The 115,343-nt window shown below is 30.9% G+C and carries 105 protein-coding genes, 3 tRNA genes and 1 riboswitch (2 of these 109 cut by a window edge); of the genes, 35 read left to right on the top strand and 73 right to left on the bottom strand.

Going from position 1 to position 115,343, the window contains the following annotated elements; genetic code table 11:
- Positions 1–1,760: the 5' portion of an inorganic phosphate transporter gene (locus OLM55_RS05030; protein WP_264560322.1), read on the bottom strand. It extends 487 nt beyond the left edge of the window; the window shows 1,760 of its 2,247 coding nt (coding positions 1–1,760); the start codon lies at positions 1,758–1,760; its stop codon lies beyond the left edge, outside the window.
- Between the two features lie 150 nt (positions 1,761–1,910).
- Between OLM55_RS05030 and OLM55_RS05025 the strand changes: the two genes are divergently transcribed.
- Positions 1,911–2,111, top strand: a complete 201-nt coding sequence (locus tag OLM55_RS05025) for a dodecin family protein (RefSeq protein ID WP_264560321.1) — start codon at positions 1,911–1,913, stop codon at positions 2,109–2,111.
- A 105-nt stretch (positions 2,112–2,216) separates the two neighbouring features.
- Complete coding sequence (locus OLM55_RS05020; protein WP_264560320.1) at positions 2,217–3,035, top strand: mechanosensitive ion channel family protein; 819 nt, start codon at positions 2,217–2,219, stop codon at positions 3,033–3,035.
- A gap of 2 nt (positions 3,036–3,037) precedes the next feature.
- On the opposite strand, the gene tsaB is transcribed toward OLM55_RS05020, so the two are convergent.
- The 3 genes from tsaB to OLM55_RS05005 all read right to left on the bottom strand — a co-directional run bounded on the left by tsaB (position 3,038) and on the right by OLM55_RS05005 (position 6,430).
- Positions 3,038–3,697 carry a tRNA (adenosine(37)-N6)-threonylcarbamoyltransferase complex dimerization subunit type 1 TsaB gene (tsaB, locus tag OLM55_RS05015; RefSeq protein WP_264560319.1) on the bottom strand — a complete coding sequence of 220 codons (660 nt, stop codon included), beginning with the start codon at positions 3,695–3,697 and terminating at the stop codon, positions 3,038–3,040.
- Between the two features lie 105 nt (positions 3,698–3,802).
- Complete coding sequence (locus OLM55_RS05010) at positions 3,803–5,104, bottom strand: efflux RND transporter periplasmic adaptor subunit (RefSeq protein ID WP_264560318.1); 1,302 nt, start codon at positions 5,102–5,104, stop codon at positions 3,803–3,805.
- A 3-nt stretch (positions 5,105–5,107) separates the two neighbouring features.
- Positions 5,108–6,430, bottom strand: a complete 1,323-nt coding sequence (locus OLM55_RS05005; RefSeq protein WP_264560317.1) for a TolC family protein — start codon at positions 6,428–6,430, stop codon at positions 5,108–5,110.
- 103 nt (positions 6,431–6,533) lie between these two features.
- Between OLM55_RS05005 and OLM55_RS05000 the strand changes: the two genes are divergently transcribed.
- Positions 6,534–7,925, top strand: a complete 1,392-nt coding sequence (locus OLM55_RS05000; RefSeq protein ID WP_264560316.1) for a DUF4403 family protein — start codon at positions 6,534–6,536, stop codon at positions 7,923–7,925.
- Between the two features lie 2 nt (positions 7,926–7,927).
- On the opposite strand, the gene OLM55_RS04995 is transcribed toward OLM55_RS05000, so the two are convergent.
- The 26 genes from OLM55_RS04995 to OLM55_RS04870 all read right to left on the bottom strand — a co-directional run bounded on the left by OLM55_RS04995 (position 7,928) and on the right by OLM55_RS04870 (position 41,177).
- Positions 7,928–8,200: a hypothetical protein gene (locus OLM55_RS04995; protein ID WP_264560315.1), complete on the bottom strand. Its 273-nt coding sequence runs from the start codon at positions 8,198–8,200 to the stop codon at positions 7,928–7,930.
- The gene (locus tag OLM55_RS04990; RefSeq protein WP_264560314.1) at positions 8,190–8,732 is read right to left on the bottom strand and encodes a DUF420 domain-containing protein; all 543 of its coding nucleotides are present in this window, start codon (positions 8,730–8,732) and stop codon (positions 8,190–8,192) included. The genes OLM55_RS04995 and OLM55_RS04990 overlap by 11 nt, the downstream gene beginning before the upstream one ends.
- Before the next feature lies 1 nt (position 8,733).
- A complete protein-coding gene (locus OLM55_RS04985) occupies positions 8,734–9,363 on the bottom strand; it encodes an SCO family protein (RefSeq protein WP_264560313.1) in 630 nt (209 codons plus the stop codon).
- A 1-nt stretch (position 9,364) separates the two neighbouring features.
- On the bottom strand, positions 9,365–10,072 hold the full coding sequence (locus OLM55_RS04980) for a hypothetical protein (RefSeq protein ID WP_264560312.1): 708 nt from the start codon (positions 10,070–10,072) through the stop codon (positions 9,365–9,367).
- A gap of 73 nt (positions 10,073–10,145) precedes the next feature.
- Entirely contained in the window at positions 10,146–10,496 is a 351-nt protein-coding gene (locus OLM55_RS04975) for a cytochrome C oxidase subunit IV family protein (RefSeq protein WP_264560311.1), read from the bottom strand.
- A gap of 19 nt (positions 10,497–10,515) precedes the next feature.
- Positions 10,516–11,487, bottom strand: a complete 972-nt coding sequence (locus tag OLM55_RS04970) for a cytochrome c oxidase subunit 3 (RefSeq protein ID WP_264560310.1) — start codon at positions 11,485–11,487, stop codon at positions 10,516–10,518.
- Positions 11,488–11,531: 44 nt separating this feature from the next.
- Complete coding sequence (locus OLM55_RS04965; RefSeq protein ID WP_264560309.1) at positions 11,532–12,119, bottom strand: heme-copper oxidase subunit III; 588 nt, start codon at positions 12,117–12,119, stop codon at positions 11,532–11,534.
- Position 12,120: 1 nt separating this feature from the next.
- Positions 12,121–13,014, bottom strand: a complete 894-nt coding sequence (gene cyoE, locus OLM55_RS04960; protein ID WP_264560596.1) for a heme o synthase — start codon at positions 13,012–13,014, stop codon at positions 12,121–12,123.
- A gap of 89 nt (positions 13,015–13,103) precedes the next feature.
- Complete coding sequence (locus tag OLM55_RS04955; RefSeq protein ID WP_264560308.1) at positions 13,104–15,224, bottom strand: capsule assembly Wzi family protein; 2,121 nt, start codon at positions 15,222–15,224, stop codon at positions 13,104–13,106.
- Between the two features lie 6 nt (positions 15,225–15,230).
- On the bottom strand, positions 15,231–15,974 hold the full coding sequence (deoC, locus tag OLM55_RS04950; protein ID WP_264560307.1) for a deoxyribose-phosphate aldolase: 744 nt from the start codon (positions 15,972–15,974) through the stop codon (positions 15,231–15,233).
- Positions 15,975–16,054: 80 nt separating this feature from the next.
- Positions 16,055–16,810, bottom strand: a complete 756-nt coding sequence (locus OLM55_RS04945; protein WP_264560306.1) for an energy transducer TonB — start codon at positions 16,808–16,810, stop codon at positions 16,055–16,057.
- Positions 16,811–16,908: 98 nt separating this feature from the next.
- Positions 16,909–17,643, bottom strand: coding sequence for an energy transducer TonB (locus OLM55_RS04940; protein ID WP_264560305.1), 735 nt, complete (start codon positions 17,641–17,643; stop codon positions 16,909–16,911).
- A gap of 45 nt (positions 17,644–17,688) precedes the next feature.
- Complete coding sequence (locus tag OLM55_RS04935; protein WP_264560304.1) at positions 17,689–18,069, bottom strand: VanZ family protein; 381 nt, start codon at positions 18,067–18,069, stop codon at positions 17,689–17,691.
- Positions 18,038–18,418 (bottom strand): glycine cleavage system protein GcvH, encoded by a 381-nt coding sequence (gcvH, locus tag OLM55_RS04930; RefSeq protein ID WP_264560303.1) that lies wholly within the window; start codon positions 18,416–18,418, stop codon positions 18,038–18,040. Before gcvH ends, OLM55_RS04935 begins: the two co-directional genes overlap by 32 nt.
- A gap of 84 nt (positions 18,419–18,502) precedes the next feature.
- Positions 18,503–25,723 (bottom strand): cell surface protein SprA, encoded by a 7,221-nt coding sequence (gene sprA, locus OLM55_RS04925; protein WP_413614314.1) that lies wholly within the window; start codon positions 25,721–25,723, stop codon positions 18,503–18,505.
- Positions 25,724–25,726: 3 nt separating this feature from the next.
- Positions 25,727–26,308 carry a Holliday junction branch migration protein RuvA gene (ruvA, locus tag OLM55_RS04920; RefSeq protein WP_264560302.1) on the bottom strand — a complete coding sequence of 194 codons (582 nt, stop codon included), beginning with the start codon at positions 26,306–26,308 and terminating at the stop codon, positions 25,727–25,729.
- Between the two features lie 36 nt (positions 26,309–26,344).
- Positions 26,345–28,636 (bottom strand): NADP-dependent malic enzyme, encoded by a 2,292-nt coding sequence (locus tag OLM55_RS04915; RefSeq protein WP_264560301.1) that lies wholly within the window; start codon positions 28,634–28,636, stop codon positions 26,345–26,347.
- A gap of 199 nt (positions 28,637–28,835) precedes the next feature.
- Positions 28,836–29,858 carry a Holliday junction branch migration DNA helicase RuvB gene (ruvB, locus tag OLM55_RS04910; RefSeq protein WP_264560594.1) on the bottom strand — a complete coding sequence of 341 codons (1,023 nt, stop codon included), beginning with the start codon at positions 29,856–29,858 and terminating at the stop codon, positions 28,836–28,838.
- Between the two features lie 78 nt (positions 29,859–29,936).
- On the bottom strand, positions 29,937–31,706 hold the full coding sequence (locus tag OLM55_RS04905; protein WP_264560300.1) for a cbb3-type cytochrome c oxidase subunit I: 1,770 nt from the start codon (positions 31,704–31,706) through the stop codon (positions 29,937–29,939).
- A 32-nt stretch (positions 31,707–31,738) separates the two neighbouring features.
- Positions 31,739–32,893, bottom strand: coding sequence for a cytochrome c oxidase subunit II (locus OLM55_RS04900; RefSeq protein WP_264560299.1), 1,155 nt, complete (start codon positions 32,891–32,893; stop codon positions 31,739–31,741).
- A 20-nt stretch (positions 32,894–32,913) separates the two neighbouring features.
- A complete protein-coding gene (locus tag OLM55_RS04895) occupies positions 32,914–34,230 on the bottom strand; it encodes a quinol:cytochrome C oxidoreductase (protein WP_264560298.1) in 1,317 nt (438 codons plus the stop codon).
- Positions 34,231–34,260: 30 nt separating this feature from the next.
- A complete protein-coding gene (locus tag OLM55_RS04890) occupies positions 34,261–34,821 on the bottom strand; it encodes a c-type cytochrome (RefSeq protein ID WP_264560297.1) in 561 nt (186 codons plus the stop codon).
- Between the two features lie 9 nt (positions 34,822–34,830).
- On the bottom strand, positions 34,831–35,355 hold the full coding sequence (locus OLM55_RS04885; RefSeq protein ID WP_264560296.1) for a DUF3341 domain-containing protein: 525 nt from the start codon (positions 35,353–35,355) through the stop codon (positions 34,831–34,833).
- A gap of 4 nt (positions 35,356–35,359) precedes the next feature.
- Positions 35,360–36,769, bottom strand: a complete 1,410-nt coding sequence (nrfD, locus tag OLM55_RS04880; protein ID WP_264560295.1) for an NrfD/PsrC family molybdoenzyme membrane anchor subunit — start codon at positions 36,767–36,769, stop codon at positions 35,360–35,362.
- Between the two features lie 28 nt (positions 36,770–36,797).
- Positions 36,798–39,833 carry a TAT-variant-translocated molybdopterin oxidoreductase gene (locus tag OLM55_RS04875; RefSeq protein ID WP_264560294.1) on the bottom strand — a complete coding sequence of 1,012 codons (3,036 nt, stop codon included), beginning with the start codon at positions 39,831–39,833 and terminating at the stop codon, positions 36,798–36,800.
- A gap of 33 nt (positions 39,834–39,866) precedes the next feature.
- Positions 39,867–41,177 (bottom strand): c-type cytochrome, encoded by a 1,311-nt coding sequence (locus tag OLM55_RS04870; protein ID WP_264560293.1) that lies wholly within the window; start codon positions 41,175–41,177, stop codon positions 39,867–39,869.
- A 217-nt stretch (positions 41,178–41,394) separates the two neighbouring features.
- Here OLM55_RS04870 and OLM55_RS04865 point away from each other — a divergent pair, with 217 nt between their 5' ends.
- From OLM55_RS04865 to OLM55_RS04855, 3 genes are read left to right on the top strand one after another with little or no spacing between them, the layout of a single operon-like run.
- Positions 41,395–41,784 (top strand): SPOR domain-containing protein, encoded by a 390-nt coding sequence (locus tag OLM55_RS04865; RefSeq protein ID WP_264560292.1) that lies wholly within the window; start codon positions 41,395–41,397, stop codon positions 41,782–41,784.
- A 7-nt stretch (positions 41,785–41,791) separates the two neighbouring features.
- Entirely contained in the window at positions 41,792–42,298 is a 507-nt protein-coding gene (locus tag OLM55_RS04860; RefSeq protein ID WP_264560291.1) for a hypothetical protein, read from the top strand.
- A 38-nt stretch (positions 42,299–42,336) separates the two neighbouring features.
- On the top strand, positions 42,337–44,541 hold the full coding sequence (locus OLM55_RS04855) for a TonB-dependent receptor plug domain-containing protein (protein WP_264560290.1): 2,205 nt from the start codon (positions 42,337–42,339) through the stop codon (positions 44,539–44,541).
- Between the two features lie 44 nt (positions 44,542–44,585).
- Here OLM55_RS04855 and OLM55_RS04850 read toward each other — a convergent pair whose 3' ends face one another.
- The 4 genes from OLM55_RS04850 to rimP form a co-directional block, all read right to left on the bottom strand.
- Positions 44,586–44,978 (bottom strand): hypothetical protein, encoded by a 393-nt coding sequence (locus tag OLM55_RS04850; protein ID WP_264560289.1) that lies wholly within the window; start codon positions 44,976–44,978, stop codon positions 44,586–44,588.
- 79 nt (positions 44,979–45,057) lie between these two features.
- Complete coding sequence (gene infB / locus OLM55_RS04845) at positions 45,058–47,823, bottom strand: translation initiation factor IF-2 (protein WP_264560288.1); 2,766 nt, start codon at positions 47,821–47,823, stop codon at positions 45,058–45,060.
- Between the two features lie 65 nt (positions 47,824–47,888).
- Positions 47,889–49,127, bottom strand: a complete 1,239-nt coding sequence (gene nusA, locus OLM55_RS04840; RefSeq protein WP_264560287.1) for a transcription termination factor NusA — start codon at positions 49,125–49,127, stop codon at positions 47,889–47,891.
- A gap of 13 nt (positions 49,128–49,140) precedes the next feature.
- On the bottom strand, positions 49,141–49,608 hold the full coding sequence (rimP, locus tag OLM55_RS04835; protein WP_264560286.1) for a ribosome assembly cofactor RimP: 468 nt from the start codon (positions 49,606–49,608) through the stop codon (positions 49,141–49,143).
- 171 nt (positions 49,609–49,779) lie between these two features.
- On the opposite strand from rimP, the gene OLM55_RS04830 reads away from it, so the two are divergent.
- Positions 49,780–50,604, top strand: a complete 825-nt coding sequence (locus tag OLM55_RS04830) for a universal stress protein (protein WP_264560285.1) — start codon at positions 49,780–49,782, stop codon at positions 50,602–50,604.
- A gap of 50 nt (positions 50,605–50,654) precedes the next feature.
- Here OLM55_RS04830 and OLM55_RS04825 read toward each other — a convergent pair.
- A tRNA-Gln gene (locus OLM55_RS04825) sits at positions 50,655–50,725 on the bottom strand.
- A 165-nt stretch (positions 50,726–50,890) separates the two neighbouring features.
- On the opposite strand from OLM55_RS04825, the gene OLM55_RS04820 reads away from it, so the two are divergent.
- Positions 50,891–54,097, top strand: a complete 3,207-nt coding sequence (locus tag OLM55_RS04820; protein WP_264560284.1) for a DUF2723 domain-containing protein — start codon at positions 50,891–50,893, stop codon at positions 54,095–54,097.
- 77 nt (positions 54,098–54,174) lie between these two features.
- The gene (locus OLM55_RS04815; RefSeq protein ID WP_264560283.1) at positions 54,175–54,804 is read left to right on the top strand and encodes a polysaccharide deacetylase family protein; all 630 of its coding nucleotides are present in this window, start codon (positions 54,175–54,177) and stop codon (positions 54,802–54,804) included.
- Here the strand turns inward: OLM55_RS04815 and OLM55_RS04810 are convergent.
- On the bottom strand, positions 54,801–55,097 hold the full coding sequence (locus OLM55_RS04810; RefSeq protein WP_264560282.1) for a thioredoxin family protein: 297 nt from the start codon (positions 55,095–55,097) through the stop codon (positions 54,801–54,803). The genes OLM55_RS04815 and OLM55_RS04810 overlap by 4 nt on opposite strands.
- A 64-nt stretch (positions 55,098–55,161) precedes the next feature.
- Positions 55,162–56,397 (bottom strand): metallophosphoesterase, encoded by a 1,236-nt coding sequence (locus OLM55_RS04805; protein WP_413614317.1) that lies wholly within the window; start codon positions 56,395–56,397, stop codon positions 55,162–55,164.
- Positions 56,398–56,516: 119 nt separating this feature from the next.
- Here OLM55_RS04805 and polA point away from each other — a divergent pair, with 119 nt between their 5' ends.
- Positions 56,517–59,369 carry a DNA polymerase I gene (gene polA / locus OLM55_RS04800; RefSeq protein WP_264560280.1) on the top strand — a complete coding sequence of 951 codons (2,853 nt, stop codon included), beginning with the start codon at positions 56,517–56,519 and terminating at the stop codon, positions 59,367–59,369.
- A 231-nt stretch (positions 59,370–59,600) separates the two neighbouring features.
- Here polA and OLM55_RS04795 read toward each other — a convergent pair whose 3' ends face one another.
- A complete protein-coding gene (locus OLM55_RS04795) occupies positions 59,601–59,810 on the bottom strand; it encodes a hypothetical protein (protein WP_264560279.1) in 210 nt (69 codons plus the stop codon).
- A 130-nt stretch (positions 59,811–59,940) separates the two neighbouring features.
- Between OLM55_RS04795 and OLM55_RS04790 the strand changes: the two genes are divergently transcribed.
- From OLM55_RS04790 to OLM55_RS04745, 10 genes are all read left to right on the top strand, one after another.
- The gene (locus OLM55_RS04790; protein WP_264560278.1) at positions 59,941–60,195 is read left to right on the top strand and encodes an autorepressor SdpR family transcription factor; all 255 of its coding nucleotides are present in this window, start codon (positions 59,941–59,943) and stop codon (positions 60,193–60,195) included.
- A gap of 2 nt (positions 60,196–60,197) precedes the next feature.
- On the top strand, positions 60,198–60,842 hold the full coding sequence (locus OLM55_RS04785; protein WP_264560277.1) for an SdpI family protein: 645 nt from the start codon (positions 60,198–60,200) through the stop codon (positions 60,840–60,842).
- A gap of 31 nt (positions 60,843–60,873) precedes the next feature.
- Positions 60,874–62,181, top strand: coding sequence for a serine hydrolase domain-containing protein (locus OLM55_RS04780; RefSeq protein WP_264560276.1), 1,308 nt, complete (start codon positions 60,874–60,876; stop codon positions 62,179–62,181).
- A gap of 120 nt (positions 62,182–62,301) precedes the next feature.
- Positions 62,302–62,757: a 50S ribosomal protein L13 gene (gene rplM / locus OLM55_RS04775; RefSeq protein ID WP_264560275.1), complete on the top strand. Its 456-nt coding sequence runs from the start codon at positions 62,302–62,304 to the stop codon at positions 62,755–62,757.
- Complete coding sequence (gene rpsI / locus OLM55_RS04770; protein ID WP_264560274.1) at positions 62,757–63,143, top strand: 30S ribosomal protein S9; 387 nt, start codon at positions 62,757–62,759, stop codon at positions 63,141–63,143. The genes rplM and rpsI overlap by 1 nt, the downstream gene beginning before the upstream one ends.
- 178 nt (positions 63,144–63,321) lie before the next feature.
- Positions 63,322–64,083: a 30S ribosomal protein S2 gene (gene rpsB / locus OLM55_RS04765; RefSeq protein WP_264560273.1), complete on the top strand. Its 762-nt coding sequence runs from the start codon at positions 63,322–63,324 to the stop codon at positions 64,081–64,083.
- A gap of 110 nt (positions 64,084–64,193) precedes the next feature.
- A complete protein-coding gene (gene tsf / locus OLM55_RS04760; protein WP_264560272.1) occupies positions 64,194–65,015 on the top strand; it encodes a translation elongation factor Ts in 822 nt (273 codons plus the stop codon).
- Between the two features lie 118 nt (positions 65,016–65,133).
- Positions 65,134–68,826 (top strand): TraB/GumN family protein, encoded by a 3,693-nt coding sequence (locus OLM55_RS04755; protein ID WP_264560271.1) that lies wholly within the window; start codon positions 65,134–65,136, stop codon positions 68,824–68,826.
- 4 nt (positions 68,827–68,830) lie between these two features.
- Positions 68,831–69,394: a DNA-3-methyladenine glycosylase I gene (locus tag OLM55_RS04750; protein ID WP_264560593.1), complete on the top strand. Its 564-nt coding sequence runs from the start codon at positions 68,831–68,833 to the stop codon at positions 69,392–69,394.
- 1 nt (position 69,395) lies between these two features.
- Positions 69,396–69,608, top strand: coding sequence for a VF530 family protein (locus OLM55_RS04745; RefSeq protein ID WP_319800105.1), 213 nt, complete (start codon positions 69,396–69,398; stop codon positions 69,606–69,608).
- A 60-nt stretch (positions 69,609–69,668) separates the two neighbouring features.
- Here OLM55_RS04745 and aat read toward each other — a convergent pair whose 3' ends face one another.
- The 3 genes from aat to OLM55_RS04730 all read right to left on the bottom strand — a co-directional run bounded on the left by aat (position 69,669) and on the right by OLM55_RS04730 (position 71,665).
- The gene (aat, locus tag OLM55_RS04740; protein ID WP_264560269.1) at positions 69,669–70,304 is read right to left on the bottom strand and encodes a leucyl/phenylalanyl-tRNA--protein transferase; all 636 of its coding nucleotides are present in this window, start codon (positions 70,302–70,304) and stop codon (positions 69,669–69,671) included.
- A gap of 98 nt (positions 70,305–70,402) precedes the next feature.
- Positions 70,403–70,777, bottom strand: coding sequence for a DUF3127 domain-containing protein (locus OLM55_RS04735; protein WP_264560268.1), 375 nt, complete (start codon positions 70,775–70,777; stop codon positions 70,403–70,405).
- 12 nt (positions 70,778–70,789) lie between these two features.
- Entirely contained in the window at positions 70,790–71,665 is an 876-nt protein-coding gene (locus OLM55_RS04730) for a flavin reductase family protein (protein ID WP_264560267.1), read from the bottom strand.
- Positions 71,666–71,758: 93 nt separating this feature from the next.
- On the opposite strand from OLM55_RS04730, the gene OLM55_RS04725 reads away from it, so the two are divergent.
- Positions 71,759–72,907 (top strand): sensor histidine kinase, encoded by a 1,149-nt coding sequence (locus OLM55_RS04725; RefSeq protein WP_264560266.1) that lies wholly within the window; start codon positions 71,759–71,761, stop codon positions 72,905–72,907.
- Here OLM55_RS04725 and OLM55_RS04720 read toward each other — a convergent pair.
- From OLM55_RS04720 to greA, 3 genes are read right to left on the bottom strand one after another with little or no spacing between them, the layout of a single operon-like run.
- On the bottom strand, positions 72,904–74,262 hold the full coding sequence (locus tag OLM55_RS04720; protein WP_264560265.1) for an aldehyde dehydrogenase: 1,359 nt from the start codon (positions 74,260–74,262) through the stop codon (positions 72,904–72,906). The two genes, OLM55_RS04725 and OLM55_RS04720, sit on opposite strands and share 4 nt — an antisense overlap.
- A 43-nt stretch (positions 74,263–74,305) precedes the next feature.
- Positions 74,306–74,695 carry an HIT family protein gene (locus OLM55_RS04715; RefSeq protein ID WP_264560264.1) on the bottom strand — a complete coding sequence of 130 codons (390 nt, stop codon included), beginning with the start codon at positions 74,693–74,695 and terminating at the stop codon, positions 74,306–74,308.
- Between the two features lie 3 nt (positions 74,696–74,698).
- Complete coding sequence (greA, locus tag OLM55_RS04710) at positions 74,699–75,175, bottom strand: transcription elongation factor GreA (protein WP_264560263.1); 477 nt, start codon at positions 75,173–75,175, stop codon at positions 74,699–74,701.
- A 131-nt stretch (positions 75,176–75,306) separates the two neighbouring features.
- Between greA and OLM55_RS04705 the strand changes: the two genes are divergently transcribed.
- On the top strand, positions 75,307–75,732 hold the full coding sequence (locus OLM55_RS04705) for a hypothetical protein (RefSeq protein WP_264560262.1): 426 nt from the start codon (positions 75,307–75,309) through the stop codon (positions 75,730–75,732).
- Between the two features lie 52 nt (positions 75,733–75,784).
- Here OLM55_RS04705 and OLM55_RS04700 read toward each other — a convergent pair whose 3' ends face one another.
- The 6 genes from OLM55_RS04700 to OLM55_RS04675 form a co-directional block, all read right to left on the bottom strand.
- The gene (locus tag OLM55_RS04700) at positions 75,785–77,959 is read right to left on the bottom strand and encodes a TonB-dependent receptor (protein ID WP_264560261.1); all 2,175 of its coding nucleotides are present in this window, start codon (positions 77,957–77,959) and stop codon (positions 75,785–75,787) included.
- Positions 77,960–78,045: 86 nt separating this feature from the next.
- Positions 78,046–78,140: riboswitch (TPP riboswitch) on the bottom strand.
- 40 nt (positions 78,141–78,180) lie between these two features.
- Complete coding sequence (arfB, locus tag OLM55_RS04695) at positions 78,181–78,582, bottom strand: alternative ribosome rescue aminoacyl-tRNA hydrolase ArfB (protein ID WP_264560260.1); 402 nt, start codon at positions 78,580–78,582, stop codon at positions 78,181–78,183.
- A complete protein-coding gene (locus OLM55_RS04690; protein ID WP_264560259.1) occupies positions 78,575–80,110 on the bottom strand; it encodes a DUF4301 family protein in 1,536 nt (511 codons plus the stop codon). Before OLM55_RS04690 ends, arfB begins: the two co-directional genes overlap by 8 nt.
- On the bottom strand, positions 80,080–80,694 hold the full coding sequence (gene pnuC, locus OLM55_RS04685; RefSeq protein ID WP_264560258.1) for a nicotinamide riboside transporter PnuC: 615 nt from the start codon (positions 80,692–80,694) through the stop codon (positions 80,080–80,082). Before pnuC ends, OLM55_RS04690 begins: the two co-directional genes overlap by 31 nt.
- Complete coding sequence (locus tag OLM55_RS04680) at positions 80,688–81,407, bottom strand: geranylgeranylglyceryl/heptaprenylglyceryl phosphate synthase (protein ID WP_264560257.1); 720 nt, start codon at positions 81,405–81,407, stop codon at positions 80,688–80,690. Before OLM55_RS04680 ends, pnuC begins: the two co-directional genes overlap by 7 nt.
- A 1-nt stretch (position 81,408) precedes the next feature.
- On the bottom strand, positions 81,409–82,038 hold the full coding sequence (locus OLM55_RS04675; RefSeq protein ID WP_264560256.1) for a 4'-phosphopantetheinyl transferase family protein: 630 nt from the start codon (positions 82,036–82,038) through the stop codon (positions 81,409–81,411).
- Between the two features lie 130 nt (positions 82,039–82,168).
- On the opposite strand from OLM55_RS04675, the gene ahcY reads away from it, so the two are divergent.
- Complete coding sequence (gene ahcY, locus OLM55_RS04670) at positions 82,169–83,485, top strand: adenosylhomocysteinase (protein ID WP_264560255.1); 1,317 nt, start codon at positions 82,169–82,171, stop codon at positions 83,483–83,485.
- A gap of 208 nt (positions 83,486–83,693) precedes the next feature.
- Positions 83,694–84,794: a DUF4407 domain-containing protein gene (locus OLM55_RS04665; protein ID WP_264560592.1), complete on the top strand. Its 1,101-nt coding sequence runs from the start codon at positions 83,694–83,696 to the stop codon at positions 84,792–84,794.
- 49 nt (positions 84,795–84,843) lie between these two features.
- Here the strand turns inward: OLM55_RS04665 and OLM55_RS04660 are convergent, their stop codons facing one another.
- The 6 genes from OLM55_RS04660 to ruvC form a co-directional block, all read right to left on the bottom strand.
- Positions 84,844–85,557 carry a PH domain-containing protein gene (locus OLM55_RS04660; RefSeq protein WP_264560254.1) on the bottom strand — a complete coding sequence of 238 codons (714 nt, stop codon included), beginning with the start codon at positions 85,555–85,557 and terminating at the stop codon, positions 84,844–84,846.
- A gap of 116 nt (positions 85,558–85,673) precedes the next feature.
- Complete coding sequence (locus tag OLM55_RS04655; protein ID WP_264560253.1) at positions 85,674–86,618, bottom strand: zinc metalloprotease; 945 nt, start codon at positions 86,616–86,618, stop codon at positions 85,674–85,676.
- Between the two features lie 165 nt (positions 86,619–86,783).
- Positions 86,784–87,143: an MmcQ/YjbR family DNA-binding protein gene (locus OLM55_RS04650; protein WP_264560252.1), complete on the bottom strand. Its 360-nt coding sequence runs from the start codon at positions 87,141–87,143 to the stop codon at positions 86,784–86,786.
- A gap of 49 nt (positions 87,144–87,192) precedes the next feature.
- Positions 87,193–87,975, bottom strand: coding sequence for a cyclase family protein (locus tag OLM55_RS04645; RefSeq protein WP_264560251.1), 783 nt, complete (start codon positions 87,973–87,975; stop codon positions 87,193–87,195).
- Positions 87,976–88,065: 90 nt separating this feature from the next.
- Positions 88,066–89,199 carry a radical SAM family heme chaperone HemW gene (gene hemW, locus OLM55_RS04640; protein ID WP_264560250.1) on the bottom strand — a complete coding sequence of 378 codons (1,134 nt, stop codon included), beginning with the start codon at positions 89,197–89,199 and terminating at the stop codon, positions 88,066–88,068.
- Positions 89,200–89,754: a crossover junction endodeoxyribonuclease RuvC gene (gene ruvC / locus OLM55_RS04635; RefSeq protein WP_264560249.1), complete on the bottom strand. Its 555-nt coding sequence runs from the start codon at positions 89,752–89,754 to the stop codon at positions 89,200–89,202.
- Positions 89,755–89,828: 74 nt separating this feature from the next.
- Between ruvC and OLM55_RS04630 the strand changes: the two genes are divergently transcribed.
- Both OLM55_RS04630 and OLM55_RS04625 read left to right on the top strand, forming a co-directional pair.
- Positions 89,829–90,692 (top strand): flippase-like domain-containing protein, encoded by an 864-nt coding sequence (locus OLM55_RS04630; protein WP_264560248.1) that lies wholly within the window; start codon positions 89,829–89,831, stop codon positions 90,690–90,692.
- On the top strand, positions 90,689–91,798 hold the full coding sequence (locus OLM55_RS04625) for a glycosyltransferase family 2 protein (RefSeq protein WP_264560247.1): 1,110 nt from the start codon (positions 90,689–90,691) through the stop codon (positions 91,796–91,798). The genes OLM55_RS04630 and OLM55_RS04625 overlap by 4 nt, the downstream gene beginning before the upstream one ends.
- 1 nt (position 91,799) lies before the next feature.
- On the opposite strand, the gene OLM55_RS04620 is transcribed toward OLM55_RS04625, so the two are convergent.
- Positions 91,800–92,279, bottom strand: coding sequence for a hypothetical protein (locus OLM55_RS04620; RefSeq protein WP_264560246.1), 480 nt, complete (start codon positions 92,277–92,279; stop codon positions 91,800–91,802).
- A 58-nt stretch (positions 92,280–92,337) separates the two neighbouring features.
- Here OLM55_RS04620 and OLM55_RS04615 point away from each other — a divergent pair, with 58 nt between their 5' ends.
- Positions 92,338–92,835, top strand: coding sequence for a DUF456 domain-containing protein (locus tag OLM55_RS04615; protein ID WP_264560245.1), 498 nt, complete (start codon positions 92,338–92,340; stop codon positions 92,833–92,835).
- A 190-nt stretch (positions 92,836–93,025) separates the two neighbouring features.
- Here the strand turns inward: OLM55_RS04615 and OLM55_RS04610 are convergent.
- The 7 genes from OLM55_RS04610 to OLM55_RS04580 form a co-directional block, all read right to left on the bottom strand.
- A tRNA-Asp gene (locus tag OLM55_RS04610) sits at positions 93,026–93,099 on the bottom strand.
- A gap of 251 nt (positions 93,100–93,350) precedes the next feature.
- A tRNA-Asp gene (locus OLM55_RS04605) sits at positions 93,351–93,424 on the bottom strand.
- 85 nt (positions 93,425–93,509) lie between these two features.
- Positions 93,510–94,436 (bottom strand): DUF58 domain-containing protein, encoded by a 927-nt coding sequence (locus OLM55_RS04600; protein WP_264560244.1) that lies wholly within the window; start codon positions 94,434–94,436, stop codon positions 93,510–93,512.
- Positions 94,437–94,661: 225 nt separating this feature from the next.
- Positions 94,662–94,979 carry a thioredoxin gene (gene trxA, locus OLM55_RS04595; RefSeq protein ID WP_264560243.1) on the bottom strand — a complete coding sequence of 106 codons (318 nt, stop codon included), beginning with the start codon at positions 94,977–94,979 and terminating at the stop codon, positions 94,662–94,664.
- Positions 94,980–95,090: 111 nt separating this feature from the next.
- Entirely contained in the window at positions 95,091–95,666 is a 576-nt protein-coding gene (locus OLM55_RS04590) for a peroxiredoxin-like family protein (protein ID WP_264560242.1), read from the bottom strand.
- A gap of 64 nt (positions 95,667–95,730) precedes the next feature.
- Entirely contained in the window at positions 95,731–100,242 is a 4,512-nt protein-coding gene (gene dnaE, locus OLM55_RS04585; protein ID WP_264560241.1) for a DNA polymerase III subunit alpha, read from the bottom strand.
- Positions 100,243–100,399: 157 nt separating this feature from the next.
- Positions 100,400–101,101, bottom strand: coding sequence for a DUF6252 family protein (locus tag OLM55_RS04580; RefSeq protein ID WP_264560240.1), 702 nt, complete (start codon positions 101,099–101,101; stop codon positions 100,400–100,402).
- A gap of 172 nt (positions 101,102–101,273) precedes the next feature.
- Between OLM55_RS04580 and OLM55_RS04575 the strand changes: the two genes are divergently transcribed.
- The 5 genes from OLM55_RS04575 (at position 101,274) to OLM55_RS04555 (ending at position 105,274) form a co-directional block, all read left to right on the top strand.
- A complete protein-coding gene (locus OLM55_RS04575) occupies positions 101,274–101,804 on the top strand; it encodes a 30S ribosomal protein S16 (protein ID WP_264560239.1) in 531 nt (176 codons plus the stop codon).
- 15 nt (positions 101,805–101,819) lie between these two features.
- Positions 101,820–102,347, top strand: a complete 528-nt coding sequence (gene rimM / locus OLM55_RS04570) for a ribosome maturation factor RimM (RefSeq protein WP_264560238.1) — start codon at positions 101,820–101,822, stop codon at positions 102,345–102,347.
- A gap of 11 nt (positions 102,348–102,358) precedes the next feature.
- Positions 102,359–103,069: a tRNA1(Val) (adenine(37)-N6)-methyltransferase gene (locus OLM55_RS04565; protein WP_264560237.1), complete on the top strand. Its 711-nt coding sequence runs from the start codon at positions 102,359–102,361 to the stop codon at positions 103,067–103,069.
- A gap of 121 nt (positions 103,070–103,190) precedes the next feature.
- On the top strand, positions 103,191–104,369 hold the full coding sequence (locus OLM55_RS04560) for an acyl-CoA dehydrogenase family protein (protein ID WP_264560236.1): 1,179 nt from the start codon (positions 103,191–103,193) through the stop codon (positions 104,367–104,369).
- Positions 104,370–104,491: 122 nt separating this feature from the next.
- Entirely contained in the window at positions 104,492–105,274 is a 783-nt protein-coding gene (locus OLM55_RS04555) for a DUF3050 domain-containing protein (RefSeq protein ID WP_264560235.1), read from the top strand.
- A gap of 48 nt (positions 105,275–105,322) precedes the next feature.
- On the opposite strand, the gene OLM55_RS04550 is transcribed toward OLM55_RS04555, so the two are convergent.
- Both OLM55_RS04550 and OLM55_RS04545 read right to left on the bottom strand, forming a co-directional pair.
- Entirely contained in the window at positions 105,323–106,423 is a 1,101-nt protein-coding gene (locus OLM55_RS04550; protein ID WP_264560234.1) for an HmuY family protein, read from the bottom strand.
- A 20-nt stretch (positions 106,424–106,443) separates the two neighbouring features.
- Positions 106,444–108,555, bottom strand: coding sequence for a TonB-dependent receptor plug domain-containing protein (locus tag OLM55_RS04545; protein WP_264560233.1), 2,112 nt, complete (start codon positions 108,553–108,555; stop codon positions 106,444–106,446).
- 113 nt (positions 108,556–108,668) lie between these two features.
- Here OLM55_RS04545 and OLM55_RS04540 point away from each other — a divergent pair, with 113 nt between their 5' ends.
- Together OLM55_RS04540 and OLM55_RS04535 are read left to right on the top strand one after the other, a co-directional pair.
- Positions 108,669–109,559: a DUF6607 family protein gene (locus tag OLM55_RS04540; RefSeq protein ID WP_264560232.1), complete on the top strand. Its 891-nt coding sequence runs from the start codon at positions 108,669–108,671 to the stop codon at positions 109,557–109,559.
- Positions 109,560–109,564: 5 nt separating this feature from the next.
- A complete protein-coding gene (locus tag OLM55_RS04535) occupies positions 109,565–109,912 on the top strand; it encodes a DUF6686 family protein (protein ID WP_264560231.1) in 348 nt (115 codons plus the stop codon).
- 36 nt (positions 109,913–109,948) lie between these two features.
- On the opposite strand, the gene OLM55_RS04530 is transcribed toward OLM55_RS04535, so the two are convergent.
- From OLM55_RS04530 to trmB, 7 genes are all read right to left on the bottom strand, one after another.
- Positions 109,949–110,278 carry a 2Fe-2S iron-sulfur cluster-binding protein gene (locus tag OLM55_RS04530; RefSeq protein WP_264560230.1) on the bottom strand — a complete coding sequence of 110 codons (330 nt, stop codon included), beginning with the start codon at positions 110,276–110,278 and terminating at the stop codon, positions 109,949–109,951.
- Positions 110,278–111,330 (bottom strand): NAD(P)/FAD-dependent oxidoreductase, encoded by a 1,053-nt coding sequence (locus tag OLM55_RS04525; protein WP_264560229.1) that lies wholly within the window; start codon positions 111,328–111,330, stop codon positions 110,278–110,280. Before OLM55_RS04525 ends, OLM55_RS04530 begins: the two co-directional genes overlap by 1 nt.
- Positions 111,331–111,411: 81 nt before the next feature.
- Complete coding sequence (locus OLM55_RS04520; protein ID WP_264560228.1) at positions 111,412–111,651, bottom strand: NifU family protein; 240 nt, start codon at positions 111,649–111,651, stop codon at positions 111,412–111,414.
- Position 111,652: 1 nt separating this feature from the next.
- On the bottom strand, positions 111,653–112,795 hold the full coding sequence (locus tag OLM55_RS04515) for an Mrp/NBP35 family ATP-binding protein (protein ID WP_264560227.1): 1,143 nt from the start codon (positions 112,793–112,795) through the stop codon (positions 111,653–111,655).
- A gap of 135 nt (positions 112,796–112,930) precedes the next feature.
- Positions 112,931–113,272, bottom strand: a complete 342-nt coding sequence (locus tag OLM55_RS04510) for an MGMT family protein (protein WP_264560226.1) — start codon at positions 113,270–113,272, stop codon at positions 112,931–112,933.
- 3 nt (positions 113,273–113,275) lie between these two features.
- Complete coding sequence (locus tag OLM55_RS04505; protein ID WP_264560225.1) at positions 113,276–113,902, bottom strand: hypothetical protein; 627 nt, start codon at positions 113,900–113,902, stop codon at positions 113,276–113,278.
- Between the two features lie 55 nt (positions 113,903–113,957).
- Positions 113,958–114,632 (bottom strand): tRNA (guanosine(46)-N7)-methyltransferase TrmB, encoded by a 675-nt coding sequence (trmB, locus tag OLM55_RS04500; RefSeq protein WP_264560224.1) that lies wholly within the window; start codon positions 114,630–114,632, stop codon positions 113,958–113,960.
- A gap of 101 nt (positions 114,633–114,733) precedes the next feature.
- On the opposite strand from trmB, the gene OLM55_RS04495 reads away from it, so the two are divergent.
- Positions 114,734–115,343, top strand: partial view of a UDP-2,3-diacylglucosamine diphosphatase gene (locus tag OLM55_RS04495; protein WP_264560223.1) — the 5' portion only. The gene runs 209 nt beyond the window's last position; the window shows 610 of its 819 coding nt (coding positions 1–610); the start codon lies at positions 114,734–114,736; the stop codon falls past the right edge of the window.

The raw sequence follows: 115,343 nt of genomic DNA, 5'->3' as shown, positions 1-115,343 counted from the left end.
TCTACTTGTTTTTCAAGCTTCTTAATCGCTTTTTTATTTTCTTTTAAGATTAATAAGTCCTGTAAACTTAAACCACTAATTACTCCGCTATAAATCTTGTTTGATTTATTAATTAAACTTGCAATTTGATCAGAACTTTCATGAATAACTTCATTAATTGTTACAATGTCTTCTTTGTTCAATAAAGTTTCCTCTTCTTTTTCTTTCGTCTTTTTAATATGATTTCTTGAACTTCTATACATTAAAATTGCCACTGTAATCATTAATGCAAAAAATGCAAATACACCACCAAACTGTAAAAATAAGGTCACAATCCCAGCTGTTAAAAAAGCAGCTAGAGCTGTTACAAACCAACCTCCAATTACATTAATTACTCCCGCAACTCTAAATACTGCACTCTCTCTATCCCAAGCTCTATCAGCAAATGAAGTACCCATTGCAACCATAAAAGTAACATATGTTGTAGAAAGTGGTAATTTCATTGAAGTTCCTATTGCTATAAGAATACTTGCTACCATTAAATTAACAGAAGCACGAACCATATCAAATGCTGCTTGATCAGATTTTTTTGATTTTAATTCAGGTTTTTCAAATCTTTTATCAATTTTAATTTGAATAGTTTGTGGTAAAACATAATTAATCATTTGACCTACATACATAACTCCCCTAACAACAACTCTTGATAAATTATTGGCATCAAACTTTTCCGTTCCTTCACTTTGTCTAGACAAATCTACACCTGTTGCGATAACGTCTTTTGCTTTTTTTGAAGTCCAAATAGTATAAACCATAATAGCTCCACCAAAAAGTAATAGCCAAAAATTAGCTTTTAATTCTGAAGAAGCCAAAGCTCCCATTAACATAGAAGAATCACTACCGTTTGCCACATAAATTTCATATGACTGCAATGCAGCAATTGGTACACCTATAAAATTTACTAAATCATTACCTGCAAAAGCTAATGCAAGTGCAAAAGTTCCTATTACAATGATTATTCTAAATATGTTAACTTTTAATGAAATTAAAACCTGTGAAAGAATAGTCCAAAAAATAAAACTTACACCAATAATCAACAATTGATGTGCACCCATATATGCTTTTACATCAGAAGACAATAAAGTTGAACTTTTAAGTCCTTTAAAAAGAATAAAAAAGGAAATTGCAGTTATACCAATACCTCCAAAAATAGCCCCAAAATACTTTACTTTTTTCTCATATTCAAAAGAGAATAATATCCTTGAAATATACTGAACAAATGCTCCAATTGAAAAAGAAAGCAATACAGACAATAGAATACTTGTGACAATCTCAGTTGCTTTCTTTTGATTGATATATTGCAAAATACTACCTGTAGCAGAAGAATCTACCAAAAGCTTATAAGCTCCTAAACACATAGCTCCTCCTAACAAAGAGAAAACTATAGACACTGTTGTTGAAGTAGGAAGACCTAAAGAATTAAACAAGTCTAGTAATAGTACGTCAGTAACCATTACTGCAAGAAAAATAATCATTACATCATTAAAAGTAAACATTGAAGGTGTAAAAATTCCACTACGCGCAATTTCCATCATTCCACTTGAAAAAAGTGCTCCCAATGCAATACCAATACTTGCAACAACCATTAAGGTTTTAAAAGAAACAGCTTTAGATCCTATTCCAGAGTTTAAGAAATTCACAGCATCGTTTGCAACTCCAACCATTAAGTCAATTGATGCTAAAATTGCAAGAGCAACAAGCATTATCACATAAATTTGTTCCATCTAATTGTATATAATTATTTTTATGCAAAATTCCTCTAACTTATTATATCTAATGTTAAGCTAACGTTATTTATTTAAAAAAAAGAAGTTGCAAAAATCTTTATTAATTTGTATATTTAAAACAATATAAATCATTAAAAAACAAATATAATGGCAATTTTAAAAGTTATTGAGGTATTATCAAGTTCAGAAAAAAGCTGGGAAGACGCAACTAAAAAGGCAGTTAAACATGCATCTAAATCATTAAAAAACATTCGTTCAGTATATGTTCAAGATCAAAGCGCGTCTATTAAAGACAATGAAGTAGCAGAGTTTAGGGTAAATCTAAAAATTACATTTGAAATAGAATAATATCAAAACACATAAACACACGAAACATTCTATTTATAGGATGTTTTGTTTTATATAAATGTTTGAAAAATTACCTTTGCACAATAAAATATAAAAAAAACAAAAATGACAGAGAAAGAAGTTGAAAACTACATCGATTTATTAAAAAAAGTAGTACTAGAGTATTCACCAAAAATTATAGTTGCATTAGCAATCTTGTTTATAGGATTATGGATTACAAGCATCTTAACTAAATTAGTAAAAAAGGTATTAAAGAAAAGGGAGGTTGAGGAAACCTTAGCAAACTTTGTAGGAAATCTTATTTTTTGGACATTAAGAATACTTGTTTTTATTACGTTCATTTCAAAATTAGGAGTAGAAACATCTTCTTTTGTTGCAATATTAGGAGCAGCAGGTTTAGCCGTTGGTTTGGCATTACAAGGTTCATTATCAAATTTTGCAGGCGGAATTTTAATAATCCTATTCAAACCTTTTAAAGTTGAAGACGTTATTGAAACACAAGGAGTTATTGGGCTTGTTAAAGAAATTCAAATTTTTAATACGCGTTTACTTACTGCAGATAATAAAACCATTTATATTCCTAACGGAATTTTATCTAATGGAGTTGTAACCAATTATACGCAAGAAGGAATCAGAAGAGTTGACTTAGTAATTGGTGTTGATTACAATTCTGACTTACAATTGGTAAAAAATACCATTAAAGAAGTTTTGAGCAGAAATAATCATGTTTTAAAAGAGCCTGAAGCTAGTACTTTTGTATTAGAATTAGCCGACAGCAGTATTAATATGGCAATTCGTCCATGGGCAAAAGTGGAAGATTATTTTAAAGTTCATGCCGAAATATTGGAAGAATGTAAAATTGCTTTTGACAAAGCCAATATCGAAATCCCATATCCACACCAAGTGGAAATTCATAAAAAATAAATTTACTTATTTAAAACAAAATCTTTTAAATAGTAAGGTTCAAAGTAAGCGACATTCTCAAAGTCGCTTTTTTTGTACTTTTCAAACGCCAAAAAGCTCATTTCATTTGCCGATGGATAAACAACATCTTCATAAAATCTAAATTTATCATCTGTTAGAATTGCTTTAAACTTTTGAGCTCCATCACCAATTAAATGAATTGTAGCATTAATATCCGAAAATGAATTTTCATCAATAACTAAAGCTTTAACTTCTTTAATCATTTCAAAGTTAGAATTAAAAAAAGCAGCATAAACCTCCATTCTTCTCGCATCAATCATCGGAATAATTATACCTTCTTCAATTTTTATTTGTTTTGCCAACGATGTCAAAGTATCAATAGAAATTAAAGGTATATTTAAAGCATAGCACAACCCTTTTGCAGAAGAAACGCCAATTCTTAAACCTGTATAAGAACCTGGACCTTTGCTTATTGCAATTGCCGATAAATCTTTATAAGTAATATTATTTTCTTTTAAAATTTCTTCAATAAAAACATGTAACCTTTCTGCATGAGAAAAATTTTGATCTGCAACTTCTTTTAAAGCAACAGTTTTCCCTTCATTTGACAATGCAACTGAACAGTTTTTTGTTGCCGTTTCAATACTTAATATAAAACTCATTCTATAAATAATTATAATGCAAAAATACAAAGTTTAGATTTAGTATTTCAATAAAAAAGAGGCGTAAAAAACACGCCTCTTTCTTATATTAATTACAAGAAAAATTTATTCTTTCTTGGCCGATTTATCTTCGAGCTTAATTTTATCATTAGAATTTAAATCTTTTGAAACCATAGTATAAGGTCCGGTTATAATTTCGTCTCCTTTTTTCAATCCAGAAATAATTTCAATATTGGTATCGTCTTGAATACCTGTTTTCACTACTCTAATTTGAGCTTTATCTCCATTTTTAACAAAAACACACTCAAATTTTTGATCAGATTTATAAGTTCCGTTTTTCTCTTGAGCTTCTTTATCTAATTCGGCGATAATATCTTTTTTAACAGATGTAGTATCGTCTTTAATTACAACAGCACTTATTGGCGCACCAATAACTTTAGTTTTTCTATTGGTAATAATATCTACAGTTGCAGTCATTCCTGGTCTAAATGGAGAATAGGTATCTGGTTTTCCTTCGATTAAATCCATGTAAGAATCTTTTAAAATTCTAACTTTAACTTTAAAATTAGTAACCTGATCAGCCGTTAATGTAGAACTTGCTGAGTTAGAGATACTAGTTACAATTCCTTTAAATTCTTTTTTCAAATATGCATCTACTTCAATATTTGCAGAATCTCCAACTGTTACTTTAACAATATCGTTTTCATTTACATCTACTTCAACTTCCATGTGGTTTAAATTAGCCACTCGAAGAATTTCAGTTCCTGCCATTTGCTGAGTTCCTAAAACTCTTTCACCTAGCTCTACCGAAAGTAACGAAATAGTTCCATCTGCAGGAGCATAAATAGTTGTACGTCCTAAATTATCTTTCGCTTCTGTTAAAGTTGCCGAAGCACTTTGAACATTATAATAAGCCGATTGCTTTGAGGCTACAGCTACTTCATAAGCTGAGACAATTCTATCCCATTCTGACTTAGAAATAACACCTTTATTAAATAATGCTTTGTTTCTGTCGTAATTAGCTTTTGCTTCTTTTACTTGTGCTTCCGCTTGACTTAAACCTGCTTTTGTATTAGATACCGATGCAGCAGTTCTATTTACACCTGAAACATAAATATCTGGATTTATTTTAACTAATAAATCTCCTTTTTTAACTTGTTGTCCTTCTTTAATAGGTAAATCTATAATTTCACCTGAAACTTCAGAAGATATTTTAATTTCAACCTCAGGTTGTATTTTACCTGTAGCCGAAACCGTTTCTACAATTGTCATTTCATTGACTTTTGCAATTTCTACAATTTTAACATCTTCATTATTCCCAATCACTCCTGTGTTTTTTAAAACTAGTAACACAGCTATAAAAGCAACTACTGATCCAACTGTAATGAATATTGACTTCTTTGTCATAATTTATTGTTTTTCAATTAATGGTATTCCGAAATAAAATTCTAATATTTTTGTTCTAAAAATGTAATCATATTTTGCACGCAATAATTCTGATTGCGCATTATCTAAAGCGATAGATGATTGAGAAAAATCAAATGAATTTAACAACCCTACTTCATATCTTTCTTTAGAAAAACTAAAAGCCTGACTACGTGCCTCTAAAGTTTTTTGTGCAGCTTCATAACTTTTTTTAGCATTAATTACATCGTTATAAGCCTGATAAACTTTCGTTTCTAAGTCTAATTCTGCTTGTTGTAAAAGGTAATTTGAACGCTCTTCGTTAATTTTTGCTCTTTGAACTCTTCCTCTTGTTGCAAAGCCATTAAGAATAGGTACATTTAATTGTAAACCAACAGCAGTACCGTCAAATAATGACAATTGATCGGCAAAATTAAAAGGTGTACTTTCTGACCAACGAGTATTATAACCTACAAATCCAGAAAGTGTTGGTAAATAAGAAGATCTAGAAATAGAAACATCCTTTTTAGCAATGTCAACATTTGAAATCGCAATTTTTATATCATTTACAGATTCTTTAGCTTTTGCCAAAATAGTTTGTTGAGTTTCATTGCTTAGGTCGTTTAAAGGCAAATCAATAACTTCGTCAGAAACATCAAAAGTTGAATAATCATTAATTAAGAGCATTTGACACAAACCAATTTTGGAAATTAAAAGTGTGTTTTCTGTATTAATAATTTGCTGTTGCTGAGTTGCATCTGTTGCTTGAAGTTCATAAATATCTCCAGCCGGAAGTGAACCAGCATCAATTAATTGTTGAGTTCTAATCAAATTTTCTTTAGTAATTGAATTTTGACTTATTAAAACTTTTAATTGTTCCTTGTTAAATAAAATTTGTAAGTATGAATTAGCAACAGAAAGAGCAATATCATCTTTCATCTTATCTAACCGATAAGTATTTGCTATTTTATTTAATTTAGTTCGTTGTAAAGTTTTCCAATTAGCTAAACCATTAAATATAGTAACTCCTGAATTAGCTGCTGCTGAAAAAGATTTAAAAGTTTGATTTTGAAACTGATTTGTTACAGGGTTTATACTTGCTCCGGTATTTACACTATAAGTAGCATTCGCACTTAAAGTAGGTAAAAAACGACCAATAGCTTCCATTTTTTCAACATCTGAAGTCTTTAAATCTAGTTCAGATTGCTTAATGGAAATATTATTTTCAATAGCATAATCCACACATTCTTCAAGTGTCCATTTTTTTTCTTGAGCTGATAGCTGAAAACCTACCATTAAGAGAAAAAATATTGTTTTTTTTATGTTCATTATATCTTTTTTATAAATGAATTCAATTATAAGACCAAAAAGTGTCCATTTTGTTACAGGAAACAATTAAAATTTTAATTTTACAATCAAATATTTTTCATCCATGAAAACAATAACTCACTTTTTACTTATTTTTCTGTTATTAAGTTTCTTTATTTCTTGCAGTACAACAAAAAAAATTGAAGCACTTAAACCTACACCTACAGAAAGCTCTTCAATGGTTTATAAAAACAAAACTTCCTTTATTGCAATGCCAATTGAAATCACTATGCAAGACATTCAAAAACAATTGAACAAAAATTTAAAAGGGTTAATATATGAAGATGATAGCTTTGAAAGTGATAACACTAAAATGAAAATTTGGAAAACGGATGATATTCAATTAGAAGAAAAATACGGATTTATATATTCTAAAATTCCTTTAAAAATAGTAGCTACAGTAAAATATGGAACTGATTTTCTTGGCTTAAACGACACAAAAGACATTTATTTAAACGGAGTTATAACTTTAAAAAGTAAAACTCATTTAACAAATTGGAAACTAACCACTAATTCTACCATTGAAAAATTAGAATGGAGTGAAAGTCCAAGTATTATCGTTTCCGGAAAGGAAATTCCAATTACATATTTAATTAATCCTACAATTTCAATCTTTAAAACAAAAATAGCTAATGAAATTGATAGTGCAATAGATGCAACCTGTGATTTTAAACCAATTGTTCTTGATGCACTTAATGTTTTAAGTAAACCATTTTTAGCAAATAATACTTATGAAACTTGGTTCAAACTACAACCAATAGAGTTATATGATACTGCAGCCATTTTAAAAGATAATAAAATTACTATGCAAATGGGGTTAAAATGCATTATGCAAACTATGGTAGGCCAAGAACCAAAAAACAATTTCATTAAAGAAAACATTATTTTAAAACCTGTTTCAAGTATGCCAGACAAGGTAAATGCATCAATTGCGGCAGTTTCTACTTATAAAAATGCTTCAGAAGTAATTACTAAAAATTTTAAAGGTGTTACTTTCTCCTCGGGCAGTAGGAATGTTACTGTTGAGAAGGTAGAAATTTGGCAAAAAGAAAGCAAGCTAATCATTGCATTAGATTTGCTAGGTTCAATAAATGGAACTATTTATTTATCTGGATATCCAAATTATAATTCTGTTACGAAAGAAATATATTTTGATGATTTAGATTATGTTTTAAATACAAAAAGCGTTTTATTAAAGTCTGCAAATTGGTTAGCTCAAGGAACAATTTTAAACAAAATAAGAGAAAGTTGCAGGTATTCAATCCAAGAAAACCTTGAGGAAGCTAAACAAAACATGCTGCCTTATTTAAACAATTACTCTCCTAATAAAGGAATATTTGTAAATGGATCTTTAAACGATTTTGAATTCGAAAAAATAGAATTATCAAATAATGCTATAATAGCATTTATTTCAACATCAGGAAAAATGAAAATAACGATTGATGGGATGGAATAGTTTTATTCTTCCTTAACGTCTTTTTTTACGCTTCTTATTTTATAAATTGCATAAGCCGCTACCGCAACTAATATGTATGGAATTACCATTAAGTAAACAATTCCGTCATTAATCGCTTTAGCTTGAACACCGCCTTCTTCACTTTCAAGAGCAGCTCTACACATAGCGCATTGTGCATTTGAGACAATAGGTAAAAGAAAAAATGCAATTGTAACTACAAACAATACTATTCTACTTTTAACTTTTGAGTTTTGAGTTTTGAGTTTAATTAACATAATAAGGAGAAATCATTAAATAAACTATTACACCTGTAATTGCCACGTACAACCAAATAGGAAATGTAATTTTTGCAATTTTTTTATGTTTATCAAATCGTTGCGCTAATGCCTTAACGTAAGTAATTAAAACTAATGGGATAATTACAATTGAAAGCACAATATGAGTAATTAAAATAAAAAAGTAAGCATATTTGATAGCTCCTTCTCCACCAAATTTAGTAGAATCTGAAGTCATGTGATAAGCAACATACATTACCAAGAAAGCTACAGAACATGCTATCGCAAATTTCATTAACCTTTCATGTAGTGTTCTTTTACCATTTTTAATAGCCACAACTGCAGCAACTAAAAATACTGCTGTAAAACCATTAATTGTAGCATAAATAGGCGGCAAGAAAGATAATGGCTCAACATCAAAACCTAATTTTCTTAAATTAATACCAAATAAAATTGCAACCGCAACAGGTATTACAATTGACAAAGCAATTATAATTTTATTATATTTTGTTTCTATATTATTTTGTCCCATTTTACTCTTCTAATAATAGTTTAATATCTTCTTTTATTGCATCAACACCTGTTTGTTCGATTCCATCATAATATAAAATAGGATTTCCAAACTCGTCTTTTCTACATCTAATATTTCCGTTTCTATCTATCAAAGCAAAAAAACCAGAATGTTCAAAACCACCTTTAGCCTTATTATTTACAGAAGCATAAAGATTAAAGCCCTTGTTAGCAATTTCGTAAATATAATCTTTATCTCCAGTTAAGAAATGCCAATTTTTACTTGTAACTCCTAAATGAGCCGCATGATCTTTTAATACCTCAACCGTATCATTATCAGGGTTTATTGTAATTGATACAATTCCAAAATCATCATTAGAAATAAACTGTTTCTCAATAGCAAGCATATTTTGATTCATTTTTGGACAAATTGTAGGACAAGTTGAGAAGAAAAACTCAACCACATAGACTTTGCCTTTTAAATCTTTATCAGAAATTGTTTTATTTTCTTGATTTGTCAACGAAAAACTAGGAGCCGAACCAATTTCAATTAATTCAGATTTAGTAAAATATCGTGCTTTAATTTCTTTTACTGTCCAAATTCCAAAAATCAAAACAATAAACGAAATACCTATGTAAGATTTATTTTTCATACTATTTCTCTTTTACTTTTTCTTCAACATTTTTAGTTATATTATCTCTAAAATCGTCTTTTCTTTTATTCTTTTTTAAAGCTAACCGATATTCTCTCAAAACTATCTTCATATCATCAGTCATCTCATTATGAAGTTCAGCAGCAGAAATAGTGTTATAACTATCTTTATATTCTTCTTCTCCTTTTAAGTCTTTTCCTTTTCTTCCTCTATGGTTAATTTCTTTATCTAAAATTAACACCGAAGGAGTACTTAACTTTTCATCAAGACCACCAATTAATTTATACGAATCAAAATAAGGTTTAATTTCATCTTCAGGAGCAAAAACAAACTTCCATCCACTCATGTCTTCAGTAATAGGCTTCAATTCCTCAATAACAGACCTAACTGCCGACTCCTGACCTTGAGAAACTACCATAACTAATTGTAAGTCTTTAAATCCAAAATATTTTTTATAAATTTTCTGATTCAGATTAAATAAATTTCCCTTACTTAACTCTACATTACTTCCTAAAAAACCTAATACAGTAATTTTATTTTTTAGTTGAATTTTTTCAGAACTATTTAATGTTTTCCAATTTGAAGGCAATTCTTTGTTTGCTTTTGATAAAAAAGGTAAAAATAAAGAGTTATGCTTTGCAGATGCAAATATTAGATAGGTGACGATAGGTAATATAAACAACCCAATTAAAACAATTTTCTTTTTCATTGATATCTTATAAGATTTTACAAAAATAAAAAAATCCCGCGAGATGCGGGATTTTGTGTATCAAAATATCTTGTTAAAAATTCCATTTAATTTGACCTGTTTTATATACTTCATATACATAATCACCTTCGACTAATAATATAAAACATATATACAAAATCAAAAACACCAAAGGAGCTACAATAGACCATCTTAATCCTTTTGTTTCACCTTCTAAATGCATAAATGCCCAAACTATATAATAAGCTTTAACAATTGTAAGAATAATAAATATCCAATTCAATAAACTAGTTGAAAGAAAATGAGCTCTAAACAATGCGTCTGGCTTAACAATACCTAACGCTACTTCAACAGTAGTAATTACAGATAAAATTGCAAAAACTACCCAAATTCTTTTTGTATTCGATTCGTGTGCGTGTGCCATGATTATTATTTTTTTATAATTATACTAAGTAGAAGAATGTGAAAACAAATACCCAAACTAAATCTACAAAGTGCCAATACAACCCAACTTTCTCAACCATCTCATAACTCTTTCTTTTCTCATAAGTACCTAAAATTACATTGAAGAAAATAATGATGTTTAATATAACTCCAGTGAAAACGTGAAAACCGTGAAATCCAGTAATAAAGAAGAAGAAATCAGCAAATAATTTATGCCCATATTCATTTCTAATCAAATTAGCTCCTTCTACAACATATACAGCTGATGCTAATCTTTCCAAAGATTCTTCTCTTGAAAGAACAACTTTTTCTTTATCTACAATTTGTTCAGACCTAACTAAAACATTTGGATGTGCTTTAAAACCCTCAACCACTTCATTAACAGAATATGAAGGTAATGCAGACTCTCCTGTAAACCAAAAACCTTTATCTCTAGTAAGTTGAACTCTGTCTTCAGGCATAACTTTTGCAAACTCATGTAAAGCAACACGTTTTCCGTCTTTATCTACAAATTGCAAAATTGACCCTCCTTTAGTTTCTATTGCACCATACTCTCCTTTGATAAAGTTTTTCCATTCCCAAGCCTGTGAACCTAAGAATATAAAACCACCAATAATAGTTAAGAACATGTAAAATGCAACCTTTCCTTTTTTCATTTGATGCCCAGCATCAACTGCAAGAACCATCGTTACAGATGAAAAAATTAAGATAAACGTCATTAATGCAACATAATACATAGGTGCAGGAACACCATGTAAAAAAGGAAAGTGAGTAAACACTTCGTCCGCTATTGGCCAGTTTTCAATAAATTTAAATCTTGAAAAACCATACGCTGCAAGAAATCCTGAAAATGTTAAAGCATCTGATACGATAAAAAACCACATCATCATTTTACCATAAGTAGCACCTAAAGGTCCTGGACCGCCGTCTAATAAAGCGTGTTCATCATGTGAAGTAACTGTCGCTCCCATATATTTTTTATTGTTAAAAAGTTCCCAAATTTATTACTTTTTTTCTATTTGAAAAAATAGAAAAATAAAAACAAATAAACCCAAATAAAATCCATAAAGTGCCAATACATCGCACTTAGCTCAATACCAAGGGTTTGAGAGGGATTGTATTTTTGTTTATAATGATTATAAATTACGATAAATAACGAAATAAAGCCTCCAATTAAATGTACCAAATGCACAAGCACTACAATATATAAAAAAGAAGTCGTTACATTACTTTCACTCCCTGTAAAAAAATAACCACTTTCAACTGCTTGTTGAAAGCCTTTGAATTGCAAATAAACAAATAAAAATCCTAATAATAGTGTTGTCCAAAAAAACATTGTAGCTTGAGCTCTATTATTTGACTTTATTGCCTTATACGCAAGGTAAAAAGCAACACTACTAGTAAGCATAACTAATGTAGAGTAAATAAATGCGGATGGCATTTGAAAATCATTCATCCAGTCAGGTCTAGAAGTACTTACAACGAATGCGCTTGTAAGGCCTGCAAAAATCATCAAAATACTTATCATCCCAAATAACAACAATAACTTATACGATTTACCTTTTCGTAATTGATGTTCTTCAATAGTCATTTTCGTTTCCATATTATCTTAAAAATTTATCTAAAACAAATATTATTTGAATTAATGAAATATATGTTACACTCACAATCATAAGCTTTCTTGCGGCCTTAGCATCCATTTCTTGATATAACTTAACAGCAGAATAAAGCATCCATATACCTAGTAAAAAAATAATTACAGCAGACGCTTTAGTTAAATACAACCTTCCTGTAATACCAAAAACAGGAATTAATGACGCTAAAATCATCCAAATTGTATACAATATGGTTTGCAAGGCAGTTTTTTTATCTCTTTCGCCAGTAGGCAACATAAAGAAACCTGCTTTTTTATAATCGTCATATAAAAACCAACCAATTGCCCAAAAATGAGGGAATTGCCAAAAGAATTGAATCATAAATAACGCACCAGCTTCAATACCAAAATGTCCTGTGGCCGCAACCCAACCTAACATATACGGAATTGCACCAGGAAAAGCCCCAACAAAAACAGATAATGGTGTTACTGTTTTTAATGGAGTATATAAACTGACGTACATAAATATTGAGATAGCTGCAAACATAGCTGTTTTAGGATTTATACAATACAGTATAACCAATCCAACTGCAGTTAATATACTTCCTAATAATAATGCTTGATTTTTTGTGATTTCTCCGGCTGGTAATGGACGGTTTTTAGTTCTATCCATTAGCGCATCTAAATCAACTTCAATTATTTGATTGAAAACATTTGAAGCACCTACCATACAATATCCACCAATTACCAACAATAAAACTGTTAGCCAGCTCGAATTTTCCCAAGATTCAATACCTAATAAATAACCTGCAATTGTAGAAAAAACAACACTAATAGCTAGTCTAGCTTTAGTAATTGCAACAAAATTAGCAAATATTGATTTTTTAGTAATTGTATTCAAAATTCCTGAAAAGCTTTAATTTTTATTGGTGGCAAAGATACAAATAAGATTATTGATAAAACACCAACAATTCTTAAAAGTTGATATAGATTTTAATAATCAAAATACCAATTAAACAAATCACTTCTTAAACCAATTGAAAACCAAGTTGTATTTGACTTTAATGTGGTAACCGTTTCTGCTGTTGGATCAAAGTTTCTAAACATAAAATTACCAAAAACCTTTAAGTTAGCAGATGGATTAACCACATAACCCAATTGTAAATCTGCAATCATTATTGTTGTTTTATTTCCTTGAGCAATTGAAACACCATTTTCGTAAGGCTTATTGTCATCATAATCTAAATAAATATTACCACCATAATTAAATGAATCAGTAGAAGTATTAAAATCGAAACCTCTTTGTCCAAAAATTAATTTAGCTTCTCCAAAGTATCTTCCTTTAAAGTATCTTGCAATTCCAATTAATTCTCTAAAATTAGCTCCCCAATTATGCCCCATACTTTGATTGTTATGTGCATAGTTTGTCAACGGATTACTATGAGAATAGACATAAGGTCTAATTTGATTATATTCTAATTGCAACATTAAGTTTTTCACTTTAAAAGCATCAAAATATTTAACCCCAACTTGGTACCCAAATTTATTTCTCCAACTTTGATTGTTCTCTTTAACATCACCAATTGCAAATTCATCAATTAAAAATTGACCATAAAAATTAACCTGATTGTTCCATTTATATTTAGAAGTAAATCCTAAAACAGCATTTCCAGCTTTCGAAGAAGAAGAGAATTCAACAGCTCTATAAAAAATAATAGGGTTAACGAAATTTACATCAAAACCTCTGTCGTTTGTATTTGCCCAAACTACATTTTCAAAAAGACCGATATTTAGTCTTTTAGAAACATTATAACTTAAGTAATGGCTTGCCATATATTTTGTAGCATAAGTGCCGTCAACAGTAACATCTGGACGAACATCTTTTAACCACATATAAGTATTGGTATATTTAATTTTCCAAAAAGTAGTATTAATTTTTAAAAATGGATAAGGGCTAGTTCCATCACCTTGTAAGAGGGAACGATATCCATCACCAATGAAATTTCTTCCATAACCTAATTGCATGTTTAAAAAATTACTTGGCGTATACTTTATATTTGCTTCAGCTAAAGGGAAGTCATAAGCATCTTCTTTGAAACCTTTTGCAATACCAATTCCAGGAATTATAGCAGGGTTTCCTCCAGAAGGCTTAATACTTTCTGCATATTGGTTATAATAATCTGCAAAACGACCTTGGCTTTCAAATATTGAGGCAGAAAAGCTTAACTCTTCACCTAATTCTCCTTGTACCTGAACACCTCTTGTATTTACAAATGTATTAGAAATCTCACTATCCAAGTCTTTTCCAATTCTTAGATCTAAAATAGGATTCATAGTAAACCAGTAGCCTTCGCCTTGGATCGCAACTAAGTTTTCATTCCACAGTTTTCTTCCTAACCAAGACGACTTATCTTTTTGTAAAGATTGACTTACTGCTTCAAAGTCATAATATTTAGCAACTTCTTGGTAAGAATAAGGCTTCGTGGCTGTATGATTATTACTTCCAACCTGGTTCATTAAGGCGTCAAAATTAGCATAATTTAAATGTGAAAAAGGAACATTAAGACGGCTTTTATAAGTCGCATTATTAAAGGGCTTATAGTTTTGAGAAACCGCTTCAAATTCGTTCAAAATTTTACTATTATCAATAAGTTTAGAATTGGTTTTGTTAAATTCTTCAACAAATGGTTCCGAATTATAAGGTTGTGGTTTTTGTAATGGAATAGGAATTTTAATGGTAAACTTAGAAACTATTTTTCTACCAGAATAAGTTGCAGATTTCACCTTTGGCAATAGTTCGAAAATTCTTTTTGTTTCTTTTTTTAAATCATCTGTAAGCGCATCGATATAAATAACTTTAAACTGTCCTAAAGTATCTGTTTCAAATAGCGCAACAACGTTTCCTTTAAAATTAGATTGAGCTATTTCGTTAGGAACTTTAAAATTTTCAAAAAAGAAATCCTGAATGGTATTATAAAAACAAGCTTCATACTGATTAGAAGTTGCATTTTCACAATCTGAAAAAACAGGATGCTGCTCATTTGAGGAACTAATTTGTGCATGTGAAAAAAAACTTACAACAAACAATATAAAGGTATAGTATATTTTTTTCATGATAGATTAATAATCTGAATTAGTAATTTCATTATTTGCAATTTCCTTAGCAGAGGAAGTGCCAATTCTTTTAACCCCCAGGTTAATCATTTGTATAGCGTCTTCATAACTTTTAACTCCACCGGAAGCTTTAACTGGCAAAGGAAAAGCATTTTCTATCATAAGCTTTATTGCAGAAAAAGTTGCACCATTTGGCGAACCATCTTGAGTAACATAAAAACCTGTTGATGATTTTACAAAAACCTTATCATATTGTGATTCATTAAAATTAGAAATAACACAATTTTTTATTAAAGCCGTAATTTGAACTATTTCATGATTGTTTAAAGCTGCAATTTCAATAATCCATTTTACAACTTTATTATGACTCAAACCTAATTTAGTACATTCTACAACCTGGTTTTTAACATAATCCAATTCGTTTCGCTTGAAAGCCTCATAATCAATAACATAATCAAGCTCATCCACATCATTATTTATAGCAGTAAGAGCTTCTTTACATTTATCCTCAGTAGAACTCACTCCCTTAGGAAAATCAATAACTGTTCCAACCAATAGCTTAGAATTAGAAACATCAATTGCCTTTTTAGCTAAAACAATATATTCTGGCCTTATCATGATAAGCTTAAATCGCTCAGATATGGCTTCATTTATAGCGTTTTTTACAATTTCAATATTTTTATCTTCAGAAATTGAAGATTGTTCTGCAGTTTTTAAATAAGTTGAATCTAAATATTGTTTAATGTCCATAGCTATATTATTACTAAAGTTGTAAAAATAAAAAAATCCCTTGTAAAAAAGGGATTTTTTTTATTTTATAAATCTTTATTTTATTTTAATTTAAACGAAACAGGAATAATGTATTTAATTTTAACACTCTCATTTCCTTGTTTTGCAGGAATGATTCTAGGTATTTTTTTGATTGCTTTCTCGGCCGCTATTCTCATCTCATAAGTAGCTCGTTTATTATCAACAGAATTTACATTTGTAATGTTTCCTTTTTCGTCAATAATAAATTCTACAAGTGCAGTTCCTTGTTTGCCATTTTCATAATCAGACTCTGGATAAGTTAAGTTTTTAGAAATTGCTTTAGCCAATTGTCTATCGAAACATTCTTTTTGCTCACTTCTAGAAAGCCCTTTACAAGCTTCAAACATAGGCAATTGTTCTACAGAAAAAATTGTAGGTTTTTCAAGTGGCTCTTTAACTGTTGTATTAGTAGAAGGTTCTTTTGGCTCTACAGGATTTTCATTTATTGTATTGTTATCCTGATTAGGAACAGTATTACTTACTGGATTTAAAACCTTATCATTGTCCACTTTTTTAAAAACAGGACTTACTTTATTAACTTTAGCAGCAGGTTTTTCTATTCTTGCAACAGGTTTACTAATTGGCGCTATTGGATTATATCTAAAAACATCTTCTTCAAATAAGGTACCTAAATCAATTTTATCTTGAACTGGTTTTTTATTTTCGAATTTATATTCCAAAACAAAAAGCGTTACTACCATAGTAACAATTAAACCTATTTGAAAATAAGCAAAGCTGTTTTTTAATTTTCCTTTAAAATTTACATTTGGTCTCATACTATGATAATTTAAATTAAACAATTATTTATTTAAATATCATAATACAATTTATATGCCAAAAAAAAATCCCAATCAGGTGATTGGGATTTTAAATATTATTGTAATTTAAAGTTAATAGGCACACCATACTTAACTCTAACCGGCTTACCTCTTTGCTTTCCTGGTGTAAACTTAGGAAGTTTTGAAATAATTCTTTGTGCTTCTTTTTCTAATAACTCACCACCTTTAGGCCCTCTCATCTTCACATCAGTTACATTCCCTTGCTTATCAATTACAAATTGTACTTGAACACGACCTTGAGTACCCTCATCAGCTGCGCTTTGAGGATAATTAAAATGCTTACTTATATGAGCTGCCATTTTTTCATTAAAACAATCTAATCTTTTTGCTTTCGGAACAGTTTCACATCCTGGAAACAAAGGAATATCTTCAATTACTGCAAATGGTAATTCATCTGGGATATCACTAAAATCATCTCCAGCTTCACCAACTTCAGAAGCTTTTACTACAACAACTGGTTTCTTTTCATCAACCTCAGTAGTCTCAATTTTCTTATCTTCTAAAATGATTTTATCTTCAACAACTTGAATTACTTCAGGTGCTGGTGGTGGTGGTGGTGGTAATCTTTGAACAGGAGGCAGTGTAATAATTGTTTCCTCGTCATCAACAAAATTATCAACTAAATTTAATTTCTCTGTTTCGATTATAGGATCTGCAGATTTCAATTCTATTCCTACAAAAGTTAACAATAATACTGCTGCTAAACCAACTTGAAAGAAAAGTGTACTATTTCTTTTTGGGTCAACATTTGGGTTTTTCTTTAGTTCCATTACTTATTTTTTGCGTTGCTAATATAATTATTATTTTTTAATTTTTTATTTCTGTCTTAAAAAAATCTTTTTGATTATAGGAAAAACAAAAAATGCTAAAAATGCACCTGATGAATTTGCTAAAACATCATAAAAATCTGCTGTTCTATTTTCGGTTAAAACATATTGTAATATCTCAATAATTATGCCATAAACAACAGCTATAAGAAGAATTTTAATTTTATCTGTTTTATGCAAACCAAAACACCATAAGACAACAAAAACAAAATAAAAGATAAAATGTACTAATTTATCTTTAAAAGGCAATTGAAGCATAAATGACGGTGTGCGCTCAAATGAAATTAAGCTTAAAACTGTAATTAAAACAGTCCAAGCGACAGCTAAAAGAACAAACTTAAGCTCCGATAAGAGCTGCGTAATCTTCATTTGATAATAATTCTTCAACTTCAGATTTGTCTGAAACTTTAATTTTAACCATCCAACCAGCTCCATATGGATCTGAATTAACAGCTTCAGGTTCAGATTCTAGACTATCGTTAAATTCAATAATTTCTCCAGATAGAGGTAAAAACAAATCAGAAACTGTTTTTACTGCTTCTACAGTTCCAAAAACTTCATCTTTTTCAAGGGTTTGATCCAATGTTTCAACTTCAACATATACAATATCTCCCAATTCACTTTGTGCAAAATGAGTAATTCCCACAGTTGCAATATCTCCGTCAATTGAAACCCATTCGTGATCTTTTGTGTATTTTAAATTAGCTGGTATGTTCATTTTTGTAGTTTTAAAAAATTGAAATACAAATGTAGTTTTAAAAATTTAAATGAAAAATAACTTTTCTGTTATTTTTCATTTAATTTAATTACCAAAATTATATCTAATTGTAAGTCCTGATCTTATATTAGTAATTGGGAATGATGTTGATATAACCGCTTTAGTAAATTGATGATCGTAAAAGAAAATAGCAGTAAGATTTTTACTAAATGAATAATCAGCTGTAAATTTAACTGACCACATGTTTTGACCTCCAGCTAGTTCATTATTATCATAATCTAAATAGCGCACAATAGTGTTATTCCTTCTAAATGTAAAATCAGCTTTTATATTTATATCACTTTTTATTACACCTGTTTTACTATCTGCCAAGGCAGAATTTATTGTAACATCTTTAATTCTATAACCAAGACCAATTGTATATTCATTACCACTAACCTCTGTAAGTAAATTGTTATCAAAACTCATATTTAAAGTTCTATCTTTTCTCATTTCAGCAAGAATTTTTATTGAGTTTTTCATTTCAAAATCAATCCTCATTAATGGATTAAATTGTTCCGCTAAATTTACATTGGATATCAACTTGTCTGAATAAAAATTCCCATTAACATCTACCGCGGAAGTATTTAAGTTTGTTGTAAACGCATTAATATTATAACTTGATCTATAGCCGTGTTGTAATGAAAAACGCTTAAACCTATCTTTAAAAAACTTATACCTCATTAAACCTGTATACTTAATATTCCAATTAGGCAAAGGTATATCTTTAAATGCACCAGTAGATATAGAGTTAGCATCTTTACCCGAATAAGCAGCAACAAAAGATGGTAATAACACTTGTTGACTATTTTTCCCAAAACCCAAAGGATATCCTTCAGCATCTGTAGGAAAAGACGCATTTCCATAATAAGAAGTAGCCAATCTATTTGCTACAATTAATCTATTATCTCTAAAATCTTGAAAAGCCTGAGAAAAGTTCTCATCACTTTGACTAAACGATGTAGCAATAAGAATTGTAGATATATTATAATTACCAAACTCATAAGGCGATCTAGAGTTATATTGACCACCAGAAACATCATATTGTTCAGAAAAATTCTCTGTATATGATCTTTCTGCTGTTAAATCTATAGTTAAATCAGGAAACAACTCCATTTTGGCAGTAAAATTTAGCTGTTTGGTAGTAACCTTGGTAAAATTTTGATTGTACTCTGGGAATGTTGTTAACCAACCATTTTGAGCTGCTTGATATCTAACATCTGATTGACTACCAAAGACGAAGCCTAAAGTAGGCTTTGATGTACCAAAAAACCCAAGTCCAGGTAAATAACCCGGTAAAACAGTACCGCTGTTTTCTGAATAGTTAGCCTGAATATTTTTAACGCTTGTTAAAATTCCTTTTAAACCTTTCAAAAACACGTTACCTTCAGAGTCAGATTTCTTATCTAAAGCTGTAATTTTTTGTCCAGGCAAAGGTATTGCAGACGGTTTAGTATTTTTATTCTTTTTTGATTTCTTCGCTCCTGTCAAACCAATATATCGATAAAGCAAATCCATATTAAATGTAGTGTTTAATTTATGAGAACTTGCGTTTTGTATTGTGTTTCCTAAAGCATAAGTAGTTCCGTTTTCAGCCACAATTGATGAATAGGCATCTGAAGAACGTTGCCAATTATAATCGCCAGTATAAGAATATGTTGATTTTACAAAAGCCAAAGCTGGTATTTTATTTATTGGCAAATCATAATTTACAACTATTTGCTGGTTGTGTTGATTTGACTGACCAATATCCCAATAATCGTCCCAAATATCTAAACCATCAATTGGAGTATCGTTTTCATCTAAATAATTACGAACAATATTATTTGATGCAGCAGTATAATTAAACCTTAATGATTTAGTTAAATTATAATTAAAACCATATTGATAATTAAAGAAATAATTTCTTCTATACAAAGGATCAATTCCTATTCCTGAAACATCAACTAATCTAAATTGTTGTCTATTAAACTGTCTAATAATATTTGAACTAAACGAAACACTAGCTGGTAATAAATTAAAATTAATATCTGAAAGTAATTTATAATACCCGTTTTTCTTTAGTTTTTCAGATTTTTTAAAGGGCTCAATTTCTAATGGTTTAAATGAATATGCATAATCTACCGATGATCTATTTTGCTGATCTATTAAGCTTTCAATTTCATAGTCATGATGTTCGGTTTCATTAAATGAGTATGATAATGTTAAGTTTTCGACATCATAAAAATGTTGTTTTTGCTCAGGTGCTCTATCTTTTCTAACTCCAATAAAGTTAATACTTGTTCTTTTAGTATAATCAATAGCTCTGCTTTCAATTTCATTTCTATCATTATCACTTGTTGCTAAATCTATCAATTGATTTAACTCTATATCTTGATAAAATGGATCATACTTAGGCGTAATTGTTTCTTCACCTACAGAATAATTAAAAGGTAAATTTATTCCCCATTTTTTAGGCAATAACTGTCCTAAATTAATATTCGTTACAAGATTGTATTGAAAAATTTCTTCTCTACTTCGTTCATTTGGACCCTCCTCTATACCTCCGAAACCAATAGTACTGTATTTTGTAGTTGCAGAAATATTTGCAAAATCGGCAAAATTAGTATCCAAATTAGCAACAGCAGCATAACCTCCTTTATTATCCATATCAGAAAGTCTTAACTCATTAAACCAAACCTCTCCTCTTTCAGTAGCTCCTCCGTTTCTATTTTTAACCCCTACCATTATTGTTCGAACCAATCCAAAGTTTGGATTCCCTTTAATACCAAGTGTTAATTTATTATTTGAAGAACCAATTTCGCTATCTGATTCATTAATAAACTTTATACCATTAGCATCTGGAGTTATGGCACTAGGATTACTAATTAATAAAGATTTTAAAGCCGTTAAATAAGAAAGTGGCAATTCAATCTCATTTTCTGAAGGCCAAATTACATCTGCAGCAGTTGAACCATGAGGAGTTACTTTTAACGGAATTTCTATTTGATAAAAATTATCTGTAAAATCATTTCCAAATCTTAAGAAAGCAACCATTTCATCATCAGCTAGAGTCTGATCTTCTAAGGCTTCTGCGTGCAAAAACATACGTAATTTTTTAAATTGACGCATATCAACATTAACATTTTTAAAAACCGCTCTAGAATCATTTAACTGTAAACCATTAACACTTCCGCCTAACTTGTCATAAACTCTTAATGATAAAGATTGTTCGTTTTGGTTTATAACAGTATTGTTATTGTATAATTGTTCTCTTTCGACTCCAGGTGGGGTAACATAATTAATTGGGCTTCTATTTCCATTTTCCTGAATGTTTATTGCTACAACATCAAAACCAGTATTATCATCATCTGGATCTACATCTAAAGCATCTAAAGTATTTGTATACCTTCTCCATTCTCCTCTAACTAAATCTAAAGCCCCAAAACGCAAAGTAACGGCGTCTTTAAATCCAGTCATATACATTCTCATAAATCGTATTGACCTAAAGTCTGAAATTGAACCCACTTGATTTGCCGTTGTAAATTCTTGAATTGGAATCTTATACAATATCCATCTCACTTTTCCTGTTGTACCATTTGGAAGAGTAATTGCGTTATCTTCTCTAACATCAGCAATATAGTCTTGACCTGTAGGAACTGTTGAACCTTCTGGATAATAATTAATTGGAACTTCAAACTTAAAATAAGCATTAATCGTATTCATGGTGTTATCACGATTAATATCTTCAACATCTGGTAAGGTTGTATTTCCTCTATTTGTATCGGTTACATTTACAGGTGAGTTACCTTCAACCCCATTATAGTTTTTGTATCTTTCTACAACACCTCCATTTGCATTTAAATAAAATTGATAATTATCATAAGCAGGGTCAGGTTGTCCTGCAAAAGCAGGAAATTTAACTGCTTCCTCTGCATCAGTTAATCCATCAAAACCAACATCTTGAATTGCTCTATTAGCATCATTAGTATCAAAAGCATAAATTAAAGATTGAGAAGTAGGTATTTCCCCCCAATTGGTTTCTATAGTTTGCTGAGTTGAACCAACTTCAGGCAAACCATTTTCGTACAATTTACGACCATCTTTTAATACATCTTCAGCAATTTCACCTAGATTAAAAACTAGCTTACCTGTATTTGTAACATCTGCAGCTGCATTTCCATAATAAGGGTCCATAACCCAAAACTGAATATATTCAACATTTGATTGTTCAAAGTTTGTAGTACTTATTGATCTCATTATACCACCCCAATTATCAGGGGCATCAATTGCCGGAAATTGATTCGTTGCAGCTAAAGTAGGGTTAAAGTTATAAGCTCCTCTTTCTAAAGGATAGTAGCTTAAATCTAAAGTATTAACAACTGTAGATTGCCCTTGTGCTACATTAGTTACCGGATACAATTCTTCAATATAAATTCTTCTTGTACTATTTAAAGACAAGTCATTATCATTTATACCACTTGGTGTTTGTGTGTAAAATACAGGGTCTATTGAGTACCAAGAAAGTTTTGCTCTTTTATATCCAATACTTATGTTGTCTGAAGATGATTCAGTATCAGAAGGATCTCCATCAAAAGCACCTTCTAATGGAACACTTGCTAAACTCCATGTGCTTGATGAACGTAAATCTATTGTAGATTGAGAACCTTCAAAATCATCTACATAAGTAGTTGCTTCACCATTAAACTGGTCGGCCTTTGAAGCTCCTGGTTTTAAATATGCAACTTCTCCTCTGAATGATAAATTAGAAGGAACATCAGTATCAATATTTGGTAATTTATTAACCATCCTTGTGAAAAATGGAACTTCAGTAGAATAATTTGTATTTATACCAAAAATTGTATTGTTTATAGATTCCTGACCATAATTAGACTTATTTGTAAAAGGCTTTTCAGACAAATTCAATAAAGTTGCTCCAACTAAAAAGTTCTTATTGAATTGATGTTCTACATTTACACCCCAAAATCTTCTTGTTTGTTGCCCAAAAACAGAATTGTTCTCAACAGATATTTCAATTGGAGTATTAGAAGCTTGTAAAGAAGGATCTAAAATTTGAACTTTTCCTAATTGATAGTTTACAGTATAATCAACCCCTTCTACCAACAATCTTCCTCCGGCAGTAACCACAACAGATCCTTGCGGAACATTAAACGCCCCTATAGAAATTCCATCTCCACCTGTAGATTTAAACTTTCCACGCAGTTGAAATTTATTTTTTTCACTTTCTTGAAGTGCAGCTGCTTGTGTAGAGGTGTATAAGTTTCTAAAGACGTATTTACTTTGATTAGAATTATATGTCAATGGAATATCATAATCTTCACCGCTACTTGTATTTAATTTTGAAAACAAGTGTTCACCAAAAGGTTCTTTAGTCGTAAAAATAATTCTACCAGATTGAGTGTCTATTGTAACTCCTGGAACAAAATCAAAGAAACCATCTCCTCCATCTTGAGGATCATTTGTATAATTTAATTTATCAACATTAAATACTTTTAATAATGGTGTGTCAGCTACATCGGCTGGAAGCGGTGTTACACCAGATTGTGTGATGTAATTTAAAGGTGATGGATCTGTATATAATATATTTAATCTAAAATCTTCTTGTTGTAATTGATATGCTCCAGGAATTTGATAAATATTCTTCATCATTAAGTTCCATGTTGGCATTGTTAAATCAGCATAAGGTGCTTTTTGTTTAACTGCTGTTAAATTACTTTTTAATAATTTTAGAATTAACGCTTGAGAAGTTGGAACTCCAGTGGTGCTTACTTGTGTAGCATCAACTCCATCTGTACCAAATTCTCCAACTTGATAAACATCAGCTCCAACGGTATATTGGTAAGAAACAGCCAAAACTTCATCATTGGCTAATTTTTGATTTAATGAAATATATCCTAATTGAGGATGAAAAGTAAATTCAGAAGCTGTTAACTTTCTTGCATTTTCAAGTTTAGCATAATCTAAACCTTCATTAACTCCACCAATAACATTAAATCCGTTTCCTGCAGTTGCAATTTCTCTAATATCAGTTTTTAAAAAATAACCGGTCTCATTAATTTTATTTGGATTGAATCTATTATTTTTATTATCTGAAGGAGTATCTGCTGGCGCAATAAAAAAAGTTGGATTTGTTACCAAATCTATAGCTACAATTTCTTGAGAATTTACTCCCGATATTTGTCCTTCACCAATATCTTGAAGCGCAATAATATTTCTTAAATTATTTTCTGTAGAATTTACCCTATTCTGTTTGTTCGTAACCCAAACTTCAATTCTATTAATTTGAACTCTACTATTTATGTATGGGTAGTTAATAAGAGCCTTGTCGTATTGTTCTCTAAAATATTGTGATAAAAAATAATGTCTATCTGCATCATAATCAAGCGCAAAAACCTCAAAATCTTGTAATGTTCCACCTCCTTGAGATGTAACTGATCTTGTTTGTGATTTTTGTTCAGAGAAAACTCCTGTCACTTTAGTTTTACCAAATTGAAGTTGAGCCTTAACTCCAAACAAACTTTGTGCTCCTCTAATTAATGAATTTGATAACGGAAAACTAACATTACCAACTTCAAGTTTTTGAAGAATATCATCTTCATTAGAACCATACTCTAATTTAATTAAATTTTGAAACGCAAATGTAGACTCTGTATCATAGTTTATATTCACATTCAACCTTGTTCCTACTTTTCCTTGAAGTCCAACACTTATTCTTTGATCAAAATCAAAAGTTGTTGTCTTTCTATTTCTTGGAGAAAATGCTGGATTATCTTGTTTTGTAAATCGTACTCCTAAATCTAACTCAACAGAACCTGTAGGTTTAATATCTATAGTATTACTCCCAAAAATAGCTTCAAAGAATTTTGAATTTACATAATAACGAGGCAAAAGGTCTTTCCCTGCTTCAGTATCACCTTTTAGTGCTGCATCAGTTGCTGCTGACTTCTCTCGATAATACTTACGCATTTCTTCACGAAGAACTAATTCTTGATATTGTTCAGGAGTTAAGACAAGTGGATAGTTAATATTGAAACCATCAAATGAGCTGGTATAAATATATCTATCTGTTCCTGAATCATAAGTATAAGCCTCTACAATACTTTTCGGATTTGGGACTTCAATTATTCCTAAATCGACTCCTGTTTTTATAGTATCATTTTCCTCTTCGTCAACTTGCGAAAAAACCAGAAAAGGAGCAATAAAAATTAAAAGTTTTATTACTTGTATTAATTTATAAAACGTATTTTCTATAGTTGTCTTTTCCAAATTTTATAAACTTTTTAATGCTTGTTTAATTAACTCTTCAACAGTAGCATTTGGAGCATCTCTATTGATTTTTTCAATTACTTTTTCGGCAGATTTTCTAGCAAAACCTAGAACTTCTAAAGCAGATAACGCTTCTTCTTTATTTGTATTGCTTTCTATAATTGAAACTTCGTCTAAATTATATACTTTTAACACTTTGTCTTTTAAATCTAAAATTACTCTTTGTGCGGTTTTAGCTCCAATCCCTTTTATACTTTGCACTGTTGCAACATCATTTGAAGCTATGGCTTGTATAATTTGTTGAGGCGCTAACGAAGAGAGCATTGTTCTAGCAATATTAGCCCCAATTCCAGAAACAGAAATCAAGAACTTAAATAATTCCCTTTCTTGCTTTTCTACAAAACCAAATAAAGTATGAGAATCTTCTTTAACCTGAAGAAAAGTGAATAGCTTTAAATTTTCACCATCAGGTAATTGTGAAAAAGTATGTAAAGAAATATTAACATGATAACCCACTCCATTACAATCAATAACAACCTCAGTTGGTGTTTTTTCTACTAATCTACCCTGTATGTGTGTTATCATAATTTAAGTTCTGTTTGTTACCAAAAATAAAAAATATTATTGATTTCCTTGTCTTAATTTCCTTTCCTTTTCTTGAGCATCTACAACTGATACTGCAGCCATATTAACCATTTCTTCAACACTAGCCCCTAATTGGAAAATATGAACTGGCTTATCAAGACCTAACATTATTGGACCTATTGAGTCTGATTTATTCAGCTCTTTCATCATTTTATAAGTGATATTCGCAGAGTCTAAATTAGGAAAAATTAATGTGTTTACTTTTTTATCTACCAATTTTGAGAATGGGAACTTACTCTTTAATAGCTCGGAATTTAATGCAAAATCTGTTTGAATTTCTCCATCAACAATTAAATCAGGGTAGTATTTATGCAAATAAGCTACTGCTTCTCTTATTTTAGAAGAATTATGATTTGCTGAAGAGCCAAAATTTGAAAATGACACCATTGCAATAACCGGTTCCATTCCAAACATCCTTACTGTTTTTGCTGTCATCAAAGCAATTCGAGCTAAATCTTCTGCTGAAGGATCTGGGTTAATTGCAGTATCAGATAGAAAAATAGGACCACGACTAGTCATCATCATATTTGTTGTTGCAATTTTATCAACACCTGGAGCTTTTTCAATTAACTCTAAAACTGGCTTAACAACTGTTGGATAACTTCTAGAATATCCCGTCACAAGTGTATCAGCTTCTCCTTCGTTAATCATCATTGCTGCAAAATAATTACGTTCTCTCATCCATTTTTGAGCATCTAGAAAAGTAATCCCTCTTCTTTGTCTAGATTTCCAAAATGATTTTGCATAAACATCTCTTCTTTCTTTTTCTTTTTTTGATTTTGGATCTATAATTGTAACGTTAGCATCAAAACCTATCTCCTCTTTTAACTCTTGAATAATTTCTCGGTTTCCAAGCAATATTGGTTCACCAATTCCTTCTTCATGAACAATTTGAGCTGCTTTTAAAACATCTAAATGGTCTGCTTCTGCAAAAACAACTCGCTTTGGATTTGTTTTTGCTCTATTAACTAACATACGAATCATCTTATTATCAGAACCTAATCTGTTCAATAATTCTTCTTCATATTTATTCCAATCCTGAATTTCAACTTGCGCTACACCAGAATCCATTGCCGCTTTTGCAACCGCTGGAGCAACGACAGAAATCAACCTTGGATCGAACGGCTTAGGAATAATATAGTCTTTTCCGAAATTTAATTTAGTCTCACCATAAGCAATATTTACTTGTTCTGGCACTGGTGTTTTTGCTAATTCAGCTAAAGCTCGAACCGCAGCCATTTTCATTTCTTCATTAATCTTAGTGGCTCTAACATCTAGAGCACCTCTAAAAATATATGGAAATCCTAATACATTATTAACCTGATTAGGGTGGTCTGAACGACCAGTTGCCATAATAATATCTTCACGAGCATTAATTGCAACATTATAATCTATTTCAGGTATTGGGTTTGCCATTGCAAAAACAATTGGATTTGAACTCATTGTCATTAACATTTCGGCTGAAAGAATATTTCCTGCTGAAAGCCCTAAAAAAACATCCGCGCCATGAATAGCTTGAGTTAATGTTTTTGGATTACATGACTTAGCGTATTTTAATTGTAAGCTCGATAAATCTTCTCTACATGTAGTTAGCATTCCGTCTTTATCAAACATCAAAATATTATCTACTTTAACTCCAAGTAAAACATATAAATTAGCACATGCTAAAGCTGCTGAACCAGCACCCGAAACCACAACTTTTACTTTTTCAATATCCTTTCCTGCTAACTCTAACGCGTTTAATAAAGCTGCAGAAGAAATTATTGCTGTTCCATGCTGATCGTCATGCATTACAGGTATATTTAACTCTTCAACCAACCTTCTTTCGATTTCGAATGATTCCGGCGCTTTTATATCTTCAAGGTTAATACCCCCAAAAGTAGGAGCTATGTTTTTTACTGTTTGAATAAATTGCTCTACATCTTTTGTACCTACTTCAATATCAAAAACATCAATATCGGAAAATATCTTAAATAACAAGGCTTTTCCTTCCATTACAGGCTTAGACGCCTCTGGACCAATATCACCTAGCCCTAAAACAGCAGTACCATTAGAAATTACAGCGACTAAATTACCTTTTGCAGTATATTTATATACATTATCAACATCTTTTGCAATTTCAAGACATGGCTCTGCAACACCAGGAGAATATGCTAAAGACAAGTCTCTTTGTGTAGCGTATTTTTTTGTTGGAACTACCTGAATTTTACCAGGTGTAGGCTTAGCGTGATATAATAATGCTTCTCTTCTTTTTGTATCTTTATGCATATGATTAAATCTATATGAACTTACAAAGTTAACATAAGCATATCAACAAAAAAAATTTAAATGAGTGTTTTAAAAATTAAATATTTAGATCAAAATACCTTAAAAAAACAAAGTTTCAATAAACTTTAAAATAAACATAAAAAAGAAACCAAAGTATTCAACTTTGGTTTTCTAGAATAATTATTAATTACATTAATTTTTAAAATAATCCGCCTTGTATATTTGCTTTTATTTTTCCTAAATGTTTATATGCTTTTTCTGTTACTTCACGACCTCTTGGAGTTCTCATTAAAAAACCTTCTTGAATTAAAAATGGTTCATAAACCTCTTCAATGGTTTCACTACTTTCCGAGACTGCCGTAGCAATAGTCGTTAAACCTACTGGACCACCTTTAAATTTTTCAATTATAGTAATTAGTATTTTATTATCCATCTCATCTAGTCCGTTAGCATCTACATGCAGTGCTTTTAAAGCAAATTTTGAAATTTCAATATCTATACTACCATTACCTTTTATTTGTGCAAAATCTCTAACTCTTCTTAATAATGCATTTGCAATACGAGGAGTCCCTCTACTTCTACCTGCAATTTCAATTGCTGCTTCGTTTGTAATTGGCATATTTAAAATAGATGAACTACGCTCTACAATAGAAGTAAGCAACTCTGTATTATAATACTGCAAACGACTTTGTATACCAAAACGGGCACGCATTGGAGCAGTTAATAAGCCTGAACGAGTTGTTGCTCCAACAAGTGTAAAAGGGTTAAGGTTTATTTGAACAGTACGAGCATTTGGCCCTGACTCTATCATGATATCAATCTTAAAATCTTCCATTGCTGAATACAAGTATTCCTCTACAATAGGACTTAAACGATGTATTTCATCAATAAAAAGAATATCTCTATCCTCCAAGTTGGTAAGCAAACCAGCTAAATCACCAGGCTTATCAAGTACTGGCCCAGAAGTAATTTTAATACCAACACCTAATTCATTTGCTAAAATATTAGCTAATGTTGTTTTTCCCAAACCCGGAGGACCATGAAATAAAGTATGATCCAAGGCTTCTTGTCTTAAATTAGCAGCCTGAACAAAAATTTGCAAGTTTTCTAAAACTTGCTCTTGTCCAGCAAAATCGTCAAAAGATAAAGGTCTTAGTGCCTTTTCAACATCAATTTCTTGAGGAGTAAACCTATCTTTATTTGGATCTAAATTTTCATTCATAATACAAATATATGCAAACTTAAAATAAAAATACCTTTCCATATGGAAAGGTATTTTTATATATTTAAAAAAGCTATCTTAATGATGTAATTCTTCTTCCCCTTCCATCATAGGAACTGTCTGAGGTACAAAGTCATCTTCATGACCTGGCTTACTATAGTCATATGGCCAACGGTGAACTTCTGGAATTTCTCCAGGCCAATTACCATGAATGTGTTCTACAGGAGTTGTCCACTCTAAAGTATTAGATCTCCATGGGTTTTGAGTAGCTTTCTTACCATAGAACATACTATAAAAGAAGTTCCAAAAGAAAACAATTTGAAAAGTTGCACCAACAATAGCAAATATGGTAATTAAAACATTAACATCAGCTAATTCATCGAATAATGGGAAAGCAGAGTTAGTATAATAACGTCTTGGTAAACCTGCCATACCTATAAAATGCATCGGGAAGAAAACACCATAAGCACAAACTACAGTTACCCAAAAGTGAACATATCCTAAAGTTTTATTAAGCATTCTACCAAACATTTTTGGATACCAATGATAAACACCAGCAAAGAATCCATAAAGGGCAGAAATACCCATTACTAAATGGAAATGCGCAATAACGAAATATGTATCGTGAACATTAATATCTAAAGTACTATCTCCTAATATAATTCCAGTTAAACCACCAGTAATAAAAGTTGAAACAAAACCAATTGAGAATAACATAGCTGTATTCAATTGCAAATTACCTTTCCATAATGTTGTAATCCAGTTAAATGCTTTAACTGCAGAAGGTATTGCAATTAATAAAGTTGTAAATGTAAATACTGAACCTAAGAAAGGATTCATTCCTGAGATAAACATATGGTGACCCCAAACAATTGTTGAAAGAAATGCAATAGCAATAATTGAGGCAATCATAGCACGGTAACCGAAAATTGGTTTTCGTGAACTTGAAGCCATAATTTCAGAAACGAGACCCATTGCAGGTAAAATAACAATATAAACCTCAGGGTGACCAAGAAACCAAAACAAGTGCTCAAATAAAACCGGGGAACCTCCTTGATAATGAAGAACTTCACCTGATATAAAGATATCAGACAAGAAGAATGATGTTCCAAAACTTCTGTCAAAAATTAACAATAATGCAGCAGAAAACAAAACTGGAAAAGAAACAATACCAATAATAGCCGTTACAAAAAACGCCCAAATTGTCAATGGCAAACGAGTCATTGTCATTCCTTTCGTTCTTAAATTAATAACTGTTACAACATAGTTTAAAGATCCCATTAATGAAGAAGCAATAAAAATAGCCATTGACACTAACCATAATGTCATACCTGTCCCAGAACCAGGGATTGCTTGTGGTAATGCACTTAATGGTGGATAGATTGTCCAACCTGCAGAAGCCGGACCAGATTCTACAAACAATGAAGCAATCATTATAATACAAGAAACAAAAAACATCCAATATGAAAGCATATTCATAAATCCAGATGCCATATCTCTAGCTCCAATTTGTAAAGGAATTAATAAGTTACTAAAAGTACCACTCAATCCAGCTGTAAGAACAAAGAATACCATTATGGTACCATGAATTGTAACTAAAGCTAAATAAATATCATTTCTCATAACTCCTCCTGGAGCATAATCTTCGCCTAAAAATATTTTAAATATCTCAAAAGATTCCTCTGGCCAAGCAATTTGCATACGAAAGAAAATAGACATCATAACTCCTATGATTCCCATTAACATTCCTGTAATTAAATATTGCTTAGCAATCATCTTATGGTCAATACTAAAAATATATTTAGTAATGAAAGTTTCTTTATGATGACCGTGTTCGTGTGCTGACATAATCTTATTCTAAAAAATTAAAAAAAACCTAATTATTTTATAACTTGTGCTACTACAACAGTAGAATCAACTACTTGAGACGGAGTAACTTCTTTAACTTCTACAGGTGCAGGTGCATTTGCATCCTTCCAAACTTTAGTAACAGTTGGTTTTTCTGCTAACCATTTCTTGAAATCCTCTGGAGTATCAACTACAACTTTCATTTGCATATTGTAGTGAGAAGCTCCGCAAATTTTATTACACAATAATAAATAATCAAAAGTGTAAGGATCTAAAGCTTCTTTACCTTCTGCAACAAGCTTAAGGCTTTTAGCAGCTCTAATTTTATTTATTTTATTTACTTTTTCAATTATTTTATCATCTAAACGCATTTCAGCAGTTGTAACTGTAGGAACAAACGCAAACTGAGTAACCATACCTGGAACACAATTCATTTGAGCCCTAAAGTGAGGCATGTATGCAGAATGTAGAACATCTTGAGAACGAAATTTAAAAACAACTTTTTTACCAAGAGGAATATGTAATTCACCAGTTACAGCTTTGTCATCATTTGCAGCAGGATCTTCCATATCAACACCTAAAGTATTAACACCTTCAATATATCTAACATTAGCTTTACCTAGAGTATTATCTTCACCTGCATATCTAGCTTCCCAAGAAAATTGTTTGGCATAAACTTCTACATACATTACATCTTCTTCTTCATCATAAAACATAATATCATTCCAAGTATATAAACCATAAAGAATTAACCCTGAAAGAACAATTACAGGAATAATAGTCCAAATTGCTTCCAATTTATTATTGTCAGCAAAATATAGTGCTTTTTGGCCTTCTCTACCACTATACTTGTGTGTAAAATAATGTAGTAAAAACTGAGTTATAGTTTGAACGAAGAAAATTAATGCCATCGAGATGTTCATTAAATTATCAACTTCCGAACCATGAGCAGAGGCAGGTGTTCCTAATACTAAATCCCCCCAAGCAACTAGAGAATAAATAGTGAATAGATATATGAAACCAACAAAGGCAAACATTAAATAACCATTAACTTTATTATCATGATCATTAGCCACTTCAGAATTATCTTTTGAAGTACCAACTTGAGTAAGGTCAAAAATTTTAGTCAATTGCCAAACAGCAATTCCAATAAAAGCTAAAACTAAGAATATCAATAAACTTGTCATTTGTTTATTTCTTTTAAATATTAATAATGAAAATGTTTGCTCTCTTCAATATAAGGGTTTCTTTTTGCTACAAGAGGCGCTTTAGTTAAAGCAGTAAATACAACAAAAATAAATAACCCTAAGAAGAAAAATAATGAGCTAATTTCTGGAATACCAATAAACCATTGATCACCAACCGTTGCAGGCATAATCATATTGAAAAAATCAATATAATGACCAAATAATATAACAATACCAGCCATTACAATAATCCATGTTAATCGTTTAAAATCAGTATTGATTAAAATTAACAATGGGAATATAAAGTTCATAACTAACATTCCAAAAAACGGTAAATTATAATCTTCTATTCTAGTTATAAAATAAGTAACTTCTTCAGGAATATTTGAATACCAAATTAACATAAATTGAGAAAACCATAAATAAGTCCAGAAAATACTAATTCCAAACATGAATTTAGCTAAATCATGGATATGACTTGTATTTACCTCCGGTAACAAACCTTTGGACTTTAAGTATAAAGTAATTAATGCAATAGTAGTTATACCGCTTACAAAGAAACTAGCAAAAACATACCATCCAAATAAAGTACTATACCAATGAGGATCAACAGACATAATCCAATCCCAAGACATCATAGATTCAGAAATAATAAAGAATACTAAAAACATCGCAGAGATATTAAAATTCTTTTTGAAGAATGAATTATCAATAGCATTATCTTGAGCAATAGAATTTTTTCTAGAAAAATAACGATATAAATTCCAAAACCCTAAAAATATAACAGCTCTTATTAAAAAGAATGGAACATTTAAAAAGCCTACTTTACCTTGTAATAAATGATCTTTAGCAACCACCGCATCATCCATCCAAACAAATAAATGATTAAAATGCATACCCGATAATACTAAAACTAAAAAGAAAATAATAGAACCTGGTAACAAATAACTTGTAATACCTTCCATTACCCTAAAAAGAACTGGAGACCAACCTGCCTGCGCAACATATTGAATAGCATAAAAAGCTAAAACCCCTAAAGAAAGCAACATAAAGAAAATACAAGCAACATAAAAAGCAGCCCAAGGCTTATTTTGCAATTGATGTAATACATGCTCTAAATGTTCTTTGTGTTCTGCATCTGCATGTGCATCGTGAGAATCAGCATCATGATGGATTGTTGTTTCTGCATGAGCATCATGTCCATGTTCAGCGTTTACTATCTGTTCAACTTCTTCAATAGTTTTTGGAGCATTCATAAAGCCAACCCCAATACCAATTAACCCTACAATCATAAGGATAAAAGAAAAAGTTTTTAATTTACTTGAAAATGTATACATATCAATGATTTTCAAAAAAGTGTTTTACAATTATAATTCAGACTTCAATTTCAAAACGTAATCAGCAACTACCCATCTTTCCTCTTGAGAAAGTTGATTTGCATGAGAACCCATAGAATTTAATCCATAAGTAACTACGTGAAATATACTTCCACTAGATATTTCTCTATCAGCATAGCTAGGAACTCCTAAGAACTTCTCTCTTTTAACTAAAGTCCCTTTTCCGTCACCTTTCTCACCATGACAAATTGCACAATAAATATTGAACAATTCTTTACCTTTCTCTTCGTTTTTAGAAATACTGTCTAAAGGCGAACTAGTAATGGTTTTAGAAAGGGCGTAACCTTCCGGAGTATTTGGAATTTCATAAGGAACAAATCCTCTTTTAACAGAACCTTCTGCAGGTAATTGACCTTCTTTTCCTTTTAAACCATTTTTAGAATTAAATGATTCTGATTCCGAATAAGTTTCATATGCAACTGATTCATACATATTAGGGAAAAATTGGTAGTTTGGCTTCGACTTATCAAAGCAAGAAGTTGCTAAGAAAGACAAACCTAATACACCTACTATTTTATATAAGCTTTTCATATCTTGATATTAATGCTTTTCGATTACTTTAACTTCTACCGCACCTGTTGAATGGAAAAAAGAAATTAATTCTTCCTCGTTTCCATGAACTCCAACTTCCATTAAAAAATGATCATCTGTAGTTCTTACATCAGGATTTTCAGCTTGTTTAAATGGCCATAACTTACTTCTCATGTAAAAAGTAATTACCATTAAATGGGCTGCAAAAAAAACTGTCATTTCAAACATAATTGGCACGAATGCCGGCATATTTTCTAAATAACTAAAACTTGGTTTACCACCAATATCTTGTGGCCAATCATGAATCATAATAAAACTCATCATAAAAGTTGCAATTGAAATCCCAACTAAACCATACATAAATGATGCAATTGCAATTCTCGTTGGAGCTAACCCCATAGCTTTATCTAATCCGTGTACTGGAAAAGGTGTATAAACCTCTTCGATATGATGATGAGCTGCTCTTGTTTGCTTTACAGCATCCATTAAAACATCATCATCATTATATATAGCGTGTATAACTTTATTACTCATGATATTAATGATTATCTGAATGATTGTGACCGTTTTCTTCTCTTTCTCTTTTATAATTATCTCCAGAAGATTTTAAAATGGTTTTAACCTCTGCTTGAGCAATTACAGGGAAACTTCTAGAATATAATAAAAATAATACAAAGAAGAATCCGATTGTTCCTATAAAAATACCTGCATCGACAAATGTTGGTTGAAACATAGTCCAAGATGATGGTAAATAATCTCTATGTAAAGATGTTACAATAATTACGAAACGCTCAAACCACATACCCACGTTTACAACGATAGAGATAATAAACGAAGCCATAATACTTGTTCTAATTTTCTTAAACCACATAACTTGTGGAGAAATAACATTACAAGTCATCATTAACCAGTAAGACCACCAGTAAGGACCAGTTGCTCTATTTAAGAATGCGTATTGTTCATATTCTACTCCAGAGTACCATGCAATGAATAACTCAGTGATGTAAGCACAACCAACAATAGAACCTGTAATCATGATTACAATATTCATTAATTCGATGTGTTGTACTGTAATATAGTCTTCTAAGTTAGATACTTTTCTCATAATAATTAACAATGTATTTACCATTGCAAATCCAGAGAAAATAGCTCCTGCTACGAAATAAGGAGGAAGAATTGTTGTGTGCCAACCTGGAATAACAGAAGTTGCAAAGTCAAAAGATACAATTGTGTGTACAGAAAGTACAAGAGGAGTAGCCAAACCAGCTAACACCAATGATACTTCTTCAAAACGTTGCCAATCTTTTGCTCTACCACTCCATCCGAAAGATAAAATTGAGTATACTCTTTTTGTGAAAGGAGTTATCGCTCTATCTCTAAGCATTGCAAAGTCAGGTAATAAACCAGTCCACCAGAAAACTAATGATACTGATAAATACGTTGAAATTGCAAATACGTCCCAAAGTAATGGAGAGTTAAAATTAACCCATAATGAACCAAATTGATTTGGAATAGGTAATACCCAATATCCTAACCATGGACGTCCCATGTGAATAATAGGGAACAAACCAGCTTGCATTACAGAAAAAATCGTCATAGCTTCTGCAGAACGGTTAATAGCCATTCTCCATTTTTGACGGAACAATAGTAATACTGCTGAAATTAAGGTTCCGGCATGACCAATACCAACCCACCAAACGAAGTTAGTAATATCCCAAGCCCAACCAACTGTTTTATTTAATCCCCAAGTTCCTATACCTGTAGATACGGTATATATCATACAACCTAATCCGTAAAGGAAAGCTGCTAATGCGATTGAAAATACAATCCACCATTGTTTATTAGCTCTACCTTCAACAGGTGCAGCAACATCTACAGTAACATCGTGGTAGGATTTACTTCCTACTACTAAAGGTTTTCTAATGGGTGCTTCGTAATGAGACGACATATCCTTTATTTTGTTTCTTAATTAATAATTATTTATCGTTTCTAACTTTAACATGGTAGAATACATTTGGTTTTGTACCAATGTGTTCTAATAAATGATACATTCGGTCATCTTCTACTAAAGTAGCTACTTGACTATCTTTATCATTTACGTCTCCAAAAATCATTGCCCCACTTGAACAAGCTGCAGAACAAGCTGTTTGGAATTCACCATCTTTAACTAATCTACCTTCACGCTTAGCGTTTAACTTAACAGATTGAGTCATCTGGATACACATAGAACATTTCTCCATAACTCCACGTGAACGAACATTAACATCTGGGTTTAATACCATACGTCCTAAATCATCATTCATATGATAATCAAATTCGCTGTTTTTATTGTATAAGAACCAGTTGAATCTTCTTACTTTATATGGACAGTTGTTTGCACAGTAACGAGTACCTACACAACGATTGTATGCCATATGGTTTTGACCTTCTCTACCATGAGATGTAGCAGCAACAGGACAAACTGTCTCACATGGAGCGTGATTACAGTGTTGACACATTACTGGCTGGAAAGCCACTTGAGGATTTTCTGCAGGATCTTCCATTGCAGACAAAGTACTTACAGAGTTTATAAGACCTGAAGTTCCTCCTTTAAGTTTGTTATCTCCATCAAAAGTATCTTGAGAAGAATAGTATCTATCAATACGCAACCAGTGCATATCTCTACTTCTTCTTACTTCATCTTTACCAACAACAGGAACATTGTTTTCTGCATGACATGCAATAACACAAGCTCCACATCCAGTACAAGCATTCAAATCAATTGATAAATTGAAATGATGACCTGTAGACCTGTCAAATGAAGTCCATAAATCAACTTCTGTAGCAGGAGTATCTTTATGATCTAAAGAAACCATAGGAACTGGATTCCAAACAGCAGCATCTTTAGAATTAAATATTTCTAAGGTAGTTTCTTTGATAATATCACCTCTACCCATTAATGTCTTTTGTAATTGAACACAAGCAAATTCATGTTCACCATCTTCTTTAGCAATCGAAACAGTTTGATTTGCATTTAAGTTAGCGTATAAAGCATATGCATTAACACCTACTTGCATTTCTTGTTTCATTGAAGCTGTTTTACCGTAACCAAAAGCTAAACCAACAGCACCTTTTGCTTGACCAGGCTGAATGATAACTGGTACATTACTTAAAGTTGCATTTCCAACTTTTAAAGTTACATAACTACCATTTAAACCTCCATTAGCAACATTCCAGTTTTCTAATCCTAATTTTTCAGCATCAGCTTTAGAAACTGTAACATAATTATCCCAAGAAACTCTTGTGATAGGATCTGGAAATTCTTGTAACCAAGGATTATTTGCTTGTTGACCATCACCCATCCCAGTTTTAGTATACAATACTAAATCAAGACCAGTAGATTTTGAAGAAGCTAATTTTGAAGCAGAAGCAGAAGCTTCTAAAACACTTGCAGACAATGGTGCAACTTCAGCAACAGAAAAACCATCATGAACCGTTTGATTCCATGATTTACCATTTAACTGACTTGCAGCAAAACCTTTTAAATAATCGTGATAAGAAGTAGCATTTTCATTTAATGACAATAAAACTTCTTGAAATTGTTTTGTATCAAATAATGGACGAATTGTTGGTTGCATAACACTATAATGTCCTCTTGAAAGAGATACATCTCCCCAAGACTCTAAATAATGTGGTGCTGCAGCAGCAATAGTTGTTACACTAGCTGTTTCATCTTCCTTCATAGAGAAAGCAACAGAAAGTTTCACTTTTTTAAGTCCTGCTAAAAATTCTTTTGAATTAGCTAACGTATAAACTGGATTAACACCACTCATAATTAAAGTATGAACAGAACCAGCATTCATATCAGCTACTAATTGAGCAACTGCTTTTGCATCTCCCTTTCTAGTTAAACGAGCAGAAGAAGGATTAAATGCCTCAGAAGAAATCTTAGCATTGATAGCTAAAACTAATAATTGAGCATCTTTATCATCTAAACCAGTAACCACAACCCCTTTTGCACCAGCAGCACTTAATTGTTTAGCCGCTTTAGCAACTTCAGCATTCTTTGGAGTTGACCCATTAAAAACAGCATTGTATATGTCTGCTAAAGCAATTTTTTGCTCTGCTACATTTAAAGGAATTCTTTTATCAGCATTAGCACCAGCTAAAGACATGTTTGCCTCAATTTGAATATGCTTTGACATTTTACCTTGCTTAGGCACACGTCCTTTTGCATAAGAAGCATCAAATCCACCTCCTTGCCAATCTCCTAAGATATCAGCACCAACAGATACGATTACATCTGATTTTGAAAAATCATAATCAGCTAAACCTCTAACTCCATAAACAGATTGAAAAGCATCTAAAGCATTTGATTCTGAAACCGCATCATAAACTACTTGTTTAACAGTTGGATATTTAGCAATTAAATCAGCAATCAACGCATCAGTAGATGGACTTGCCATAGTATTAGTTAATAACACTACATTTCCACCTTTAGCTTTTGCATCTTCTAATGAAGATTTTATTTTAGAAGTAACTTCTGACCAAGCAGCGTCTTTACCTGCAATTTTAGATTGCTTTAAACGTAAGCTATCATATAATGAAAGTACAGAAGCATGAACTCTTGCATTTGCACCAGAAATTGCTCCTTCTAATTTATTATTTTCAACTTTAATTGGACGACCTTCGCGAGTCTTAATTAAAATGTTAGCAAAATCAAAACCATCTGCAATAGTTGTTGCATAATAATCTGCAACACCAGGAATTACCTCTTCTGGTTGCACTACATAAGGAATCGATTTTACAACTGGACCTTCACAAGCAGCCAACGAAGCAGCAGCAGTACTAAATCCAACATATTTCAAAAAGTCACGACGAGAAGTTGATGCATTTGCAAGTGAATCCTTATCTCCTAAAAACTCATCTACAGGAATTTGCTCAACAAACTCATTGTTTCTTAGCGTCTCAACAATAGAGCTATTTTCGTTTAGCTCTTCAACACTTTTCCAGTATTTTTTGTTTGATGCCATATTATATATAGATATTAACTTCTTAATTTATTATTAATAGTGGCATTTACCACATTCTAAACCTCCCATTTGCGCTGCAGTTAGACTACTAACACCATATTTTTTAGAAAGCTCTTCGTGTACTTTTTTATAGTACTCATTATCTTCAACTTTCACATTTGTTTCTCTGTGACAGTTAACACACCAACCCATTGTTAATGGAGAATGCTGCTTCATAATTTCCATCTCTTCAACAGGACCATGACAAGTTTGACACTCTACACCTGCGACAGTTACGTGTTGCGAATGATTAAAGTAAACAAAATCTGGTAAATTATGAATTCTAACCCATTTAACAGGAGTAGTTTTCCCAGTATATTTTTGTGTTGATTTATCCCAACCTACCGCATCATACAACTTTTGAATTTCAGCATTATAATCTACACCAAACTCATTTCCTTCAGCCAAAGTTTCAGGAGCAACCTCACCAATGTTTTTATGACAATTCATACACACATTTAAAGAAGGAATATTAGAATGCTTACCAACTCTAGCAGCAGAGTGACAGTATTTACAGTCAATCTCGTTATCACCTGCATGTATTCTGTGAGAATAATGAATTGGCTGAACTGGTTCATAATCTTGATCCACCCCTACTTGCATTAAGTACCCGTAAGCAAAATATGCAGACATTAATAAAAACAAAATTGCGGTAACTAAAACCAAAAATTGATTTTTAGCATATGCTTTCCACAAAGGTAAAGATTTTTCTTTCGAAGCAACCTCAATACCATTAGAACTAGCTATTTTAGTCAAAACATTTCTAACCAAAAACAACATTACAACCAACATCAACAACACTAACGAAAGCGCTCCTAATATCACATTGTTTGAAATTCCAGAATCTGTATTAACTGTAGCATTTTCAACACCAGGAACAGGTCCAGCAGGCGCAGGAGCAACTTCAGAAGTGTAAGCTAAAATATTATCAATGTCAGCATTTGACAATTGAGGAAATGCCGTCATTGGCACTTTTCCATTTTCTTCAAAAACTTTTATAGCCTGAGCATCTCCTGACTTTATAAGGTCACTACTGTTTTTTACCCATTTATACAACCATTCTTTATCATACTTATCTGCAACACCACGAAGCGCAGGCCCCGTTGCTTTTGCATCTAATTTATGACAAGCTGCACAATTAGCATTAAACAACTCTTTACCCTTTGCCGCATCCGCACCTACTGAAGCAGGAACTGCCGCTTCTTCAGCAGTATCTTGAGAATACACAGATAAAGAAAAAGATAGCAATAAAGCTAAACTGAAGAAAATCCTTGAAAACGAATTATGGTTACCCACCTTTTTCATATTTAATTAATGATTATCGACAAAATTGGTACGATATTAGTATAAATAACTATATAAAACACCGTACTAAAATTTTAAACTCCGACAAAAATACAATATTCGAACTATTCAAAAAACCTTAATATTATCTTAAAATGTAATTTATATTTATTCTAAATAATTTCATGGGTTTTGATTTCTATTTTTAGTTGTATTTTTGTTTTAAATATAATTCATTATGAGAAATTTAGCCCATAAACCAATTTTACTTATCAGTTTCATATTCTTATTGTTATGTACAAAAAGTTTTAGTCAAGATTTAAAAACTTCGGTTGAACAAGATGTAAAATTTCAAACTTTATTAAAAGAAAAGCAAAAAATAAACAACAACTTATCAATAATTGATAATTATAAAATTCAAATATTTTATGGGTCTGGAGAAGAATCTAAGAAGAAACTTTCGGAATTTAAGCGTGACTTTAAGGATATAGAAGGCACAATTATCTATTCAAACCCTACATATAAAGTATTCGTAGGGAATTATAAATCACGCCTTCATGCCGAAAAATTCTTGATAGAAATTAAGAAAAAATACCCTAGCGCGCTTTTAATAAAACCAGGCAAATAGAATAGTTTTGAAAAAAATTTTCTCAATCTTTTTTTTTACCTCATTTGGTATTCTTTTATTTTTTCAGAATTCTGAACCATTGATTGAAAAATTATTAGAAATAAGACAGAATTACATTATAAAAAAATCAGACTTTGAAACTACTTTTATATTTTCAAAAGAGAATTATTTAACCATCAAGAATGCTAAGGAAATTATTGTTGCGGACAAATATTATGACATAAAAAAAGTAATACAACTACATAGCAAAGTTAAACTTATAGTAATAGAAGATAAAAATGAAAGTCTTTTTAAGTTTATCAGTTACTCTTTAAAGAAAGAAAACTCAAAAAAAAACAAGGCTAAATTTAAAAGAAACATTATTTTAGCTTTACTCACACCTCAAGAAATTGAAACAAGACACACATTAATTGACCGTGTATTAAAACCATTTTACAAAGAACAAAACAATCCCAATAAAATAGTTTCACTTTTATTAAAACCACCAATTATTTTAACAAAAAACCAAGTATAGAATTACTAAATAATATTTTTTAAAATAATTAAAATGAAATGAAAAAATTAATAAACTTAACTTTATTAATTGTGTCTTTTATTGGCTTTGCTCAAATAGAAAAAGATACAACTAAAACAAATCAACTTGAAGAAGTTGTTGTAACAACAAAAAGAACAATAAAAGAAAAAGAATTTATTGCATCTCAAATTGAATCAGTATCACAAAAGGAAATTGAATTTCAAAATTTTCAAAACACAGCAGATTTATTAGCAAATTCAGGAAATGTTCATGTACAAAAATCTCAACAAGGTGGAGGAAGCCCTTCTATAAGAGGTTTTGAAGCAAGTAGAGTTTTACTACTTGTTGACGGCATTAGAATGAATAATTTAACCTACAGAGCAGGTCATTTACAAAACGTAATTACAGTTGATGAGAACATGTTAGAAAACGTCGACATCTTTTTCGGACCTTCTTCAACTCTTTTTGGAAGTGATGCACTAGGAGGAACTGTAAGTATGAATACAAAAAAAGCTAAATTTTTAAACGGCAATAATAAATCATTAAGTGGAAATATTTCTACACGATATGGTTCTGTTAATGAAGAAAAATCAGGCTATTTTGACATTAATTATGCAACTCAAAATTTCGCTTCTTTAACTGCTTTTTCTTATAATGATTTTGGAGATTTAAGAATGGGGAAAAACAAGAATCATAATGGAGATTATTTTGGCGAGAGACCTTTTTATGTTACTACACTTGCAGACGGCACTGATGTTTTAACCCAAAACAGCGACAAGTATATTCAAAAAAACTCAGGTTACAAACAATACAACATTATGCAAAAATTTGCATATAAAACGTCTAGTGGTTTTGATCATGGGTTAAATTTTCAATATTCAAATACAAATGATATCCCAAGATATGATCGCTTAACAGATGTTTCAGGAACAGGACTAAAATTTGCAGAATGGTATTATGGACCACAAGAAAGATTACTTGCAATATACAGTTTAAACAAAAACAAAGCATTTCTAGAAAGCGATTTAGAGATTGACATTGCTTATCAAAATACAAATGAAAGCAGAAACTCAAGGCGTTTTGGAAATGAAAACTTAGAGCACAATTACGAAAAAGTAAATGTATTTTCGGCAGGAATTAATCTTCATAAAAAATTCAATAAAAGTGAGTTGTTCTATGGTTTTGAGTCATATTATGAAACTTTAAAATCAACTGCTGAAATTGAAAACATTAATACTGGAGAAACAAGTCCTTTTCAAACACGTTATCCTAATGGAGAGAACAATATGACTCGTAATGATCTTTACATTTCCTATAATGAAAATTTTAACGAAAAAACAGCTTGGAATATAGGTGCACGTTTTGGCTATACTACATTGAACAGTACAATTGATGATGATACTCTTTTTCCTTTACCATTTAATAGTATAGAACAACACAATTTTACTTATAGTGGTACAGCAGGAATTGTATATAAAACATCTCAGAATGTAAGTTTAAAAACCAACATTAGTACTGGTTATAGGTCTCCAAATATTGATGATTTAGCAAAAGTATTCGATTCTGGAAATGGTATACTTATTGTTCCAAACGCCGATTTACAATCTGAAAAAACAGTCACTGGAGATTTAGGGTTAACAATTAAATCAACAAATAAAAGATTTCAAATTGAAACTACTTATTATTATACAAGAATGTATGATGCGATTGTTACCGACACATTTACATATGAAGGTCAAAGTACAATTAACATTAATGGAGAAACAAATACTATTTTTGCTAACCAAAATAAAGGAAAAGCATTTATTACTGGGTTTTCAACAAATATAAAGGCATATTTAATTGAAAGTTTACAATTTCATGGAAATTTCAATTACACACTTGGCCGTATTATTGAAGACGACAATTCAAAATCTCCATTAGATCATATTGCGCCTTATTACGGGAAAATTGGTTTACTATATTCAAAAAAATGGGGAACGCTTGAAGCATACATGCTGTATAATGGCAAAAAAGATATTAGTGACTATTATCCTAATGGAGAAGACAATGAACGTTATGCACCAAACGGAGGAATGCCTGCTTGGGAAACATATAATTTTAAAACAAGTTTTGAAATCTTTAACGGAGGAACTCTATTTGCTGGAGTAGAAAACATTTTAGACACACAGTATAGAGTTTTTGCTTCAGGAATTAATGCTCCTGGAAGAAATATATATGGCGGATTAAAATATAGTTTTTAAATAATAAATATAAAACCACTTACTAAATTTAGTAAGTGGTTTTTTTATTCTTTTTTACAAAGCGGAAATGGACCTCCCGGCAAGTGATATCCCATTGGATACTCTTTATTATAAATAGTCAACATGCTATAATAACAGTTTTTTACAGAGGAAACTATTTCTACATTAATTCTTTCGCCAACTTCAAAGTCTGAAGAATTCCCTAATACTTCAATACAAACTAAATCGTATTCACAATCATTAAGCCATTTGACTGACCAAATCATTTCTAATTTTTCACCTACATAACTCTCTTGAACATCTCCATTTCTAACCGAAATTTTGTCAGGCATTGAAGGGTAATAAAAATCTCCATTTTTAAACCTATAACAATCTACATTCTGAGCGTGAAAACAGATGCAGAAAAAGAAAGCTACAAACAAAAACAATCCTTTCATAGAAACTATTTAGACATTAAATATAATAAAAAAAAGCCCAAGTAAAAACTTGGGCTTTTTTTCTATGACTTAAAATAAACTATTTTAATTTCTTTTTTACTTCAACTTCATGGAAACATTCAATAACATCAAGTTCTTTAAGATCATTGTATCCTTTAATCTGCATACCACAATCGTATCCTTTAGACACTTCCTTAACATCGTCTTTAAATCGTTTTAAAGCAACTAATTCTCCAGTGTATATTACAACCCCTTCTCTAATTAAACGAATTTGTCCGTTTCTTAAAATCTTACCATCAGTAACCATACAACCTGCAATAGTACCCACTTTAGAAATTTTGAATAATTCTCTAATTTCTGCAGTTCCTGTAATCTCTTCTTTTAACTCTGGAGAAAGCATTCCTTCCATTGCATCTTTTAAATCATCTATAGCTGCATAAATAATAGAATAGTTACGGATATCTATTTCTTCTTTTTCGGCTAATTGTTTTGCATTTCCTTGAGGGCGAACATTAAATCCAATAATAATTGCATCTGAAGCTGATGCTAACAATACATCTGATTCTGTAATAGCACCTACTCCTTTATGAATAATATTTATTTGAATTTCTTCTGTTGATAATTTAGAAAATGAATCCGCTAAAGCCTCTACCGAACCATCCACATCTCCTTTAAGGATAATGTTTAATTCTTTAAATTGACCTAATGCAATACGACGACCAATTTCTGCAAGTGTAATGTGCTTTTGTGTACGAACAGATTGTTCACGTTGTAATTGAGTACGTTTAGCTGCAATTTGTTTTGCTTCTCTTTCGTCATCATAAACAGTAAACTTATCACCCGCTGTAGGTGCTCCATCTAAACCAAGAATTGATACTGGAGTTGACGGACCTGCAACTGTAACATTATGACCACGTTCGTCATACATAGCCTTTACTTTACCATGATTTTTACCAGCCAGCATGTAATCACCAATTTTTAACGTTCCTGCTTGTACTAATATCGTAGTTACATAACCTCTACCTTTGTCTAATTGCGCTTCTACAACAGTACCTATGGCATTTTTATTTGGATTTGCTTTAAGCTCTAAAACTTCGGCTTCTAGTAATACTTTTTCTAATAATTCTTTAACACCAAGTCCGGTTTTTGCAGAAATATCATGAGATTGATATTTACCACCCCAATCTTCAACTAATAAATTCATAGAGGCTAACTTCTCCTTAATTTTCTCAGGATTCGCAGTTTGCTTATCAACTTTATTAATTGCAAATATCATTGGAACACCTGCAGCTTGAGCGTGACTTATAGCTTCTTTTGTTTGAGGCATAATATCATCATCGGCAGCGACTACGATAATAGCAATATCAGTAACTTGAGCACCACGCGCACGCATTGCAGTAAATGCTTCGTGACCTGGTGTATCTAAGAAAGCAATTGTTTCACCACCTTCTAATTCTACTCCGTAAGCCCCAATATGCTGGGTAATTCCACCCGATTCGCCTCCAATTACGTTTGTATTTCTAATATAATCTAAAAGCGATGTTTTACCGTGATCTACGTGACCCATTACAGTAACAATAGGAGCTCTATGAACTAAATCTTCTGGTTTATCTTCAACAATTTCAGCTGCTTCTTCAATATCTGTAGTTATGAATTCAATTTCATAACCAAACTCATCTGCAACAATTGAAAGTGTCTCTGCGTCTAAACGTTGGTTCATGGTTACCATGATTCCTAAAGACATACATGTTCCAATAACCTTAGTAATAGGCGCATCCATTAATGAAGCAATTTCTCCAACAGTTACAAATTCAGTAACTTTTAAGATTTTACTTTCTAAATCTTTTTGTTCTAATTCATCATCAACACGTTGACGGTGAGAATCTCTTTTATCTTTACGGTATTTTGCAGCTTTTGAGCCTTTCTTACCTTTCCCTTGAAGTCTTTCAAGAGTCTCTTTAATTTGATTTTTAACTTCTTCCTCAGTAGGTTCAGTTTTTTGGACAACAACTTTTTTACCTTTACTAAATCTACTATCTTTAGTGAAAGTTTTTTTAGTTCCGCCGCCTTGAGTGTTTGTCCCACCTGGTTTTGCGCCTGGCACAGGCTTAGTAATACGTTTACGTTTTCCTTTATTAGCCGCTGACTTATCATCAGCTTTTTTAACTCCTTTATTTTCTTCTTTCTTCTTTTTAGGCTTATTAAACTGACTTAAATCAATTTTTTGCCCAGTGAAAGTTGTTCCTGAAAGTTTTTGATAATTAGTTGCTATTTTTTCTTCCTCAGGAGCTTCAGCTGGAGTCACTTGAGTTTCTTTTGAAACTACTTTAGCCTCTATTTTTTTAGAAATTTCGACTTTTGGTTTATTTGGTTTATCATTCTTAGGAGCTTCAGCAACTATAGTTGATTCGACCTTTTCTGACTCTACTGGAGTAGATTCAACAGTTTTTTCTTGCTTTTTAACTTCAACTTTTTTAGGGTTAAGGTCAATTTTCCCAACAGGTTTTGGTGCTTCAACAACAGCTTTAGCTTTAATAACTTCTTGACGTTGTCTTTCCGCTTCTGCTTCTTGCTGACGCTTCAACTCTTGTTCTTTTTCTAACTCTTTTTTAAGTGCCTCCTTTTCCTTTTTCTTTTCTTCACTTACTTCAAGAGATGCAACTTTTTTACCTTTATCGGCTGAAAATTGATTGCATAAGACGTTATATTCTTCTTGAGATATTTTAGCATTAGGACTAGATTCAATTTCATGATTCTTTTCTTTTAAAAAGTCCACAGCTCTATCAAGAGAAATATTTAACTCTCTTAAAACTTTGTTGATTCTTATTACTCTATTGTCAGACATATAATCTTTTTATAATTCTTTTGTGTATTTATGTTGTTTAGCTTTTGGGAATAGTAAATTTAAAATTAATCTTCTAATTCTTCTTTTAATATTCTTACGACATCTAAAATAGTTTCCTCTTCTAAATCTGTTCTTCTCACTAAGTCTACAACATCTTGGTTTAATACGCTTTTCGCAGTATCTAAACCTATTTTTTCAAATTCATCAATAATCCATCCTTCGATTTCATCTGAGAATTCTCTTAACTCAACATCTTCTTCTTCAACTACTCCTTCTCTAATAACGTCTAATTCGTAACCAGTTATTAAGCAAGCTAGTTTGATATTATGCCCACCTCTACCAATTGCTTTAGAAACTTCTTCTACTTTTAAGAAAACTTCAGCAGTTTTTTTCTCTTCGTCAATTTTAACTGAAGATACTTTAGCAGGACTTAAAGCTCTTGTAATAAACAATTGAATATTTGAAGTGTAATTAATTACATCAATATTTTCATTACCTAATTCGCGAACAATTCCATGAATACGAGATCCTTTCATTCCTACACAAGCTCCAACAGGGTCAATTCTATCATCATAAGAATCTACAGCAACTTTTGCTTTTTCTCCTGGAATACGAACTACTTTTTTAACCGTAATTAATCCGTCGAAAACTTCAGGAATTTCTTGTTCAAATAATTTTTCTAAGAAATCTGGCGATGTTCTTGACATAATTATTTGAGGTTTATTCCCTTTTAACTCAACATTTTCAATAATACCTCTTACGTTATCTCCTTTTTTGAAGTAATCACTTGGAATTTGTTTTTCTTTTGGTAAAACAATTTCATTACCATCATCATCCATCAAAATTACAGCTTTTGGGCGAACGTGATGAACTTCTGCTGTATAAATATCTCCTATTAAATCTTTAAATTGTTTGTAAAGATTTGTATTGTCGTGTTCATGAATTTTAGAAATTAAGTTTTGACGTAAAGCCAAAATAGCTCTTCTTCCTAATTGAATTAACTTTACTTCTTCAGAAACCTCTTCTCCAACTTCAAAATCAGGCTCTATTCTTCTTGCTTCAGATAAAGATATTTCTGAATTTGAATCTTCCACTTCACCATCTTCAACAACAGTTCTGTTTCTCCAAATCTCCATATCTCCTTTATCTGGATTGATAATAATATCAAAATTATCATCTGAACCGTATTTCTTTTTTAGTGCATTTCTAAAAACATCCTCTAAAATCGCCATTAAGGTAACTCTATCAATGAGTTTATCGTCTTTAAATTCTGAAAACGAATCAATTAATGCAATATTCTCCATGTTAATTCTTTATTTAAAATGATATTATAACTGTTGCTTCTTTAATTTCACTGTATGAAAGTTGAACTTTCTTTTCTACAGTTTCTTTTCCTTTTCCTACTTTCTTAGGCTCTCTTGCTTTCCATTCAAGAGTAATATTTTCATCTGACACAGCTGTTAACTGAGCTTCAATAACTTCATTATCCGTTTTCTTTACTTTTAAAACTCTATTCAAGTTCTTTTTATACTGTCTTACCAATTTCAAAGGACTAGAAACCCCTGCTGAAGCCACTTCCAATGAAAAATCTTGTTCCTCTCTATCTAATTCAGCCTCAACAGCCCTACTAACCTCAATACAATCTTGCAAGTTAACTCCATTATCACCATCTAAGATAATAAAAATTTTATTAGAACTATCAACTTTAAAATCAATTAAAAACAAATCTTGTTTAGATTCTAAAACTTTTTCAACCAACTGATTTACTTTATCTGTAAACGCCATATTTTATAAAAAGAGGCACGCAGTGCGTGCCTCATTGTTAATTAAGTAACAAATAATTTGCGCAAATATAAATAATATTTTTGAAATAAAAAAAATTGTCTATGTAAGATTTAAGTCGTACCTTTATTGATATCATTAATTTAAGTATAACCTTACTACAAATAACTATTTATGAAAAAAATTTTAGTACCAATCGACTTTTCAAAACATGCTGAATACGCTTTAAAAGTAGCCGCTCAAATAGCTAAAAAAAATAACGGGGAAATCTTCTTATTACACATGCTTGAATTACCAAACGCAGGTAACGACGCAGTTTCTAGTTCACATGAAATTCCCGAATTGATGCTATTTAAAAACGCAGCTATTAGAAGAATGGACGAGGCAATGCAAGCAGATTACCTAGAAGGACTAAAAGTTACAAAAATAATACAATTTGAAATGGCTTTTGATGGAATTATCAAAAACGGAGAAAGTCACGAAGTAGATTTAATCGTAATGGGATCACATGGAGCAAGAGGGTTTCAAGAAATGTTTATAGGATCTAATACAGAAAAAGTAGTTAGAAATTCTAATGTACCTGTATTAGTAATTAAAAAAGAGGAGCCTAATTTTAGTGCTGAAAAATTTGTATTCGCTTCTGATTTCTCAGAAGAAACAATAAAACCTTTTGAAAAAGTAGCTGCTTTTGCTGAAAAATTCAATTCTAAACTTCATTTAGCCAACATAAACACTCCTAACAACTTTAAATCAACAAGGGTTGCAGAGAAAATTATGGAAGATTTTGTTAATAAAACTTCAGCTAAAAATGTAACAACGCATATTTACAACGATATCAATGTAGAAAAAGGAATTTTACATTTTGCAAAGAGCATTGATGCAGACCTTATAGGAATGTGTACACACGGTAGAAAAGGAATCTCTCACTTCTTTAACGGAAGCATCAGTGAAGACTTGGTAAATCACGCAAAAAGACCTGTTATAACTTTTAAAATATAACTTAAAATTGTCTAAATAAAAAAGTCCTGCTAAAAGCAGGACTTTTTTTGTTGGCCCACAAGGACTCGAACCTTGAATGACGATACCAAAAACCGGAGTGTTACCATTACACCATGGGCCAATACCAAACAACCTTTTCGATTGCGAGTGCAAATGTAAAACATATTTTTTATTCTGCAAATTTTTCTAAAAAAAATATTAAAAAATAATATTATCCGTTACTATAAGTAAAAAAATAGTTTCTTTGTAATTCAAAATGCAAAATTCTATAAAAAACTAATGTTTTATGGCATCATTTAATTTCAAAAAGTGGAACACTATACTAGGATGGGCAACTTTTTCCATTGCTTTAATCACTTATTCTTTAACTGTAGAACCCTCTCTAAGTTTCTGGGATTGTGGAGAATACATCGCAACTTCAGCAAAACTAGAAGTAGGACATCCACCAGGAGCTCCTTTATTTCAAATGCTAGGAGCATTCTTTGCAATGTTTGCTACAAGCGCAAGTAAAATTGCCTTAATGGTAAACATGATGTCGGTTTTTTCTAGTGCGTTTACTATCTTGTTTATGTTTTGGTCATTAACACTTTTATTTAAAAATTTTATATTTAAAAGTGAAAATAACAACAAAAACACTCAAATAATGATTTTAGGAAGTGCTTTTATAGGTTCATTAGCTTATACTTTCTCAGATAGTTTTTGGTTTAATGCTGTTGAGGCTGAAGTTTACGCAATGGCTTCATTATTCATTGCGTTATTATTTTGGCTTGGATTAAGATGGGAGCAAGATCTAGATAACGAAAAAGGAAACAAATGGCTTTTATTAATTTCGTTAGTAATAGGACTTTCTTTTGGAGTTCATTTTATGGCTCTATTAACCATTCCCGCAATTGGATTCTTATACTTTTTTAAAAAATATAAAAATATAAGTATAAAAAGTTTTGTTATTGCAAACATTATCATTGTAGCAATTTTATTATTTATTTTTAAATTATTGCTTCCATACACACTTGCATTCTTTGGGAAAACAGAAATTTTCATGGTAAATAGTCTTGGATTACCATTTAACTCGGGAACAATATTCGCTTTTTTACTTATTGTTTCTTTTTTTTATTTTGGACTAAACTATACTCGAAAAAAAGAACTTGTTTTTTACAACACATTAATACTTTGTACATTATTTATCTTAATAGGGTTTTCTACTTGGATAATGCTTCCTGTAAGAGCAAATGCTGAAGTTGTAATTAATGAAAATAAACCTTCTGATGCGGCTGAAGTATTAGCTTACTACAATCGTGAACAATACGGAGAGCAACATTTATTTTATGGACCGCAATTTTCAGACACCTATTCTGGTTTAGATGAAGACAACCCTTATAAAGACGGGAAGCCAAATTACGAAAGAGATTACTCAACTGGAAAGTATATAATTACAAATAATTATAAAAACTCAGAACAAAATACTGATGATAATCACAAAGCATTCTTACCAAGAATGTGGAGTTCAGATCATAACGAAAACTACATGACCTTTACTGAGCCTTTAGAATTTAGGGTTAACCCTGAATATGCAGAAGAAAGTCAGCTAATTCAATTGGTATCTGATTTTAGGGCAGCTTATCAAACTGGCCGAGTTGATATGGAAGATTATGACAAGTTTCTTAAAACTTATGGAGAATATTTAATCATTGAAAAACCAACATTTATTAGCAACATGAAATTTATGTTTGAGTATCAATTTGGCTACATGTATTGGAGATACTTAATGTGGAATTTTGTTGGAAGACAAAATGATATTCAAGGGAAATATGATAATTTAAACGGAAACTGGTTAAGTGGTATTCCATTTTTAGATGAAATACGTTTAGGATCTCAGACAAACCTAACAACTGACATGACAAACAATAGAGGAAGAAACACTTACTTCTTTTTACCTTTTATTTTAGGTGTTATTGGAATTATATATCATGCTAAAAAAGATATCAAAAGTTTTTATGTTCTACTTGCTCTTTTCTTATTTACTGGATTAGCTTTAAAAATATACTTAAACGAAAGACCTTTTGAGCCAAGAGAAAGAGACTACGCTCTGGTTGGCTCATTTTATGTTTTTGCCATGTGGATTGGCGTTGGTGTTTTTGCAATTTATGAAGGAATAAAAAAATACATTAAACCTAATATTGCCATCCCTGTAACATTAGCAGTAACTTTACTTACTACGCCAGTTTTAATGGCTAAAGAAAACTGGGACGATCATAATCGTTCAGGAAAACATACTGCGTTAGCTATGGCTAAAGCGTATTTGGATTCTTGCGAACCTAATGCCATATTATTTACAATTGGAGATAATGACACATTCCCACTTTGGTATGCACAAGAAATCGAAGGCTATAGAACCGATATTAGAATTGTAAACACTAGCTTATTCATGACTGACTGGTATATTGACCAAATGAAGCGAAAAGCTTATGATTCTGAACCTATTCCCTCTTCTTTTGACAGAAATTTATACCGAGGAAGTAACAGAGATTATAGTTTCTTAATCGAAAAAACTAAAGATTCTATTTTATTAAGTGATTTAATAAAATTTACCTCATTAGAAGACGACAGAGCAAAAGTTGAGCTAAGAAGTGGCCAGTTTGTAAACTATTACCCTTCAAACAAAATAATTATTCCAATTAATAAAGAAGAAATTATTAAAAACAAAGTGGTTTCTCCTAAATTTTATGATTCAATTGTTCCTGCTATTCAATTTACAATTAAAGGTGAAGCACTATATAAAAACCGTTTAATGATGTTGGATATTGTAAACGAAAACAACTGGAAAAGACCTATTTATTTTACAGGAGGAAGTTTTGGCGAAGACGATTATTTATGGATGAAAGATTATCTTCAATTAGACGGAATGTGTTACAAATTAGTTCCGGTTAAAACTTCAACCGGAAAAGAAGGTCCTAATCCGTTAGAAATGGGATATTTAGATTCTGATAAAATGTACAACATTGTCATGAAATGGGATTGGGGAAATAGTGGTAATCCAGATATGTATCACGACCCTGAAACACGTAAAAACGGAATCACTTATAGAACTAATCTAGCTCGTTTAATGGAAACATTAATAAATGAAGGCAAAAACGATAAAGCTGAAAAAGTAATTGAACTAGCAATGACTAAAATGCCAATTGAATATTTTGAATATTATACACTTGTTGAACCTTTTGCACAAGGTTACTATGAAATTGGCAAAAAAGACAAAGCAAGAGCTATCTTAAAACAATTGATAGTAAAGTATCAAGAAGAACTAACTTATTTTAGCGGATTAAAATCAAGTGAACAAAGAAGCATGGCTGTAGACATTGTAACCGACATAGAACGATACAGAGGCTTACTAGAAATCATGCAAATTTCAGATGATTTAGAATTTTATAATCAAGAGAAAGTAAAATTTAATAATTTCAACAAAATGTTTGAACTCTTTGGAAGAGAAGCAGAATAAAATATTAAAAAAATAAAGAATGTGTCTTCAAGTAAAATTGTTGACACATTTTTTTTAGCTTTGAACTTATGTTTAGAATGTTTAAAACAAATCGGTTTTTAAAAATACTTTTTCCAAAATACATTTGGGAACTACCTAATACTGAAAAAAAAATCTACCTAACATTTGACGACGGACCAATTCCTGAAATAACCGAATGGGTTTTAGAACTTTTAAAAAAAGAAGAAATAAAAGCTACATTTTTTTGTATAGGTGACAATGTTAGGAAATATCCAGAAATTGTTCAAAAAATCATTTCTAACAATCATTCTATAGGAAATCATACATATAGCCATTTAAAAGGATGGAGAACTCCAACAAAAACATACATTAGTAACGCTGAAGCTTGCGAAATAAAACTGAACAGTTTATTCAAAATTCAAAACTCAAAATTATTTCGTCCACCTTATGGCAAAATAACACCAAGACAATCGTATCAATTAAGAAAACTAGGCTACAAAATTATTATGTGGGATGTACTGAGCTATGATTTTGACAATTCTTTAAATCCTGATGATTGTTTGCAAAACACATTCAAAAATATTTCAAATGGAAGCATAATTGTTTTCCACGACAGCATCAAAGCACGTAGAAATTTACAATTTGTATTACCTAAATTAATACAGCAATTAAAAGAAAAAGGTTTTATTTTTGATAAGATAAATTAGGCTTGCTCTTGCACTAAGCTAATTAAAGTATTCGCATCTAATTCGCCGCTTTGTCTCCAAATCATTTGACCTCCTTTATAAATCATTAAAGTTGGTAAACCTTTAATTCTTAAAGCTTCGGCTAATTCTCTGTTTTTATCAACATCTATTTTAATTACTCTTGCCTTGTCACCAAGAGCAGCTGCAACATGACGCATCACTTCGTTCATAGCAACTGAAGGCTCATTCCACTCTGTAAAAAAGTCGATTAATACTGGAACTTGCGCATCTATTAGTTCTCCAAATTTTGACATAAACTAATGTTTAAATTATAGTTTAACACTAAAAACAATATACAAATGTACTATTTTTAATGAATTATACTGTTTTTTTAGATTTTTTTAGCTCTAATACGGTAATTTCAGGCATAATCCCTACTCTACCAGGATAAGCATGAAATCCAAAACCTCTGTTCACATATACATATCTTCCCAAGTTATCATACAAGCCAGCCCATTGTTTATAAACATACTGCACCGGACTCCATTTTAACCAACCCGGAATTTCAATTCCAAACTGAAAACCATGTGTATGACCAGAAAGTGTTAGTTGATAGTGCTTTTCATCGTGTTGCACTTCTGAATCCCAATGACTTGGATCGTGACTCATTAATATCTTAAAATCATCTTTGGTTAAACCCTCAGAAGCTTTTGCTAAATCTCCTACTTTTTTAAAATGTTTTCCCCAGTTTTCAACTCCTACGATTGCTAATTCAGAATTTCCTTTTTTGATTTTTAAATTCTCATTCAACAATAATTTAAAATCTATTTGACGATGAATATCTTTTATTGCGTTAAAATTCTCCTCTTTTTCAGCTTCAGAATTCCATTGAAAATATTCTCCATAATCATGATTTCCTAAAACAGAATACTTTCCAAATTTCGGGTTATAAATCCCTTTAAAAGTATCTATCCAAGGATGCATTTCTTTTGCATGCGTATTTACAATATCTCCAGTAAACAAAACCAAATCAGAATTTTGTTCGTTAATTAAATCTATCGCATATTGAATTTTTTCAGAATTATCAAAGCTTCCACTATGAATGTCAGAAATCTGAGTAATAGTTATTCCATCAAAATCATCAGGTAAATCAGGAAAAAATAAAGTTTGCTTAATTACTTTAAAATTATATTTACCAATAGTCATTCCGTACAATAATGATGCAAATGGTATTGCGGCAATTCCAAGAGCAACTTGACTCACAAATTTTCTTCTAGCGGGCAAAAAACTACCTTGGTCGTTATCACCCATAAAACGAATTAATATTCCTTCTAAAAAACGATAAACATCTTCTCCAAATAAAATTAATGTTAAAACAAGTTTTGGAACCATTGTTATAAGCAACAATCCAATAGTAAAAAGAGATTGTTTATTTTGTCCTGCACCTCTATCGTAAGTAGCAATAAAATAAATAATATAACTTAAAATAGCCAATGATACAAAAACGTAAATCCATAAAAAAAGTTTAGTTTTTGTTACAGTTTTAACTACTTGGAACGAATATATTTCAACAATACTCAATAAAAGTAATGGAATAAGCCAACGCATAATAATATTTTTTTTGCAAAGTAAGTAACTCCAATAAAAATAACACTATATATTAATTCAATTTTAACAAAGAAATTTTAAGTAAAGAATTGTATTTTTACGTTTTCGAATCAAATTTATAGTTCATGTCACAAAAACGATTATTTCTACTTGATGCTTATGCTTTAATATTTAGAGGCTATTATGCTTTTATAAAAAACCCAAGAATTAATTCGAAAGGAATGGACACATCTGCCATTATGGGTTTCATGAATTCGTTGATGGATGTAATTAAAAGAGAAAAACCAGATCATTTAGCAGTTGCTTTTGATAAAGGCGGTAGTGATATTAGGAATGAAATGTTCCCAGAATATAAAGCTAACAGAGATGCAACTCCAGAAGCTATAAAAATTGCAGTCCCATACATTCAAGAACTTTTAAGAGCCATGCATATTCCAATTATTGAAGTTGCCGGCTATGAAGCCGATGATTTAATTGGAACTATTGCGAAACAAGCGGAAAAAGAAAATTATCAGGTTTTTATGGTAACGCCTGATAAAGATTTTGCCCAACTAGTTTCTGAAAATATTTTCATGTACAAACCTGCTCGTATGGGTAATGGAATTGAAATTTGGGGCGTACCTGAAGTTTTAGAAAAGTTTGAAATATCAAATCCGTTACAAGTAATTGATTTCCTAGGAATGATGGGCGATTCTGCCGATAACATTCCTGGACTACCTGGCGTTGGAGAAAAAACAGCAAAGAAATTTTTAGCACAATATGGATCAATGGAAAACCTTTTAGCCAACACACACGAGTTGAAAGGAAAAATGAAAGAAAACATTGAAGCCAACAAAGAGAAAGGGATTTTATCAAAAACACTTGCTACCATATTATTAGATTGTCCGGTTCAGTTTGACGAAAAAGACTACGAATTATCAAAACCAGATGTCGAAAAAACAGAAGCACTTTTTCATGAACTAGAATTCAGAAGAATGCAGGAGCAGTTTGACAAGTTATTCAGAGATGGCAACGATTATGATGAAATAAACACAAACGGAAATAGTTCAGCTGAAGAAACTCCAAAACCTGCAAAAAAAGCAGCCCCTAAAAAGGAAGAGCAATTTGATTTATTTGGTTTTACTGATGTAGAAACTTCAAGCGCAACAGAACAATCCTATTATGCAACTTTAGAAAACACCGAGCATTTTTACCAAATCATTCAAGGTGATTTAGCTTTAAAATTACTTTTACAAAATTTAGAAAAACAAAAATCAGTCTGTTTTGATACCGAAACTACTGGCTTAGATGCATTAAATGCCGAATTAGTTGGAATTGCATTTTCTTATGAAAAAGGAAAAGGATTTTATATTCCGTTTCCAGAAAATCAAGAAGAAGCTTTAATTCTTATTGAAAAACTAAAACCTTTCTTTGAAAATGAAAACATTGAAAAAATTGGTCAAAACTTAAAATACGATTTAAAAATATTAGCAAATTATGGTGTTTCTGTAAAAGGAAAATTATTTGACACTATGATTGCGCATTACCTTATTAATCCAGACATGCGTCATAATATGGATATTTTAAGTGAAACGTATTTGAAATATAGTCCAAAAAGCATTGAAGAATTAATAGGAAAAAAAGGGAAGAATCAAAAATCAATGCGAGAAATCGCTGTTGAAGAAGTTAAAGAATATGCTGTTGAAGATGCCGATATTACGTTTCAACTAAAAGAACACTTTCAACCTATTTTAGAAAAAGTAGGTACTAAAAAATTATTCGACGAAATCGAAATTCCTTTAGTGGAAGTTCTAGCTGCGATGGAAAGAGAAGGTATTCGTTTAGATGTTGATTTTTTAAACACTATGTCGAAAGAAATGCAAATTGAAATTGACACTTTTCAAGCTAAAATATTTGAAATTGCTGGAGAAACATTCAATTTAGCTTCTCCAAAACAATTGGGTGATATTTTGTTTGACAAACTTAAAATTGGCGGACCAAAGCAGAAGAAAACAAAGACTGGTCAATATGCAACGGGCGAAGAAATTTTAAGCTATTTGGCTAAAGACAACGAAATTGTTCGTCATATTTTAGAATGGAGACAATTGGTAAAACTACAAAACACATATGTAGATGCGTTACCAAATCAAGTGAATGAAAAAACAGGAAGAGTTCATACCGATTATATGCAAACAGTTGCTGCAACAGGGCGTTTGAGTTCAAACAATCCTAACTTACAAAACATTCCAATTCGTACCGAAAGAGGAAGACAAATTCGTAAAGCGTTTATAGCACGTGATGAAAATTACACTTTACTTGCTGCCGATTATTCCCAAATAGAATTACGTATTATTGCAGCTTTATCAGGAGAAGAAAATATGATTAAAGCCTTCCAAAATGGAGAAGACATTCACAAATCTACCGCTTCAAAAGTATTTAATGTACCGTTAGAAGAAGTTACAAAAGAACAACGTAGTAATGCTAAAACGGTAAACTTCGGAATCATTTATGGGGTTTCTGCTTTTGGCTTAAGTAACCAAACGGATTTATCAAGAAGTGAAAGTGCTGAATTAATTGAAGCGTATTACAAATCGTATCCAAAATTAAGACAATACATTCAAAATCAAATTGATTTTGCAAGAGAAGAAGGTTATGTACAAACCGTTTTAGGAAGACGTCGTTATTTAAAAGACATCAATTCAGCAAATGCTATGGTTCGTGGTGGTGCTGAACGAAATGCTGTTAATGCACCTATTCAAGGTAGTGCTGCTGACATCATCAAAATTGCCATGATTAACATTCATAAACGCTTAGAAAAAGAAAACTGGCAATCAAAAATGCTATTACAAGTACATGATGAACTTGTTTTTGATGTACATAATTCTGAATTAGAAAGAATTCAACCTATGATTAAAGAAGAAATGGAAAACGCCTTTAAACTAGATGTTCCATTAATTGTTGATTTAGGATTAGGAAAAGATTGGCTTCAAGCGCATTAATTTTAGTAATCAGTTTTCAGGAATTGGTAAACAGTAAAAAATGTCACTCCTACGCAGGAGAAATCTCATAATAATTACAATAATGATTAATAAAATCAAATTTATTTTCGAATCTAAAATGTATTTGATTTCAATAATCCCATTATTGTTTTTAATTTTCATAGATAACGTCGCTCATTATGGATATAATAAATCTGTTGGTTGGGCTTTTGAAATCAACGGAATTAGTTACTATTCTATTAATTTTTTCATAAGCTTTATTATAGGGTTTTCATTTTTAGCTTTTATCAAAGCCAAAACAAATTTTATTTTGTCATTTTTATTCTTTTTATCTTTTGTTTTTTTTTGTTTGATACAAGACGGCAACATACAAATAGTTTTTACAGATAAAGTTTTACTATTTATTACTTTACTATTTCTACTGATTTTTATAAATTCCATTTATTTGAAATTTAAATCTCCAAAATAATACATCAAACCCGATACGTTTCAAAACCTATCGGGTTTATTTTTTAAAAACATTTTGCTTTTTAAAAAAGTATTTAGATATTTGTCTAAATATATAATCGTAATGAATACTATCTTCAAAGCCCTTAATGATGAAACAAGAAGAGAAATCTTGGAATTGCTGCGAAAGAAAGAAATGACAGCTGGTGATATTGCAGATAAATTTAATATTTCAAAACCAAGTATTTCTCATCATTTAGACATTTTAAAACAGGCCGATTTAGTAACAAGCGAAAAACAAGGGCAATTTGTAATTTATTCACTAAACACGACAATAGTAGACGATATCTTAAAATGGTTAATAACACTTAAAAAATAATTATGATAAATTTAAAAAAAGAACTTCCATTTATTGCAATAGCATTTTTACCCTTTCTTTATTTAGCTTATATCTGGAACAACTTACCTGATAAAGTTCCAATGCATTGGAATGGTGCTGGCGAAATAGATCGTTATGGAGATAAAAAAGAATTAGTCCTAATGTTAGTCATGCTTGTAGGAATAACCTATTTTGTATTTTTAATAATCCCAAAAATTGATCCAAAAGGTAAATTACAAAACATGGGAAACAAACTCAATACATTAAGAATGGCATTGACCGTTTTCATGTCTGGCTTAGCCATTTTTATTCTATATAGTGCACAACAAAAAAATAGTAATCCGCAATTATTATTTGTTATAATTGGTTTATTCTTCGCTTTTTTAGGAAACTATTTTAAAACCATAAAGCCAAATTATTTTATTGGTATAAAAACACCTTGGACTTTAGAAAACGAAGAAGTTTGGAAAAAAACACATCTTTTAGGAGGTAAAATGTGGTTTATTGGCGGAATTTTTATGGCATTGACCTTTGTACTTCCAAATAAAATTCAAGTTTATACTTTTTTAGGAATCACGGCAATAATAACTATTGTTCCCGTTATTTACTCTTATTTAGAATTTAAAAAAATATCTGTAACAAAATAAAAACAGAAACCTCTAATAAAATAAAAAAATCATGAAAAAAATACTTTTATTATTTGTTTTAGCATTTTCAACAAGTTTAGTTGCGCAAAATCGTTACCATAAAATTGATAGTTTATTGAATTATCTAAATAAAAATGAAAAATTCATGGGCTCTATTTCAATTCGTGAAGGCGATAAAGTCGTTTTTTCAAAAGGATATGGATTTGCAGATGCTGATCAAAAAGTTAAAGCAGACAATACTACTAAATATAAAGTAGGTTCAATTACAAAAATTTTTACGGCTGTAATGACAATGCAATTGATTGAGGAAAAAAAGTTAAGATTAGAAACCAAACTAACAAAATTTTTTCCAAAACTTGAAAATGCAGATAAAATTTCAATCGAAGATTTATTACATCATAGATCAGGAATAAAAGATTACATCAATCAAGATTCACTTACCCAAGAAGAATTAGATTCACCTGATTTAAAGCAAACTATTATAAATAAAATTGTAAACTATAAATCAATTGCAGAACCAAATACTAAGTTTGAATACAGTAACTCCAATTATTATTTATTAGGTAGCATTATTGAAACAATTACAAAAAAATCTTATGCCGAGAATATAGAAAACCGTATCGTTAAAAAAATTGGTTTACAAAACACTTATTATCCTACCGAACAAGTCAATATCTCAAAAAAAGAGAGTTTTTCTTATTTATTTGATGGCGCAAAATGGCAAAAGTATGAAGAATGGAAAAATGATATTGCCTATGCAGCTGGAGCCGTGATTTCAACTCCAAATGACTTAACTGCTTTTTTATATGAACTATTTGAAGGTAAACTAGTCAAAAAAAGTTCATTAGAAAGTATGAAAGAACTAAAAGACAGCTATGGTAAAGCATTAATGCAAATGCCTTTTGGCGAAAGAAAATTTTATGGTCACACTGGCGGAATTGAAAGTTTTCGTTCTGTAGTTGGTTATTATCCATCGGAAAAAGTTGGAATTTCATTAATTGTAAATGGAGATAACTTTAACCGAAATGACATTATGATAGGTATATTAAGTATGTATTATAAAATGCCATTTCCATTTCCAAGTTTTGAAAAAATAAATCCAGAAAAAATTAAAGCAATTTCTGGAGTTTATTCATCTAAAGATATCCCTTTAAAAATTACAATTTTTGAAAAAGACGGAGAGTTATTAGCTCAAGCTACAGGTCAAAGTTCTTTTCCATTGACTCAAAAAAATGAAAACACATTTGTCTTTCAAGCGGCTAGAATTGAAATAGAGTTTGGTGAAAATTCATTTATACTACACCAAGGAGGGCAAAAATTTAATTTTATAAAAGAATAAAGTCAATTACACGAAACAAAACTTGTATAAATTATTGCAATTGGCATTTGTATATCAAATAATTAATTGTACTTTTGCACTCCCTTAATTGGGAATGGAATGTTTAATTAAAATAAAATTATGGACGCATTAAGCTACAAGACTGTGTCAGTAAACAAAGGGACCGTTCAAAAAGAATGGCTTGTTGTAGATGCTGAAGGTCACAACTTAGGTCGTCTTGCTTCAAAAGTTGCAATGCTTTTAAGAGGTAAGTACAAACCAAGTTTTACACCACACGTGGACTGTGGAGATAACATTATCGTTATCAACGCAGAAAAAATTAACCTTACAGGTAACAAATTAGAGGAGAAAACTTACATTCGCCACACTGGTTATCCTGGAGGACAAAGAAGTTTAACTGCTAAAGTTATGCAAGACAAAAACCCTGCATTATTAGTAGAGAAAGCTGTAAAAGGAATGTTACCTAAAAACAAAATAGGTGCTGAATTATTCCGCAATTTAAATGTATTTGTAGGTGCTGAGCATACACACGGAGCTCAAAAACCTAGAACTGTTAATCTAAACGATCTTAAGTAATGGGAACTATTCACAAAATCGGTAGAAGAAAAACCGCAGTTGCTCGTGTTTATGTTTCAGAAGGAACAGGAAAAATCACAGTAAACAAAAAAGAATTTACAACTTATTTCCCAACAGCTACTTTACAATATAAAGTTATGCAGCCGTTAGCAATGACAGAAAATGCAGAAAACTTTGACGTTAAAGTAAATGTTTACGGAGGTGGTTCAACAGGACAAGCAGAAGCTGTAAGAATGGCATTAGCACGCGTTATGTGTGAAGTAGATGCTGAAAACAGATCTGTATTAAAACCAGAAGGATTACTTACAAGAGATCCTAGAATGGTAGAACGTAAAAAATTCGGTCAGAAAAAAGCAAGAAAAAAATTCCAATTCTCGAAACGTTAATATTTCGAATTGGTTTGATTTTTTTTCAACCAAATTTTTACAAATAAAATTGAATTTAAAACACAGTTGTCGATATTCCTTTAATTAAAAAGGGAATTAGTTTAGCATCTAAATTTTCAAGACTAACGCAAGTAACTACTTGAAAATTGCTAATCAACGGAACGTAAACTATTACAAAATGGCAAACAACATAGAAGTTAAAGACTTATTAGAGGCTGGTGTACATTTCGGACACATGACTCGTAAATGGGATCCAAACATGGCTCCTTACATTTATATGGAGCGTAATGGGATCCATATCATAAACTTATACAAAACTGCTGCTAAAATTGAAGAAGCTAATGAAGCTTTGAAAAAAATTGCTGCATCTGGTAGAAAAGTACTTTTCGTAGCTACCAAAAAACAAGCTAAAGATATCGTAGCTGAGAAAGCTGCTGCTTGTAACATGCCTTACATCACTGAAAGATGGCCTGGTGGAATGTTAACTAACTTCGTTACTATTAGAAAAGCTGTTAAAAAAATGGCTTCTATTGATAGAATGAAAAAAGATGGTACATTCTTAACTTTATCTAAAAAAGAACGTTTACAAGTAGATCGTTTACGTGCTAAATTAGAAAAAAACTTAGGTTCTATCGCAGATATGTCAAGATTACCTGCTGCATTATTTGTAGTAGACGTTAAAGCAGAACACATCGCAATTAAAGAAGCTCAAAAGTTAAACATTCCAGTTTTTGCAATGGTTGATACAAACTCGGATCCACGTCCAATTGACTTTGTAATTCCATCAAATGATGATGCTTCTAAATCAATCGATAAAATTCTTTCTCATGTAAGCAACGCTATCATTGAAGGTCTTTCTGACAGAAAAGCGGAAAAAGATGAAGAAGTTGCTCCTAAAGAAGCTGCTCCTAAAAAAGAAACTGCTGAAACAAAAGAATAATAAATCTTTATAAATTCCAAAAGCAAATTCCAACATCAATTTTAGATTTAGTTTAAAATAAAATGGAATTTGCTTTTTGGAATTTTATAATTTAAAATAAAATAAAAGTTATGGCAAATATTACTGCTGCAGACGTAAATAAATTAAGAACAGCTACAGGTGCTGGTATGATGGATTGCAAAAAAGCATTAGTTGAAGCTAATGGTGATTTTGATTTAGCTATCGAAAACCTTCGTAAAAAAGGTCAAAAAGTTGCCGCAAATCGTTCAGATAGAGAATCTACTGAAGGTGCTGCAGTCGCTGTTTTAAACACAGATAACACTGCAGGTGTTGCAATTACATTAAATTGCGAAACTGACTTCGTAGGAAAAAATGATTCATTTGTAAAATTAGCAACAGAAATAGCTAATCAAGCGTTAAAATTTTCAACTAAAGAAGAATTATTAGCTTCAGATTTTAATGGAATTACTGTTTCAGAAAAGTTAATTGAGCAAACAGGTGTTATTGGTGAGAAAATTGAAGTTGGTGCTTTTGAGCGTTTAGAAGGTGCTTTCGTTGGAGCATATGTACACGCTGGAAAAATAGCTACTTTAGTTTCTTTATCTGCAAATGTTGAAGGAGCTGATGAAGCTGCTAAAAACGTTGCAATGCAAGCTGCTGCAATGAACCCAATCGCATTAAACGAAGATGGTGTTGATGCTGCAATCATTGAAAAAGAAATCGAAATTGCAAAAGAGCAATTAAGAGCTGAAGGTAAACCAGAAGCAATGTTAGACAACATTTCTAAAGGAAAAATTCAACGTTTTTACAAAGACAACACTTTGGTAAACCAAGATTATATTAAAGATGGCTCAATGAATGTTGCTGGTTATGTAAAATCTGTAGATTCAGGTTTAACAGTTACAGGATTTAAAAGAGTTGCTTTAGGATAATATCTTAATAATTGAAGACATTTAAGCCTTAATTCTTTTTTTAGAATTAAGGCTTATTTTTTACAACACAATAAAACAAATTGTATATTTGAAAGAAACAATTCAAAAAATATAATTCTTGAAAAAATACATCTTCTTTTTTAGTTTATTTTACTTCACTTCATTTGCACAAGAAAAAAAATACCAAAGTTTATTATGGGAGGTAAGCGGAAATGGCTTACAAAAAAACTCTTATATATATGGTACAATGCACGTAAGTGAAAAAGTTTCTTATCACTTATCTGACGCATTTTACACCCACTTACTAAATGCTGACATAATTGCAAATGAGAGTGAGCCAAGAACCTGGACCGAATTATTTGATTTATTCAGTTTCTATAGTAAATATAGAAAAAACAACGCTTTTTATACCAATTTTTATTTAACACCGTTAAAAAGAGATGAGCTATATTCTTTATTTCAGAGTACTAATTACAATTTAATTGGCCTATTGTCTCGAACAAACGAAACAAATAAAGAATACCAAGAAGAAACCTATTTAGATATGTTTATTTATAGGACGGGAAGAAAATATAATAAAAAAACGATTGGTCTTGAAGATGTTAAAACTTCTACAATTAACATTATGAAAGCAGAAGCCGAAATGGATAATTCTGAAGTAGAAAAAAACTATCAAGCCATTTTAAAAATATTAAAAAATAAACCTTACAACGAAGCACTAGTAGACTTTTATAGAGAAAAAGACTTGGACATGATAGATTCACTAACTGTTTTATCATCTCCAAAAAGTTATTTAAAAGCTTTACTATTCGATAGAAATATCGAAATGGTCACCAATATGGAAATTAACATGAAGCAAGGAAGCTTGTTTAGTGCTATTGGTGCAGCTCATTTACCAGGAAAAAAAGGGGTAATTGAAATGCTTCGCGAAAAAGGATACAAAGTCACTCCTATTTTTGATAATTATACTGAAAAAGGGAAAGCATTAAAAAAGAAAATAGAAGACAACTTTATAAAACCAGAACTGAAACTAAAAACTACTGCAGATGGAATGATAACTTTTCCAGTTTTTGATGTGGTTTTAGAATCTGATGAGAATGTAGAGTCTCCAGATTTAGCAAATGGAGGTTATATTAACTTTAAAAGAACTTATCTAAACGATTTTTTAAACAAAAACAACAAAACCTTTAACCCTAAAACATTAGATAGTTTATTCTACGAAAATATACCTGGAGAAATTATCTCGAAAAAATCATATACTGAAAAAAATTATTTAGTTTATGACATCAAAAACAAAACTAAAACAGGAAACGCACAGCATTACCGTTATTACATAACACCTATAGAAATAATTTCTGTAATGATGGGTGGCGAAGGTGAATACGTGCGCATTTTTGAAGAAGAAATTTATTCTAAAATAGCATTAAAAGAAAATAGTGACTCTTGGGAAATAATTAATCCATTAAAAGGAAGTTTCCAAGTACAAGTTCCTGCATACTATAGCTTTTCTGGTAACAAATCAGACTTAAAAGGCAATGACGATATGAAAATAGTTGCCTATGATAAAAAAGAGGATGCTCATTACGTCTTAATTGAAAAAACACTGCAAGACAATTATAACCTTGAAGACTCAAAATTTGAATTAAAAAGAATTCAATATGAATTTTACAATCAGCATAATTTAGACTCAACTAATACTCATTTTAATAATGAGAATTTCTATTTTACATCAAAATCAACAATTGGTGATAAGAAAATAGAATTAAAAACATTAATGAAAGGAAATAAATACTATTTGCTTGGAACAATAAATGCAAGTAAAGAAAATACCAATAAATTTTTCAACTCATTCCTATTTAAACCAACATTAAACAATGAAGAATACAGAACTTTCAAAGACACTGTTGCTCAATTTAAAATAGAAATTCCAAAAAAACAAAACCAACATTTAGATTTTATTACTGAAAAGAAATATTATAATTCTACTAAGAAAAAAAATTACTTTACTTCAACTTATAAAAATTATGAATTCTTGTCTTCTACAGGAAATTTAATAGAATTAAACTACAACCAATATCACAAATACGAAAGCGAGGTTAGTATTGATTCCATTTGGAAAAATTATAGAAAATTAATAACCAGAAAAAATTCAACAGAAACTAATGAAGATAATGAACATATAAGCGTACTAGATGTAATAGAGAATAATGATTCACATTCTAATTTCGCAGCTTCAAGATGGGATGATATTGTTTTTAGAAATAAAAAAAACGAACCAAAATTAACTATTATTTCTGAAAACATAGAAACCGATTATAAAACAAAAATTAGTACGTTTAATGCTTTGGTTTCAAAAGAAAACTCAAAACAAGCTATAAAGTATAAAGCCGTTTTTAGGGATGGAACTTTTTATGTTTTAAAAACATTAGTAAATAAGGAGTATAAAAATGAAAATTCATTCATTGAAAAAACATTTAATTCTTTTACACTTTTAGATACAGTTTATAAAAACAGTGTTTTTGACAATAAACTGGAAGTTTTCATGAACGACGCCATGAGTTCACATGATAGCATTAGATTTTCAGCTCTAAAATCTATCCATTATTTGACTTTAAAAGAACAAGATTTACAAAAATTTCAATATTTCTTATCTAATTTTAAATTCAACAATGACGAAACTGAAATTTTAGGTGACTTATATGAAAAATTAGGAAGAGTAAAATCTCCAAAAGTAATTCCGTTTTTAGAGAGCGTTTACAAGAAACCAAACGTAAATACAGTATTACAATTATCTGTTTTAAGAGCATTAACTTTTCAAGAAAGCAAAGAAGCTTACAAAAAGATTTTGTCGCTTTTAGAATACGATTTACCCATATCAGACAATAGTTATGAGATAAAAGGATTATTTAACTATTTTGAAACTGATTTAGAAAATAGTCAAGTTTTATTTCCAGATATATTTCAATTTTATAGCATACAAGAATACCATAGTCCAATAATTGAATTTACAAATCAATTAATTAGCAATGAAATGGTAAACTCTAAAAAACTAAAGTCATTCAAAAAAATGCTTTTAACCAATGCAAAATTAGAAGTAAAAAGACTTACCAGTTGGAAAAACAAACAGTTAATTAAAAATGAAGATGAAAACTCTTATGACAACTATGCACCTACATCTGACTTAGAAGATTATTTAAACATATTATATTCATTTAAAAAAGAAAAAACAATTGCAGAATTGTTTAATAAAGCAAGAGATTTAGAAATTGATGAAATAGATTTAGCAATTGCAAAACTTCAGTTAAAAAATGACAAGCATATTGAAAATTCGTTAGCTTTAAAGATTCTAGCAAATCCGAAAATTAAATTTAGAGGAATTCAAATGCTTTATCATACAAAGCAAAGAGAGTTAATTAATAACTTTAATAGTGAAGATATTGCAAAATCTGCCATAAACTATTTTGAAAGTATTGATCCTAAAAAAGATTCTTTGTCAATTTATTCAACTAAGAAAATGAGATTTAATAGCACTGATATTAAATACTACTTCTTCAAAAAAACATCAATTAGCAACGATTCTTATAATTACAATAAAGAAAAAATTACCGGAATTGCTTTTGTTACCAATAATGATAATTTAGTTACAAATGCTTTTCAGGTTTTGGGCGATCAAAGTTATTTAGAAGAAGATGAAATTGATGAAATTATAAAAAAGAAAATTGACGAATCTTTAAATGAAGACCACATAAGAGTAACACATGGAAAACTAAGTGATGCTTTAGAATATGTTGAAGAATATGAAGAATATTAGTATGATGAATAAAAACAGATGTGCTTGGTGCGAAAAAGATGATTTATATAGAAATTATCATGATAACGAATGGGGAAAACCTGTTTATAACGATGCAACGTTATTTGAATTTCTAATTTTAGAAACATTTCAAGCAGGTCTAAGCTGGCATACCATTCTTAAAAAAAGAGAGAATTTTAGAAAAGCTTTTGATCAATTTGATGTAAAGAAAGTTGCTGCTTATAACGATAAGAAACTTCATATTTTAATTGAAGACACCGGAATCATTAGAAATCAGTTGAAAATAAAATCTGCGGTAAGCAATGCGCAAGCGTTTATAAAAATACAGGAAGAATTTGGAAGTTTTTCAAAATACATTTGGGCTTTTGTTGATGGAAAACCTATTGACAACAAACCACAAACTTTAAAAGATGTTCCAGCAACTACTCCACTTTCAGATGCGTTGAGTAAAGATTTAAAAAAACGCGGTTTCAAGTTTGTAGGTTCAACTGTAGTTTACGCACACATGCAAGCCACAGGAATGGTAAACGACCATGTTGTGGATTGTTTCACCCGAAAAAATAATTAAAATGAGTAACGATCCATTACACGGAAAATCTTTAAAAACTATTGTAGAACAACTGGTCGACTTTTACGGATTTGATACTTTAGGAGAATTGATAAACATAAAATGTTTTAAAGAGAATCCGTCTGTAAAATCGAGTTTAACTTTTTTACGAAAAACCGATTGGGCGAGAAAAAAAGTAGAAGAATTGTATGTAAGGAGTTTGAAGAAGTTTTAGAAAGTAAAAATCAAGTTCAATTTCAAACATCAAATTAACTAATAGAAAAATTATCATTAATTAAAACTTCAAAATTGCCATAAACTCTTCACGGTCAATTTCTACACAACCCAGACTTTCTAAATGACTATTATGCACTTGGCAATCTATTAATTTATAATTTGCTTTTTCTAGCTTTTGAGCCAGTGTTATAAAAGCAACTTTACTAGCGTTTGAAACTTTAGAAAACATACTTTCACCACAAAAAACATCACCTAAGTCTATTCCGTATAAACCACCAACGAGTTCTTCGTTCTTCCAAACCTCTACAGATTTTGCATAACCTAACTCATGTAATTTACAATAGGCATTTATCATGTCATCGGTAATCCAAGTTCCGTTTTGACCAACTCTTTTTGCTTGTTGACAATTGGTAATTACCGCTTTAAAGTCTTTATTAAAAGTAATTTTAAATTCATTTTTCTTTAAAATACTACGCATGCTTTTTGAAATTTTCAAATCATCGAAAAACAATACCATGCGTTCTTCTGGAGACCACCATAAAATAGGTTCATCATCTTCAAACCAAGGAAAAATACCGCTTTTATAAGCCAACATTAACCGCTCTGGCGACAAATCTCCGCCAACAGCCAAAATGCCTTCAGGTGAAGTTTCTTCTACAGGTGGAAAATAAAGTTCTTTAGTTAGGAAATACATTTTTCAATTTCAATGACAATTTCAAAAAATAACTACAAAAAAAGTCAGAAAATTAATAAACATCAAATTTCTGACTTCTAAATTAAAACTTCTAAATATTAGAAAGGTAAATCGTCGTGTTCTTCTTCATTAAAATTAGTTGCTGGTTCAAAAGCATCAGCAGCTGGCATTGGCGGTACATTTCCTGCAGGCGCTTGCGCTGCTAATTTTTCAATTCTCCATCCTTGAATAGAGTTGAAATACTTCGCTTCACCTTGTGGATTAATCCATTCTCTTCCTCTTAAGTTAATTGAGACTTTAACTGGTTCCCCAACATTATAATTGTTTAATAAATCACATTTATCTTGAGTAAACTCAATCATTATCATTTGAGGATATTGCTCTTCAGTAGTCACTACTAATTCTCTTTTCTTAAATGAAGCACTAATTTGTTGTACATCATTAATCAATTTAATCTTTCCTGTTACTTCCATCTTACTATTAATTTATTGTTTTGCTAAAAGCACTTTCCAAGCGGTTAGTACTTCGTTATTATCTAAATATTCTTTTGCTTTTTTCAATTGCTTTTGAGCATCATCAGCACTTAAAATTCCTTTTATCTCAAAATTTTCTTTTACAAATATAGCAATTTCTTCTTCTGTAGGAATAGCTTCAATATTTCCTAACTTCCCTAAATCATTTCCATTAAAAATTGAGCTTTGTTTTACAAAATCTGGAACATTATCAACTCCAATTCCTAAAGTAGATAATGGTTTTTCAACCTCAAACATACCTACATTTGAACGAGAGTACCAGTTGGCACCCATTCTTGCAACCAAATCAATTTTATGTTGATCAATCATACCATTAGCATCTAAAACCGCTTCATGAATATGTATTTTAACTACTTCACAAATAACCAAATTCCCTGCTCCACCTTGATTCCCAAGCGCAATAATATCGTTTACCTTGCATTCAAACTGAACCGGACTTTCAGCAACTCTAAATGGTTTTACAACATCTGAAGCAACCATTGTTAACCCTGACTTTTCAAATTCATTTACGCCATCTGGATATTCTGTACTTGAAAGAGACATTTGTTGTACAATATCATAATTAACTATGTTTATTACAACTTCTTTTGTATTCTGAACATTTATTAATGTATGTTTAACTGTATTATTTCTAACCCTTCTTGCAGGAGAAAATATCAATATAGGTGGATTTGAACTGAATACATTAAAAAAACTAAAAGGAGATAAATTTGGCGTACCATTTTCATCAAGTGTACTAGCAAACGCAATAGGTCTTGGTGCAACTGCACTTTGCAAATAACTTTGCAGTTTTGCTGGTTCTATTTCTTTTGGATTGATTGACAACATGTTAATAAAGTTTTTACAAAGATACTTTTTTGAAATAATTTAGAAGTGTATAAGTTGATACAATTTTAGTATTTTTACTAACAAATTCTATTTATGCAGTTTTCCGAAAAGCGAAATATTTCACGTTGGTTCATCATATTAGCCTCTTTTTTTATTGTTATTCTAATTTTATGGAATACCTATAACTTTTTTCAAATTTTTAAAGTTGAAGAAAGAACCAAAATGGAATTGTGGGCAACTGCACAAAAAACATTAGTAAATGCTAATGAAAATACCGAAGTAGAATTACCTCTTCAGATAATTAGCGCGAACTCATCAAGTCCAATGATTCTAACAAATAGCGAAAATAAAATAATCAATTCTAACAATATTGATGAAGAAGTTCAAGCAGACAGTATTGCCTTATCTAACTTGTTAAAAACATTAAAAACAGAAAATGAACCTATTAAAATGGAGCTTTCTGAAAATAATTACCAGTTGCTTTATTATGGCAATTCTTCATTATTAAATAAATTAAAATACTATCCTATTGCGCTTTTGTTAATCATTATTTTATTTGGAGCTGTTGTTTATAACTTTTACAGAGCTACAAAAATGGCAACTCAAAATAAATTATGGGCAGGAATGGCAAAAGAAACAGCACATCAAATAGGAACTCCTTTATCTTCATTAATCGGCTGGCTTGAACTCTTAAAAATGGAAAACATAGAAGAAAGTACGTTATCTGAAATTGAAAAAGATATTAACCGATTACAAACAATAACCGATCGTTTTTCTAAAATTGGTTCGGAACCTGTATTAGAGAAAAAAGATTTTATTGAAGAAACTTTGAATTCAATTGAATATTTAAAATCTAGAACATCAAAACAAGTTGTTTTCACTATTAAAGTTCCTAAAGAACCTATTTACATTGAATTGAACCCAGCATTACATAGTTGGACTATTGAAAATTTAGTTAAAAATGCAATTGACGCAATGAAAGGAAAAGGAAAATTAGATATAACAATTGAAGAATCAAATAATATAGTAAAACTTAGAATTAAAGATTCTGGCAAAGGAATTCCAAAAAATCAATTCAACAAAGTATTTGAACCTGGTTTTACAACCAAAAAAAGAGGTTGGGGATTAGGTTTGTCTTTAACCAAAAGAATTGTACAAGAATACCATAAAGGAAGAATAAAAGTAGCTCAATCTGAAATTGGAAAAGGCACTACTATGCAGTTAAGTTTTAAAAAACCTTAACCTAACAATAACTTTATAAGCTTCTTCTTTAAATTAGTATAAGGTGAATATTTAAAATTAAACTCTAGCCAAGTAGGTTTGTCTAAAATACTTTTATAATGAGAAAAAGTATCAAAACCATATTTACTATGATAACTTCCCATACCACTATTTCCAACTCCTCCAAAAGGTAAATTAGAATTAGAAATATGCATAATAGCATCATTAACAGCCCCTCCTCCAAAGGAAATTTCATTTAAAACAGTATTTTTAACTGAATTACTCTCTGTAAAAACATAACAAGATAATGGTTTTGGCAAAGATTTAATCTTTACTATTACTTCATTAATATTTGTATACTTAATCACTGGCAATATAGGTCCAAAAATTTCTTCTTGCATAACTAGATCATTAAACGTACAATTATGCATTACTGTAGGCTCAATAAGTCGTTCTTTTTCATGTACTTGTCCTCCAAAAAAAACTTTATCTGTATTAATTAACCTTGTCAAACGTTGCACATTTTTATCGTTAATAATTTGAACATAATTATCATTTTGTATACTATAATTGGCTTTTACAATTTCTAGTTTTAATAATTCTAAAAAGTGCTTTTCAATAGATTCATCTACAAAAATATAATCTGGAGCAATGCAGGTTTGACCTGCATTTAAAAATTTTGCCCAAACAATACGTTTTACAGCCATCTTTAAATTAGCATCTTTAGCTACAATTGTTGGGCTTTTTCCACCTAACTCTAAAGTAACTGGAATTAAATTTTTTGCAGCAGCCTGATATACAATTTTACCAACAGTTGAACTTCCTGTAAAAAATATTTTATCGAATTTAAAATGTAATAATTCTGTAGTTTCAGCTATTCCGCCTTCAACCACATGAAAATAATTTTCTTCAAAGTTAAAATTTATCAATTTTGCTAAGGCTTTACTTACGTGAGAAGCTATCTCGCTTGGTTTTAAAACAATGGTGTTTCCTGCAGCAATAGCAGCAATTACAGGCGCAATAGACAATTGAATAGGGTAATTCCAAGCACCTATTACTAAGACTGTACCTAAAGGTTCTGGTATAATATATGATTTAGCAGGGAAATTTGCGAAATTTGTTGCTACCTTTTTTCTTTTTGACCAAGAAGACAAACCACTTAACGCCAAGTCAATCTCATGAATAAGCAAGCTAATTTCTGTGGTATAATTTTCAAAAGCTGATTTTTTAAAATCTTTAAAAGTAGCCTCATTTAGCAAGGAATTATTGTTTAACAAAACAGTTTTTAATTTTTTTAATTGCTTTTTTCTAAACTCAATATTTTTTGTTTGATTAGTATTAAAAAAATCTTGTTGTCTTTTAAAAATAGTTTCCATAATTGATTAAAATAAAAAATCCTGAAAAATTTCAGGATTTAAGTTACATATTTTTTGCTATTCTATTTGCGATATCTTCAAATTCTTCAGTTTTAAGTGTTACTTTTCGCTGAAAACGCATATCATCCATATCTTGTAGTGGAATTAAATGAACATGAACGTGTGGCACTTCTAAACCTACAACAGCAACACCAATTCTTTTACATTCAATTGTTTTTTCAAGTGCTTTTGCTACTTTTCTAGAAAAAGCCATTAAACCCATGTACAAATCTTCTTCCATATCAAAAATCTTATTAATTTCTTGTTTTGGAATACAAAGTGCATGCCCTTTTGCATTAGGGTTTACGTCTAAAAAAGCTAGAAAATTTTCATCTTCAGCAATTTTATAACATGGGATTTCTCCGTTTACAATTTTAGTAAAAATACTTGCCATAATTTAGCTTCTTGTAATTTCAACAATATCAAACTTAATAACTCCATTTGGAACACTTATTTCAGCAACATCTCCAACACTTTTTCCTAACAAACCTTTTCCAATAGGAGAAGTTACAGAGATTTTCCCTGTTTTTAAATCCGCTTCACTTTCAGCAACTAAAGTATAGATCATTTCCATACCGTTAACTTGATTTTTAATTTTAACCGTTGACAAAACAAGAACTTTTGAAAGATCCAATTGCGATTCATCAATTAATCTTGCATTAGCCACAACTTCTTCCATTTTAGAAATTTTCATCTCCAATAACCCTTGTGCTTCTTTTGCTGCGTCGTACTCTGCATTTTCAGACAAATCACCTTTGTCTCTTGCGTCTGCAATATCCTGTGAAGCTTTAGGGCGCTCAATACTTTTTAAGTGATCTAATTCATCTCTTAATTTTTTTAACCCTTCTGCCGTATAATATGATACTTTACTCATAACTTCATCGTTTATAAAAATAGAAAGAATCCCACATAAATGGGATTCCTTGTAACAAAGATACTAAAATAATTTTGAAATTATATTCTGCATCTCAATTACTTTATTAAAATTAATTTAAATTTGTAATTATGAAAAAACACTTATTACTTATTTTATTGCCTCTTTTATTTGGCTGTAGTGAAGATTCTTTTGACAACAACAACCCTTATCTGCCAAATTATAGCTTTTCAACTACATTAAATTTAAATTTACCTCAATATAGTCAGGTATTATACACAGCAAATGCTATTTATGTTAATACTGCAGGAGCTGGCATTAGAGGAATTTTTGTTTTTAATACTGGTAATGAAAATTATGTTGCATATGAAGCTGCATGTCCTAATCAAGCTTTAAGTAGTTGTTCTACTATGTCTATAAACGGTATTAAGGCTTTATGTTCTTGTGATAGTGCTCAGTATAGTTTTTTTAACGGTCAGGCAGAAGGACAACAATATTCAATGAAAAAATATAGAGTTGAAAAAATAAACTCTACAAGTCTAAGAATTTACAATTAAAACCCTGTAAAAAAATCTTACAGGGTTTAACTTTAAACTTAACTGAACAATTTTAGAATTTCAAAGCCATTCCTAGAAGGAAGTTTATCCCTGCTTGAGGATAATAACCTGTTCCTTCAATTGTAGTTGTTCCTGGCCCACTCCATGTATCATCATATGTGTAGAAATAACCATTTGATTCATATTTTCTATTAAGTACATTATTTACTAAAGCTGAAAATACAATTGACTTTATTCCTTTATTAACCTTCCAATCATAATTTGCATTGAAATCCAAAACAGTATAATCCGAAAGAGTAGAGTTTTCAGAGTCTATATTTCCCATATATTGTTTCCCAACGAACTTACCAAGTGCTGAAATTTGCAAATTCTTAACTGGCAAGAATGTAATATTACCTCCACTTATAATTTCTGGAGAAAAGGCAATATTTGTGTTACCTAAATTAGTTAAAACACCATCTCTTTGAAAATAAAAATCTTGATTTTTATTTTGGCTGAAAGTTACATTTGGCTGAAACAATAAATTATCAAGGATTTTTACTACAGCATCAATTTCTAAACCATAACGGTAACTTTTCCCACTATTTGTAAATATTGGAGCCCCCACATTATTTAAAGCTCCTGTCATTACTAATTGATCTTTATAATCCATATAAAACAGATTTGCGTTTACTTTAACTTTACTTGAATTATACTTCCAACCTAACTCAATATCAATTAACCTTTCTGGCTTAGTGCTTTCATTTTCATAATCATCTCTTCTGGGTTCTTTATTTGCAACACCTGCATAGGCATAAACAGAATTTGAAAGATTAATTTTATAATTAGCACCAATTTTAGGGTTAAAAAATCTAAAAGTATCATTAACATCAGTTGCTTGAACGCCACTTGCTTGATAATAAACCAATCTATATTGCAAATCGGCAAAAATGTTAAACTTAACACCTATACCTTGAGATAGTTTCACATACACGTTTACATCATCTTTATTTCCATATGTATCGTAATATCTATTATTTGAAGGCACGTAATATTGTGTCCAAACCACTTCTCCATAATGTTTACCTAAATATCTGTTTGCCGCACCACCTACTAATATATCTGTTTTATTAGATAAATAATTTAAAGAATAAGTAGCCCCAAAGAAATCATTATCCAACCATCTTTTTCTAATTAAATCTGTTATAGAATTACTTCCATAATCACTCAGTCCATAATCAGAAAAATTTTCATCTTCTTTATATTGCTTAAAATATCCTTTCCCAAGAGTATAGTGCAATGCTAAATTAGAGTTCCATTTTTCAGACCATTTTTCAGACCAATGCAATTGAAAGTGATTTTGCCAATAATTATCGGTTTCGTCATCATAAAATTGTTCGTTACCAAATTCGTCAAAATACAATCCTGCAGAATTATAAGTTCTATCATTCTCTAACTTGTCTAAATCTTCTAAACCGTTCCAAGATTGATACGTTTTTTCTTTACCACCGAAAGCAATAAATTTTATCAATGTATTTTCTTTGACATAATTAGTATTGAAAAAATACCCAAACATGTTCGATGAAGCTCTATCAATATAACCATCAGAAGCAATTTGAGAAACTCTTCCATTAAACTCTAAATTATTATGTAAACCTGTTCCAAAAGCTAATGTGTGTTTTCTTGTACCAAAACTTCCAACTGAATTTGAAATTTCAGCATGAGAATGCTCTTTATACGATTTCGTTTCCATATTTAAACTCGCACCAAATGCACCAGGTCCATTAGTTGATGTACCGACACCTCTTTGTAATTGAACGCTTTCTAAAGACGAAGCAAAATCAGGTAAATTCACAAAAAATGTTCCGTGACTTTCACTGTCATTAAACGGAATACCATTTAATGTTACATTAATTCTTGAACCATCTGAACCACGAACTCGCATAGACGTATAACCTACTCCGTTTCCAGCATCAGTAGTAGTAACAACTGATGGTAAGTAATTTAGAAGTACCGGAATATCTTGTCCTAAATTTCTTGGTTCAATTTGTTCTTTAGAAACATTTGAAAAAGTAATAGGCGTTTTTTCTGTAGCTCTAACCGAAGAAACAGTTACCTCTTTAAGATTATTAACCTTTAAAGAATCTATAGGTTGTTCTTGTGCAAAAGAGAAATGAGAAAAGCACAAAGAAAAAAGACTTAGTCTTAAAACTTGTTTAGTTTGTTTGTTGTTGAATAAAGTTTTCATTCGTAAAATTAGTTACGAATAAAAGGGGTAATTATTCTTCTTTTTTAAAATTAAATTTGTATTACACAGACTTATACCAACGTGCACATTGGTATTTTGTCATTTTCCTTGGCAGCATTACCTGCCCAGGTTCTATGGGTATAATCTCAGCTCGTTATTTAGAGCACCCCTTTGAGACGATGCAAAAGTACTACTTTAGTTTAAAATTTCAATTAATTTGTTTAAAAATTAGGCTTTTTACGATTTTGCTTTAAAGCGCTCATTATTTTCTTAGTATTAAGCCTTCTTTCTTTAACGCTTCGTGGTGTTTTGGTTGCTCTTCTAATTTTTGGTTTATGAAGTCCTTTTTCAATTATAGATAAAAATCGTTTTATTACAATTGATTTGTTTTTTACTTGACTTCTATCTTCATCACAGTTTAAAATAAGAACATTATTCTGAGTTAATTTTGAAGAGAGTTTTTGTTTTAACAATTCTTTCTCCTCATCAGAAATACCTAAAGAATTTTCTAAGTCAAATGTTAGAACAACTTTTGAAGACACTTTATTTACATTTTGACCACCAGCACCACTACTTCTTACCGCTTTAAAATCTAATTCTAAAAGTAATTTTTCTTTATTCATTTAATGGTTGATGAGCAGGCTTTAATAAATCGTTTACTGTTTTTACAGGATTAAAAGTTTCCAATGGAACCTCAACAAAAATGGTAGTCCATTTTGCCATTGCTCCATTCCATAAACCTGGAAGCTCAAATGCTTTAATTGGTTTTCCGTTCTTGGTTTTTTCTGCAATAAATGCTGCATTATGATCAATATAATCAACTAAATTAAATTTTCTCCCTTTATAATTATATACTGCACAAACTATATCCACAGGATTAAAATGCGTAGCTGATTTTACAATATTGATCTGATTTTCGTCGAGCATATTAATTTGAGAAGACTCTACTATTTGAAGTGTCTGTCTTCCTTTTTCATCTTTTACCCAGAAAGGTCCACCACCAGGTTCACCTTCGTTTTTAACCATTCCACATACTCGAATAGGCCTATTTAAAACCTTCATTAAATATTCAATCTTATACGATTTTTTAAAATGTTTAAAATCTTCAGGTAACGGAAACGACAAATCATTTTCAGTAAAAGATATTAATTCTTCAAAATCATTTTCTGAAAGTTCTTTATTTTCTAAATCATTTAAAAACTCAAAAACTCTATTTTGAGTTTTTATAATAATTGCTCCTAAAACCTTCTTGTAATTAGAAATTATTTTTTTGTTATTTTGAGCTACATTATCAATATTTTTTAAAAAAATAAAATCTGATTTTAATTCATTTAAATTATCAATTAAAGCTCCATGTCCACCAGGCCTAAAGAACAAAGAATTGTCTTCTAAACGAAATAAAGAATTATCAAGGTTTACTGCCACAGTATCTGAACTTGAGTTTTGATAAGAAAAATTAATTTCAAATTCATTGAATTGATTTGTTATCGCTTCAAATTCATTTTGAAACTCTTCCGTTATGGTAAAATGAATTTTTGTTTTTACACCTTCTTTTTTATAAAAACTTGCCTCAATAATATTCTCTTCAATAGGAGTAATAATTCTCGATTTATTTATGTGAAATGGTAAAATCCCCTTTGGTTTTTGGGCATAATTTAAACCATTTTCACTTAACAAAGTCTTTATCAATAAATATGTTTTTAGGTCACTTGTTAAGCTAGAATAACTTGAATTTAATTCAATAGTTTTTGATTTTAATTCTTCGTAAAAAGGAAGATTTTTTAATCCATAAATAAACAGAGCTAAATCTTTATTTTTGCTTTTATTTATATAACTATTTATGGTGTCTTTTTTTAAATCAAAAGCAGCAAGAAACTCCATAAGAAATTTAAACATTCTTGAAGCAGCTCCTGATGCCGGAACAAATTTTTCTATAGTATATTCTGTTTTATGATTATCAAAAAAAGAAGTATATTCTTCTACTTTTTTTTGACTTAAAGACAATATACCGTCACCAACAACAGCCGGTTTAACAAGATTAATCATTGGAATTCCATTTTTAAAACAAAACAATTGTTGCTTTATTTTATCTAATGAATTACCTCTTTCTTGAATATATTTTATGTCTCTTTCTGTAAAATTTTCTTCCATTCTAAAAAACCAAAAGTGGCAATTATTGTAAATATTAAAAATTGTAAACTTGAAAATGTAAAGCCTTTGTAAAAGTACAATGGAATAGAAATAAAATCACCTACGATCCAAAGCAGCCAATTTTCAATTTTACGTTTAGCCATAAGCCACATTCCTACAAAGAAAATTCCAGTAGTAAAAGTGTCTACATATGCAGTCCAATCCTTAAATTTATCAAACCAATGATAAACCAATATTACAAAAAGAATTGTTACTATAAAAATAAGAAAAGCATTTACTTTTTCTTTTTTAGTAGTCCATGATATGGGATATTCTATTTGATTATCATTTTTTCTTGTCCAAAGAAACCATCCATAAATACTCATAGTAGTATAATAACCGTTAATAAGCATATCGCCTACTAAGTCCCATTTATTTAATAAATAAACATAAATTATTGTACTTACTAATCCCGTTGGATATACTAAAACATTATTGCTCTTAGCATAGAACACACTAATTAAACCAAACAATACCGCAATAATCTCTAAGAAAATATCAACAGTAGCATAATCGCTGTATTGAGAAAACAAAAACTCTAACATAATTCAAAAAAAGTATTATCGTTTTCAAAAGCAGTTCCAATTACTACCATATCTGCTCCAGCATTAAAAGCATCATTAATTTCTTTTTTAGAACGAATTCCACCACCAACAATTAACGGAATTTGAATTGATTGAGCAACCTGTTCAATCATTTCTAAAGACACAGCTAGTTTTGCTCCGCTTCCTGCTTCTAAATAGATTAATTTATTACCTAATAATTCACCTGCTTTAGCGGTTTGACAAACGTAATTAATATTATTTCGATCTAATGGTTTGGTATTACTTACACGTTCAACAGCTGTCTCTATTCCACTTTCAATTAACAAATAGCCTGTTGGGATAATTTCCAATTTAGTTTTCTCTAATACAGGAACGGCATTAACTTGATGCTCAATTAAATAATCAGCATTTCTTCCTGATAATAAACTAAGAAATAAAATAGCATCGGCTTCAGCTGAAATTTGTTTATAATCTCCAGGAAATAAGAACAAAGGCAAATCTACGCATTGCTTAATTTCTTTAATTAATCCGTCTAAATGATTTCCGTTATAAGTACTTCCTCCTATAAATATATGCGTCGCAGGAGATTCGTTTATCTTTTTACATAAATTTTTAACATCTGAAATCAAAAGTTTCTCAGGATCTAATAAAATAGCAAGTAACTTACTGTTCTCATTTTTGGCTTGTACAATATTTGTATATAACTCTTTCATACTATTTTTCTAACGCATAAACCAACGTAAATCCTTCAAACTCTTCGAAGAAAAAATTAAATTCTTTCTCAAATTTATTTTGTTGCACAGAAGCCTTTCCTTTTCCATCTGCTAAATCAAACGAAAATACTTTCATGTCGTCTTTAAAACTTAAACTTCTAGAATTACACATTTTATACTTTGCTTCTTTGGCTCCCCAAATTACAGTTAGTTTTTTTATATATTCTACTGATTCTTTATTCAAATAATCAAATTCATGCTCTACAAATTTATCAGCAATTCTTGTAATTTTTTCTCTTTGCAACTCTATATCAATTCCTACATTTTGATTACCAACAATAATAGCCGAAAAATTATTGGAATGTGTTATAGAAATTTGCTTTCCATCTGTTAAGTGCGGTTTTCCATCTTCATCATAAAACAAATCAAAGTCAGAATAACCAGCAACTTTCAGCAAATGTCGAATGCTCAAAAACCCTTTTTGATGGCTTTCAGATTTCATTCGTTCTAGCCTAGCTAATGAAATGTCCTTTAATTTAATTTGACGAAACAGTTCATTAAAATCTTCTTCAATTTTCCAAATAAGGACTGAAGTTAAGGGATTTACTTGTATTTTTTTATAAAAAGACATTAAATATAAGGTTGAAATTCAAAGCATTACCTTATTAAACATTTCATAAAATAAGGTGTTTTATTAAAAAATTAAAAATGAAATTAGTACCTTTGCACTCTTATTTAATAATACAAATATACAATAATAGATGAGTTCAAATACAACAACTTATGTGCCGTATAAAGTAAAAGATATTACTTTGGCAGACTGGGGAAGAAAAGAAATTGAATTAGCTGAAGCTGAAATGCCAGGTTTAATGGCTCTTAGAGCTGAATATGGAGCAAGCCAACCTTTAAAAGGAGCACGTATTGCTGGATGTTTACACATGACTATTCAAACTGCTGTATTAATTGAAACTTTAGTTGCTCTTGGTGCTGATGTTACTTGGTCTTCTTGTAATATTTTTTCAACTCAAGATCATGCTGCTGCTGCTATTGCTGCTGCTGGAATTCCAGTTTATGCTTGGAAAGGCTTAAGTGACGAAGAATTTGATTGGTGTATTGAGCAAACTTTATGGTTTGGTGAAGACAGAAAACCATTAAACATGATTTTAGATGATGGTGGTGATTTAACGAATATGGTTTTTGACCGTTTCCCTGAACTAATTGCTGACATTAAAGGTTTATCTGAAGAAACAACTACAGGAGTTCACCGTTTATACGAAAGAATGAAAAACGGAACGTTACATATGCCTGCAATTAACGTAAATGATTCGGTTACTAAATCTAAATTTGATAACAAATATGGTTGTAAAGAATCTGCAGTAGATGCTGTAAGAAGAGCTACTGATATTATGTTAGCTGGTAAAAGAGTAGTTGTTTGTGGTTACGGAGATGTTGGAAAAGGTACTGCGGCTTCTTTTAGAGGTGCAGGTTCAATTGTAACCGTGACTGAAATTGACCCAATTTGTGCTTTACAAGCTGCAATGGACGGTTATGAAGTTAAACGATTAGATACAGTAGTTGGAAATGCAGATATAATCATTACAACTACAGGTAATAAAGATATTATTTTAGGTTCTCACTTTGAGAAAATGAAAGACAAAACTATCGTTTGTAACATTGGACATTTCGATAACGAAATTGACATGGCTTGGTTAAACAAAACGCATGGTGCAACTAAAAATGAAATTAAACCTCAAGTAGATAAGTATACTATCAACGGAAAAGATATTATTATTTTAGCTGAAGGACGTTTAGTAAACTTAGGTTGTGCTACCGGTCACCCAAGTTTTGTAATGAGTAATTCATTTACAAACCAAACATTAGCTCAAATTGAACTTTGGACTAATTCTGCTGCATATAAAAACGAAGTGTACATGTTACCAAAACACTTAGACGAAAAAGTAGCTGCTTTACACTTAGCAAAATTAGGCGTTGAATTAGAAATTTTACGTGAAGACCAAGCGAAATACATTGGTGTTGCTGTAGAAGGACCATTCAAACCAGAATATTATAGATATTAATTGTCATGCTGAATTTATTTCAGCATCTCAAAACATAAACAAACCCTTACAGAAATGTGAGGGTTTTTTGTTTTTGAGCATTGTCACATAGGTTGCATTTTTCACCAATGCAAAAGCCTAAAAAATTAATTACCAATATTTTAACAACAAAGTGAAACATTTCACGTTATTTTTGTACTAATAAATGTCATCATCAAAATCAATCATCATGTTAAAAAACTTCTTCATCCTTTGTTCGGGAGCAGATAAGAATCTCATCAATTCTTGCTCAAATGGCGAACAAAACAAGTATGCCGGAATTGGCGCAACCGTTTTCTTCACCGCAGTTATGGCTTTTATAGCCTCAAGTTATGCTCTTTTTACCGTTTTCGATAATGCCTATATAGCAATGGCATTCGGACTCGTTTGGGGTTTGCTTATTTTTAATTTAGACCGTTTTATTGTTTCTACCATCAAAAAAAGAGATTCGTTTTGGAGCGAATTTAAACAAGCAACTCCTCGAATTGCTCTAGCTATTATTATTGCTATTGTCATCTCAAAACCTTTAGAAATTAAAATTTTTGAAAAAGAAATCAACACGGTTTTATTGAAAGAGAAAAACGAAATGATGCTTGCCAATAAAAAGCAAGTTGCAAATTATTTTCAGAGCGATTTAGAAAAGAACAAAGCACAAATTGACAGTTTAAAATCCGACATTACTAAGAAAGAAAAAGAAGTAAACGATTTATATGCTGTTTATATTACTGAAGCAGAAGGAACTGCTGGAACCAAAAAACTAGGAAAAGGTCCAGTTTACAAAGAAAAAAGAGAAAAACATGACGCTAGTTTACAAGATTTAGCTGTTTTAAAAACCACTAATCAAGCTAAAATTACAGAATTAGAAGCTAAAGCCAAAACATTACAGGCCGACTTAGATAAAAAAGTCACTGAAACACAACCTATAATTGAAGGTTTTGATGGTTTAATGGCACGGATTATCGCTTTAAACAAATTGCCATTACTTCCTTCATTATTTATAATGCTTTTATTTTTAGCTATTGAAACTTCACCAATCATTGCTAAATTATTATCTCCAAAAGGTGAATTCGATTTCAAACAAGAAGATGCCGAAATGGCTGTTTTAAGTATGATTTCACAAAATAAATACCAAAGTGAGTTGCAACGCAAAACCGATGCGGAAATTTACGACAAAGTTTACTCAGATATAAAAGAAGATAAAGAGCTTTATAACTATAAAAAGAAACGCACTATTGAATTGCTAGAACTACAAGCAGATGGCTTTGTAGAAAAACAGAAAAGATCATTATAATAAAAAAGAGCGATAAATAATTTATCGCTCTTTTAATTATATGTTGAAATTACATTTTACTTAAAACCTCTTTTTTCAAAGCATCATATTCTGCTTGTAAAATAAGTCCGTTGTCTAGTAATTTTTTATAATTCTGCAATTTTTCAAACAATTCATCTTTAGACAAATCCACTAATTCTTTTTCATTAGAGCTCATTTCCTCTTTTACTTCTTCATACGTTTCGTAAGATTCTACTTTAGGAACAATTTCTGCAAAATTAGTTACTTCCTCTGCAACAACTTCTTCCACCTCATCAACTGTTTTATTTTCTTCCTCAATTACATTCAAAGGAATAGCAGTTTCAACAACAGGTTTAGATTGAATTGGGTTTTTCAACAAATCCAATTGCTCTTTAGCATAAGTATATAATTTTCGAGCCTGATTTTTTGGTAAATAATCAACCGTATGCGTCAAATCTGTTTTTGTTGAAAAAGTAAAATCAGAACCTAAAATTCCTTCTTTTACAAACGAACCAGCAATATCGTCCCAATCGTAATCAATAAATTCCATAGAAAAACCTAAATTCTTAGGTTTACACAGAATAATTCTTTTGTTGGTAACAACAATACTATCAGGAAAAATGGTTACAGCAGGTTTTTTTTGAACTGCAATATAACCTACTTCTTCATTAGACATTATTAGGTTTTCCAATTTTGAAGCAATTTTTTCAATTGCTTTTGGATCTTGGTCTTCGTTTAAAATATTTTTTAAATTTTCAAGCATGATTAACGTTTATTTCGTTTACAAATGTACTATCAAAATTCATTATTTTACTAATTTTTTTAATAGAAAAAGCCGCTTAATTAAAATTAAACGGCTTTATATAAACATTTGTAATACTATCTAAATGAAGCTCTTGGCCCAGTTGTAGCAAAAACAGCCGCCATTCTAGAAGCTTGTCCGCTAGAGAACATATACATTCCTCTATCATCTGTATAATCCATATAGTTCATATACATTTCTAGTGGTGTACCAGAACAAGTACTTCTGTGACCAACTGCAGGAACTCCAGAGTTAGCAGCATTATGAGTAGGAGTATCCGAAACTAAATCATTTCCACATGTTGCGTCGCCCCAAATGTGACGTAAATTCATCCAGTGTCCGATTTCATGAGTTGCTGTTCTTCCTAAGTTAAATGGATACGTTGCAGTACCTGTAGTACCTGTATATTTAGAATCAATTACAACACCATCAGTAGCAGAAGCACCTCCAGGGAACTGAGCATAACCCAATATTCCACCGCCTATTGTACAAACCCAATAGTTTAATTTTGTAGTTGGAGATGTAGGAGCTATTCCTCCTGTTGAAGTTTTTTTCATTGCATCAGAAGTTCCCCACGTAGTTTTTGTAGTTGATTTTCTATAAATAGCATCTAATACAAATTTTACATTTAAAGCACCTCTAACGCTATTGTAAGGGTTACTAGAATTATAATCAGTGTTAGTTCCAGCAAAATCCTTGTTTAAAACATCAATTTGAGACTGTAATTGAGCTTGCGAAATGTTTTCAGCTGATGTTCTATACAAAACATTGAAAACAACTGGAATCTCTAAAACTCCGTTCACAATTTTCCCTTGTTGAATGAATTTTTCGGCTTCAATTTCAAAATTTGCCATTCTTTCAGCCAATTTAGGATCGTCTCTTAATTGTCTTTCTAAAACATCATGAGAAGCACAACCTCTATGTGCAACAGGTGCAACATCTCCTTTAGTAGCAGAACTATCATCGCTGCTACAAGAAAGTATCATTAATAATGATACAACTGATAAAATAATTTTTTTCATAAAAATAGTTAGGTTATTAATGCCGCAATATTATATCTATAATTTTAAATATTTTACAAAAAAAGTTACATATCAGCTATTGACTATTAATTATTTTTGTTATATAATTGTAAAATTCCTATTTGGTATTAGCAGAAAAAATGTACTAATTGTTAAAGGCGTAATCTATACAATACTTTCGCGTGATTTTTTAGTTAAACTCATAAAAACTAACTCATACGAATCATTAATTAATTCAATAATCATTTTATTCGGAAGCTCTTTATTTAAATAAACACTGTTCCAATGTATTTTACTCATGTGATAACCTGGTTTTATAGATTCATATTTTTCTCGCAATTCTATAGCTTTTTCAGGATTACACTTTAAATTTAAAAAAGGTTCTCCTTCTTCAAATTTTTTTAATGAGGCTAAACAAAACATTTTACCTCCCACTTTAAACACTAAAGTATCTTCATCAAAAGGAAAATGCTCAGTTACTCCTTTTTTAGAATGACAAAATTCATAAAGTTGTTGAATGTTCATGTGGTTTATGATTAACGATTTTAGATTTATGAAATTCTGAAATCTGAATTCAAAAATCAATAATCTTATATAAAACAGGTTTACTAGGACTCGCATCATTTTCAAACGATGCAATTTGTAAGTTTAAGAAATAACTTCCGTCTGAAATAGAATTGTCTACATAAATCATTTCAGTAATGGTGCAATTCATTCGAGCATCTGCATTTAATTTGTTTACATTTTTTACATTCCAAAATGCTTTATGAGCCAACAAAGCTCCCCCATCGTGCTCTTTATCAACACTTGGTAAATCGATTAATAAATGTTGGATGCCAAGTTCACGAATATAAATTGCTGCTTCTTCTGCTAAATAAGGTGGATTTGTATTTGAATAATTGAGATGTTTTTTAGTTTTTAAATTTGGAAGTGTTCTTACTATTAGAGCTTGAGTTTGACGATGAGATTTCTCCTTCGTCGAAATGACAAAAGAAGCCTCAATTTGATCTTTGGTAATAACTAAATCTTCACCTATTAATTTTGGTTCAATGGAAACAACTTCAGCGGTAAAGAAAAACTGTTTTAAACATTGATTGATGCTGTAAAAATCTTTTGTAATGTGTCCTAAACATTCCGTATGTGTTCCGTGTGCATGCGGATTGAAGAAAATGTTATTGAAATTTGTAGAAGATTTTCCTTCAGAAACTTTTCCAATCCAATCGCCATCTTTAACGGGTTCTATAATTGGTGTACTTTGATACCAAGCAATGGGATTTTGTTCGTTATTCGTTAGCGGAATTGAAATATCTAATGGTTTTGATAAGTCGATTTGTATATTATTGATTGTTGCTTTCATAATGGAACGCGGATTTTACAGATTTCCAAACGTGGATTTTACAGATCTCATTATCTGCGTTGCTTGCATCCGTTTTACCTACGTTCGATTTTAATCCAAATTTACTAAAAATAAGTCTGATGCAATTCCATCGCACAAAAACTTTCCTTTTTTAGTTGCTCTAAGTACATTTTCTTCAATAAATAATAAGTCATCCTCTAAAAAACGCTTTACTTCTTTATTTAAATAATCAAGATAGAATTTCCCAAAATCCTTTTCAATTCTTTCTAATGAAACACCCCAAATCGTTCGTAAACCTGTCATTATATATTCATTATAACGGTCTGTTATCGTAAGTTTTTCGATTTCAATTGGCACTTTATTTTCTTGAATTGATTTTATATAAATGGAATTATTAGAAACATTCCAACCTCTGTTTACTCCATCGTAACTGTGTGCCGAAGGTCCAATTCCTATGTATTTTTTACCCAACCAATAACTCGAATTGTTTTTAGAAAAATAATCGGGTTTACCAAAATTGGACAATTCGTAATGTACAAATCCATTTTCTTGTAAAGTTTCTACCAAAATATGAAATTGCTCTTGAGCGGCTTCATCGTCTGGTTGTTTGATGATTCCTTTTTTGATGAATTTATCCAAAGCTGTTTTTGGTTCAACCGTTAAAGCATAACTCGAAATATGATTGATTCCAAAAGAAAGCGCTTTACCTATATTTTGTTGCCATTTTTCGTTACTCGATCCAGGAATTCCGTAAATTAAATCCAATGAAATATTGTCGAAATATTGTGTGGCAATTTTTAAACAATTTGAAGCTTCATCTGAATTGTGTGCGCGATTCATCAGCTGCAAATCATCTTCAAAAAAAGATTGAATTCCTATAGATAAACGATTGATTTTATTTTTTGACAATTCAACAATTCGTTCTTCTGTTAAGTCATCTGGATTGGCTTCAACCGTAATTTCTGGGTTTTTTATTACTTTATAGTTTTGGTAAACGGCATCAATTAAAAACTTCAAATCTTCAGTTGATAAAATACTCGGTGTTCCGCCACCAAAATAAATGGTTTCTACTTCTTCATTTTGAGATTCACTTTTACGCAAGCTAATCTCTTTAGCCAAAGCTAAAACCATTTCGTCTTTTTTCTTTAAGGAAGTAGAAAAATGAAAATCGCAATAATGACATGCTTGCTTGCAAAAAGGGATATGAATGTAGATTCCGCTCATTTACTTCTTAACTCGTGATTCATTTTGTTTTACAAAAGCATCCCAACCTGAATAACTTTTTCCCACCTCTATTCTTCCTGAATTGAAGAAATGACAGACTGCTGCTGCTAAACCATCGGTTGAATCGAGATTTTTTGGTAAGGTTTTTAAGCCTAATAATTGTTGGAGCATTTTGGCAACTTGCTCTTTACTTGCATTTCCGTTTCCGGTAATGGCCATTTTTATTTTCTTAGGTTCGTATTCTGTAATGGGAATATCTCTCGAAAGTCCGGCTGCCATAGCAACACCTTGTGCTCTTCCTAACTTTAACATCGATTGTACATTTTTTCCAAAAAACGGCGCTTCAATTGCAATTTCATCAGGATGATGCGTGTCGATAAGCTCAATTGTACGTTCAAAAATATGCTTTAGCTTTTGATAATGATTGTCGAGTTTATTCAACTGCAATTCATTTAGCTGAATAAACTCCATTTTTTTATTCACCACTTTTATCAAACCAAAACCCATTATGGTTGTTCCTGGATCTATTCCTAATATGATGCGTTCGTTTGCCAATTTTTCTTTTCTTTGTAGTAATGATTTCGATTCCTCACAAAGCTAAACAATTCCTGTTACTTATAATCAAACTTTTGATTGTAAGTATTGCTTTATTTTATATTTATCAGCAACTTCAAGGCGATAAAAAAATCAATTGGAATGTGATTTCGAGTTATTTATCATTGCAATCAATTGGTATATTATTACTTTTTTCAACAATCAATTGGACATTGGAGATATTTAAATGGAAACATTTAGTTTCTTCCTTTAAAGAAATTACTTTTTTAGAATCAGCCAACCAAAGTTTAGGTTCACTTACTGCTTCCATTTTTACACCTAATCGAATTGGCGAATATGGAGCCAAAGTTTTATATTTTACAAAAGAGAACAGTAAACAAATTGTCTTGTTAAATTTTATCGGAAACAGCAGTCAAATGCTTGTTACCACTTTTTTTGGAGTTATTGGAATTTTAATAATTGATTTAAATTTTCAAGTTTCAAATTGGGTTATTTTTGGAGTTTTAATTGGCAGTACTTTGCTTCTTTTTCTTTTTAAGAATGTTGAGATTTACGGCTTTTCTATTCAAAAATTAATCCAAAAAATCACCTCTTTTCCGTTAGTATTTCACAGGAAAAACCTTTTGCTTTCAGTATTGCGTTATTTGGTTTTTTCTACTCAATTTTACTTCTTATTGTTGATTTTTGATATTAGCATTCCTTTTGAAATCGCATTTGGAACTATTTTTAGCATGTATCTATTAGCATCAATCATTCCGAGTATACATTTAATGGATGTTGCTATAAAAGGCAGTGTTGCTGTATATTTATTTGGTTTAATTGGAGTTGAAAGTTGGAAAATTATTGCAATTACATCGTTGATGTGGATTTTCAATTTGGTATTGCCCGTTATAATTGGAAGTTATTTTGTTTTACAATTTAAACCAAACAAAGAATGATAGCTGTTGTTTTTATACTATTAATTGTTTACGTTTTTACTATAGCGACTTTAGTGTTTGGTTTTACCAAATTGAAGCAAATTGATTCCGAAATTTTGGTCCCTAAAACTACTTTTTCAATTGTTGTTCCTTTTCGAAATGAAGCTGAAAATTTACCCCAATTATTACATTCTATTTCGAAATTGAATTACCCTAAGGAATTATTTGAAGTTATTTTAGTGGATGATGAATCGGAAGATGAATTTAGACTTCTCGACTCCGCTCGAAGTGACATGAACATAACAATTATAAAGAATATTCGAAAAAGTAATTCTCCAAAGAAAGATGCAATAGAAACTGCGATTGAAATTGCTGAAAATGATTGGATAATTACCACTGATGCCGATTGTTTAGTTCAAAAAGAGTGGTTGCTTACTTTTGATAATTACGTTCAATCTACCAATAAAAAAATGGTTGCAGCAGGCGTAACTTATTTACCCAAAAAAGGCTTTTTATCTGCTTTTCAAGCCTTAGACTTTATGAGTTTACAAGGTGCGACTATTGGAAGTTTTGGAATTGGGAAACCGTTTATGTGTAATGGCGCCAATTTTGCTTATTCAAAAGCATTTTTTCAAGAATTAAACGGTTTTGAAGGAAATGAAAATATAGCAAGTGGCGACGATGTTTTCTTATTACAAAAAGCGATTTTAAAAGAACCAAAGTCTGTTGGTTTCTTATATGATTCTAAAAGTATAGTTGCTACACAGACGGTTAACACTTGGGAAAAACTTTTTATGCAGCGCGTTCGTTGGGCTGCAAAAAGCACAGGTTATTCTTCTGTTTTCGGAAAAACACTTGCTCTAATTGTTTTTGTTACAAATTTGTTTTGGGTTTTGGGTTTTGGGTTTTGGGTGTTAGGCACGCTAGACCAAAACTATTTTATGCTTTTTATAGGAAGTAAGTTTTTGATTGATTTGATTCTTCTACAAAAAACGGCGAGTTTTTTTAAAACAAAACTGAATTGGATATTAGCAAGTTCTCTTTTATATCCGTTTTTTAGTTCTTCAGTTGCTTTGTATTCTTTATTTGGAAAATATGAATGGAAAGATAGAACTTTTAAGAAATAAGTTATTCTGTAACTTTAATAATTACCGGAACGACGAATTGCGTTTTAACTTTAATTCCTCTTTTAATGGCTGGTTCTACTTTAGGAAAATCAGACAATCGATTCTTTAAAATACTATCAATTTTTACGAAATCGTATGTAATGCTGTCTTTTGGTTGTTGGGCTTCAAATTTTAATGTTGAATCGGCATTAATTGTAACCTTTACATCAATCGTATCTACTTTTGGATACATCATTTGGATGGTATCAATTCCTATTCGTTCTTGAATGATTTTAATTAAATTATCGAAAAAACATTGTTTTTGAATTACCACATCTTGAATTGTATCACATTGAAAAATACTTGGATATTGATCCACTTCTGACCAATTGATTTTTTTCAATTCTTCTTGCAACAATACGTTTTCATCTGGTGCTTTTGCATCAAAATATTGACAAGAAACCACAAGAAAAACAAAAAATAAACTTAGCTTTTTATACATTTAATTTTGAATAACAATTAAATTTGTAAACATTCATTGCCAAAAATAGAAATAATTTATGGAATACTTTTTATTAATAACCGGTTTTTGCTTTATGATTATTGGCATACTTGGTAGTTTTTTACCTGTTTTACCGGGACCGCCTATCAGTTGGGCTGGGTTATTGCTTTTATACCTTACAAAAGGAATAGAAATAAATTATTGGGTTTTAGGCATAACACTTTTTATAGCATTGTTCGTAGCCATTTTAGATTATATTATTCCTGCTAAAGGCACCAAACGATTTGGAGGAAGCAAATATGGTATTTGGGGAACCAACATTGGTTTAATAATTGGTTTATTCTTTCCGCCAATAGGATTTATTATTGGCGCGTTTGTTGGCGCTTTTATTGGAGAACTTGTTTACGACAAGAAAGATCAAAACAGAGCGTTAAAAGCCGCAACGGGTTCGTTTTTAGGATTCCTCGCCGGAACTTTTATAAAACTTGTGGTTTGTTTTGCTTATTTAGGCTTGTTTGTAAGTTTGGTTTGGGAAAATTGGGATGTTTGGTTCTAATTACAGATTTCTATAAAATCAAAAAAGCCATCCAAATCCTGATAAATCAGAATATATGGAAAGCTTTTCATTGGTCTAACTACTAAACCAGCTACGAGTTACAAAGTCGTAGCGTAAACAACACAACTATCTTTAATATTTTTATTGGGCAAAAAAGCACCTCATTTCTGAAGTGCTCTCCCCAATCTTGCGGTCTGGACGGGACTCGAACCCGCGACCCCCTGCGTGACAGGCAGGTATTCTAACCAGCTGAACTACCAGACCTACGCTAATATTTTATATGTTTTTCAACTCTACTTCACAATACAAAGTATTGACCTGTACAATTTACTTAAGAACTTTATCAAAAAAGCCATCCAAATTCTGATAATTCAGAATATATGGAAAGCTTTTCATTGGTCTAACTACTAAACCTGCTACGAGTTACAAAGTCGTAGCGTAAACAACACAACTGCTTTTGATGCTTTTATTGGGCAAAAAAGCACCTCATTTCTGAAGTGCTCTCCCCAATCTTGCGGTCTGGACGGGACTCGAACCCGCGACCCCCTGCGTGACAGGCAGGTATTCTAACCAGCTGAACTACCAGACCGTTGCTTGATTGCGAGTGCAAATATAGGACGGAATTTTAATATTCCAAACCTTTTTTTAAAAAAGTTTAATCTTTTTTTTTAAAATTAGCCAAACCTTTGTTTTTCAACTAAATATGTTGTCATAATTTTTTCAAAATTTTCACCTACTGCAACAGGAACGTACTGAATTTTATACTGCATGCAATTGTTTTCTATTTTCTTAAAGAAAGAATTTACTTCTTTTTCATAAATTTCTTTGGTTTGCTCTGTGTATAAATTAACCGTTTCGCCTGTTTCAACATCAATAAACTTTCTTGGAACACCGTCATATTCTAATTTAAGTTCTGATTTTTCATCATAAACATGAAATACAATTACTTTATGTTTGTTATGTTTTAAATGTTGAAGTGCTTTGAAAATTTCTTCTTCGTTAGCACTTTGAAACATATCTGTAAACAAAACCACCATGGAACGACGATGAATTTTTTCGGCAATTTGGTGTAAATACGCAACCGTATCTGTGTTTTTTGATTGTTTTGGGTTCTCTAAAACCAATTCTAATTTATCTAAAAGCATGCGATGATGGCGTTCGCTTCCTTTTTCTGGTGCGTAATATTCATATTCGTTTGAATAAACACTTAAACCAACAGCATCACGTTGTTTTTTAAGCAAATTCATTAAAACTGCAGAAGCCAACACCGAAAACCCTATTTTGCTTTCGTAAAAACCTTGATTTGACTTTAAAACCGGATAATGCATCGAAGAAGAGTTGTCAATAATTAAATGACAACGCATGTTGGTTTCTTCTTCATAGCGTTTTGTATAAAGTCGGTCAGTTTTTGCAAATAATTTCCAATCGATATGCTTAGTGCTTTCTCCAGGATTGTAAATTTTATGTTCGGCAAACTCAGCAGAAAAACCATGAAAAGGACTTTTATGCATTCCGGAAATAAAACCTTCAACCACTTGTTTAGCCAAGAGTTCAAGATGCTTAAAGCTAGATATTTTTTGAATTTGATTTTCAATCTTCATCTCTCAAATGTATTAAAAGATTAAATGATTTGGAAATTAAAAGTACACAAAAGGTTCCAAAAACAACTATTTAGCCCTGATAGAGCGATTATCCTTGTGAAGCGAAGCGAAACAAGATAGTAGCGAAAGCAGGAATTACATTTACAAGAAATACTAAAACTTTCGCTTCATAAAAAAAGCCCAACTTTCGCTGGGCTTCATTCTCTTTTTCAATTTGATTTTTTATTACAATAATGCGTCGATAGCATCTGTATATGTTTTCTTTGGAGCAACTCCAACTTGACGACCTACTACTTCTCCGTTTTGGAAAATTAATACCGTAGGAATGTTTCTAACGCCGTATTTTGCAGCAAATTCTTGGTTTGCATCTACGTCAACTTTTCCTACTATTGCTTTTCCTTCATAGTCTGCAGAAACCTCGTCGATAACTGGCCCAACCATTCTACATGGTCCACACCAAGCTGCCCAAAAATCTACTACTACTGGTTTATCTGATTTTAATACTACTTCTTCAAAAGTAGCATCTGTAATTGCTAATGCCATATCTTTTAACTTTAATGTTGTTTATTTATTGAAACAAAAATAACTATTTATTTTTTAGGAATACAAATAATTAGATTGCTTTTAACTATAGTTCTATTTTAAAAAATGATATTACAGCGCTTTTAAAATTGATAATAATACATTTCCTTTTAAACGAGTACTATAATTTGGGTTAATATACATAAATTCAATTTCTTGTTTGTCATTTAAAACATAAACTGTTGGAACAGGAAGAAAACCAGGGTTTTTACCTTCTGAGTATTTATCTAATTTTGGCTTTTCTCTTTGAAATGCAATACCAACTGCTTGAGAAAAAAGGCCTTCACTATCTGAATACAAACTATACTTTAATTTTTTTTTATCTAACGTTTGTTTTAGAAAACTTGGCGCATCTGGACTTACAGCTACCACCTGATATCCTAAAGCAACGATGTTTTTTTCAATTTCTTGCATGTCTGCCAATTGTGAATTACAATAGGGACACCAACCGCCACGATACACCACAAGAACTGTTTTTTTATCAAAAATATCTATTGTTTTTACTTCTTTACCATCGGCATCATGCAGGATAACATTTGGGATTTTCTCTCCAATTAATAACGGACTTACATTTTCTGCTTTATCTGCTATTTGCGCAAATGAAACAGTAGAAAACAAAAGGATTACGGTTTTAAAAATATTTTTCATAGTTTGTTTTTATTTAATACAAAGGTCAATAATTAAGCCCAAAGAGATTGTTAGCTACATTACATTAATTCAATTTAAAATTAATTTGCATGTTTTCTAGTTCTTGAAGCAATTCATTTGAAATTTTAATTTTCAACTTTCTACTTGGCATTACCAACTTCGTTACCACTTGAATTTCTTCAATTTCCGTTTCTAAAACAGCATTTTCAGTTGATTCATCATCATTGTCTAAAACTTCATCTTCTTCACTTTCTACTACCACCTCACTAGCAACCATACGTTTTACTTTTTGTAATTCCATTACTTCCATAGTAACTTGATTATCACCTTTTGCTCTTGAAAACAAATCTTGAAGCGCGTGAATTAAGTTTTCCGATAAATCGGTAATATTAAATTGAAGAATTAATTTTTTAGCAAATGTGGTTAAAACATCTTGCAAATATTGTACTGCAACAAATTGCATTCTTGGATCACCTTTTTTACCTTCCGCATTTGTCCATCCTTCTTTTACAATTACTTTCATAAATGTAAAATTATTCTGAATTAGGAAATGACGAAACTTTAAATACTCTTCTCCAAATATTCTAAAATCATAACTTTCATCATAGCCTTCTAAAGTAAACATAGCCCATCCTTTGCCGTTTTTAGAAACTCTGTGCTCAATTTTTGTAATGATTCCACCAATACTAACATTTTTACCAACCAAAGAATTTAAATCTTTTAATTGTTCCAATTTAGTATTGCAGAAATATTTCATTTCGTATTTATAATCGTCAAGCGGATGGCCCGAAATATAAATACCAACTACTTCTTTTTCTTTGGCTAATTTTTCCATGGTATTCCACTCTTCACAAGGCGGAACAATTGGTTCTGGAATTTGCACCTCAGAAGCATCACCAAACAAACTTACTTGTGATGAATTTTCATTTTCCTGAAACTTAGCACCGTACTTAACTGCTTTTTCTAAGAAAGTAATTCCATCGCCTTCATCATGAAAATATTGCGCTCTATGTGTATCCCCAAAACCATCAAAGCCTCCAGCTAAAGCCAAACTTTCAAATGCTTTTTTATTGGCTGCTCTTAAATCAATTTTCTTAGCCACATCAAAAATAGATTTGTATTTTCCGTCTTTTCTATTTTGAACTATTGTATCAACAGCATTAGCTCCTACTCCTTTTATAGCACCCATTCCAAAACGAACTGCATAGTTTTCATTAACCGTAAATTTATAATACGATTCATTTACATCTGGGCCTAAAACCTGCAACCCCATTCGTTTACATTCTTCCATAAAGAAAGAAACTTGCTTAATATCATTCATATTATTCGAAAGTACAGCAGCCATATACTCAGCAGGATAGTGCGCTTTTAAATAAGCGGTTTGATAAGCAATCCAAGCATAACAAGTAGAATGTGATTTATTGAAGGCATAACTTGCAAATGCTTCCCAATCTTTCCAAATTTTTTCTAGAATTGTAGCATCATGCCCTTTTGCAGAAGCCTGTTCTACAAACTTAGGTTTCATTTTATCAAGAACATCTTTTTGCTTTTTACCCATTGCCTTACGCAATACATCTGCCTCACCTTTTGTAAAATCAGCCAACTTTTGAGAAAGAAGCATTACTTGCTCTTGATAAACAGTAATTCCATAAGTCTCTTTTAAATACTCTTCACAAGCATCTAAATCGTATTTTATTTCTTCTTCACCATTTTTACGCTTTACGAATGATGGTATATATTCCAATGGCCCAGGACGATATAATGCATTCATTGCAATTAAATCTCCAAAAACTGTTGGCTTTAATTCTTTCATGTATTTTTGCATTCCAGGAGATTCATATTGGAAAATACCAACCGTTTCACCTCTTTGGAATAATTCATACGTTTTTTGGTCGTCAATAGGAAAAGTATCAGGATCTAAAGTAATTCCGTTTCTGTACTTAACAAGTTTAACCGTATCCTTAATTAAGGTTAAGGTTTTTAAACCTAAAAAGTCCATTTTTAACAAACCTGCGCTTTCCGCTACCGAGTTGTCAAATTGGGTAAGGTACAAATCAGAATCTTTTGCGGTAGTAACCGGAACGAAATTAGTAATATCTGAAGGTGTTATGATTACTCCACAAGCATGAACTCCTGTATTTCGTAAAGAGCCTTCTAATATTTTTGCTTGCTGAATGGTTTCTCCTGCCAAATCTTCACCATTTGCAATAGCAATTAATTCTTGTACTTTCTCAAACTCTTCAGAACGCAATGCTTTCTTAACTTCAGATTCATCTTCTGCAATAAAACGTGCCAAATTCCATTTTGAAGGCATCATTCCTGGAATTAATTTTGCGATTCTATCGGCTTCAAATAATGGCAAATCTAAAACACGAGCTGTATCTCGAATAGCTGATTTCGTTGCCATTTTACCGTAAGTAATGATTTGAGCAACTTGATTAGCTCCATATTTATTAATTACATAATCCATTACGCGGCCACGACCTTCATCATCAAAATCAATATCAATATCGGGCATCGACACACGATCAGGATTAAGGAAACGCTCAAAAAGTAAATCGTACTTAATAGGATCGATATTTGTAATTCCTAAGCAATAAGCTACTACAGAACCCGCAGCAGAACCACGACCTGGACCAACAGAAACATCCATCTTTCTGGCTTCTGCAATGAAATCTTGTACAATTAAAAAATAACCCGGATAACCTGAATTGGAAATGGTTAATAATTCAAAATCTACTCGTTCTTGTATTTCAAGAGTTATTTCACCGTATCTTCTTTTTGCCCCTTCAAAAGTTAAATGTTTTAAATATGCGTTTTCACCCCTTACTCCTCCGTCTTTTTCATCTTCCGCATCTAAAAACTCATTTGGAATATCATATTTTGGAAGTAATACATCTCTGTAAAGAGAATAAACCTCTACTTTATTTACAATTTCTTGAATGTTAGTAATTGCATCTGGTAAATCAGCAAAAAGCTTTTTCATCTCTTCTTGCGACTTGAAATAATATTCTTGATTTGGTAATCCGTATCGATAACCTCTACCTCTACCTATAGGCGTTGCTTGTTTTTCGCCATCTTTTACACACAATAAAATGTCGTGCGCATTAGCATCTTCTTTATTTACATAATAGGTATTGTTAGTTGCAACCAACTTTATATTATGCTTTTGAGAAAACTCAATCAATGTTTTATTAACACGATTTTCATCTTCTTGATTATGGCGCATAATTTCGAGGTAAAAATCATCTCCAAATTGTTCTTTCCACCAAATTAATGCTTCCTCAGCTTGGTTTTCTCCAATATTAAGAATTTTACTTGGAATTTCTCCGTATAAATTCCCAGACAAAACCATGATGTCTTCTTTATATTTTTCAATTACATTTCTATCAATTCTTGGCACATAATAAAATCCTTCTGTAAAAGCTATAGAAGACATCTTTGCCAAGTTATGATACCCTTTTTTATTTTTTGCTAATAAAACAACTTGGTAACCATTGTCCTTCTTAGTTTTGTCTAAATGATTTTCACAAATATTATATTCACAACCTACAATAGGTTTTATTTCATTATCGGTTGGTTCTTCGCCATTTTCTATTGCAGCTTCAATCTTAGCTTTTGCAGCTTTATTATGATTCATGACTGCACTTACGAAATGAAAAGCTCCCATCATATTAGCAGTATCTGTCATTGCAACTGCATTCATTTTGTTTTTTGCTGCAGCAGAAACCAAATCAGGAATTCCAATAGTAGATTGCAGTACAGAAAATTGTGTGTGATTATGAAGATGCGCAAACTTTGCTTCTTTCAAATCTTCAATATCAGAATCTGAAATAGAAGCTTGTGCATTTTCTTGCTCAGCTTTTTGCAACTTTTTTCTGATTTGCTCAGAAGCTGCTTTTAAGTTGATGTGTTTTAATCCAATAAGTTGAATTTCTTTTGGATTATGTTCTTTAAATCGAGTGAAATAATCAGGCGTTACATCAAGTTCTTCCTTGGTAAAAACTTCACGTTTAATCAGCTCTAAAAAACAACGAGTAGTTGCCTCAACATCGGCAGTTGCATTATGCGCCTCTGAAAAAGGCACATTGAATAAATATTCGTGTAATTCCGTTAACGTTGGTAATTTAAATTTACCTCCTCTACCTCCAGGAAGTTGTAATAATGAAGCTGTAACTTCGGTACAAGTATCTAAAACCGGAATTTCATTCATTTTGGACTGTACATTCATTCTATGAAACTCACAACCCATAATATTGACATCAAATCCTAGATTTTGACCAACAATAAACTTCGTTTTAGACAATGCTATGTTGAATTTTTCAAGAACTTCACTCAATGCAATCCCTTGCTCCATAGCCAATTCAGTAGAAATACCATGAATACGTTCTGCATCATAAGGAATATTAAAACCTTCTGGCTTTACCAAATAATCTTCATGATCAATAAGATTACCCATTTCGTCATGCAATTGCCATGCAATTTGTATACATCTTGGCCAATTATCTGTATCTGTTATTGGAGCAGACCAACTACGAGGTAATCCGGTGGTTTCGGTATCAAAAATTAAATACATTGAATTGATTATTTAGCGTTAAGCAATAAATGAGTTGAAAAACTCAACAAAACAAAAATACATTATAAAAAAATGCATCACAATTTTAGTTATCAACAGAATATAAAAAAAGCCGTTTTGAAAAGATCAAAACGGCTTTTTTTATTATTTTATTTTATTACAAACCAGCTCCACTTACTTTATAAAAAACTCCATCTGAAAAGGTAACAACTTCCCCGTCAGAATTTACTGCATTGAATTTAAATGTTCCTGTAAAAGTACCGTTTTCAATTTTTTCAATAACGATTTCACCATTACTTTGTTGCACATTTAAAATTCTAACTGTTGCATTATTATCTCCTCCTATAACGCTTACTACATCGCCTGCAACATAACCATTCCCTCTAGAAACAATAGATACTTCAGTTATATTTCCATTTGGATTAGTTACAATAGCAAGCTTTAATCCTGAACCTGAACCTGTAACAGGTACAGTTTGAGAATTATTTGAATTTGTATAACCTGTTCCTGAATTAACAATATTAGAAATTTTATATGCAGGGCCGGCATTCAACGAGGTATCATAACTCGAAACAATTCCTTCACCATCAAAATCATAAGAAACATAATTATCTTGATTTGTTGTACCTAAAACATAAGTACCAATTTCAGCTGCAGAAGCCCTCAATACTACAGTTTCATATTGAGTGTAAGCCGTAATAACAAAACTACCATCCGTATCCAAAGAAACCCTTGCGTCTTTTGCTCTCCAAGTAGCGTCATTAAACTTCGCTTGAAATGCTGGAGTATTTGTTTCAATATCGTTTGTACAACTTGACAAAATTAGCGTAGTAAGAAATAAATAAAGTATGTTTTTCATTTTTTTGATAGTTTTCATAATTCAATTAACAAAAATAATTTTTTTAATCTAAATATAATGCAAATAGTAGAAAAATATTTTTTTTAATATGACTACTAAGTAAATATAAATTTTATATCTTTGCAGCCTTAATTAACTGAGGTCGTGAACCTCAAAATTTAATCATTAGATTATGTCAGTAAAAATTAGATTACAAAGACACGGTAAAAAAGGGAAACCTTTTTACTGGATCGTAGCAGCTGATGCACGTTCAAAAAGAGATGGTAAATTCTTAGACAAGATAGGAACTTACAATCCAAACACAAACCCTGCAACTATTGACTTAAATGTTGATAGCGCTGTTCAATGGTTACACAATGGTGCTCAACCAACTGATACAGCAAGAGCTATTCTTTCTTATAAAGGTGCTTTATTGAAACACCATTTAGATGGTGGAGTAAGAAAAGGTGCTTTAACGCAAGAGCAAGCAGATGCGAAATTCACTAAATGGGTTGAAGAAAAAGCTGGAAAAGTTGATTCTAAAAAAGACGGATTAAGCAAAGCGCAAGCAGATGCTAAAGCCAAAGCTTTAAAAGCTGAAGAAGAAGCGAATGAAAAGCGTAAAGCAGCTCAAGCTGAAGCTTTAAAAGCTGAAGAAGTTGCTGAAACAGCTACAGAAGAAGCTCCAGCAGTTGAAGAAAACAACGAAGAAACAGAAGCTTAATTTAAAAGTGCAATAATGCGTATAGATGAATGCTTTTATTTAGGCAAAATTGCAAAAAAATTTAGTTTTAAGGGCGAAGTACTAGCTTTTTTAGATACTGACGAACCCGAAATTTATGAAAATTTGGAATCAGTTTTTGTTGAATTAAACAAAACACTGGTTCCATTTTTTATTGAAAAAAGTCATATTCACAAAAGCAAATTCTTAAGAATTAAATTTGAAGACTTTACATGTGAAGAAGATGCAGATGCAATTATGAATTGCCACTTATATCTCCCTCTTTCTTTTTTACCTAAACTTGAAGGTAACAAGTTTTATTATCATGAAGTTGAAGGCTTTACCGTTCAAGATACTCGTCTAGGAGATATTGGTGTCATTCAACGTATTAACGACAGTAACGCTCAACCTTTATTTGAAATTTTAAAAGGAAAAACAGAGATATTAGTACCCTTAATTGATCATTTTATTGTTAAAATAGATCGAGAAAATAAAACAATTTACCTTAACACACCTGAAGGACTCGTTGATTTATACTTAGGTTAAATCTAAATATCATGTCGTTTTATTTCAAACAATTTACCATACATCAGGATCGTTGCGCTATGAAAATTGGCACCGATGCCGTTTTACTTGGAGCATGGTCACCAATTCCCAAAAACATTTTTAGTGTTTTAGATATTGGTTCTGGTACAGGAGTACTCTCTTTAATGCTTGCTCAAAGAACTTTAGCTGAGCAAATTGACGCTATTGAAATCGACGAAGAGGCATATGAACAATGTGTACAAAATTTTGAAAACAGCAACTGGGGCGACCGTCTATTTTGCTACCACGCAGGTTTAGATGAGTTTGTTCAGGAAATGGAAGATGAATCATATGATTTAATTATTTCAAACCCTCCATTTTATACTGATGAATACAAATCAGATACAGAAAAAAGAAATGTAGCACGATTTCAAGACGCATTACCTTTTGAAGAATTAATAGATAGTGCTGCAAACTTATTAAATGAATTTGGTGTTTTTTCAGTAATTATACCTTGCAAAGAAGAAGAAAAATTCATTCAAATAGCAAAACAATTTCACTTACACCCTTTTAAAATAACTAGAGTTAAAGGTACACCTAATTCAGAATTAAAAAGAAGTTTACTAGCCTTTACATGGGACGAACAAATTACAATTGAAGACGAATTAATTATTGAAGTTACAAGACATCAATACACTCAAGAATATATTCAATTAACAAAAGAATTCTACTTAAAATTGTAATATTTTTTTATTGTTAAAATATAACATCTGTTCGTTGATTTGTTAAAAATCTTTACTTACTTTTGTCTTTCGAAAAACAGATTGCAACTCATAACTGCGTTACAATCATAATGATAAAAAAATGAAACCAGATTTATTTCAATCACCTGATTATTACCTTTTAGACGATTTATTGTCTGATGAACATAAGTTAGTTCGTGACGCTGCTCGCGCATGGGTTAAAAAAGAAGTATCTCCAATTATTGAAGAATATGCTCAAAAAGCTGAATTTCCAAAACAAATTGTAAAAGGTTTGGGTGAAATTGGCGGATTTGGACCTTATATTCCTGAAGAATATGGTGGCGCAGGATTAGACCAAATTTCTTATGGTTTAATTATGCAAGAAATTGAAAGAGGTGATTCTGGTGTTCGTTCTACTTCGTCTGTTCAATCTTCATTAGTAATGTATCCAATTTGGAAATATGGAAACGAAGAGCAAAGAATGAAATATTTACCAAAATTAGCTACTGGAGAATTTATTGGTTGTTTTGGTTTAACAGAACCAGACCATGGATCAAATCCTGGTGGAATGACTACTAATTTTAAAGATATGGGCGACCATTATCTATTAAATGGTGCAAAAATGTGGATTTCGAATGCGCCTTTTGCTGACATTGCTGTAGTTTGGGCTAAAAATGAAGAAGGAAGAATTCACGGTCTTATTGTAGAAAGAGGAATGGAAGGATTTTCTACTCCTGAAACACATAATAAATGGTCACTTCGTGCTTCTGCAACAGGTGAATTGATTTTTGATAATGTAAAAGTTCCTAAAGAAAACTTATTGCCAAACAAATCTGGATTAGGAGCACCACTTGGTTGTTTAGATTCTGCTCGTTATGGTATTGCTTGGGGAGCTATTGGTGCCGCAATGGATTGTTACGACACAGCTTTAAGATATTCTAAAGAGCGTATTCAATTTGACAAACCAATTGGAGCAACTCAATTACAACAAAAGAAATTAGCCGAAATGATTACTGAAATCACTAAAGCACAATTATTAACTTGGAGACTTGGTGTTTTAAGAAATGAAGGTAGAGCTACTTCTGCACAAATTTCTATGGCCAAAAGAAACAATGTGGATATGGCAATTCACATAGCTCGTGAAGCAAGACAAATACTTGGCGGAATGGGAATTACTGGTGAATATTCTATTATGCGTCATATGATGAATTTAGAATCTGTAATTACATATGAAGGAACTCATGATATCCATTTATTAATTACAGGTATGGATGTAACAGGTTTCCCTGCATTCAAATAATTAAACAATAGATAAAATTTATACAAAATGCTTCGTTATCTAACGAAGCATTTTTATTTTTGGAACACTATTTGCAAATCTAAACTTAAATAGATTTCGTAAATATATTAAAACATACAGTTATGAAAACCCAAACTATTAACCAAAGCATTCAAAAATATAAAGATGAATTATTAAATCATTCTTTATATAATGAAATAAAAACAATTGACGACCTACGTTGTTTCTTAGAAAATCATGTATTTGCCGTATGGGATTTTATGTCGCTCTTAAAAGCTTTGCAAAGTAAACTTACTTGCACAACAACTCCATGGATTCCTGTTGGGAATCCTGAAACTCGCTATTTAATAAACGAGATTGTAGTTGCAGAAGAAACCGATATTGATTTAGATGGAAATAGAAAGAGTCATTATGAATTGTATATTGACGCCATGAAAGCTTGTGGCGCTAACACAACTCCTATTGAAAACTTCTTACATGATGTTGTTGAAACAAGAAATATTTTTGTTTCCATTAAACAAAGTGAACTACATACCAATGTAAAAGAGTTTTTAGACTTTACTTTTAGAGTCATTGAAGAAGGCGAAACACATCAAATAGCGGCTGCATTTACTTTTGGAAGAGAGGATTTAATACCGGAAATGTTTACCGCTATACTGAAAAAATTTCAAGCTAATTTTCCAGATGTTGATTTATCAAAGCTAATTTATTATTTTGAAAGACATATTGAATTAGACGCTGACGAACACGGACCAATGGCAATGAAAATGATAGATGAATTATGCGGTAATGATGATAAAAAATGGCAAGAAGTAAAAACAGTTTCTATTTTAGCATTAGAAAAGAGAATATTATTATGGAACGCTATTGAGGAGCAAATCCATAAAAAAGAATTAGTTCATTAAAACAAAAAGCGAGATTTAAGATCTCGCTTTTTTGTTTTAAAAATAATATTAGTTCAAAATTTTATATTCAAAAACTGGATAACCTCTTTCTCCAGCATCGTTTGTTAAGGCTAAGAATCTAAGTTTATAAAGATTGCCTTCAACATCTTTCACTACATAAAAACGATCGTCTTTTATACTTGGTAAAGAACTTGGTCCACCACCATTTCTCCAATTGGAACCAATAACTCTTTGATCGGTCAATGAAGTAGAGAAATTTGTATCGTTAATATCAGTTGCTAAAAAGTTTTCAAATTCTATTGCTGTTTGATTAGCATCAGTAGCTAAAACTTCATAAACTTGAGTTCCTCCTAACATATTTGTAGTTACAAAATCCGAATAATAATAAGTAATACTTGAAGCTCCAAATGGAAAATAATTAGTAAATCCTGTGAAATTTAAATCCCATTGATTTTTCTTTGGTTGCACATTTACTATTTGTCCGTTATCTAAACTTACAAATACAAAACTATAATCTGTAGTTTTTGAAATCGTAACAGATTGAGCCGTTGTAGCATTTAAATCAGCATATTGCAAAACATAATCGTTGCCTTGTTTAGTGATTCTAATTTTTTTCCAACCACGAGCAGCTCCATCAGTAGAAACAGAACCAACTGTTGGTGTTGTTGTTCCAACTTCGTATCCTAAATTTACTAAATAAACTTTGTTATCTTCATTATTTGATGAAATTTCAGCAATTGCTGTTCCTTCTCCAGAGCCAGCTCCTTGTAAAACACCTGTTGGATTATCAACATAACCCATTGTTGAGTATGTTGAATAACCTACCGCTACTGATGCATCTTCATTTTGAACTTCTGATATATCTGTAGAAGTTGTTTGTTTAACAGCCATTTTTATAGAACCGTTTATGATAACTCTAAAATCACTTCCTGTAGAAAACCCTAAATCCCATGAATCTCTTGAAATTGCTGTCTGTTGATTAGAACTTAAATCAATATATACTTGATTTTGTTGATTTGGCCCACCTAATAATGGTGACACTACAGCTTCTTCAACAATATTAGTTGTTGCTGAGGAATTAGAATCATCACTAGAACATGATGTAAAGACGAGCGTTATTAATGATAAAATGTAAAATTGTTTTTTCATGATTATTATATTTATGGTTATTAAAAATTTAAATTATAGGTTAATTTTAAAAAATAACTTCTTCCGTAGGCCAATAAAACTTGAGAAGAAACAGCATGTCCAGCTCCTTGATTTAGGTTGGATTGGTTTACGTTATTTATGTCTAAAAGATTTCTAGCTCCAATAGTAAGTTCTATTCTATCGTTATAAAATAGTTTTCTTGTCGATGCATCTAACCAACTATAAGGTTCAATTTCTGACAAAACATAGCCATCAGTAGTCGATAAATACTGTTGCGTTTTTCCTGTGAATTTATAGTAAGTTGAAAAGGTAGTTTTCCATTTAGGAACTGTATATGAAATGCTTGAATTCAGATTAAAATTGTATAAAAATTCATCATCTGACACGAATTCTAAATTTTCTATTGTTCTTGAGATTCCTGTTAAAGAACCACCTAAAGAAAACTTCCAATTTTCAGATTGAATAGCATTGGATAAGGCAAAATTTATACTTTTAAACTTACTGATGTTGATGTATTCATAAATAGGAGTTGCTCCTTCAAAACCTGTTAAAGCACTTGTAATTCTATCATCAACATTTAGATAACTCACATTAAAATTTGATTTTAAGTCTACTTTTTGAGTTAAATCAAATCGTTTTTTTATGCTTGCTTCATAAGAAGTACTGGTTTCTGGAATTAAATCTTCGTTCCCCACAAAATAATGTCCGTCAAAAATAATTTGAGTATAAAGTTCATTAAACGTTGGTGTTCTATATGATTTTCCAATTGAAGCTCTAACTTCATATCTTTTAGGAAGTAATAATCGGTTTCCTAACGAAATCGCATATTGATTTTCGAATAAAGATTGAAAAGAATATCTTGCTCCAGGTCTAACAGAAAATGATTCTGATACGTTGATTTCAGAAATGGCAAAAAAATCTATATTATCAATGTTTTTATAAACGTTTTTTTTCTGATTATCTTCTTCGTCAACAATTGCAAACCCATTATTTTTTACAGCTTCATAACCTAATTGAAAATCAACTTTTTTGGTTTTAAAAAAGTTACTTAACGTTCCAATAGAATAGAAAACTTCCATCGATTGGTCTTTTTGTTTGGAATTATTTAATTCAACATCATCAGAAATATTATATCGATAAGCTTCAACTTCTCTTTTTTGATACTGATGCGAAAAGGAAATGTTATAATTTAGTTGATTATAAAGTTTTCCTACAGCATTTAAATGATGGTAAAATCTTGTGGAATAATACCTTTCATCATCGCCATACTTATAAGAACCATATTGCGTATTAAAACCCGATTGTGCGGCAGAACCATAAAAATCTATTACTTCATCAAGCCATTCAAATTTGTAAAATACTCTAAATTGATTTTTTTTATACGATAGTAACGCATTGTTTTGCCATTGTTCTTTTGGCAACCAATTATACCCACGAGTTCCATCGTTAATAGTGTAGTCTTTTCCGTTTCTGTCTCCTAAAAAACCTTTGAAATCATTTCTATTAGAACCCAAATTCACAAACCAATTGTCGTTTATATTGTGAGAAATTTTCAGGTTTTGAATATGTCTTCCTTCCTCAAAAAGAGCAAATTCTTTTCCAACCGTTTCTTCTTGAACCGTTGCAGTTATGTTCCATTTTTCTTTAGTAGATTTTTTTGTAATGATATTTAAAACTCCAGAAACAGCATTTGCTCCATGTGTAACGCCCATTGAACCTTCAATAATTTCAATTTGCTCAATGTCATTTAAGTTAATTTGGGATAAATCAGTGTTATTTCCTAATCCATTTTCGTTTACTAAAGGCACGTTATCCACCAAAATTTTAAAATATCCACCATCTAAACCAAACATAGAGACGGTTGATTTACCAGAACTACTACTTGGTCTTACGGTTATGTTTATGTATTGATTTAAAATATCGCCTAAATTATTTGCTCCTAAGTTTGCTATATCTTCTGCTGAAATAACCTTTACATTATGAACTGATTTTTTTAAAGATTGAGGTTCAATCTGAGCTGTTAAAACCACTTCGTTTAACTGGTTAATTTTTAAGGAATCAACATTTATTTCTTGAGAAAAAATTAAGTTTGAAAAAGTGATGAAAAAGAAAAGAAACAGTAAATTTTTCATTATTTAGAATTGGTCTTAATAAATTTATTTGTGCAAATATATATGTTATTTTTATTTATTCTAAATTAATTTAATATTTTTGTACCAGAAATATTTAAACTAAAAACAATATCATGAAAAAAACATTTGCTCTTTTATTAGCAACAATTTCATTATCTGCTGGTTACGCACAAGACAAACAAAAAGACATTACGTCTATTAAAAAAATGTGTGGTTGTTATGAAGTAGAATTTAATTTTACGGAAACTTTTCAAACTACCAAAGACTCAACTTACAAAGCTTCACCGACAAAAAAAGACCATGCTTTAGAATGGGTTGAACTAGTAGAGGATTCACCAAATAAATTGGTTTTACAGCATTTATTAATTGTAAATGATGAAATGATTATTAAACATTGGAGACAAGATTGGATGTTTGAAAACAAAGAATTTTATCAGTTCTTTAAAGACAAAACTTGGAAGTATGAAAAATTAAATCCTAAAGATGTGAAAGGACAATGGACACAAAAAGTATATCAAGTGGATGATAGTCCAAGATATGAAGGAACAGGAACATGGATTCATAAAGATGGAAAAGATTATTGGATGAATGTTACCGATGCTCCTTTACCAAGAAGAGAACACACCATAAGAAATGACTATAATGTTATGGAAAGAAGAAACATTCATGAAATAACAGATTATGGTTGGTTACACGAACAAGACAACCGAAAATTAGTTCGTGATGACAAGGGAAATGACACTGAATTAGCTCAAGAAAAAGGATTAGATTTATATGTAAAAGTTGAAGATTCAAAATGTAAAGCTGCGCAAAATTGGTGGAAAGAAAATGGAGCACTTTGGAAAAATGTAAGGACCAAATGGCAATCAGTATTTGATGCTGACAAAGACATTAACTTAGAAAGTAGCGTAGATAAAAAACCTTTATTTATGCACTTATTTGACTTAAAACCAACAGCAAGTAAAGCAGAAACAGATAAAATTATCGATTCATTTGTAAAATAAAAATCATGTGCAATCATTTTAAATACTTAACGAAAAATAGAAATGGTTTTTTGGTATATTGTGCCAAATTAAAAGCCTATCAACTTTCTTATAAAAATTTAAACTTCAATCTAACCCCTGAAGAATTAGATAGTTTATTTAAGTATTTAAAAAATATTGATTGTGATTATTGGGAAAAAGAATATGAAAATTCTATTTATCAAAAGAAGATTCCGATACCCACTTTGCAAACTAACTTTATGATCTTGTTAGAACGATACGAAGTCTTTGAACTTTTGGTTTTACTAGATATTACAAAGCCTAAGGAATATCTTTCTATGACTGATATAGATTACCCAATACATTTAAACTAAAAAAAAGCGAGATGAATTCATCTCGCTTTTTTGTTTTTATTGTTCTGGTGCAATTTCAATTTCGAGACCGTCAAGATTTTCATCAATATGAATTTGGCAACCTAACCTACTATTCTCTTTTACATGATAAGCTTCTGACAGCATTGCTTCTTCATCATCATTGCGTTCTGTTTTTAAAACATCATTCAAAACATAACATTGACATGAGGCACACATAGCCATTCCACCACAAACACCTACTGTTCCTTCTTCTGCCAATTCATACGAACGAATTAGTTCCATAACATTCATGTTCATGTCTGTTGGTGCTAAAACTTCATGTTTAACTCCATTTCTATCGGTGATAAATATTGTAACGTCAGTCATTAGTCGATTGATTTAACCACTGCTTTTTCAGCTTCTTTTCTTGTTCCATCAAAACCATCAACTCCTGAAACTGTTGTGTATTTTAACACATAACGTTTTCCTGGATTGATTCTATTATAAACACTTTGACACATTAACGTTGATTCGTGAAAACCACAAAGAATCAATTTTAATTTTCCTGGATACGTATTTACATCACCAATGGCATAAATTCCGTCGATGTTGGTTTGATAATCTAAAGCGTTGTTTACTTTGATAGCGTTTTTCTCAATTTCTAATCCCCAATTAGCAATGGCTCCTAGTTTTGGAGTCAATCCAAAAAGTGGAATAAAGAAATCCGTTTCTATTTTTTGTTGAACACCTTCGTTTTCTAATGTTAAGGCTTCAATATGATTTTCACCATGAACGGCAACAACTTCTGCTGGAGTAATTAAGTTAATTTTACCTAATTTTTTTAATTCTTGTACTTTTTCTACAGAATCTAAAGCTCCTCTAAATTCGTTTCTTCTGTGGACTAAAGTAACTGAAGAAGCAACATCTGCTAAGAAAACACTCCAATCTAAAGCAGAATCTCCACCACCAGCGATTACGATTTTTTTATCTCTAAACAATTCAGGATCTTTTACAAAATACTCTACTCCTTTTTCTTCATAGAATTCAATATTTTCTAATTGAGGTTTTCTTGGTGAAAAAGTACCTAACCCCCCTGCTATTGCAACGGCTTTGGCATGATGTTTTACCCCTTTATTTGTAGTAACAATAAAAGTACCATCTTCTAATTTATCAATAGTTTCTGCAGTTTGTGACAACGTAAAACCTGGTTCAAATTGTTTAATTTGTTCCATTAAATTAGTTACCAAATCACCTGCTAAAACTTCTGGATAACCTGGAATATCAAATATTGGTTTTTTTGGATATAATTCAGCTAATTGCCCTCCTGGCTGAGGCAAAGCGTCAATAATATGACATTTTAATTGTAATAATCCTGCTTCAAAAACGGTAAAAAGTCCTGTTGGACCTGCACCAATTATTAGTATATCTGTTTCAATCATTTTTTATAAGTTGAAATATTGATGTTACAAAGTTGTAAAATATTACTCTTTTTTAATATGACTTTTATCATACTAAAAAAATTAAGCAATATTTTCTACGGTCTCAATTTGAGGAACAAATTTTTTAATTGTTGTTTCAACACCCGCTTTCATAGTACTAATACTTAAACTACAACTTGTACAAGCACCTTCTAAACGAACTTTAACGTGTTTATTATCTATAATTTCAACTAATGAAATATCACCTCCATCAGAATTTAAAAAAGGACGAATTTCTTCTAACGCTTTTTCAACACCAATTACAATTTCTTCTTTGTTCATCTTATTTTCCTTTAACAGCAGAACATCCTGCCATTGTTGTTATTTTTATTGCTTCAGAAGGTGGCAAAGCTTCGTTTCTACTTACTGTTTCTGCAACAACATTTCTTGCTAAATCCTCAAAAGCTTTCTCAATTGGAGAAGCCGTTTGCAGGGCTGCTGGACGACCATAATCTCCAGCTTCACGAATACTTTGAACTAATGGAATTTCACCTAAAAACGGAACTTCTAAATCTTGTGCTAAATTACGAGCACCTTCTTTTCCAAAGATATAATATTTATTATTTGGTAATTCTTCAGGTGTAAAATAAGACATGTTTTCAATAATTCCTAAAACAGGAACGTTGATACTTTCATTAGCAAACATGGCAACACCTTTTTTAGCATCTGCCAAGGCAACAGCTTGAGGTGTGCTTACTACAACTGCCCCTGTAATAGGTAACGATTGCATAATTGAAAGGTGAATATCTCCAGTACCTGGTGGCAAATCAATTAACATAAAATCAATTTCTCCCCAGTTGGCATCAAAAATCATTTGGTTTAATGCTTTTGCAGCCATAGGTCCACGCCAAATTACCGCTTGGTCTGGTTTTGTGAAAAATCCAATAGAAAGAATTTCTACACCATAACTTTGAACCGGTTGCATTTTTGATTTCCCATCAATTTCTACCGATGTTGGCTTTGCTTGCTCAACATCAAACATTATTGGCATTGATGGCCCGTAAATATCAGCATCTAAAACACCAACTTTGAAACCCATATTTGCCAAAGTAACTGCCAAGTTTGCAGTAACTGTAGACTTTCCAACTCCACCTTTACCAGATGAAACAGCAATAATATTACTTATTCCAGGAATTGCTTTCCCTTTAATTTGATTTGGAATTTCTGGTTTTTCTGGAGCTTCAATTTTTATATTTACTTTTACTTTCGCTTTTTCATACACTTTTTCATGTATTACTTTCATAATATCAACTTCAGCTCTTTTTTTAATATGCAAAGCAGGTGTTGCCAATGTAAGATCTACTACTACTTCATCTCCAAAAGTGATTACGTTTTGAACCGCACCACTTTCAACCATATTTTTACCTTCTCCAGCAACAGAAATAGTTTCTAATGCTTTTAATATTTCTTTTCTATCTAACTTCATTTGTATAACCTTGAAAAGTTGTGTTAACTTTATTTAAACTGATTTAAGATTGCAAAGATAAAGAATATAGTTGTAATGTAATAAAGTTATAAGTTGTAAAGTTTTGTGAAAATTACATCCTTATAAGTCAAGTTCCTAAGAATTAATATCTGGCTCCCAAAAATATTTTTGGAAATCGACAATTTGGTTATCAACCACTTCTACACCTTCAGATTCTAATAATTGCTGCATTAAGTTTGTTCCATTAAAATGGTGCTTTCCAGACAAAAGACCTAGTCGATTTACGACTCTGTGCGCAGGAACATCTTCCCTATTATGCGAAGCATTCATTGCCCAACCTACCATTCTTGCAGAACGAGCAGCACCTAATGCTTTTGCAATTGCACCATAAGAAGTGACTTTTCCGTAAGGAATTTGACGTGCAATTTCGTAAACACGTTCGAAGAAATTTTCGTTATTTGGATTCTTTTTTATCAATCGTTAAGCATTGATCATTTTGTAAATAGAAAGAATTGCCACAAAACCCGTAAAACCAGCTAAAATAAAATAAATATTATTAATCAAAACATCTACTTTATTTTCTATCTTTTTAAAAAAAACGGCATAGCTGTAGAAAATAGTAAATGTTCCTAAAACAGCGGCAATTGAAAATACAATTATTGAAGTTAATGAAAAATCAAAAAGATCTTTTGACGCTAAAGTTAAACTTGAAATGGCAAAAAATGGAATTGCAAACATATTAAAACTCCCCATCATAAGTCCGTAAACATAACGATTCTGTTTTGATTTTATCTCAATCTCTTTCTTAGGTTTTTTGGTTTGAAAACCTTTAAGTAAAAAAGCAATTGTAAGAATTACAAAAATTACAGTACCAAATTTCTTTAAAGTATCACTAACACTAGGATGACTATCTAAAAATTTAGCGAAATAAACACCCGTAAAAGCTTGCAACAAAACAATTGTTAGAGTCCCGAAAATAAATAATAATGCCGCTCTTTTACTTTCGGTAATACTTATTTTAGCCGCTAAAACATTTAGCATTCCAGGCGCAAAAAAACCTGCAAAAGCCACTAAATATCCTGCTATAAAATCTGCTATTAATCCCATTTCATTGTTTTATTACAAATTTATATGATGCTTTTCTGCTATAAGGTAACTTTTATTACTTAATACGAAATTGAATATACGTAATTGCTTTGTTAATTTCTAAATATTGACCTTCATAAAAGGTTTGAATACTTGTAACTTCTTTTGGTGCACCTTCATTTTTATACACATTATGATTAGCATAAATAACTTCATGACCTGCTCCGTGTAACAAACCAAGAGTATATCCGTGCATAAATTCACTATCTGTTTTTAAATGCATTAATCCGTTTGGTTTTAAAACTTTTTTATAGTTTTCTAGAAATTCTGCATTTGTCATTCTATGCTTAGTACGCTTGTATTTTATTTGTGGATCTGGGAAAGTAATCCAAATTTCATCAACCTCATCTTTAGCAAAACAATGCTCAATAAGTTCAATTTGAGTTCGCAAAAAGGCAACATTATTCATGCTGTCTTCAATAGCCGTTTTAGCTCCACGCCAAAAACGAGCCCCTTTTATATCGATACCAATAAAATTTTTGTTGGGATTTAATTTAGCCAGGCCAACAGAATATTCTCCTTTTCCACAGCCTAATTCTAAAACAACTGGATTGTCATTTTTAAAAAAATCTGATCTCCACTTTCCTTTTAAAGGAAATGTTCCTCCCACTACTTCTTCTCTTGTTGGTTGAAAAACGTTTGCAAATGTTTCGTTTTCTTTAAATCGCTTTAATTTATTTTTGCTTCCCACTTCAATTTATTTTTGGCAAAACTACTAAAAATAAAGTTTTGATAATATTTATGTAACCTTATAAAGTATAAAAATCTCTTTTTTTGTAAAAATTTATTCTAGTGAAGAAACGAAAAGTAGAACTTGCTGTAATTTCCGATGTGCATTTAGGTACTTATGGTTGTCATGCAAAGGAATTATTAGAATATTTGTCTTCTATTAAACCTAAAACGCTTATTCTAAACGGAGATATTATTGATATTTGGCAATTTAGAAAATCTTATTTTCCTAAAGATCATTTGAAAGTTATAAAAAAAATAATTTCAATGAGCTCTAAAGGAACAAAGGTGTATTACTTAACAGGTAATCATGATGAGTTTTTAAGAAAGTTTTCCGATTTGCATCTTGGAAACCTAAGTTTACTTAACAAATTAGTTTTAGATTTAGATGGAAAAAAAGCATGGATATTTCATGGTGATGTTTTCGATGCTTCAATTACACATGCAAAATGGTTAGCAAAATTAGGCGGTTGGGGTTATGACATGTTAATTTTGATAAATCGATTTATTAATTGGGTTTTGGCTAAAATGAAAAAAGAACCTTATTCATTATCCAAAAAGATAAAAAACAATGTAAAATCGGCGGTAAAATTCATTACCAACTTTGAAAATGTTTGTACCGAATTAGCCATTGAAAACAACTATGACTATGTAATATGCGGACATATTCACG

The organism is Flavobacterium sp. N2270 (assembly GCF_025947225.1).
Taxonomy (GTDB): Bacteria; Bacteroidota; Bacteroidia; order Flavobacteriales; family Flavobacteriaceae; genus Flavobacterium.
This window is presented reverse-complemented; position numbering and strand designations above follow the sequence as displayed.

What these genes read in the sequence shown, in the direction of transcription:
- OLM55_RS05025 (WP_264560321.1), top strand. Translation starts at nt 1,911, where the DNA reads ATGGCAATTTTAAAAGTTATTGAGGTATTATCAAGTTCAGAAAAAAGC.
- OLM55_RS05020 (WP_264560320.1), top strand. Translation starts at nt 2,217, where the DNA reads ATGACAGAGAAAGAAGTTGAAAACTACATCGATTTATTAAAAAAAGTA.
- tsaB (WP_264560319.1), bottom strand. Translation starts at nt 3,697, where the DNA reads ATGAGTTTTATATTAAGTATTGAAACGGCAACAAAAAACTGTTCAGTT.
- OLM55_RS05010 (WP_264560318.1), bottom strand. Translation starts at nt 5,104, where the DNA reads ATGACAAAGAAGTCAATATTCATTACAGTTGGATCAGTAGTTGCTTTT.
- OLM55_RS05005 (WP_264560317.1), bottom strand. Translation starts at nt 6,430, where the DNA reads ATGAACATAAAAAAAACAATATTTTTTCTCTTAATGGTAGGTTTTCAG.
- OLM55_RS05000 (WP_264560316.1), top strand. Translation starts at nt 6,534, where the DNA reads ATGAAAACAATAACTCACTTTTTACTTATTTTTCTGTTATTAAGTTTC.
- OLM55_RS04995 (WP_264560315.1), bottom strand. Translation starts at nt 8,200, where the DNA reads ATGTTAATTAAACTCAAAACTCAAAACTCAAAAGTTAAAAGTAGAATA.
- OLM55_RS04990 (WP_264560314.1), bottom strand. Translation starts at nt 8,732, where the DNA reads ATGGGACAAAATAATATAGAAACAAAATATAATAAAATTATAATTGCT.
- OLM55_RS04985 (WP_264560313.1), bottom strand. Translation starts at nt 9,363, where the DNA reads ATGAAAAATAAATCTTACATAGGTATTTCGTTTATTGTTTTGATTTTT.
- OLM55_RS04980 (WP_264560312.1), bottom strand. Translation starts at nt 10,072, where the DNA reads ATGAAAAAGAAAATTGTTTTAATTGGGTTGTTTATATTACCTATCGTC.
- OLM55_RS04975 (WP_264560311.1), bottom strand. Translation starts at nt 10,496, where the DNA reads ATGGCACACGCACACGAATCGAATACAAAAAGAATTTGGGTAGTTTTT.
- OLM55_RS04970 (WP_264560310.1), bottom strand. Translation starts at nt 11,487, where the DNA reads ATGGGAGCGACAGTTACTTCACATGATGAACACGCTTTATTAGACGGC.
- OLM55_RS04965 (WP_264560309.1), bottom strand. Translation starts at nt 12,119, where the DNA reads ATGGAAACGAAAATGACTATTGAAGAACATCAATTACGAAAAGGTAAA.
- OLM55_RS04955 (WP_264560308.1), bottom strand. Translation starts at nt 15,224, where the DNA reads ATGAAAAAAATATACTATACCTTTATATTGTTTGTTGTAAGTTTTTTT.
- deoC (WP_264560307.1), bottom strand. Translation starts at nt 15,974, where the DNA reads ATGGACATTAAACAATATTTAGATTCAACTTATTTAAAAACTGCAGAA.
- OLM55_RS04945 (WP_264560306.1), bottom strand. Translation starts at nt 16,810, where the DNA reads ATGAGACCAAATGTAAATTTTAAAGGAAAATTAAAAAACAGCTTTGCT.
- OLM55_RS04940 (WP_264560305.1), bottom strand. Translation starts at nt 17,643, where the DNA reads ATGGAACTAAAGAAAAACCCAAATGTTGACCCAAAAAGAAATAGTACA.
- OLM55_RS04935 (WP_264560304.1), bottom strand. Translation starts at nt 18,069, where the DNA reads ATGAAGATTACGCAGCTCTTATCGGAGCTTAAGTTTGTTCTTTTAGCT.
- gcvH (WP_264560303.1), bottom strand. Translation starts at nt 18,418, where the DNA reads ATGAACATACCAGCTAATTTAAAATACACAAAAGATCACGAATGGGTT.
- ruvA (WP_264560302.1), bottom strand. Translation starts at nt 26,308, where the DNA reads ATGATAACACACATACAGGGTAGATTAGTAGAAAAAACACCAACTGAG.
- OLM55_RS04915 (WP_264560301.1), bottom strand. Translation starts at nt 28,636, where the DNA reads ATGCATAAAGATACAAAAAGAAGAGAAGCATTATTATATCACGCTAAG.
- ruvB (WP_264560594.1), bottom strand. Translation starts at nt 29,858, where the DNA reads ATGAATGAAAATTTAGATCCAAATAAAGATAGGTTTACTCCTCAAGAA.
- OLM55_RS04905 (WP_264560300.1), bottom strand. Translation starts at nt 31,706, where the DNA reads ATGTCAGCACACGAACACGGTCATCATAAAGAAACTTTCATTACTAAA.
- OLM55_RS04900 (WP_264560299.1), bottom strand. Translation starts at nt 32,893, where the DNA reads ATGACAAGTTTATTGATATTCTTAGTTTTAGCTTTTATTGGAATTGCT.
- OLM55_RS04895 (WP_264560298.1), bottom strand. Translation starts at nt 34,230, where the DNA reads ATGTATACATTTTCAAGTAAATTAAAAACTTTTTCTTTTATCCTTATG.
- OLM55_RS04890 (WP_264560297.1), bottom strand. Translation starts at nt 34,821, where the DNA reads ATGAAAAGCTTATATAAAATAGTAGGTGTATTAGGTTTGTCTTTCTTA.
- OLM55_RS04885 (WP_264560296.1), bottom strand. Translation starts at nt 35,355, where the DNA reads ATGAGTAATAAAGTTATACACGCTATATATAATGATGATGATGTTTTA.
- nrfD (WP_264560295.1), bottom strand. Translation starts at nt 36,769, where the DNA reads ATGTCGTCTCATTACGAAGCACCCATTAGAAAACCTTTAGTAGTAGGA.
- OLM55_RS04875 (WP_264560294.1), bottom strand. Translation starts at nt 39,833, where the DNA reads ATGGCATCAAACAAAAAATACTGGAAAAGTGTTGAAGAGCTAAACGAA.
- OLM55_RS04870 (WP_264560293.1), bottom strand. Translation starts at nt 41,177, where the DNA reads ATGAAAAAGGTGGGTAACCATAATTCGTTTTCAAGGATTTTCTTCAGT.
- OLM55_RS04865 (WP_264560292.1), top strand. Translation starts at nt 41,395, where the DNA reads ATGAGAAATTTAGCCCATAAACCAATTTTACTTATCAGTTTCATATTC.
- OLM55_RS04855 (WP_264560290.1), top strand. Translation starts at nt 42,337, where the DNA reads ATGAAAAAATTAATAAACTTAACTTTATTAATTGTGTCTTTTATTGGC.
- OLM55_RS04850 (WP_264560289.1), bottom strand. Translation starts at nt 44,978, where the DNA reads ATGAAAGGATTGTTTTTGTTTGTAGCTTTCTTTTTCTGCATCTGTTTT.
- infB (WP_264560288.1), bottom strand. Translation starts at nt 47,823, where the DNA reads ATGTCTGACAATAGAGTAATAAGAATCAACAAAGTTTTAAGAGAGTTA.
- nusA (WP_264560287.1), bottom strand. Translation starts at nt 49,127, where the DNA reads ATGGAGAATATTGCATTAATTGATTCGTTTTCAGAATTTAAAGACGAT.
- rimP (WP_264560286.1), bottom strand. Translation starts at nt 49,608, where the DNA reads ATGGCGTTTACAGATAAAGTAAATCAGTTGGTTGAAAAAGTTTTAGAA.
- OLM55_RS04830 (WP_264560285.1), top strand. Translation starts at nt 49,780, where the DNA reads ATGAAAAAAATTTTAGTACCAATCGACTTTTCAAAACATGCTGAATAC.
- OLM55_RS04820 (WP_264560284.1), top strand. Translation starts at nt 50,891, where the DNA reads ATGGCATCATTTAATTTCAAAAAGTGGAACACTATACTAGGATGGGCA.
- OLM55_RS04815 (WP_264560283.1), top strand. Translation starts at nt 54,175, where the DNA reads ATGTTTAAAACAAATCGGTTTTTAAAAATACTTTTTCCAAAATACATT.
- OLM55_RS04810 (WP_264560282.1), bottom strand. Translation starts at nt 55,097, where the DNA reads ATGTCAAAATTTGGAGAACTAATAGATGCGCAAGTTCCAGTATTAATC.
- polA (WP_264560280.1), top strand. Translation starts at nt 56,517, where the DNA reads ATGTCACAAAAACGATTATTTCTACTTGATGCTTATGCTTTAATATTT.
- OLM55_RS04795 (WP_264560279.1), bottom strand. Translation starts at nt 59,810, where the DNA reads ATGGAATTTATAAAAATCAGTAGAAATAGTAAAGTAATAAATAGTAAA.
- OLM55_RS04790 (WP_264560278.1), top strand. Translation starts at nt 59,941, where the DNA reads ATGAATACTATCTTCAAAGCCCTTAATGATGAAACAAGAAGAGAAATC.
- OLM55_RS04785 (WP_264560277.1), top strand. Translation starts at nt 60,198, where the DNA reads ATGATAAATTTAAAAAAAGAACTTCCATTTATTGCAATAGCATTTTTA.
- OLM55_RS04780 (WP_264560276.1), top strand. Translation starts at nt 60,874, where the DNA reads ATGAAAAAAATACTTTTATTATTTGTTTTAGCATTTTCAACAAGTTTA.
- rplM (WP_264560275.1), top strand. Translation starts at nt 62,302, where the DNA reads ATGGACGCATTAAGCTACAAGACTGTGTCAGTAAACAAAGGGACCGTT.
- rpsI (WP_264560274.1), top strand. Translation starts at nt 62,757, where the DNA reads ATGGGAACTATTCACAAAATCGGTAGAAGAAAAACCGCAGTTGCTCGT.
- rpsB (WP_264560273.1), top strand. Translation starts at nt 63,322, where the DNA reads ATGGCAAACAACATAGAAGTTAAAGACTTATTAGAGGCTGGTGTACAT.
- tsf (WP_264560272.1), top strand. Translation starts at nt 64,194, where the DNA reads ATGGCAAATATTACTGCTGCAGACGTAAATAAATTAAGAACAGCTACA.
- OLM55_RS04750 (WP_264560593.1), top strand. Translation starts at nt 68,831, where the DNA reads ATGAATAAAAACAGATGTGCTTGGTGCGAAAAAGATGATTTATATAGA.
- OLM55_RS04745 (WP_319800105.1), top strand. Translation starts at nt 69,396, where the DNA reads ATGAGTAACGATCCATTACACGGAAAATCTTTAAAAACTATTGTAGAA.
- aat (WP_264560269.1), bottom strand. Translation starts at nt 70,304, where the DNA reads ATGTATTTCCTAACTAAAGAACTTTATTTTCCACCTGTAGAAGAAACT.
- OLM55_RS04735 (WP_264560268.1), bottom strand. Translation starts at nt 70,777, where the DNA reads ATGGAAGTAACAGGAAAGATTAAATTGATTAATGATGTACAACAAATT.
- OLM55_RS04730 (WP_264560267.1), bottom strand. Translation starts at nt 71,665, where the DNA reads ATGTTGTCAATCAATCCAAAAGAAATAGAACCAGCAAAACTGCAAAGT.
- OLM55_RS04725 (WP_264560266.1), top strand. Translation starts at nt 71,759, where the DNA reads ATGCAGTTTTCCGAAAAGCGAAATATTTCACGTTGGTTCATCATATTA.
- OLM55_RS04720 (WP_264560265.1), bottom strand. Translation starts at nt 74,262, where the DNA reads ATGGAAACTATTTTTAAAAGACAACAAGATTTTTTTAATACTAATCAA.
- OLM55_RS04715 (WP_264560264.1), bottom strand. Translation starts at nt 74,695, where the DNA reads ATGGCAAGTATTTTTACTAAAATTGTAAACGGAGAAATCCCATGTTAT.
- greA (WP_264560263.1), bottom strand. Translation starts at nt 75,175, where the DNA reads ATGAGTAAAGTATCATATTATACGGCAGAAGGGTTAAAAAAATTAAGA.
- OLM55_RS04705 (WP_264560262.1), top strand. Translation starts at nt 75,307, where the DNA reads ATGAAAAAACACTTATTACTTATTTTATTGCCTCTTTTATTTGGCTGT.
- OLM55_RS04700 (WP_264560261.1), bottom strand. Translation starts at nt 77,959, where the DNA reads ATGAAAACTTTATTCAACAACAAACAAACTAAACAAGTTTTAAGACTA.
- arfB (WP_264560260.1), bottom strand. Translation starts at nt 78,582, where the DNA reads ATGAATAAAGAAAAATTACTTTTAGAATTAGATTTTAAAGCGGTAAGA.
- OLM55_RS04690 (WP_264560259.1), bottom strand. Translation starts at nt 80,110, where the DNA reads ATGGAAGAAAATTTTACAGAAAGAGACATAAAATATATTCAAGAAAGA.
- pnuC (WP_264560258.1), bottom strand. Translation starts at nt 80,694, where the DNA reads ATGTTAGAGTTTTTGTTTTCTCAATACAGCGATTATGCTACTGTTGAT.
- OLM55_RS04680 (WP_264560257.1), bottom strand. Translation starts at nt 81,407, where the DNA reads ATGAAAGAGTTATATACAAATATTGTACAAGCCAAAAATGAGAACAGT.
- OLM55_RS04675 (WP_264560256.1), bottom strand. Translation starts at nt 82,038, where the DNA reads ATGTCTTTTTATAAAAAAATACAAGTAAATCCCTTAACTTCAGTCCTT.
- ahcY (WP_264560255.1), top strand. Translation starts at nt 82,169, where the DNA reads ATGAGTTCAAATACAACAACTTATGTGCCGTATAAAGTAAAAGATATT.
- OLM55_RS04665 (WP_264560592.1), top strand. Translation starts at nt 83,694, where the DNA reads ATGTTAAAAAACTTCTTCATCCTTTGTTCGGGAGCAGATAAGAATCTC.
- OLM55_RS04660 (WP_264560254.1), bottom strand. Translation starts at nt 85,557, where the DNA reads ATGCTTGAAAATTTAAAAAATATTTTAAACGAAGACCAAGATCCAAAA.
- OLM55_RS04655 (WP_264560253.1), bottom strand. Translation starts at nt 86,618, where the DNA reads ATGAAAAAAATTATTTTATCAGTTGTATCATTATTAATGATACTTTCT.
- OLM55_RS04650 (WP_264560252.1), bottom strand. Translation starts at nt 87,143, where the DNA reads ATGAACATTCAACAACTTTATGAATTTTGTCATTCTAAAAAAGGAGTA.
- OLM55_RS04645 (WP_264560251.1), bottom strand. Translation starts at nt 87,975, where the DNA reads ATGAAAGCAACAATCAATAATATACAAATCGACTTATCAAAACCATTA.
- hemW (WP_264560250.1), bottom strand. Translation starts at nt 89,199, where the DNA reads ATGAGCGGAATCTACATTCATATCCCTTTTTGCAAGCAAGCATGTCAT.
- OLM55_RS04625 (WP_264560247.1), top strand. Translation starts at nt 90,689, where the DNA reads ATGATAGCTGTTGTTTTTATACTATTAATTGTTTACGTTTTTACTATA.
- OLM55_RS04620 (WP_264560246.1), bottom strand. Translation starts at nt 92,279, where the DNA reads ATGTATAAAAAGCTAAGTTTATTTTTTGTTTTTCTTGTGGTTTCTTGT.
- OLM55_RS04615 (WP_264560245.1), top strand. Translation starts at nt 92,338, where the DNA reads ATGGAATACTTTTTATTAATAACCGGTTTTTGCTTTATGATTATTGGC.
- OLM55_RS04600 (WP_264560244.1), bottom strand. Translation starts at nt 94,436, where the DNA reads ATGAAGATTGAAAATCAAATTCAAAAAATATCTAGCTTTAAGCATCTT.
- trxA (WP_264560243.1), bottom strand. Translation starts at nt 94,979, where the DNA reads ATGGCATTAGCAATTACAGATGCTACTTTTGAAGAAGTAGTATTAAAA.
- OLM55_RS04590 (WP_264560242.1), bottom strand. Translation starts at nt 95,666, where the DNA reads ATGAAAAATATTTTTAAAACCGTAATCCTTTTGTTTTCTACTGTTTCA.
- dnaE (WP_264560241.1), bottom strand. Translation starts at nt 100,242, where the DNA reads ATGTATTTAATTTTTGATACCGAAACCACCGGATTACCTCGTAGTTGG.
- OLM55_RS04580 (WP_264560240.1), bottom strand. Translation starts at nt 101,101, where the DNA reads ATGAAAAACATACTTTATTTATTTCTTACTACGCTAATTTTGTCAAGT.
- OLM55_RS04575 (WP_264560239.1), top strand. Translation starts at nt 101,274, where the DNA reads ATGTCAGTAAAAATTAGATTACAAAGACACGGTAAAAAAGGGAAACCT.
- rimM (WP_264560238.1), top strand. Translation starts at nt 101,820, where the DNA reads ATGCGTATAGATGAATGCTTTTATTTAGGCAAAATTGCAAAAAAATTT.
- OLM55_RS04565 (WP_264560237.1), top strand. Translation starts at nt 102,359, where the DNA reads ATGTCGTTTTATTTCAAACAATTTACCATACATCAGGATCGTTGCGCT.
- OLM55_RS04560 (WP_264560236.1), top strand. Translation starts at nt 103,191, where the DNA reads ATGAAACCAGATTTATTTCAATCACCTGATTATTACCTTTTAGACGAT.
- OLM55_RS04555 (WP_264560235.1), top strand. Translation starts at nt 104,492, where the DNA reads ATGAAAACCCAAACTATTAACCAAAGCATTCAAAAATATAAAGATGAA.
- OLM55_RS04550 (WP_264560234.1), bottom strand. Translation starts at nt 106,423, where the DNA reads ATGAAAAAACAATTTTACATTTTATCATTAATAACGCTCGTCTTTACA.
- OLM55_RS04545 (WP_264560233.1), bottom strand. Translation starts at nt 108,555, where the DNA reads ATGAAAAATTTACTGTTTCTTTTCTTTTTCATCACTTTTTCAAACTTA.
- OLM55_RS04540 (WP_264560232.1), top strand. Translation starts at nt 108,669, where the DNA reads ATGAAAAAAACATTTGCTCTTTTATTAGCAACAATTTCATTATCTGCT.
- OLM55_RS04535 (WP_264560231.1), top strand. Translation starts at nt 109,565, where the DNA reads ATGTGCAATCATTTTAAATACTTAACGAAAAATAGAAATGGTTTTTTG.
- OLM55_RS04530 (WP_264560230.1), bottom strand. Translation starts at nt 110,278, where the DNA reads ATGACTGACGTTACAATATTTATCACCGATAGAAATGGAGTTAAACAT.
- OLM55_RS04525 (WP_264560229.1), bottom strand. Translation starts at nt 111,330, where the DNA reads ATGATTGAAACAGATATACTAATAATTGGTGCAGGTCCAACAGGACTT.
- OLM55_RS04520 (WP_264560228.1), bottom strand. Translation starts at nt 111,651, where the DNA reads ATGAACAAAGAAGAAATTGTAATTGGTGTTGAAAAAGCGTTAGAAGAA.
- OLM55_RS04515 (WP_264560227.1), bottom strand. Translation starts at nt 112,795, where the DNA reads ATGAAGTTAGATAGAAAAGAAATATTAAAAGCATTAGAAACTATTTCT.
- OLM55_RS04505 (WP_264560225.1), bottom strand. Translation starts at nt 113,902, where the DNA reads ATGGGATTAATAGCAGATTTTATAGCAGGATATTTAGTGGCTTTTGCA.